The organism is Alteromonas lipotrueae, from assembly GCF_019249255.1.
Classification (GTDB): Bacteria; Pseudomonadota; Gammaproteobacteria; order Enterobacterales; family Alteromonadaceae; genus Alteromonas; species Alteromonas lipotrueae.
The window spans coordinates 57,672-173,014 of the sequence record NZ_JAESDJ010000007.1; the positions used below are offsets into that span (position 1 = coordinate 57,672).

A 115,343-nucleotide genomic window follows, 5' to 3' on the forward strand; every position below is an offset into this window, starting at 1 on the left:
CTCGGTTTCCGTGGTGCGAGTCGTTATATCTCGGAAGATTTCCGCGACTGTTTTGCCTTAGAGTGTGAAGCCATTAAACGGGTTCGTAACAACATGGGCTTAACCAATGTTGAGATCATGATCCCCTTCGTACGTACTCTCGAAGAAGGCCGTAAGGTTATCGAACTACTAGAAGAGCAGGGGCTTAAGAAAGGCGAAGACGGTTTACGCGTTATTATGATGTGTGAACTACCCTCTAATGCATTACTTGCCGATCAGTTTTTAGATATTTTTGATGGCTTCTCGATTGGTTCGAACGATTTAACTCAGTTAACCCTTGGGCTAGACCGCGACAGTGGCGTTATTGCTCACTTGTTTGACGAACGAGATCCCGCCGTGAAAGCCTTGCTATCAATGGCTATTCAAGCGGCGAAGAAACGTGGAAAGTACGTCGGGATTTGTGGTCAAGGCCCATCAGATCACGAAGATTTCGCTGCTTGGTTGGTAGAAGAAGGTATCGATTCAGTATCGCTTAACCCAGATACCGTTGTTGAAACTTGGTTATACCTTGCTGAAAAGCATGGCTAGCTAGAGATTTTAAATAGCGACGTTAACTAGCTTACAGGCAGTTTACACATACCGGGTAAACTGCCAAATAAGCCAATCTAGCAGAAGCGCTATTTATAAAAGCCTCAACATTAAAAAGCCGCATAGATTTTTCAATCTAAGCGGCTTTTTCTAAGCACTTTTATCACACTGTCAGCGTAACGCAGCCTTAAGCTTTTAACTGGTTTCCAATAGGTAACTGCCTAATGCGCTTGCCACACGCCGCAAAAATAGCGTTACATAAGGCTGGGGCATAAACCGGTGTGGCTGGTTCACCCACGCCTGCTGGTGGTGCATCACTGGGTATAATCTCAACGTCAATTTCTAACGGCGCATCACTCATACGCGGTACGCGGTAGTCATGAAAATTACTTTGTTGAGCACGGCCTTTATCAAAGGTAATACCCTCACTAATGGCGGCAGTAATACCAAAGACAGAGCCACCTTGTACCTGATTTTTCACGGTGTCGGTGTTTACCACAGTACCCGCATCAATGCTGGCCCACGATTTGATAATTTTGAGATCGCCTGCATCTGACACTTCTACTTCCACCACAGTAGCTACATAGGTTAAGAAGCTTCTATGGGCTGCAATACCAAGCCCTCGGCCTTTTGGCAGTGCTCGACCCCAGCCACTCATATCTGCCACTTTCTCGATGGCTTTGCGTAGGCGACCAATATCGAGTGGATAGGCATCTTTGTCGGCACCGTAGTTACCGTACTCTGCATTTTGTTCAGTTACATCGATAATACGATCGGGGCCAATGGTTTCAAGTAGGTAGTCTTTTTGATCGCGACCCGCTTTGTGTGCCGCTTCACCAATGAAGGACTGAATAGCGAATGCATGAAAGATATTAGACACCGAACGCATCCACCCTATACGCGCTTTTGCAGGTGCTTCACCACTTTCAAGTTTAATATTAGGGGTATTGATTGGGTTATCAGTAAAGCCTAGGCCAAGTTCAAAGCTAAACGGCGCGGTAGCATCTTGTTGGAAGGTAGACGCAATAGGTGAAAAAGCCGTACGGTGCAAGTAAGCATTAATACCGCCATTTTCATCTAAAGAAGCTTCAATGTGCTGAGCTGACACTGCATGGTAGAAACCATGCTGAATGTCGTCTTCACGTGTCCACTGCACGCGAATAGGCTTACCTGTTTTCATTGAAAGGTAGGCCGCTTCAGCAGAAAAGTCGGGCTTAGACTTACGCCCAAAACCACCGCCTAGCATGGTGACGTGCACGTTAATTTTCTCTTTTGGCATACCAATCATGGCACCTACGGTTTCCATATCGGCTTGAGGGTTCTGCGTGGCAGCCCACACATCAACGCGGTCTTTATAATACATTGCCGTGGCGCAAGGTGGCTCCATTGGCGCTTGCGCTAAGTGCGGCACATAATAATCGGCAACCAGTTTGTCACTTGCACTGGCGAGCACATTGGCTGCATCACCTTCTGCGCGTACCGACTTTTGTGGTTTCGATACTGTTTCTAGCAAGCTTGCTTTAAAGGCCGCAGAATTATAATCACCATTTTTACCGTCATTCCAGCTTACTGTAAGAGCACGACGTCCTTTTATGGCAGCCCAGGTATTGTTAGCAATAATGGCGATGCCGCCTTTAGGTTGAAACTGTGGTGCGCCTTTCGCCGCCGGAATTTCCATAACATCTACAACGCCATCAATGGCTTTAACTGCTTTTGCATCAAAGCTTTTTACTTTTCCGCCAACAACAGGTGGGCGAACTACCACGGCAACTAAGGCTTTTGGCTCAAGTACGTCAGCCGCAAAAGTCGCTTTGCCAGTTACAATGTCTTTTAGGTCGATATGCGCCATGGCGGTATTAATGTAACGCCACTCGCTGCGCGCTTTTAATGTAATGCGATCTAATTCTGGCGGAGTAATTTTTAATGCATCGTTTACCAGTTCTGCATAGGTAAGAGTTTTACCCGAGGTATGGGTGACCACATGTTGCACTGCACTGCATGAGTCGAAAGGCACATCCCAACGTGTGGCCGCGGCTTGCTGCATAAGGTGGCGCACGCTTGCGCCCATTTCACGAAGACGCTGCATGTTATAACGAATACTGCGTGAACCATCGGTATTTTGATCGCCGTATTTCGGATCACCTTTACCTTGGATAACCACGACTTTGTCCCACGAGGCTTCCATCTCATCGGCCACAATTTGCGCCAATGCGGTACGAATTTGTTGGCCCATTTCAGAGCGGTGACATGTAATCTCAACAACGCCATCAGGGCGAAGTGCTACAAACAAGTTAGCCATTTTGGCTGACTCAGAGGGTTTTGCTAGTACGCCTGCCATAGCGCGGGGCGCCGCTCCCATGAAGTAAGTGCCTAACACGAGTGCGCCAGCGGTAGCCGATGACTTTAAAAAGCTGCGACGAGTTAAATCAAAATACTTGCTCATGCTTCTTCTCCCGCAGACTCAGGCACATAATACTCCACACCGGCCATGGTTTTGGCCGCTGACTTTATGGCTTTGTGAATACGGGGATAAGTACCGCAGCGGCAGATATTGCCAGACATACCTTGCACAATTTCTTCATCGCTTGGGGTAGGGTTACTCGCTAATAAACTGGCCGCTTGCATCATTTGGCCGCACTGACAGTAACCGCATTGAGGTACCTTATGTTCAACCCATGCTTGTTGAACGGGATGTTCACCGTCTTTACTTAACCCTTCAATGGTCGTTATTTTGCTGCCTGAAACAGCAGAAACAGGCAGTACGCAAGAGCGCTGTGCTACGCCATTAATGTGTACTGTGCAAGCACCACATTGTGCCATGCCGCAGCCAAATTTAGGGCCAGTTAGATGTAATTCGTCACGTAAGTACCACAGTACGGGAGTGGTAGGATCGCCCGCAAATTCACGTGTTTCACCGTTAACGGTAAACGTAATCATGGTCTTGTCTCCATTGTCGTAAGTGTCGATGGTCAGTCGAATATCTCACGTTGCCTGTTTGAATAAATGAAAGGTTTTTTGATTTTATAAGGTGTTATATAACGCGTCGTTGGTTTTTATACGCGTTACGAATTTAGCGTATAAAATAACATGACGATGGAGGTTATACTGAAACTTCAGATTAATGGTTTACGATGTGCGATGACAGGGGGATAAACGTGTAAATTACGTAGTAATGAGTTAGCGAAATTTACGCATTAACAATACGCGGTCTATTTTTCTAGCGCTTGACGTCATCATGTTCTGGCTTATTTTTAGCCATCCTCGTGCACGAGGCCAATCGTAGCTTAGTAATACTAAACCACCTATCACCAACAGAATCGACCCTGGCAAAAGGGTTAACACAATCCCGCCGATAAATAGAATGCCACCAAGGGTTAACCGAACAATTTTCATGATAATTTTTCCACGCAATTAAATGCTAGTTACTGAATTTTAGCTATTAACGGCAAGCCATCGAATCTAATCGCTTAGCCCTAACGTTCGAATTAAAGCAATCGAACTCAGGTAATGAAAGATAACTAAACTCATTGTGGTTCAAAATCGAATAGTTGCCAACCACAAAAGTGTAAACAGGTGTATAGCGGAGTTTTTAAAGCTCAGTTAGTTTTTAAACGAGGCCTAGCATGGCCAAAGCCCCAAAACCGATGGCGGTAACAGGTAACGACACCAATGTGCTTAGGGCAATAATACTTGCAGCCAAGCGGTGATCGCCACCTAAGTTCCTTACCATCACATAACTGGCTGCGGCTGTCGGCGCGATAGACAGCAATAATACTATGCCTAGCTCCATGCCTCTGAAACCAAAAAAATAGGCAATACCTACCAGTAAGGCGGGGTAAACAATGCACTTACTAACTGTGGCTAATGCGATGTTGTACCAGTCGCTAGAAAATGAGCGGAACTGCAGCGATGCGCCGGTACAAATAAGTGCTAAGGGAAGGGTAAGCTGGGCAAAGTATTCCCCGGTTTTTAAGGCAACCTCGGGCAACGACCATTGAAAATAAGAAAACGGTAAAGCTGCAACAATCGAAATAATAAGCGGATTTCGAGCAATACCTTTAATTTGATTCATTGGCGCCGTAAAACCCACCTGATAGAAGTTAAGTACAAATACTGACATAACATTGTACAAAATAGTAATGCAGCCCATATAAACGGATGCGGCTGCTAAACCTTCTTGTCCGTAAGTATTCGCGCAATATGCTAAGCCAATAATGCCCATATTGGCCCTAAAACCGCCTTGCACTACCACTCCGCGTGCATTTTGTGGGTTCACGGTGCAATGCACCAATAGCATTAATACCGCGCACATTAATACCGAACCACTTATTCCAATAGTGATAAGGGTAAAATTAGCAGCATTAGAAAAATTCGACTGACTAATAGATAAAAAAAGCAGCGCTGGTAAGGCAACATTAAATACGAGTTTTGAACCCGACTCGATAAAGGCTTCGTTTAACCAACGGATGCGAAAAAATACCCAACCCATTAAAAGAAGGATTAAAACGGGCACTAAGGTACTGGTGATAAATGAAAGCATGGGAGTTAATCGATGAAAGCACTAAATTCAGGAGATGGGCAATACAGTACCAAACTTAAACGAGATTGCGGCATTAGTTTGAAAATATAATTTCAGTACTTTCATAGCGGGTTTTAGACATTCCAATAGCACTTGTAACTTTGCATAACTATCATTCAGTTCAGTACAAACAACAAATCCAATAGCTCAAAATGATGTCGACACTAATTCCCTAGGTCCCCAGCCCTTTGGCCCTTATTTAGAATTTCTATGAGAACGCTATATTTAAAATTTGTTGTAACGCATTTTGTTTTAAGCGCCATTATGTTTTGTGTTTGGTACTTGGTTGCAGGTATAGAGAATGCGAGGGAGATGACTTTCGTTATAAGTACATTAGCGAGCTGTATAGCAGCTAAAAATCTAATGGAAGACACCTTGAAAGAAAAGAGCTGACAACATAAGTGTTGGTTCGCGTAATGTATGCACAGCGCCTTTTGAGAAGTGTCAGGCACATGCTAAATTTCCATTTCAATCTGTTGAAGTGAGCGGCCAACGCCGCCAGCCATTAAACGAGTAATGCAGCCATCAACCAACTGTAAATCAACGGTTATCAGGCTGCCTGATGGGGGATTCATTAAATGGCCTTGTTCAATGAACAGAGTAGTTTTGTCTATACCCTCTCGATCATAGAGATAGCAAGCTAAAGGGCCAGCAGCCATACCAGTAGCAGATTCTTCGTCAATTCCATAGCGTGGGGCAAACATTCTAGCGCCAGCATGACGCCCGCGCACAGTGGCTTCACTTGAAAAAACATAGAAACCTATTAGGTCATATTGTTCGCTCATTTTTTTGATGAGATTTTGATTCGGTTGTACTCCAGCTACCGAAGCTGCATTGTGAAGGGGAACAAGTAAAAAGGCATTCCCCGTATTCACAATTGATATTGAATGAAGCGGTACGTCGCTTGAAAGATTAAGCGCAGCGCGCACTTCTTCGGTGTTTAACACATCCGTGTAGATTGGCCGTGATTGCTCCATAAATGCCATTGAACCATCAATGATTATTTCTCTGGTTCCATCTACCGTCTCTTTCGACATCCGACCATTTTGTACTAGGCCAAGCTCACTCATTCTGCTAAACGTCGCTATGGTGGCATGACCGCAATGCGCTATTTGCTGTACGGGGGTGAAAAACTCCAGCTTTATAGTGGCAACTTCTGAGTTTGAAACAAAGGCGGTTTCAGAAAGCCCCACTTTTTGCGCCACTATAAGCTTCTGCTGTGCCGTTAAGGGGTTCGCATCTAAAACTACACCGGCGGGGTTTCCACCAGAGTCACCGTCAATAAATGCATTTACTATTTCAACAGAGACTTTCATGATGAGCTCCTCTAGCAAACAATAGGACTGAATGTACTAACGTCAGACTACTAACCTCTAACACTTGAGGTTGGGCAGTTATTCCTTAAGCGCTATGAATATATCTTTATTAAGAGCCCTAATCCAATCCTTCTTGTGCCATCATGTTTTTCACCGCGTTACGGCTTAGCATGGTTTGATAGTGCGCATTTAAATGCGGCCAGTCTTGAGCTTTACTGGCATACCGACGGCTCCAGTAGGCAACCATGAACAAGTGGAAGTCGGCAGCAGTAAGTTGCTCACCTACTAGCCATGGTCCATTATTGGTGAGCACTTTTTCAAGTACGCCCCAGCAATGGGTGAGCATATCATTCGCGTTATCTTTTACTTGCTGCAAATTGCTGTCGCCGCTAACGTATTGTTCAGGGTGCGCCCAGCGGTTGGCGGCCTCTTGCAGCGTAGAAGACATCCAAAATAAGTATTGATAGTACAAGCCGCGTGCAGGAGAGTGTATATCAGGCGCTAGTCCAGATTCTGGGTACTGATCTATCACATACAGTAATATTGCGGCAGATTCATAAATAACTCGCCCTTCATGCACCAACGTAGGCACTTTACCGTTTGGGTTAATGGCTAAATATTCAGGCGATTTTTGCATGTTTTTAGCTAAGTCTATTTCTATTAACTCATAAGAAACGCCAAGCTCTTCAAAAATGGCGTGGGTAGCCATATTCGCGCCGCCTTTATCCCAATATAATGTATAAATAGTTGTGCCTTTTTTTTGCTGCTATAGCTAAAAATTGAAAACCTATTAGGTGTTTTTTTAAAGCTTATCATTTTCGCGAAATTTTCGACATGATGGCAGCGGCTAGAATGGGTATTTCCGACTTCTTAAGCCTGCAATATTAATTCTACCGTTTGGCATGCCGTAAATAACGAACTCACCTTGTAGTAACTGCATTTGTTTTGCTGATAACGGTAATAATGACAACATGCCTCTTTAAATAGCAAAATGACGTAGACGATGACACCGAACTTGCACTAACCCTATTACTACCAGTCGGCGCTATATTTTTTATTCGCTTCAAAAGCTTCTACTTCTAACGGCGCATTATCGTAACCGTACGCTGCTAAATCAGAATAATGCTGCGTTATTATTTTATCTAAGCTGGCATTTTCTATCTGCCGCACATGCACTAATTCATGGGCTAGCGTTCCTTTCTAATTTTCGATGTATCTAAATATTCAGACATTTTAATACTCAAGGCCTTTCAAACTGTTTTACTTGCCTAAGTACCAAACAGCTAAGATTAATATTGCAAGATAAATGGCAAAGATACCATAGCTAGCCGACCTTGAAGACGGTGAAATATTTTGAATTGTAGGCTTATCGTCATCTTCAAGTTCATCAAAATTTACTGTTTCAAAATTTAACGGGGAGCCAGAATGAATCTTTACTGCTATTGCGCCTGCACCAATAGCTAACTCTTTAAAAGCTCGCTTTTCAATCATAGTGAGACCACCTTCGGTTTTTTCCATAGGATGGATAATGACCTTAGGTCTGGGCCGTAATATTTGGTTAGTACTTAAGTGCTTAAAAGCGTGTTGTAGTAGCTTTTCGCCTACATAGAAATCAGAAAAAAGTACTCTGGGGTGTGAGAAAGGGTTTACGGCAATTTCATCCTGTTGAAGATTTTTACTCGCTTCTTTACCAATTCCCGATATTAGTTTCTGACCTTTGTCGGTCGTCTTTATGACTACAACGGGGTAATCATCAAAGGACGTGCGCTTTGCGGTATCAGTGACTTTTAATCGATGCTCCCAAATTTGCATGTACATGATCGGTGCAAATCTAGAACGTAAATTTGACAGCATCTTAATTTCCTTAGCATGGGTGGGGCAGGGTAGATTTCAATTTTTATAATAGTTTTATTCTATATCTCTACAAGTGTTTGTGTCACTGACGTTGGGAACGACAAAATATAGTTGATAACCACTAAATAGAGACTCTCTCAGCATTTGGAAATAACAGGCAAGCTCGGTCAAACACAAGAGCAGTATGTCTTTGTGATAGGGTGATATCGATGGCATTTGAACTATGATTAAATACCGTAATAATGTTGTCGGCATGTTGAATACGCGCTGCGCTTTGTTTATTAATTCGCTTACCCTGAGACGGCCACAGTCTTGCCAAGGGAGTATGAAGAATTAACACTTCATCACCAACGTCTTGCAATACATGCTCCGGATTATTTAGGCGTGGTGAGCGGAACATAAAAAAAGTAAACAGAAATATAAGCAATGCTACTAAATAGAGATATTCCATGTGGGCACATTTTCCTTTGGTGAATAAATCCAGATTACCCCCTAATTCCCCCAAATTAAATACAAACTAAACAACAAAGTAGATTAGCGTACTTCGCTAATTGATCAAAACCACCAAAACGCTCCGCTAAAAGAGAAAAGTGTATTTTTCTTAATCACTATGCTATAAATTATACTATGTATTACATAGTAATAAGCTTAACCTAGCTGGAAGGTCATGACAGAAGCTTCAAATCAAAGCGCGAAGTGGGATGCGCAACTTCGAAAAGGCACCTTAGAGTTGGCCATACTTGCCGCGGTCGCGGGCGAAGAAAAATACGGGCTGGCGATACTTAATTACCTGCATAGTTTTGAAACCATGGTGATTAGTGAAGGCACGCTTTACCCATTACTCGATAGGTTGAAGCGCGAAGGGGTACTGAATGCAAAATGGCATCAAGAGGGTGAAGTACGCCCACGAAAATATTACTCGCTTACCGAAAGTGGGCTTGAACGGTTACATATTCTGCGCGCACGCTGGAAGCGTTCGGTAGTCGATATGGAATCGCTGCTAGCAGATACAGCTATCGGCGAAGGTAACGGTGCAGACAGTGTGACAGAAACTGGAAAAAGAAAAGGATAATGAAATGAGTGGAAGGGAACAAATTAGCAACTACCTGAAAAGCTTTAGTCGTTACTTGGCCTCGTTAAGTTCTGAAGATGCAGCAGAAGTCATTCAAGAAATTGAATCTCATATTTATGATGTTATCGATCAACAGGAAATGGCAGGAAAAGAAGCCAATATTGAAAGCATCTTGGCTGGGCTTGGTGCGCCAAGAGTACTGGCCGAAAATTACGTGAGTCATATTCAACAAGGTACACCCCCACCAAAAGGGTTTCGGCCTTTAACGTCGGTCACTAAAGGCCTGTCTAAAACTTTGTATTGGGGCATGTTGGCTTTTGGTTATGGTACGGGTTTGGCACTAATCGTATTGGCATTTGCAAACTTATTGCTGCCCAACGGCATTGCCTTTTGGGTAGAAGCTGAGGGAAATTCAGTTGCTATTGGCTTTTTAAGTAACCCTATATTGGCAAATAGCGACGCTACTATTACAGGCTTATGGATAACGCCGGTTGCCTTGGTAAGTGCCTACGCGATTAGCCTATTAACCTATCGCATTCTGGCTTTGCTTAAACGGTTTGCTGTTGGCTATCAGTATGCTTAAGCGCGCAGCGAAACGTATAGCGAAATCAGTCGGGCATTTTCTACTTGTTTCTTTTGTGTTGGCTATTGTTGGTGTGGGTGTCTTAATAAGCCAGCATGGCTCTATCGATATCGGAGACGCTCCATTGGCTTATAAAGTAGGCGGGGAAGGGCCCTTCATATTTTTTAACGATGAAACACAGTTAGGCTCTGATGTTACAAGCTCTGATAATTTAGGTGTTGATATTGTAGGTACTAATCTTCAAGGTACTGGCGTTGAAATTAATTACATCCGCGGAAGCCGAGAAGAAAACTTCTTCATTGAAAAACGCTACGTGCCTTTAACAGACCAAACAGCAGTGCCCCTTGAGGTATATTTTGCTTTAGAAGATGCCACGTTTACCTTCAATTTAAAGCCATTGAACACATTGAATACCAAAACGCCGTCGGTGTATGAAAGCACTGCGCCTATTTTGGCAATGTCCGACTTAGAAGGGAATTATAAAACCTTTCGTGATTTCCTTATTACCCATAACGTTATAAATGAAAACCTTGAATGGCAATTTGGTGAAGGCCATTTAGTGCTAGTGGGCGACATGGTAGACAGAGGATTTTCTACTACCCAATTGCTTTGGTTCATTTATAAGCTAGAACAAGAAGCCCAAAAAGCGGGAGGGGTGGTGCACTATATTATTGGCAATCACGAGCTTAAAAACCTTCAAGGCAATTTTAAATCGGCGGCCAATAAGTATATCCCCATTGCGGGCTTAATTGGCAAAAGCCAAGCCGATTTATTCAGCCACAATTCGTACATAGGGCGCTGGCTTGCCAGTAAAAATACCATTGAAAAAATTAATGGCCATTTGTTTGTACATGGCGGTATTCATGAAGATATCGCGAACCTTGATTTAAGTTTGCAACAGATAAACAACAGGTCTAAAGCTTATTACCGACAAATGTATTTCCCAGGCGTGGCTGACAAGGCAACTGAATCGTTAATTTCAACCGAGACTGGACTGGCGTGGTATCGAGGGTATTTCAAAGGTGACGCCAGCAATACATCTATACAGCAAACATTAGATAAATTTGATGCTCGCTCAATAACGGTGGGCCATACCTTGCAGTTTAAGGTAAATAAGCAATTTAATGGCCGCGTGTTTGCTATAGACGTGAAGCACCCCAATGATTATCGAGGAAGCTTTCCAACAAAACATTCTGAGGCTTTACTGATTGAAAAGGGTAACTTTTATCGGCTTACTGAAACTGGCGAAAGAATAGTTTTATAAGTATTTGGGAAACAGCTTTAGGGTGATTCCATTGCTTTGTTCATGGCGTTTATCGATCCCATTATGTCAGCATTAGTTATCTGTGATTGTGCTTTTTTCAAGTGAATGGGGGCAGAGTCGGAGGGATCACCACGAATAATATAACGAAATCAGTGAGATAAAAAAGAAGGGAACATTCAATTCGTTTGGTGATCAGAACAATCGCCAAACATCACTGAGACCTAATAACCATGAATGCCCTGACTATTGTGAACAAAGTCGTATCGCTTGTCAGCTTTAAGATACACAATACTCGGCAAAAAGCAGTTATTGATTGTGTTAAGAGTTTGCTCAAGTGGTACAGCTCCTTAGTAGACAAAGCCTGGGGTGGAGGTACATGAAATTAAATTCGTGGGGATCCCTCAGGGGCAGGGTACATTATTAAGGTACTTTGACTCTTATTTAACTTCGTGTTGTTTAACTTGCTTTGTTATATTTAGTTCGCCATTCCCCAGCAGTGCACCCAACGTAGCGTTTGAAAGATTTTTGAAAGGCAGATTCAGAACTGTAGCCCACGTGTTCAGTTACTTGTAATATACTCATTCCATCGGTAAGAAGCCGTGAAGCTAAATGCATTCTCCAACTATTGATGTATTGCATTGGTGCCTGCCCAACGTAAAGATTAAAACGTTTTGCCAGGGACGAGCGAGACATAGCGCATTTGTTTGCCAGTGCGGCGAGTGTCCACTTATTAAATGGCGCTTGATGAATTAATACCAGTGCTTTTCCAATACATGGATCTTGTATCGCCGATAACCAGCTTTGTTTATCAAGGTCTGAATGACTCTCCATATGTTGCCTTAGTGCTAAAGTAAATATTAATTCAGTTAACTTTGTAACAATGCTTTTCGCTCGTTCATTCGATTTTCGCATCTCTTGTAAAGTAGAAAGTAGCAGTTGTTTCATTAACCCGTCGGTGTTGATGTGATCTTTAACCACCAACATATTAGGCAAAGTATTCAATACTGTATTTAATGGTTTAGCATTAAAGCCTATATACCCACATACCAAATATGACCGCGTGCCATCCTCACCTAATTTAACCGCAGTAAATGGCTGTTTTTTGGCGGCAGTTTGTTGATAAAAACTAGTGTCAACTGGCTGGCCTTCCCAACTATCAATGTTTGAGGTTAAGGAATGGCTAGTGCCCATTGGAAACATCACTACGTCACCAGTTTCAAGTTTTACTGGTGGAGAAGAATCACTAACTGATTTAGCCCAGCCTTCTCCACTAAGCATTATGTGAAAGGGTATAACATGTTCAACATCTGGCAACATGTACGATCCTATCGAGTTCATGGGAGGGTTAACCAATACCCATGGCTGTCCTGCTTCCACTTCAAAATAAAGTGCACCTTGAATGTGTAGACTGTTTAGCACATCTGTTAATACATCCATTTATCGCTTCCTTGGTGGGCACATACTGCTGAAAATAGTGGTTTACTGACAAGAATGGGAAGACACTAGGGCTAGGTTAGCCTATTTTTTGGACGATTGGATATAAAATAAGGTGAATCGGCTATTACCTTTTTTGTTCAGGGGAACATGATTAGGCAGGTTTTTCGTTTAGTTAAATAAGTCATTGCGCTTTTACAGCGCAAAGTTAACAAGTGCTAATAGGTAAGATGCAAAAACCGCAAAGTTATTATTCAAGGAATTATTACGACAACTAATAGGAATAAACAATGAATTTGCTTAGTTTTAAAAAGTTGGACGGCAACACTATTGAAGTAGAAAAGAGCAAAGTGATAGATGCGCTTACAGGGGTACTTATTATGCCCGATGCAGAGAACTTTGATGAAGCACGGACGATATGGAATGGCATGATTGATAAACTACCCGGTTTAATTGTGCGGGTTAGCAATCAAAAAGACGTAGTTAACGCAGTAAATTTTGCCCGCGCTCATAATATTCTATTGGCAGTCAAGTCTGGCGGACATAATATCGCTGGTAAAGCCCTAGTAGATGACGGGTTAGTCATCGATTTTAGTAGTATGCAAGCAGTGACCATGAACCTTGGTGAAAATACCGTTAAAGTCGCCCCTGGCGCTACCTTGGCAGATATCGACCATGTAACTCAGCAACATGGTTTGGTGGTGCCTACGGGCATAAACTCAACAACTGGAATTGCGGGGTTAACGCTAGGTGGAGGATTTGGGTGGACTACGCGTAAATTTGGCTTAACCATTGATAGTCTGATTGGTGTTTCTATGGTGACAGCAGCAGGCGACATTATAAAAGCAAATGCGCAAGAAAATGTTGATGTATTTTGGGCCGTCCGGGGCGGCGGTGGTAATTTTGGCGTGGTGACAGAGTTTGAGTTTACCCTACATCAAGCTGGGCCAGAGGTATTGGCCGGTATGGTGATTCATCCTTTCTCTGATGCTAAAAACGTACTTACGCAGTATCAAACTTTTATAAATACAGCACCAGAAGAATTAACCTGCTGGGTAGTAATGCGTAAAGCGCCGCCACTACCTTTTATCCCAGAAGAATGGCACGGTAAAGAGGTACTAATAATGGCCATGTGTTATGTAGGGGATATAAACGATGGGCAGAACGCCACAGCAGGTTTAAGAAAAATAGGCCACCCCATTGCAGAAGCGGTGGGCCCCATGCCTTTTACATCTTGGCAAGCCGCCTTCGACCCCTTGCTTACCGAAGGCGCGAGAAACTATTGGAAAAGCCTTGATTTGCAGGACGTTGATAATGATGTTGTAACAGAAATAGAAAAGGCTGTTGAGACATTACCTAGCGATGAATGTGAAATCTTTATTGCTCACCTTGGAGGCGCTATGGCGAACGTTGCGCCAGAAGGTACTCCTTGGATCAATCGACAAACCCACTTTACTGTAAATATTCATACCCGTTGGCAAAAAGCCTCAGATGACGAACTATGTCGAAATTGGGCTCGTCAACTGCATAGCAATTTAACGCCACACGCTATGGGGAGTGTTTACGTAAACTTTATTCCTGAAGGTGATGAAGACAGTATTGCACATGTTTACGGAGCTAATTTTGAAAGGTTAAAGAGAATTAAGCAGCATATCGACCCCAATAATCTATTTAGGGTCAATCAGAATATTGTTCCTTAAATAATGGCGCCGAGTACATTATAAGTTTTTAAAGTACTCGGTCCCTCTCTACGAACCCTCTTTACGAACCTTTTCTTCGGACTTTACTTCGCTGTTTGCGTCGCTATACCCATTTCACTATTTTCATCGATTTTTCAAAAGATTTAGTCAGCTTCGTACTGCAGTACGGCCTTGGATTAACTATGAATTGTTGATTGCAAAGGCGTAAAAGGGGGATATCAATTGAACTATCGGAGTAACCTATAATTGTTTCGTATTCTTCAAGGTTATAGCGCATTTTGATGCGTTCAACTTTATTAGTTGAATAACAATGAAACTTGCTGACCATACCTCCAGCGAGCCGACTTTCTTCAGAGCAAGCGACCTCCAGCTTTGGAATACAGAGCTTTGCAATAATACGCTTAACCATCCACTCTGATGCACCACTGACAATTACTACTGTGTCATTATTTTGGGTATGTGAAATTAACTTTTCAATCGCGTTTTTATATAGGACGGTAGCGTTATTTTCCAAATACCTGTTAATAAAGCGCTTGCGTAATTTAGCTACCTTTTTAGGAGACATGCCACACGTAACTAGCCACAGAAGCACAGAGAAACCAATAAACTTTGTTTTATTCAGTATCAAAAAGGGCAGGGTGAAAGGTAGCGCGAAGAAGCATAATACAAATCGAATAGGATTGCGTTGCACCATGAACTTCATATACTCGGCGCCGGTATCTTTGTTTATTATTGTTTTGTCAAAATAAAACAATATTAAATTCACGGTGCTAAATATTTCCTTAATTTGACTACATGAGTCTTGGTAGCTATTCCACAAATAACGATATTCCACAGTTTGGACAAGTATAATTTGTGAATGTGAACATGCTCCATACCATTAAACTCAAAACTATTTACCTATAACGCCATTTTAAGCGGCACTGCCCGCTCTTGGCTGGTGCCGCTTAAAAATTTTTGTTAAGTTCTTACCTATTGATTACCATCTAATTAATAATATCATTTTCACTAAAATATGCATAAACACAGCTACTTATTGCAGCTCCGAATATTAGATATAGACCCCATGCGGATATCATCGATATAGCTTAGCTAAATTAATCACTACAGCCACCACCAGAATCTGAACCCTCATTACCCGAATATAAGTTGCTACTACCAGAACCGTCCGCAACAGGATTACCGCTATTTACTTTAGGGTTTATTGAGCGAAGGACAAGCAAAGTAATAGCAGGGCCACCTACTGGAATAAACCAATTAACAAGTAATGTAATTACTCGAGAGTAATTATTGATGAACAATGTGCTGTTGACAGCTAGAGTATTAAAAAATGCCCAAGCCAAATGAACACAAATAATTCCAGCTAATAAGTAAACCATAAGTTAGGTTTTCCCGATGGTATATAATGCCTGCAGCTGCAGCTGCAGCCGCGCGACGCGAGGCAGAATGCGCTTGTTAGATGTTTTCATAATTTTGCCACCAGTTTAACGGGTTGTCTTGAGCATCATAAACATTGCCATACCACCACGTAGGCTCTTTTAAGCAACTCACAAGCTTTGGCGATAGTTACTTCAATTTTTTGAAACCCTCTTTTTACTGGGATTGTCCAAACTGCAACATGCTCAAGGTTACCATCGAGGCGAGCACCAACTTTAGACAAGGCCTCATCTAGGCTTTGCAGCTTATGAACAATGCTCTCAACTTCAACTGGTTGAGTATCGCATTCAGTACCTTCGATATATAAATCAATATGTTTGTTCATTCTTATATCTAACGCCAAGCTAAGCGGCGCAGCTCTGCTGCGTCCTTGCATGAGCGCTTTGATAAATTTTTACCCAATAATAGTAGGAGGTAAGTATATGGTAAATTCATTTATTGGCTCGACTAACACACTATAGGGATTGCTTTGCTCTTCTTCCTTAACAATATCAAGGTCAGACAAAAGTTTGAAATTAGCTGATTTTATCTTGGCGGGCTTAACCTCAAGCTCTTTGTGCCACACACGATATGTACCTAACTTTTTATCTCTTCGATAATAAAATCCTGCTAGCGGATGAGTTAGATAGACCAAGGCAGACTCAACATCGGGAAAACCCGGGAAATTTAACAAATCAGATTCAGATTGAACCAAATCAACTGAAGCTTCAGCCCAGTGGGATTCAGTTTCCATGTGATACTTTTTGTACAAGCCATTTACTTCATTAAGAGTGCAGTCAAAGCTAACTTTTCCAGCGTGCCACGGAAGATTCCAAAGGTATCTTGGCACCGCTAGCGTCCAAGAATCTAAAGTAGTACCAAGGAACCACACACAACGCTCCCCAGTTTCAGTATCGATAATGTATATTCGATAGTTTGTTTGGCCCATTGTAAATTTCGGAAACGGGAAGACTGCAGAAGTAAAGTCAACATCAATGAATGGAACTACAGATATAAGCCCCATTTCTTGGCCGTTGATTTCAACTGTGTCTAATTTAAAGCGCTCGGGAAATATACCTTGAAATCTATCAGAAGGTACTGCGTAAGTAATGATTGCGAAATGCTTCAAACCACAAAGGACATCTATTCCTTTCGGTTTAGGCCTTTCTATCAAATAGTCCGCCAGTTTCCGCGATTCTTGCACGATGCTTCCTTGAATTTAACAGTTTACTAGACCCCAAATCGGTCTGTTTAAACACACTATTATGGGTTTTTTGATTTTATCTATATTTCCAGATTACCTGCTAACCCCTCAAAACAATAAAGCCGGATGGTGTTTTTTGCTCACGAATTAAAGGTACAAAAACGGTATGTTCGGGGCTGAAGGAGTATTTGACTCATTTACTTTGTATTATGGTGTAGTAAGTTTAATTTAGCTAGAAGACCATAAAAGTACTACAAATTAAGCTCTATAAATAAAAGCGCTTAGGTAAAACAAATGACAAGTGGCATTTATGGCGAAAGGTACGCTAAAAAATATTTGTCTAACGCAGAGTGCCTAGAACGGTTATATATTCTTCGCGTATGATTGAAGCGTTCCAAAAGGGATAGGGAATCGCTATTAGCAAATAAATAAAGCAGCAAAAAATATAGCTACAATTAACTTACCTGCATCAAATTCACCCAACGCTGTCACCTGCATTATTAACAAGTGCAGCGTTAGGTAAGCCTAAGCAATAAACTTCAGCTAGCTATAAAAACAAAGATAAGCAGTAGGTGTTTCAATTTTTACATCGAAAGAAAGCTTTGCATCAATAGTAAACTCTGTTCCCGTTTTGAACGACTGCCAGTCGCTTGAACCTGGAAGTTTAACGGTCATTTCACCTTCCATTACTTTCATTACTTCGTGCTGACTGGTGTTGAAGGTGTACTCACCTGGCGCCATTACGCCTGAAGTACAGGGGCCATTTGCTGACTCAAATGCAATTGAACGAACCTTGTCATCAAAATAACTGTTTACTGTAAAAGACATATGCGCTTTCCTTTAATTGAAAATAGAAGAGCGAGCATTGTGCAATAATTAAAGCTGAATGGCTAACCTGTGATTTTCTAAGGTATTCTCATTCGCAAAATAAGCCGGCATTAAAAAGGCATCCAGTTATATAAAGTGCAAAATTAGTCATTAAAACCACATGAAATATGTGTAATTGGCTAGAGACTCTCAAGCGCTGTGGTTATACTAGCTCACAATCGCATTTCCAGAGGTTTTACAGCAATTGAGCACAATGAGTTTGCCACGTGTGGTGCCCCAGCAGAGTCTTTTAACACATTATCAGACATATCTAGAACAGCTTGCTAGTACCGCTTTTACCGGCGATGTTGAGTACAGCTATGCCAGCCGTCTTGCTGTGGCCACCGATAATTCGGTATATCAAAAACTCCCTCAAGCTGTGGTATTTCCTAAAAGCGTTGCCGATTTGCAAGTATTAGGCAAGCTGGTTAACGACCACCCGCTAGTGAAATTCTCTGCGCGTGGCGGCGGCACAGGCACTAATGGCCAGAGTTTAACCGACGGCATTGTGGTTGATATGTCGCGTTACATGAATCAAATTCTGGAAATCAATGTTGAAGAGCAATGGGTTAAAGTACAGTCAGGCGTAGTAAAAGATGCACTGAATGACGCCCTTCGCCCCCATGGATTTTTCTTTTCCCCGGATCTTTCTACCAGTAACCGCGCTACGGTAGGTGGGATGATTAGTACCGATGCCTCTGGGCAGGGCTCGTTAGTTTACGGTAAAACCAGCGATCATGTATTGGGCTTAACTTCGGTGCTGGCTAACGGTGATGTATTAAACACCACGCCAATTAGTATGCAAGAAGCGAAAGAAATAGCCGACACAAACGCAGATAACAGTGCCTATGCGGGTATTCTGCGCCAAGTACTTGCTACTTGCGTAGATAAGCGCGATGCCATTATTGAAAAATTCCCGCGTTTAAACCGCTTTTTAACCGGTTACGATTTAGAGCACGCCTATAACGAAACCGAGCAGCTTATAGATGTAAGCCGCCTGATAACCGGCGCCGAAGGCTCGCTAGCCATGGTGGCCGAAGCTAAGCTTTCCCTAACGCCTATCGCGAAACATAAAGCCTTAGTTAATATTAAATACGATACCTTTGAATCGGCGCTTCGTCATGCTCCCGAAATGGTAAAAGCAAATGCCACGTCTGTTGAAACGGTAGACTCAAAAGTACTGAACCTAGCTAAAACCGATATTATCTGGCATTCCATTGCCAATTTAATTACCGACGTTCCGAATAAGGAAATGTTGGGCTTAAATATGGTGGAGTACAACAGTAATGATGAAGAAGAAATTCGCACCCGCATTGCCGAACTAGAAGCCAGGCTTACCGCCGCTGCTGAAACCGGCGAGGGTGGGGTAATTGGATATCAGGTTACGTTTGATAAAGCGGATATTGGTAAAATTTACGCCATGCGTAAAAAGTCAGTTGGCCTGTTGGGTAAAACCAAAGGGGTGCAAAAGCCTATTGCGTTTGCTGAAGATACCGCAGTACCACCTGAAAACTTGGCTGACTTCATCATGGAATTTAGGGCTCTGCTAGACAGCCATGGTTTAAAATACGGTATGTTTGGGCACGTTGATGCAGGTGTGTTGCACGTACGCCCAGCCCTTGATTTATGCGATGTTGAACAAGAAAAATTGATGCATCAAATATCAGATGAAGTAGTCGCGTTAGTGGCTAAATATGGCGGCTTAATGTGGGGCGAGCACGGTAAAGGTTATCGCAGCGAGTATGGTCCTGCCTTTTTCGGTGACATGTTATTTACCGAATTGCGTAAAATAAAAAGCGCATTCGATCCGCTTAATAAAATGAACCCAGGTAAGGTGTGTACGCCTTTAGATAGTACTGAAAGCTTGGTAAAGGTTAGCGATACGAAACGCGCGACATTCGATAGAACTATTCCTACTACGTTTAAAGAAGCTTTTGCGCCTGCCATGGAATGTAATGGAAATGGCTTGTGCTTTAACTACGACACCACGTCGCCCATGTGCCCATCAAGTAAAGTGACTCGCGATAGACGGCACAGCCCGAAAGGCCGTGCCGGCCTTATTCGTGAGTGGATACGATTACTCGCGAAAGACGGGGTAGACACCAAAACACTAAGTGCCGACCAATTCGATACGTCGTGGTGGCAGCGCTTTAGTAATAGCCGAAACAAACAAGACGATTTTTCTCACGAAGTGCTAGACGCCATGAATGGTTGCTTAGCCTGTAAGTCGTGTTCAAGCCAATGCCCGGTGAAAGTAGATGTACCTGATTTTAGGTCGAAGTTTTTATCTATTTATTATCAGCGCTACATGCGCCCAATGAAAGACCACCTTGTGGGTAACATTGAACGCATGGCGCCAATTATGGCTAAGTTCTCGCCAGTGGTTAATTTGTTTTTGAAACGAAAGTGGATGCAAAACGGTATCGAGAAAACCATTGGTTATGTAGACACGCCTATTCTATCTGAGCCTACGTTGGCGAACAGAGTAAAAGGGAAAGTAGCTACTTATAATCATGATGCGCTATCGAAGCTAAGTGCTGAAGAAAAACAAAAGACGGTGTTGATAGTGCAAGACCCTTTCACCAGCTACTACGATGCGAGTGTGGTTGAAGATTTTGTTGCCTTAGTGAATGCCCTTGGTTTTACACCGGTAATGTTACCGTTCAAACCGAATGGCAAACCAGAACATGTAAAAGGCTTTTTAGCTAAATTTGCGAAAACTGCAAAAAATACCGCAGGCTTTTTAAATGAAGTGGCGCAGCTAAACATTCCTATGGCAGGTGTAGATGCCTCTTTAGTACTGGTTTATCGTGATGAGTACACCAAAACCTTGGGTAAAGCCCGTGGTGATTTTCATGTGTTGGCAGTGCATGAATGGCTTGAAACGGTACCCAGTGATGTATGGCAAGCGACAAGCAAAAAGGCAGGTGTGTCAGAGACTTCAGCTCAGCCATTTGCTCTGCTAAGCCACTGCACAGAAAAAACGGCGTTGCCGGCATCTGAAAAGCAATGGCAAGGTTTGTTTGCTAAAGTTAATCAGCCAGTTGATATTGTGGCGGTAGGCTGTTGCGGCATGGCGGGAACTTATGGCCATGAAGCCGATCAAAAAGAAAAGTCGTTAGCCATTTATGGGTTAAGTTGGGAGCAAGCGGTTAAACGCTACCCACCAAATGCTATTCTTGCCAGTGGCTACTCTTGTCGAAGTCAGGTAGCCCGTATAGAGCAATTCAAGCCGAGGCATCCTTTACAAGGTTTATTGGCTTGTGTTTCATCACCCCAATAGCTATTGGCTAATATTGACCGACTATGTAAAAACTAAAAATAAAATAGATTAGAGAATAATATGACAGACAATACACCACAAAATGAAATGACCGACCAGCAGCGCAGTGAATGGGTGCGTGAGCAATTTCAAAAAGCAAACAAACACCTCGCCGCAAATGGTGTGCTTTTTGAATCAGTCGTAACAAATGAAAGCCGCTATTTGGTGCCTTACTTGGCAGTGTGGAAGATAAAAGATACTAACAATGCAATGTATTGGGTGATGAGTGGCGATTTACCCACTGACTACATTGCTGAGTCTACGGCGGCTACTGCTCGCGATGCAATCAAACATTTCGCAATGGCGTGGCAGTTGAAGGCGGCAAATTTACGCGAGTCAGACAGTGCTGATGCATCGTCGTTGGAGTATGCGGAATTATTAGAAAGTAGAGCAGAAGGCCTGCACGCCATACAAAACCAAGATGAGCTATGGCCAAGCGTTTAAGTTAACCTTTATTGATGCAATGGCTAATGTGATAGTTAATGCATTTGTGAAACATCGGGGAATGGAAAACGTTCTGCAGGGCATTGCATGCGCTGTCGTGCTACGCCACCGTCCATAAACACTTGCCCTTCGGGCTTAAAGCCTAAGCCTTGATGGTACGACACACTATCAAGGCTGCAGCTAACTGTTAAGATAGTAACTTGATGGTGGTTGGCAACCTCTATTAACGCCGCAAACAGCGTGCGGTAAATAGACATGTTTCGGTAGCCGCGTTTCACCGCAATTCTGCCAATTTCCCCACACTGAGTTAACCGCCCGGTTGCAATGGGTAAGCTGGCTTCCTCACCTTCTTCCAAAAGCAGTACATGAAAAGCGCTGGCATCGCGCTCATCAAATTCACTGTCTTGGGGTACTCGCCATTCCAAAACGAATACATCTTCCCTAATTGCTTTAAGTCGATGCTTATCCCTTGCCCAATCGACGTTCTCTATCGTATAAGCCATATCGGTGCTTTATGCTTCTATCCATTCCCAGTAACCTTTGTTTATAAGTGTAGTTAATGTTGCTAAAAACGCAAAAGAGGGGGGATCTGGCAGAATATTCGCAAAAAGAACATCGTTGTTCACTAAAAGCTGAACCCACTGTTCATCTTCCTTGCTAAAACTAAACCGTTCGCCGTTAACGTAAAAGTAGCTACCAGAACGAGAAAGCGATGTATTTTCAGCATCAGTTGCAATGAGCGCACGTACACCCGGTGCAGGCGCAAACTCTACACCCGCTTCAAAACCTGCGGCTATTTGGCTATCTGTATATAAATGCTCGGGTGGATATTCAGGAAGCCCTTGTTCGCTTAACGATTCAAGCAACGCATGGGTAAAGTCATCTGAATTAATGGCCGTGATGAGCTGTTTTTTCAACGCGGCGATATCGCTGGGTTCAACCACTGCCGAAGGCATTGACAACTTTCTACCTGCATCGGTAAATCGCACGTTAATGTCGCTGGTTTCTAACATTAACGACAGGCTATCGGCGAGTTGAGCGGTTTCAGGGGCACGAAAGCCTACCGAGTAGGTTAAGCAGTCTTCCAGCGCCTTACCGTCGTGTGGCCAACCCGGCGGAATATAAAGCACATCACCAGGGTGCAGTACTTCATCAATAATAGGCTCGAAGCCTTCAATTTGACGAAGTTTAGGGTGTGGGAATACTTCTTTGTATTCTCCAGGCTTACCTACACGCCAACGGCGCTGCCCTTTTCCTTGAACTAAAAACACATCATATTGGTCGATATGTGCGCCAACACCTGCATTTTTAGTGGCAAAACTTACCATTAGGTCGTCTAAGCGCCAGTTTGGAAGAAAGCGGAAGGGTTCAAGAATATCAGCGACGTCGTGCACATACCTGTCTACACTTTGCACGAGTAGGGTCCATGCCCCTTCGCACACGGCTTCAAAATCATGAATAGGCCCTTGATGTACTTTCCATTCGCCTGTGCTATCAGTAGCGTTGCCACGGGTATTTTCAAAGCTTAGTAGTCGGCTATCTATTTCTTCTTCTTGGGCCAAGCCTGCCAAATCGTGCTCATCGATAGGATCTTCAAAATCTTGAAAAAAGCCACGTAATACTACGGGCTTTTGTTGCCAATAATGAGATAGAAAATGTTCAATATCGAATTCTTTCATTAATTAATCTCCACGCATCTATGAGGGTATTATCGTTTATTCTATAAAGGGTTACTAGCCTAGCGTGTATCAGTAAATCGGTGCTCGAAGGCGTCCAATTGACCTATTTTGCTATTAATTAAAATGGGGCAGAATTTAGCTTGGGTTTCAGCGGGTAGATGGGGAAATGTGCTAGCGCAAACGGTAACGGAATTTCCGTTGCAATGTTGTTCTAACATAGACGCCAAATTAACTGTATTACCCCACACATCGAAAATGCCGTGCTGCCTTTGGGGCATGCCAGCGGAAACAGGGCCTGCTGCCACACCAATACGAATTTGGCACGGCCAGCCTTCTTTTAATGCAAAAACTTTAAAGGTGGCGGTAACGGCAAGGGCAAACAGCACGCAGTTGTTTATGTGATGTGTATTTTCTTGCATTCTACTGTGTGAATGACTCTGCGCACTTGCCTGTGAACTATTCTGCGTATTTGGGTCGCCTTTTTGCGCACCAATTGCAGGGTGAGAAGGAGGGAACATACACAGTTCGCTAACCGCCATGTATTCATCGCCATTCGTTTTTACTGGGAACATGTTGTGCGCAGCGGCGAGCACATCTATTTGGCTGTAAAATGCATCTAAAGCCTCTATTACGTTTTGTTCTCCAAACAAGGGGGCCAACGTTTGATAACCTTTTATATCTGCAAATAACACACTGGCCGAGGTAAAGGTTTGACGCGTTAGCCCTGTTGAAAAACTATTTGAAGTGTGGCGCGAAAGCCCGTTGTGAGGGGTGTTTGAAACGCGGTTCAAAGGGCGAGTAAAAGCGCTTGTAAGCTTGGCTGCAGGAGTTGCTTTTATTAACAATTGCCGCGTATGGCGGTAGTTCACAGCAAGATGATGAAGGTGGCGACGGCTATGGGCATGTAAGGTCAGTATAAGGCCCACGCTGGCTAGGGTTAAGGTAATACTGTTGCTACGGCGAATAGCGCCCTGCCAACCTTGAAGCGAGTAGCTAAATAGGCCGTCGATAACACAGAATGTTAGGGCGAACAGTAACCCCCAGTAAAGTCGTGGACGTTGCTCATGCTGGCTAAACACTCCCACACAGCATAAGCAGCCAATCAATAAAAAGTGCTGAATGTACACGTCACCACGCCATAGGAAAGTCGCTAGCACGATATAGCTGTAATAGCTGGTTAACAGTAGTGTACGAGCATGCGATGGCAGGCCTTTGTTACAAAGGTATAGCGTGGTAAATGCACAAAGAATATGAAAGGTTAGATTCCACCACAGTGCGATATGGTGTGCGCTGTAGTGAGCATAAGCCATCAATAGCGGTGTTTGTAACAATAAGCACAGGGCAAAAAAGCGTGCAGTTGCGTGAAGTATTGCCGCTTTTGAATGAAATGTTTTGTGTGTAAGCATGCCTAAATCCCAACTATAAAAAAACGCGGACTGGCCGCGTTTTTAAGTGTATGGAAAAGGCGATGCCTTTATAACTGATCTACTAGCCTGATTGCATCACCAATGTAGCTTGCAGGTGTTAATGCTTTAAGGTCAGCTTTTGCTGCTTCTGGCATGTCTAAGTTATCAATAAACTCAGCTACGATTTCAGCGTTAACCTTTTTACCACGGGTCAACTCTTTCAATTTCTCGTAAGGCTTTTCAATACCGTAACGACGCATTACCGTTTGAATTGGCTCAGCTAGTAATTCCCAGTTGTTATCAAGTTCATTCAACAAGCTTTGCTCGTTAACTTCTAACTTGCTAATACCTTTAAGGGTAGCTTGATAAGCGATAACCGCATAACCCACACCAACCCCTAAATTACGAAGTACGGTAGAGTCGGTTAAATCACGCTGCCAGCGAGAAATAGGAAGCTTCGCAGCCAAGTGATTAAAGATAGCGTTAGCGAGGCCTAAGTTACCTTCCGAGTTTTCAAAATCGATAGGGTTAACTTTATGCGGCATGGTTGAAGAGCCAATTTCACCTGCAATGGTTTTTTGCTTAAAGTGACCTAGCGCGATATAACCCCACACATCACGATCGAAATCGATAAGAATGGTATTAAAGCGGGCTACTGCATCAAACAACTCGGCAATATAATCATGCGGTTCAATTTGCGTGGTGTATGGGTTCCACGATAAGCCTAGTGATGTGACAAACTTTTCAGACTCGCTGTGCCAGTCTACATCAGCGTAAGCAGATAAATGGGCATTGTAGTTACCTACGGCGCCATTAATTTTGCCTAAAATTTCAACCTTAGCAATTTGCGCACGTTGACGCTTCAAACGCATTGCCACGTTAGCCATTTCCTTACCCATGGTAGAAGGAGAGGCGGGTTGGCCGTGTGTACGTGCCATCATTGGAATGTGTTGGTATTCCTTGGCAAGTGCAATAAGGGCATCGATAAGTTTGTCGCAGTAAGGTAGCAACACGGTATCACGGGCTTCGGTAAGCATAAGGCCGTGAGAAAGGTTGTTAATATCTTCAGACGTACAAGCAAAGTGAATAAACTCATTTACAGCAGATAATTCGCTGTTGCTAGCCACTTGTTCTTTTAGAAAGTATTCAACCGCTTTAACATCGTGGTTGGTGGTGCGCTCAATATCTTTAATGCGCATAGCATCATCAACACTAAAGTTAGCCACAATAGAATCTAATAATGCGTTTGAGGTATCAGAAAACGCAGGAACTTCTTCAATTTTAGTGTTCGCCGATAGCATTTGCAGCCAACGTACTTCCACTTCAACACGGTATTTCAGTAAGCCGTATTCGGAAAAAATACTACGTAATTCTACGCTTTTTCCAGCATATCGACCATCGACAGGGGAAATTGCAGTTAACTGACTCAGTTCCACCTTCAGCTCCTTAACTAGTTTATCAGCCTGAGCGCCTTTACAGCGCTATTTAAAATTTGTTTTCTGCGAAACAAAATGTTCCGACGTTTACCACCCATTTGACGCCACATTACCGCGGCGCGCACGCCTGCAAGTAATATAGCTCGAACTTTGTGCTGCGTAGCCGGTTGGCCAAGATGATCCGGGTTGCCCGCTATTTGAATGCGCGGTGCTAATGGACTAATAATATCGCTGTATATACTGGCCAACGACGACACAATTTGCGGATTTTGAAAATCTACATGTGCCAATTGACGCTGCACGTGAGAAATACGCTCTGCTAGCTCTTTCATAGCGGCAGGTTTACGTGCAAGTTTTCTTTCAAGGCCAAGAATGCTGGCAATATAACGCGTCAACTCGGTGTCTTTGTTCGTTTGTTTATCTGATAACTGTGCGAATAAGGTTTTATACCCAACTTCCAGGTTGCTTAACTTGCCAAACACTTGCTGTGGATTTTCAGGATCGGTAACCAAAATACTGGAAAGACTTGCTTCTACCGCTTCGTCGTTTGCCGTGCCCTTTCTTGCAAGGCTTTGCACAAGTGCCGCAGACTGGCAAACGCCAGCCAAGGCCAAATTATTTTCTATGTCTGTATCTAACATTAACGAATATAGCTCTCAATAATTCCGCCGCCCAAACACACTTCATCTAGGTAGAAAACGGCAGATTGACCAGGTGTAACCGCTTTTTGCGGCTCATCAAAAATGACTTCAATCATATCATCATTGATTGGCGCGAGTGCGCAGGGAATATCAGTTTGACGGTAGCGGGTTTTTACCACAGCTCGCATAGGTTCTGTAATAGCCGTGCGGTCTACCCAATGCAGTTGTTTTGCCACCAAGCCTTTAGAGTATAGGCGAGGGTGGTCGGCACCTTGGCCTACAATTAATACATTGCGTGCTACGTCTTTATCTACCACATACCAAGGTTCTTCACCGTATTTTGCGTGGCCACCAATGTGCAGGCCTTTGCGTTGACCGAGGGTGTGATACATCAAGCCTTCGTGTTTACCAATTTCTTCCCCTTCCGCAGTTTCAATAATACCGGGTTGGGCAGGTAAATAGCGGCCTAAAAAGTCCTTAAATTTACGTTCGCCGATAAAACAGATGCCGGTGGAATCTTTTTTGTCGTGGGTGATTAGCCCTTGTTCTTCAGCAATTTTACGTACCAGAGGCTTTTCAATATCGCCTACAGGGAACAAGGTTTTCGCTACGTGTTCTTCACCTAGGGTATAGAGGAAGTAGCTTTGATCTTTATTTTCATCCAACCCGCGCAATAGCTGCCACTTGCCATCTTGATGGCGGCGGCGCACGTAATGACCGGTTGCAATATAGTCTGCACCTAAGTCTTCGGCGGCAAATTCAAGGAACGCTTTAAACTTAATTTCCTTGTTGCACATTATATCGGGGTTAGGCGTTCTGCCTGCTTTGTATTCTTCTAGGAAATACTCAAATACGTTATCCCAGTATTCAGCGGCAAAATTGATGGTGTGAAGCTCAATGCCTAATTTGTCAGCGACGGCTTGTGCATCTTTTAAATCTTCGGCGGCTAAGCAATATTCATCATTATCATCTTCTTCCCAGTTCTTCATGAACAAGCCTTCTACCTGATAGCCTTGCTGTAATAGCAAGTAGGCAGAAACGGAAGAGTCGACGCCGCCGGACATTCCGACGATCACTTTTTTGCTCGCGTTTGATTCAATATCAGTCACAACGTAGATAACACTCATTTAGGTTGATTTCAGGGTGGCGGATTTTACCAGATAAAGCACACCAATTCACATAATAAAGCGATTGTGTTCAATCGTTTTGCTTTCTCGACAAATTTTATTGTCGGGATGCGTAAATTGGTCGTTTAAATGCGTATTTCAAGCGCCGAATTTCAATATTCAATAAATCAAAAAGCTATAACTAATAATGAACGTAATCACAGTTAGGTTTCATCATTACAGTGACGTATTAAAAAAAGAAACACACTATTGAGTATTTGAAGAAATCGGCATTACTATAACGCTGATGTTAGAAACACACGTATTTGCCATTATCGATGCCATCAATGGTCCAGTTGCCCACGCGATAGCGCACCAAACGTAATGTAGGAAAGCCAATGTGGGCGGTCATGCGTCTAACTTGGCGGTTCCTGCCTTCACTGATTGTGATAGACAACCAGCTAGTAGGAATAGCTTGACGAAAACGAACTGGCGGGATCCTGTCCCATAGTTCAGGTGGGTCTATAGCCACAACTTTTGCGGGTTTGGTCATACCGTCTTTAAGCTCAACGCCGTTCCGTAAGGCGTCTAGCGCGGCCTCGTTAGGAATACCTTCAACTTGTACCCAATAAGTTTTGCTGGTCTTGGCTTCGGGGTGCGCCAGTTTATGTTGTAGTTTTCCGTCGTTAGTCAGCACCAATAACCCTTCGGAATCTCTGTCTAATCGACCGGCAGCATATACCCCAGGTATATCAATATAGTCTTTGAGGGTTTCTCGGCCGTCCGCATCGGTAAATTGAGACAGTACTTGAAATGGTTTGTTGAATAATACGATTTTGCTTTCGTTTGCCATGGTGTGAATAATTACTCTTATTCGAGGGATACTTTCTATTGCAAAAGCCTATCACAATGCGCGAAAAACTGCCCAAATAAGACACGGCTAAAACCAAAAAGGGCATAAAAATATGTGGGAAATTCGGTGAAATTCAGGCAAGTCGTCGGTTAAGACAATGGTATGACTTGTAACTAAAAGTTTCGACCTTATACTAATGTTCGCAGTTATAAAAATAACAGACTGCCCATTCGTGTTGAGTGCATGAAGGTTGCGTTAATCTCAGCACGAGGACGAAAACAACAAGTGGTTCTGTTGTTAAGTGCAACAGAACATAAAACATCAATTACGTATCGTAGTGACCGAAGGCTTTCCACATGCTTTGTGTTAGTGCGACTAATGGACTAAAACGGTAGTACGCTACCGACAACATTGAGGTACATAATGACCAAGTCTAAGATCATCTATACTAAAACAGATGAAGCGCCAATGCTGGCGACGTACTCGTTGCTTCCTATTATTAAGAAGTTTGCTAGTGCTGCTGATGTTGAAGTAGAGCTAAGCGATATCTCTCTTGCAGCCCGTGTTTTGGCTACTTTCCCCGAGTTTCTTTCTGAAGAGCAACGTGTGAATGATACGTTATCTGAACTTGGTGCGATGACGCAAGATCCTGAAGCTAACATCATTAAGCTACCAAATGTAAGTGCGTCTATTCCTCAGTTACGCGCCACTATCGCTGAACTTAACGAAAAAGGCTTTAACGTACCGGCTTTCCCAGATTCGCCTAAATCTGACGAAGAGCAAGATATTCGTGAGCGTTACGGCAAGGTATTAGGTAGTGCAGTAAACCCTGTATTACGTGAAGGTAACTCAGATCGCCGTGCACCTACTGCAGTAAAGAACTTTGCTCGTAAGCATCCGCATTCAATGGGTGAGTGGTCACAAGCATCTCGCACTCACGTAGCGCACATGCGTGGCGGCGACTTCTACTCAGGTGAAAAATCAGTAACCGTAGAAAAAGAAGGCTATGTTAGCATTGAGTTCACCGGAAAAGACGGTAGCAAGAAAACCCTTAAGCCTAAGGTGAATTTACTTGCTGGTGAAGTTATCGATGCAATGTACATGAGCAAAAAAGCCTTGTGTGAATTCTTCGAAGAACAAATTGAAGATGCGAAAAATACAGGCGTTTTATTCTCTCTACACGTTAAAGCTACGATGATGAAGGTGTCTCACCCCATCGTGTTTGGTCACTGCGTTAAAGTTTTCTACAAAGACTTGTTCGAAAAATGGGGCGACCTTTTTGAAGAGCTAGGCGTAAACGCTAATAACGGCCTTGGTAGCGTTTACGATAAAATTGCTAGCCTTCCTGAATCTCAGCGTTCTGAAATTCAAAAAGACATCAATGCTTGTTATGCCGACCGTCCACCTATCGCAATGGTGAACTCAGACAAAGGTATTTCTAACCTACACGTACCAAGTGACGTCATTGTAGATGCTTCTATGCCAGCAATGATCCGTAACTCTGGTCAAATGTGGGGACCGGATGGGAAGTCGCACGATACTAAAGCGGTTATTCCTGAAAGCACGTACGCCACTATTTACCAGGAAGTGATTAACTTCTGTAAAACTCACGGTGCATTCGATCCAACTACAATGGGTACAGTACCAAACGTTGGTTTGATGGCGCAGAAGGCTGAAGAATACGGTTCACACGATAAAACGTTTGAAATGGAAGCTGACGGTACAGTACAAGTTGTCGATCAAGACGGTAACGTATTGATGGAGCATGCTGTTGAAGAGGGTGATATCTGGCGTATGTGTCAGGTGAAAGATGCACCTATTCAAGACTGGGTTAAGCTAGCGGTTACCCGTGCACGCCAATCTGGTATGCCTGCTGTATTTTGGTTAGATGATGAGCGTGCTCACGATGCACAGCTAATCACTAAAGTAGAAACTTACTTGAAAGACCACGATACGTCTGGTTTAGACATTTCAATTATGGCACCTGTTCGCGCTATCCGTTTCAGTATGGAACGTGCTATTCGCGGCCTAGATACTATTTCAGTAACCGGTAACGTACTGCGTGACTACCTCACTGACTTGTTCCCCATTCTTGAGCTTGGCACCAGTGCTAAAATGCTTTCAATTGTGCCGCTAATGGCAGGCGGCGGTTTGTATGAAACTGGCGCTGGTGGTAGTGCACCTAAGCATGTTCAACAGTTCGTTGAAGAAGGTCACCTTCGTTGGGATTCACTGGGTGAGTTCTTAGCGTTAGCGGTTTCACTTGAAGACGTGGCTATTAAGCACGACAACAAGAAAGCGAAAATAATCGCTACTGCGTTAGACAAAGCAACTGAAAATTTGCTTAACAATGGCAAGTCTCCAATGCGTAAAGCAGGCCAATTAGATAACCGTGGTAGCCACGTTTATCTTGGTTTGTACTGGGCTGAAGAAGTGGCTAACCAAACTGAAGACGCTGACTTAGCGGCGCAGTTTAAAGCGGTATATGATGAACTATCGGCTAAAATCGATACTATCATTACTGAGATTGATGAATCTCAAGGTAAGCCTCAAGATATCGGCGGATACTACTACCCTGATTCAGAGAAACTAGAAGCGACTATGTCACCTAGTGAAACTTTGAAAGCGATTCTTAACGCTTAATAAAACTAATTAGGTTACTAATTTTTTAGTAACTTATATTTAAAAGCGCCCCTGGTTAAATAGTCAGGGGCGCTTTTTTTATATTGATTGAAAATAAAAAAATTAATGGTAAAAATTTATAAACATTTACTCAGCTTTATGCTAATTAATTTCGGTTTTTTACTGGTTAGTGCAATTTAATCTAACAATATGGGTAAGCAGAAAGGTAAATTATCTGAAGTAAGCTCAGAATATTTAAAAATAAGTAATAAATAAAAGAAGCGTTGCGAGGAAATAAATAAAATTTAATAAAAAGAGTAGGCCAGACATCTCTATGAGAGTGAACGATAGTCGACTCCCTAAGAAAAAACCCACTGCCGCCTAAGGAGGCAGCAACAGGTTTCTGTAGAATTTGTTCGGTGTTACTTAACGCTCTGGTTCTTCTTTAAAGCCTATGTTTTCGGCGTGTAGGCCTTTAGGGCCCTGTTGCACGTCATACGTGACTTCTTGACCAGCTTTAAGTGAGCGATATCCTTCCATTTGGATAGTTGAGTAGTGTGCAAAAATATCTTCGCCACCATCTTCAGGTACAATAAAACCAAATCCTTTCGCGTTGTTAAACCATTTAACTTTGCCAATCGCCATACTTCGACTTCCTCTTAATCCTTGAACTAACACGATTATGCCCCCACAATATAATTGAAGGCAGTGTGACGTGTCTTGTAAACAACAACGTCACCCCTAAAATGTAGATTTTTTAACCATATTATGTCAAGAGCAAATGTGAATTAATTTTATCCTAAAGTTAGTGAGACATCTGCCAACAAAGCACTATTATTAATTATGAGTAGAGACAACGCCATTAGCATCGAAAGGGAAAAACTCAAAGACGCGCAGCGCCAAAAACCGCAGCCGCCGCCAATGTATAAAGTGTTGTTGAACAACGACGATTACACGCCAATGGATTTTGTAATTGAAGTGCTCATGCAATTTTTCAATATGGATGCTGAGAAAGCTCATCAAATTATGCTAACAGTACACTACCAAGGTAAGGCGGTTTGTGGCATTTTTACTGCTGAGATAGCAGAAACCAAGGTGATGCAGGTGAATCAGTATGCGCGTAAGCACAGTCATCCGCTTATGTGTACTATGGAACAGGCGTAAGTCAATTTGTAGAGGGCGAGCGATATGTTAAATAAAGAATTAGAACAGACGTTGAACGATGCGTTTGTATTTGCCAGAGAACACCGCCATGAGTTTATGACGGTCGAGCATTTATTGCTGGCGCTACTTGATAACTCGGCAGCCCGTGAAGCACTGCATGCCTGCGGTGCGGATATTGAAGCAATTAAAAGCGAGTTGATCTCTTTCGTTAAAGACACCACCCCGTTGATTCTTGACGAGCAAATGAACGAACGAGAAACACAGCCTACTTTAGGTTTTCAGCGCGTGCTCCAACGTGCAGTCTTCCATGTGCAATCATCTGGCAAAGAAGAAGTAACGGGTGCCAATGTACTCGTGGCTATTTTCAGTGAGCAAGAGTCTCAAGCCGTATTCATTCTTAAAAAGTCTGATGTAACCCGCTTAGATATCGTTAATTTCATTAGTCACGGTGTGAGTAAAGCCGAAGATGACGCACCGATTAATTCAGATTCTGGTGAAGAAGGTGATGGTGCGGAAGAAAGTGGGTCGGCATTAAGTAAATACGCTACCGATTTAAATCGCCATGCCAAAGAAGGTAAGGTAGACCCATTAATAGGGCGCGACACTGAAGTAGAACGCACCATTCAGATTTTATGTCGTCGCAGAAAGAACAACCCGCTACTAGTGGGTGAAGCTGGTGTAGGTAAAACCGCTATTGCTGAAGGGTTGGCCTATCGAATTGTAAACGAAGACGTGCCTGAAGTTATCAGCAACAGTACCGTTTATTCCCTAGATTTAGGTGGCTTGCTAGCGGGTACTAAATATCGTGGTGATTTTGAGAAACGCTTAAAAGCGATATTGAAAGAATTGTCGAAAGACGAAGACGCCATTCTGTTTATTGATGAAATTCATACCATCATTGGTGCTGGTGCAGCATCTGGCGGTGTTATGGATGCGTCGAACTTGCTAAAGCCTAAGCTTTCAAGCGGTGAACTTCGTTGTATTGGCTCAACAACTTATCAGGAATACCAAGGTATTTTTGAAAAAGACAGAGCCTTGGCCCGTCGTTTCCAAAAAGTGGATGTAACTGAGCCAAGCGTAAGTGATACCACCAAAATTCTACTTGGCCTTAAAAGCCGATATGAAGATCATCACAACGTTCGCTATACACAAAAAGCGATTCAGGCTGCCGCCGAGCTATCGGCTAAGTACATTAACGAACGCCACTTGCCTGATAAGGCCATTGACGTAATGGATGAAGCCGGTGCAAGCCAGCGCTTGTTGCCACAATCGAAGCGTAAGAAAACGATTGGGGTAGGGGATATTGAGCAGATTATTGCGAAAATGGCCCGAATTCCTGAAAAGTCTGTGTCAGCGTCTGACAAAGAAGTACTTAAGAACCTTGGCCGCAACCTTAAAATGATGGTGTTTGGCCAAGACAAAGCCATAGAGACGCTTAACGATGCTATTTTACTGTCGCGTTCTGGTTTAGGTGCAGAAGAAAAGCCAATTGGTAGTTTCTTGTTTGCAGGGCCTACCGGTGTGGGTAAAACCGAAGTCACGCAGCAACTTGCTAAAATAATGGGCGTTGAGTTGGTTCGATTCGATATGTCTGAGTACATGGAACGCCACGCGGTAAGCCGTTTGATTGGTGCGCCTCCTGGTTATGTGGGTTTTGAGCAAGGTGGATTGTTAACCGATGCGGTTATTAAAAATCCATACTCAGTGGTACTGCTAGATGAAATCGAGAAAGCGCACAGTGATATCTACAACATTTTGTTGCAGGTAATGGATCACGGTACGCTTACCGATAATAATGGTCGTAAAGTAGACTTCAGAAATGTGGTATTGGTAATGACTACCAATGCGGGTGTACAGGAAACCGTGCGCAAGTCTATTGGCTTTAAACAGCAAGATCATAGCCACGATGCGCTATCTGAAATCAATAAGGTGTTTAGCCCTGAATTCAGAAACCGCTTAGACGGTATTATCTGGTTTAATCACCTTGATGCTGAGGTTATCTTGCAGGTTGTCGATAAGTTTATTATCGAGCTTCAGGCGCAGCTGGACGTTAAAGGTGTATCTTTAGAGGTTACCCCTGCAGCTAGAGCTTATTTAGCCGAGAAGGGCTATGACAAGGCCATGGGTGCCCGTCCTATGTCTCGCTTAATTAAAGAAGAGATTAAGAAAGAGCTTGCGAATGAATTGCTGTTCGGTGAATTAACGAAAGGCGGCGACGTTAAAGTAGATTTGAACGACGATAAGTTGGAGTTTGAATATTCAGGCGTTGATGCGGTTAAAGAAGAAACAGAGTCTAGCTAACACCTAATGAACTCGTTGTACTAGACGTTTAATGTCGAATAAAAAATGCTGCGCCTGAAAAGGGTGTGGCATTTTTTTGTTTTTTGTGAAATGGAAGCTTTGAACATTTAAGCGTTGAGCCCTTAACGCGATAAATTTGAGACTGCTAGGCAGGTTTATTACCTGTTGATGCAAAGTACCAAATTCTAAGCGCTAACCCCAAATGCAAACCCAAACACTTTAATGCTAAACCCCAAGCGTAAGGGTATTGCTAAAATGCCTTCGCGGGGCTTAACCCGCCACATACAAAAAAGCCCAATGATCTACATTGGGCTTTTTTTTGGAATGCGTTGACCGCTTAATGGCTCATTATCTGGCGCGATAAATGATACGACCTTTTGTTAGGTCATAAGGAGTCATCTCAACAGTGACCTTATCGCCAGTAAGAATTCGGATATAGTTTTTACGCATCTTACCAGAAATGTGTGCTGTCACTACGTGACCATTTTCTAGTTCAACACGGAACATAGTATTAGGTAGGGTGTCTTGAACCGTACCTTCCATTTCAATACAATCTTCTTTTGCCATGTAAAGCAGTTACCTCAGTAATTCAAATTTTTTGCCGCGCAGACATTAACCAATCTTGCCTTGCGTGTAAAGCGATTAAGCAGGTTTTTTATCAAAACGCTGCCATTTGTTGCCAGAAAATTGCTCATAAGGGAAAAATTTGTGCTTATAAGACATTTTTTGGCATTCTTCTACGTAATATCCCAAGTAGACAAAATCTCGTTCTTGTCGTTTTGCCTGCTCGATTTGCATCATGATCATCCATGTCCCGAGAGACGATGAGTGATAATCAGGATCGTAAAAAGTATAAAGTGCCGATAAAGCCTGATGCTCTTCACCATTATCGATGGTGTCTGTTACTGCCACAGCAATTAACGTATCGCCATCATAGGCCTCAATAAATTGTGGGCGTTTCCATTCGCATAGAATAAAGTTTTCAAACTGTTCTCTAGAAGGCGGGTACATGCTGCCATCGGTGTGTCGGGCACAAATATATTTCTCGTACAACGGATAATATAAATGATTGGCGCTCTGGGCACGGGTTACCACAAAATGTTGGTTGCGATTGAGAATGCGCTTTTGACTTTTAGAAGGCCGAAAAGTGACAACCGGTATTCTCACTGATTCACAGGCATGACAGTCTGGGCAGTGTGGGCGATAAATTTGCTCGCCACTGCGCCTAAATCCTACTTGAATAAGTTGACCATAACGCCACGCGAGCTGGTTATCTGATTCCGCGTAAACCAGTAATTGTTCTTGTTGATTGGGCAAATAGCTACAATCAAAAGATTGCGTAATTCCAAATCTCACGGTGTAATAACCTGCGGATGCCACTGATGCATGTAGTCGGTAGTTAGAGAGCCTTCATCGGTTAGAGTGTGGTTGCTACTCTGCAGTTTTTCAATAAATTCGTCACGGAAAATCGTTTTTGCACCTAATGAGCCAAGATGATCCGTTGGCAGTTGACAATCAATGAATGCCATCTTGTTACGTTTCATGTGCTCAACTAATGCGAGTATAGCTAATTTGGAGGTGTTGCTTTGCTTGTGAAACATAGATTCACCGCAATACACTTTCCCTACACCAACCCCGTATAAGCCCCCTACAAGTGCATCACCGTCCCACACTTCGACTGAATGAGCTAAACCAAGCTGATGCAAATAACTGTAAGCTTTTTGCATATCTTCAGTTATCCAGGTGTCTTGACTGGGCGCCTGTGAATTCGGATTTTTACGAGGAATATTGGCACAGGCATTAATCACAGAATCGAATGCGCTATTCAGCGTAACCTTGTAGCGCTTTTGTCGAACCAGTTTGCGTAAACTTTTCGAACACACGAAATCATCTAATTCGATAATAGAGCGTGGATTGGGTGACCACCACAACAAGGGTTCGTCATCACTAAACCAAGGGAATATTCCGCTAGAATAGGCCGAAAAAAGACGCTGGGCGCTAAGATCTGCGCCAAAGGCTAGTAGGCCGTTTGGATCATCAAGTGCTTCAGATACAGGGGGAAAGGGTGTATCAATGTCTAAATAGGGCAGCGCTATCATAAACGGAAAGACTTCAAGCCCTGAAAATATCAGAGCTTGAAACCAAACAAGGCTTAGCCTTGCTCAGGCATAAAGCCATCTAGGTATTTTTCTGCATCTAACGCGGCCATACAGCCCGTTCCTGCGGACGTTATTGCTTGACGGTAAATATGATCGCTCACATCACCGGCGGCAAATACACCTTCAACACTTGTTTGAGTCGCGTTGCCGTGCAGGCCGCTGTTGACCACTATGTAGCCGTCTTTCATTTCAAGCTGTTCAGCAAAAATGTCAGTGTTAGGCTTGTGGCCGATAGCTACGAAAAGACCCATTACATCAAGTTCTTCGGTTGCTTCGCCATCGGTCTCTTTAATGCGAATTTTCGTCACACCCATTTCGTCACCCATAACTTCATCAAGGGTACGGTCTAGGTGTAATACCACATTGCCATTTTCCGCTTTGTCACGAAGGCGCTGTTCAAGAATCTTTTCACTACGGAAGGTATCGCGGCGATGCACAACATGAACTTCAGATGCAATATTAGATAAATACAAGGCTTCTTCAACGGCCGTATTACCACCGCCAATTACCGCTACTTTTTGATTACGATAGAAAAAGCCGTCACAGGTAGCACAGGCAGAAACCCCTTTACCCATAAACGCTTGTTCAGACTCCATACCGAGATATTTGGCAGATGCACCAGTAGCAATAATTAATGCGTCACATGTGTACGTACCACTGTCACCGTAAAGGGTGAAAGGACGCTTGGTTAAATCTGTTTTGTTAATATGGTCGAAGATAATTTCAGTATCGAACTTCTCTGCATGCTTTTGCATACGAACCATAAGGTCTGGACCTGTAAGCCCTTCAGGATCGCCTGGCCAGTTTTCTACTTCTGTGGTCGTAGTAAGCTGTCCGCCTTGCTGGATCCCCGTTAAAAGCACAGGTTCTAGGTTTGCTCTAGCTGCATACACTGCCGCTGAGTAGCCTGCTGGGCCCGATCCTAAAATAAGTAGGCGAACATGTCTGTTATCTGCCATTTGTATCTCCAACTAATGCCCATTTACCGGGCTGAATTCTGCTATAATTTTGAAACGAAGCTTGTCCACTGTCTGTTGCTGTAGCCAACTGTCGCTCTAGGTAGCTAGGTAAGGCCTGCACCTTGCTTTTTCAACTGCTAATTGCTCAATACCATCGAAAAACACGATGCCTTAATAAAATAGCATTGAAAGAAGGGCATTATGATGCCTTCATGATGATGAAAAGTCACCCATCTGATGTTCTAGGCTATAATTAATTATCTAATTAAGGCTATTTTTAAATTATTTATAATGAAAAGCGGCGTTATTGAGACGAACTTACGTTGAATTAGGCGAAATTCATATTACAATTCATGTTGTAGCGATAGTTTAATATTGTGCTTTAGAAATCATGTTTAGGCACCATATTAACGCTGAGCGTTGGGGTTATATTTAAGTGTTTGTGTTATCACTGAGCTTTTTTGCAAAAACAGCGTTTAAATAACTATGGCGTTTATACTTGCGATAATCACGAGCCAATCTGGCGTTAAAGCGGCGCTAACTGGCTATTGAAATGCAACGAACAGGCATCCATAGTGCGCTACTTACTGAAGTGAAATGAGGTGGTTTATGTCACAGTCTGTGATAACAATGCTAAAAGATGGCCAGCACTACATGAAAACCTGGCCCGTCAAAAAAGAACTGTATGCTTACTTCCCCGAATGTAGGGTGGTTGCCGCCACGCGTTTTGCTATAAAGACCATGCCGCCTGCGGCGATACTCTCGTGCGCATTGTTACTTCAGAACATGGGCACAGACTATATTCCACAAACTATCACCATAGGTGCATTCTTTCTCAGTATTCCACTTCAGGGGTTATTGTGGTTGGGTCATCGTTCAAACCAATACTTACCACCGCAATTAAAAAGTTGGTATCAAGATATCCACAGTAAGATGCGCTCTGAAGGTTGTAATGTATCGTCGGTTAAATCGAAACCTAAATATAAAGAATTGGCAGCGTTACTCAAAACCGCTTTTAATGATTTAGATAACGTATTTACTAAACATTGGTTCCGCTAAACCCAATTGGGCGCTGCTGTGCCTAGGCACGTATGCTCGCTAGCGAATTAACTAACCGACTAACCAACTAGATAGCTAACTTCTCTTCTACAAGCTCGCCATTGCATTTTCGGCACTTATACTGCGCTCCTTTTAAAATTTTATTGTGTCGTCTTATGGTCAGTTGGTGCGTACTGCAAAGGCAGGCATAGTTGAACTGCTTCCCAATCACTCCTTTTACATCAAAACTGTGGGTAGCGTTAGCCGGGCGCTGAAACACATCAATCATAATGGCTTGCCATTCCACACCGTGGGGCTTTACCTTTTTGAATAATTGCCAAGTCAGTAAATGGCTCACTTCATGGGGAATAACATCTTCTATGAATGCGTGTTCATTCTGTTTGAATAGTTCGGGATGTAAGTTAATGCGATTTTGTTGTAGGTACGCAGTGCCTGCATTCTTACCAGAGCGTCTAAAGCTAAGCGCAGGGCGAGGGAATGTACGCTTAAAATATTCATCAGCGCATTGATAGCAGCCTTCTACAGCATCAGCAATATGCTGACGCTGTAGAGAGGTTAAATCGCGACTTGCTATGGTAGTACCTTACCTAGGTTATTAATTACTCTACTTGGCACTGCAAGCAAAGAATATAGGTACCCATAGGGTCGTTCAGTTCGTTGAAAATATCGAACTCGCCTAATACACGTTTAAATTCGTTAATCAGCGCAGAGTCTGAGTTAGCAAACTGCCACTTTCCAACAAACGTAAAGGCTTGACCGAAGAACTCTTTCCAAAACAGCTCTTGTGCTGAAAGTGTACGTTGAACATAGAAAGTATCGTAGTTTTCTAGTGCAGCGAATTCTGCCGCTGCATTAACCGCGTCTTCTAATGTGCCCAGTTCATCAACTAGCCCAAGTTCTAAGGCATCTGTACCAATCCATACACGCCCTTGTGCAACGTCATCTACTTCATCTACCGTCATATCTCGGGCGTTCGATACCAAAGATAAGAAGTTACCGTAGCTGGTTTCAACGTTGCGTTGCAAAATTTGGCCAAATTCTGGCGCAAGTGGGCGTACCGCTGAGAACCCAGCTAGCTCATTCGAGCCAACGCCGTCACTATGAATACCTAAATAATCAAGAGAGTTTTCGTATGTCATAAACATGCCGAATACGCCGATAGAGCCAGTAATAGTGCTTGGGCTGGCAAAAATGCGATCGGCGTTAGCTGCAATCCAATAACCGCCTGATGCAGCATATGTGCTCATAGAAACCACCACCGGTTTACCTGCGTTTTTCAACTCAAGTACTTCTTGGCGAATAATCTCTGAACCTAACGTACTGCCCCCTGGTGAATCTATTTGCAGTACTACTGCTTTCACGTTTTCATCTAACCGTGCTTTGCGTAGTAAACGTGCAGTACTATCGCCGCCAATGGTGCCCGCTTTTTGATTGCCATTTAAAATAGTGCCCTTCGCTACCACAATTGCCACCTTGTCGATGTCACTGTTGATAGACGGTAGGGGAGGGTTAACCACTTTTAAGTAGGTGTTAAAGTTAGTCACGTTAACACCGTGATTGTCTTCGTTCTCGCCTACTAGGCCGGTAAGTTCTACGCGAACCTCTTCACGGGTTTTTAGTGCATCTACCCAATTATTTTGTAATGCGTAATTTGCAAAATCCCCACCAGCTTGTTCAAACTTAGCCAGTAAGCCTTCCAAGGTTTCATCAAAGTTTGAAAGAGGGATACCACGGGCAACCGCAACGTCTTCTTTATATTGCTGCCAGTAACCGTCTAACCATTTACGCTCAGCTTCTTTGGCCGCCTCAGACATATCGTTACGAATAAGCGGTTCTACAGCTGACTTATAAGTTCCCACGCGGAAAATGTGCGTCGTAACCTTGAGTTTTTCCAAGAAATCTTTGAAATACATGCCATAACGACCATAGCCATCTAGCAGTAATGAACCCATTGGATTGAGATAAACGTGATTCGCATGCGCTGCAAGATAGTACTGCTCTTTAGTGTAGTAATCACCAATAGCGTACACTGGCTTTTCAGAGGATTTGAAATCGTTGATGGCGCGCGCTACCGTACGAAGTTTGTCTAAACCGCCGCCAGATAAACCTTGAAGGTCTAAAACCAACGCTTTAATCCGTCTGTCTTGCTTAGCGTTTTCGATAACTTTTACCACATCACGCACTAGCACTTCTGGGTTATCGGGCTCTGACCCCATGGCATCTTGTAAAAACTGTTCGAAGGGATCGACAGACTCTTTTTCAATAACAAGTTGTCCGTTCAACGTAAGTAAAAGCGCACTATTCGTTTTTACCGTAAGTTGGTCGTCTTCTTGAGAGGTAATCGCAATGATTATGCCAACAAAAATCACCAGAAAAATGACATTGAAAAAAAGCTTACGGGTGAAGTTTAAAACCGTCCACAGGCCAATAAATAAGGATTTAGTCCAGTTTCCTTTGGCAGCCATAAATTACATTACCTTCTGTTTGTTTAACTCTATTATGTTACCGAATCGAAACTAGATCGCTAACTTATTTGTAATTGTTTGTGATTGTACCGCAAAGTCACTCACTTATGGGCATTCTCGTCATCTGTTAGCCATTGCGCAATCACTTCAGCGATGTGCTTATGATCATTCGCGCTTAGTTGCATCATTAAGTCAGCAGTGGACTTTTTATAGCCTACTTTTTTGTGGCCACGCACAAACAACCGCTTAAGCGGTGATGTTTTTTGCGTATCACGTGGTTGTTTTCTATTGTTAAGTGAAAGTTTATTCACTTCATCACGTTCCTATAACAATACGTTAAAAACCAAACTTCATTAACAAGGCGCTTGATAATGATAAAGCAATTATACGCGAACCTCTTTAAAAAACTAAGTGTGGCAGATGGAATACCATTACTGTTGTTAAGGCTTTATTTGGCCCCTGTCATGATTCAAGCTGGTTGGAATAAGGCGAGCAGCTTTTCGTCCATTGTTGACTGGTTTGGTAATGAAGACTATGGATTGGGATTGCCATTTCCGCTCGTGCTTGCTTTTCTAGCCACTGCTGCTGAGTTAGTAGGCGGTATATTCTTATTACTCGGTTTACTTACTAGGTTAGTGTCTATTCCGTTGATGGTAACCATGTTAGTGGCCATATTCACCGTGCACATCGACAATGGTTGGTTAGCCATTGCCGATGCATCATCTTGGCTAGCCGATGGCACTATTTTGATGAACGACAGTGTCATGGCGGCTCCTGAGAAATTAAGTGCTGCTAAATCTTTACTGCAAACGTATGGCAACTACGATTGGCTTACTTCCAGTGGTAGTTTAGTCGTGCTAAATAATGGTATTGAATTCGGTGCCACCTATTTTGTGATGCTGCTGGTGCTATTTTTCTATGGGGGTGGTCGCTATGTAAGTATTGATTACTTCTTTCGCCCTAAGTTGCGAGATAACAACTTTCGGTAGCCTGCCCCTAAAATAGACCCGCTATGCTGGTCTTTTCTCATGATAGAACGTAGGATCTTCATAACGCTTTGTTCGATAATAGGATACTGAAATGGATGCACTTACGTTACTGCTTAACAGAAGCTCTCAACCTAGACTTACTGCGCCTGCTCCGTCAGGTGATGCGCTTGAAAACATTATGCAAGCTGCACTTCGTGCCCCTGATCATGCGTGTTTAACGCCGTGGCGTTTTATCGTTTGTGAAGGTAAAGGGCTAGATAAACTAGGCAGTTTATATGAGCAATCTGCTATCGATAACGATAAGACTGAAAAAGAAATTGAGCGGGCAGTGCAGTTACCTCATCGAGCACCTATGATTGTGGTGGCGATTGCTAAGCATGTTGAACATGAAAAAGTCCCCCGTGTAGAGCAAATTGCTTCTGCATCGTGTGGGGTGATGGCTATGCAAATGGCTGCAGTAGCGCAGGGGTTCAATGGCATGTGGCGAACAGGAAGTTATGCCCATTGCGATACGGTAAAGCGGGGTTTTGATTTAAACGATGATGACGAGATTGTTGGGTTTTTATATTTAGGTACGCCCGCTTTTGAACCTGCGGCGAAACCAGAACGTGATACTTCTGACTACTTTGAATATTGGCGCTAACTTTTAGCTTTAGGTGTTTAGCTTGTCTTTGCCACCTACAGCAGCAAGCAAATCCTGCAGATAAAATATAAGCAGATTTTATCTGCAGGGAATGACTGGGAAGGGGCTATATTATATTTTGAGCCACATTTTATCTCACATTCAAATTTACATTGTATCCGGCGTATTTTCGGATATTGATAACACGGTCGCCATCAAGCATCCAATATTGCCCTTTAATTCCAGTGAGTACGCCTTCAAATTCTGGGGTTTTATCTAAGTTAATCGATTTAATTTTTTCAGGATAAGTATCGACAGGGTAGTGAATATCGTGTACTTCACCATCGGCCTCAGACACCGCTTGTAGCCCTTTTGTCTGCTGAATTTGTGCTAAGCCATCTGAAATTTTCGACAATATAGTGGCTTTTACCTCACGTAAATCAACCTTATCTGGGGCACTTTTGAGCATAGTGCGCCAATTGGTTTTATCGCCAATATGTTCTTTGCAAAGCATTTCTACTAGGCCGCTAGTGAGCCTGTCGGATACTCGTAACATGACCGTGGCTTGGGTAGCGCCTTGATCCATCCAACGCGACGATACTCCATCGGTAACGTGACGAGTGATCCCTACCTTTACATTGCCAGTGTTGGCCAAGTACACAAAGTGCTCGCTAAAGCAGTGTTCTTCGCCCCATTGCGGTTCTCGACATGTCCCTTCATGGTAGTGGCATTTTTCAGGTTTAATGATACAGCTATCGCACTGGGCTAACGAAATTAAACAAGGGTAGCAATAGCCTTGGCCAAAACTTTTCTTGGTCTTTCTATTACAATGTACGCAGTTGATGTCGCCCGTAAAATCGAGGGAAACCTGTTGTCCGATAACGGGGTTTATATCTACCTTATGTTCTCCAATAGGGAGTTGGTAGTTAACTGTGTTGTTGTCGTCAGCAAGTGTACGCATTTTTCTAAGCGCACCACTATAAGATGTGGTCATGGTGTATTCCTATTCGCTAAGCTCGCCGCAGAGGTTTTGAGTAAGCTTAGCTTTAATGGTTTCAAACGGCAGATTCTTACTTAATAAATAATGCAATTTTGCCAATGCTGCTTCGGGAGTCATATCGCTGCCAGATAACACGCCCACTTCCTGTAAACCATGCCCAGTGGCATACCCGCCCATGTTGACGCGACCGCGCATACACTGGGTGCAGTTAAGCACCGGTATTTGTCTGTCCCGTGCATATTCTAATTGGGCAATTAGGGCTGGGCTTTGCGGTGCATTACCTACGCCGTAGCTTAATAAAATGAGTGCATTTACAGGTTGTTGTAAGGTGTTTTTAAGCACTTCTGAGGAAATGCCAGGGTACAAACTCACCATACCAATGGGCTGGGCTTTTACGCTCGAAACCTTAAGGGATTTATCCGACTCAGTGGCAAGCTCACCCGCTTTAAGGCGGATGTTAATACCCGCTTCAAGAAGTGGTGGGAAGTTGGGGGAATCGAAGGCACTAAACCCATCAGCATCTACCTTACGACTGCGATTTCCCCGTAATAAGCGGTTATTAAAAAACAAACCGACTTCTGCAATGGGGAAATTAGCCGCAACGTAAAGCGCGTTTAACAGGTTAACTTGACCATCGGAACGCAATTCAGCAAGGGGAATTTGCGACCCAGTGACAATAACAGGCTTAGTTAAATCTTCCAGCATAAAGCTCAGTGCCGAGGCCGTATACGCCATGGTATCTGTACCGTGCAAGATGATGAACCCATCGTATTTATCGTAGTTTTCTGCGATGTCATCAGCAATGCGTTGCCAGTCAGAAGGGTTCATATCCGATGAATCAATCAGGTTATCGTACTCATGCAGAGTGAATAATGGCATTTCACTGCGATGAAACTCCGGCATGTCGTTCAATGTATCACCCAGGAAGCCTGCTGCTGGAATATAACCATGATCTGATGGCTTCATTCCGATGGTGCCGCCTGTGTAGGCAATATAGATATGTTTACGCATTGCGTAACCTCACTTCTTTTGTGGGTTTAGGCAGAATGACGGCATTCTAACAGCACATAACGTAAAGTCATCCTGTTCGCGCAAAAACCTTGTAATCAATAGGCGGTAACAGGCAATATTAGGCGGTAAATTAATAATAAATACACGACAGGTTATTTTTTATAATGAAAACAATGAAGATAAGTTTACTTAGTGCTGCCATAGTGAGTGGCTTAATTGCTGCACCCGCCTTAGGGCATCAGCAAGACAATACGGCGATTTCTACTCAATTACAGTCTACGGTTAGTGAAGCTAAAGACATCATAGAAGTGGATGCAAAGAAAACAGAGGCAGAAAAATTAGCTGCCTTAACGCTTAAATATTTCAACGAGTCGTTGGAACAAAACCCTGTAATGGCGACATTTTATGGTGTGAGCGATTATAACGATAAGTTTAACGAGCCTTTAAGCGAGGCGTTTATCGCTAAATCAAAGGCGCATGAGCAAACGTATTTAGAAGCCATAAATGCTATTGATGCGTCTAAACTTTCTGGACAAGACTGGATCAGTTACCATATTTTCAAAAGCGACAGAGAACACGGCATTGCGGGCTACCAGTTTGGTAGTCAATACATGCCAATTAATCAAATGTATGGCGTGCATACTTTTTTCCCAATGCTGGGTTCGGGCCAATCGGCGCAGCCCTTTGCTACGGTGAAAGACTACGAAAACTTTATTTCACGTACTAAAGGCTACGTAGCGTTTATCGATAGCGTAATCCTGTATATGAAAAAAGGCATTGAGGAAGGGGTGGTTTTACCGACTGCTATCACCGAAAAAATGGTACCACAGTTAAGTGCTCACGTTGTTAAAAAAGCCTCTGAGAGTGTGTTCTACGGACCAATAAAACAACTTGAGACAAATGAAGACATTAGCGACGATGAAAAAGCACGCTTAGCCGCAGCGTATGAGGGAATGATTACTGAAATGATTGTACCTTCGTATCAAAAGCTGCACGACTTCGTAGTAGAAGAATATTTGCCACACACTCGCGCTACCGTAGGGTACTCAGACTTACCGAACGGAAAGGCGTGGTACGAATACAAAATTAAAGACAACACTACCTTGCCGCTGAGTGCCGATGAAGTTCATGCGTTTGGGTTATCTGAAGTGTCGCGCATATTAGGTGAAATGAAATCGGTTAAAGAAACCGTGGGTTTTGAAGGAAACCTAGCGGCGTTCTTCGAGCATCTTCGTACTGACGATAAATTTTACTTTGAGTCTGATGAAGCCTTAATTAAAGCGTATACCGATGTGAAAACGGATATAGACGCCCGTTTACCCAAGCTTTTCAGTGTATTTCCGAAAGCCGATTATATTGTAAAAGCGGTAGAACCTTACCGTGAAGCGTCATCGGCAGCAGCTAGCTACATGTCTCCGGCACCAGATGGCAGCAGACCTGGCATTTTTTATATCAATACCCGTGACCTTAAAGCCCAGCCTAAATTCAGTTTGGAAACCTTAAGTATTCATGAGGCCGCGCCTGGTCACCATTTCCAAATTGCTATTCAGCAAGAGGTAGAAGGTTTACCCCTGTTTAGAAAATTCAATGGCTATACCGTTTTCAGTGAAGGCTGGGCCTTGTATGCGGAAAGCTTAGGAAAAGAGCTAGGCATGTTTACCGACCCTTACATGTGGTACGGACGATTAAATGACGAACAGCTTCGTGCGATGCGCCTCGTGGTTGATACGGGGCTGCATGCTAAGGGCTGGAGCCGCGAAAAGGCCATTGCATACATGCTTGAAAACTCTTCTATGGCTGAGTCTGATGCGGTTGCAGAAGTAGAACGTTACATTTCTATTCCTGGCCAAGCGTTAGCGTATAAAGTAGGTGAACGTCATATCAGACATTTGCGTAATCAAGCCACTGAAGCCTTAGGTGATGACTTCGATATTAAAGCGTTCCACAGCAATATACTGACCGATGGGGCAATGCCAATGCCTATTTTGAGTGACAAGATGTCGATGTGGATAGACGAAATAAAATCAAAAAGCCAAGGCGAGTAAGTTGATAACTGGCTGAGCAAAAAGAAAGGCAAATAAAAAAGCGGCTGTGAGAGCCGCTTTTTTTATACTTATTTTACTTCTTTACCCGCTGCCTGTTGGTCGGCATGGTAACTAGAGCGAACCATAGGGCCACTGGCTGCATGAGTGAAGCCAATGTCTTTGGCGTAAGCGCCTAGCGCATCAAACTCATCAGGGTGAACATAACGCTTAACAGGGAAGTGATGGCGACTTGGCTGTAAATATTGGCCTAGTGTCAACATATCCACGTCGTGAGCACGTAAATCACGAAGTACGCCTTCAATTTCAACGTTTTCTTCGCCCATGCCCATCATCAAGCCGGACTTGGTTTTAACATCTGGATGCTGCGCTTTAAATTTTTTGAGCAAGTCTAGCGACCACTGATAATTTGCACCAGGGCGACACTCGCGATACAAGCGAGGAATAGTTTCCAAGTTGTGATTAAACACATCAGGAACACCATTCTTGAAAATTTCTAATGCGCGATCCATGCGGCCACGGAAATCCGGTACCAGCACTTCAATAGTAGTAGTGGGGCTGTGTTCACGAATAGCGTTAATACAATCGACAAAGTGCTGTGCGCCGCCGTCACGTAAATCATCGCGGTCTACCGAAGTAATTACCACGTAACGCAGGTTCATTTCAGCAATAGTTTTCGCTAGCTTTTCTGGCTCTTCCGCACTTGGCGGTAGGGGCTTGCCGTGGGCAACATCACAGAACGGACAACGACGGGTGCAAATGTCACCCAGAATCATAAAGGTTGCCGTACCATGGTTGAAGCATTCAGCTAAGTTAGGGCAGCTGGCTTCTTCACACACAGAATGCAGTTTATTCTTTCTCAACGTCTTCTTGATGTGATCAATTTTATCGGTGCTACGTGGCAGCTTAATTTTGATCCACGAAGGCTTGCGCAGCATTTCTTCCTTTTCAGTAGGAATAATGGTGACAGGAATGTGTTTTACTTTTTCGTCGTCGCGGAGTTTAACTCCAGCTACAGGTCGTGCGTTACTCATCAAAACCTTCTTTATGTCGTTTTTCCGTAATGGAAAGCGCTTCAAGTAGTAAGTCGGTGAGAACTTCACCGGCAACACTTATCGAATCTGGGCCATTCAGACTGGCGGTATCAATCATTTCCATACCTGCATAACCGCATGGGTTGATGCGCTGAAACGGTGACAAGTCCATATTAACATTTAATGCCAAACCATGAAATGAGCAACCGTGACGAATTCTTAACCCCAGTGAGCAAATTTTTTTCTCATCTACGTAAACCCCTGGTGCATCGGGTTTAGGGTAGGCGGTAACACCGTATTTGGCCATTAAGCCTACCACAGCATCTTCCATCGCTGTCACCAAGTGACGTACACCTAACTTGCGTCTTCGAATATTGATAAGAAGGTAGATTACCTGCTGACCTGGGCCGTGGTACGTTACCTGACCGCCTCTATCGACTTGCACCACGGGAATGTCGCCAGGCATCAGGATATGTTCAGCTTTGCCTGCTTGGCCCTGTGTGAATACAGGATCGTGCTCAACCAGCCAAATTTCATCTTCAGTCGTATCGTTACGTTCATCCGTGAATGCTTTCATGGCAGCCCATGTTGGCTCGTAGCTTTGTCTGCCAAGTTGCCGAATAATGACAGAGTCGGTTAGGGTACTCACTTATAGCACGACTCTTACAAGTTCTAACTTAGCAAGTTCAGTGTAAATAGTTTCCATGTGCTCTTTACTGGTCACTCGTACACTTACTGATACAGAATGGTAATTACCTTTGCTGCTTGGCTTTACTGCTGGCGAATAATCACCTGGTGCATGCTGCTGTAAGCATTCAATTACGTGATTAGGTAAATCGTCATGGGCAATGCCCATTACTTTAAATGTTTGATTTGTTGGAAAATCTAGAAGTTCATCGAAACGGGTATCCATGCGATATCCTTTTTATACAGTCATTAAATACAAAAACGGCCCGATTATACCAATCAGGCCGCCCTTGAACTAGTGTAGCGATGCGTAATGTTACGCTTCGTCGAAACCCAGTTGCAGCATAATGTAATCTTTAATGCGGTTAAACATGCTGCCTTCTTTTACTTCTTGCAAAGTGACAAGGGGGTAGCTGGCCACATCTTCGCCTTCAAGTTGAAGGAAAAGTGTGCCTACAACTTGGCCTTTAGCCAGTGGCGCTTCTAGTTTTTTATCTAGTTCAAAATTGGCTTCCAAGTTAGCCGCTTGGCCGCGTGGAATGGTAATGGGGGTAGATTGGTTAATTCCAAGGTCTACGGTTTCTCTATCGCCCATATAAATGCGGTGTGCAACAAAACTGTCGCCAGCTTGGTATGGGGTTAGCGTTTCGTAAAAACGGAAACCATACTTAAGCAGCTTCTTGTTTTCAACCTTACGGGCTCTTTCACTGTCGGTACCCATGACCACAGAGATTAAGCGCATATCGCCTTGTGAGGCTGAAGTAATAAGGCTGTATCCAGCATCTGATGTATGACCGGTTTTAATGCCGTCAACGTTTAAGCTCTTGTCCCATAATAGGCTATTACGGTTATATTGTTTAATGCCGTTAAAGGTGAACTCTTTTTCGCTGTAAATTTTGTACATTGCTGGGGTTTCAGCAATAAGTGCACGAGACAACACAGCCATATCACGAGGGGTAGTGTAGTGATCTGGGTCGTGCAGGCCGTGGGCATTAACAAAGTTAGACGATGTCATACCAATGGCTTGTGCATGCGCATTCATCATGCTGGCAAAGGCCGCCTGTGAACCGGCAACGTGCTCTGCCATGGCAACGCAAGCATCGTTACCTGATTGCACGACAATACCGCGTAATAAATCGCTTACCGATACTTGCGTACCCACTTCGATAAACATCTTTGATGAATCTGGGAATTTCTTAGCCCATGCATTTTCAGAAATGGTCACTTCGTCAGAAAGACTAATGTTACCTGCTTGCAATTCTTTACCAATCACATAAATGGTCATGATTTTAGTCAAGCTGGCGGGTGCCAATTGCATGTCTGCGTTTTTCGACGCGATAACGTGTCCGGTTTCAAAGTCGGTTAAAAGAAAGCCTTCCGCCGCTACCGATGGAGCAGGTGGAGTAACCACTGCTGCATTCGCTGACAGTGCTAATACGCTGAAAAGCATAAAAGCGAAGGAGAGAAAAGACGGTTTAGCGCGTTGAATTATTCTGAGCATGATTTTATTTTCTTTGACCGTTTATTATCCGTTTATAACTGAACAGCAGGCATGCTACACAGTTAATACTACTACTTGATTTAGAATTCTAACGTAAGGCGCATAGTTCGACTAGGGTTAAACCAAAAAGTTTAGCTGTTAATGGAGATTAGGCTACGAAACAACGAAAAAGCACCATAAATGACAGATTTGAAACGCGTTTCGCCACATTGTTGCCATAGTTGTGGCGGTTTTTTAAACGGGGGGTTATAAGGTTTGTTTTATCTTATAAGCTTGGGGGTAGCCGTTTTGTTTAAGTTGCTCTAACAATTCATGAGCTAGGGCTTCATCTTCAATAGGGCCAAGTTGAAGTTTGTACACGTTGCCTACTACTGGCATGTGTGTTGGCACCTGATAAAGTGCAGAAAGCACATTCGAAATAGACTCTGCTTTCTTCTGATTCGATAACGCTGCCACTTGAATAAAGTAGCCGTCTAACGACATTGATGTTTGCTGAAGGTTATCGCTTTGTGCTGAGGCACTAGCCGCGACCTCAGATGATGAAGCTGAGGGAAGGGGGGCAATACCAATGTATTCATCGTAAGAAACGGTTGGATTTACACCAACTGTCACGTTATTTTCGGGGTCGAAGTGAATGACTTCAATTTTTACTTTTGCTGTACCTTTATTGTGATACCCCAGTTTTACCGCTGCAGCATAAGATAAATCGATGATACGATTATCGTGAAAAGGGCCACGATCATTCACTCGCACAATCGCTTGTTTGTCGTTGTCTAAGTTAGTTACGCGCACGTAAGAGGGGAGCGGTAAGGTTTTGTGGGCAGCCGACATGGCAAACATATTGTAGGTTTCACCGTTTGAGGTTAAATGGCCATGAAACTTCTGGCCATACCAACTGGCGTATCCCACTTCTTCAAATCCTTTACCTGATGTAAGCGGGGTATAATGTTTACCAAGCACTTTATAAGGGCGACTGTTAAACATTCTATATGCTTCATACTTGGGGACTGCATCCAAGGTTTCGGGCACTTTCGCCACATGATTTGGAGCAGTGTCTTGCTGCTGAGTATAGCGGCCACTCGGCGCTGACTTACACGCGGCGAGTATGAACGAAGCAAGCAGTATTAACAGTAGTGTGCGCATGTTATCGAGACATTAGTCGTTTTTGAGTGGCAATAGACATTAGCATGCCAAAGCCTGCCATTAATGTCACCATAGAAGTGCCGCCATAACTTACTAAAGGCAGTGGCACTCCCACAACAGGTAGTAATCCAGATACCATCCCCATGTTTACAAATACATAAACAAAGAAGGTTAAGGTAATGCTGCCTGCCAGTAATTTAGAGTAGGCGTCTTGAGCGCGACTGGCAATAATAAGCCCACGTAAAATAACGCAAAGGTAAATAATCAGCAGAACAATAACCCCTGTAAGGCCAAATTCTTCACTGAAAACCGAGAAAATAAAGTCGGTATGTCGTTCGGGTAAAAATTCTAATTGTGATTGGGTGCCCTGCAACCAGCCTTTTCCATCTACGCCACCTGAGCCTATGGCAATTTTCGACTGAATAATATGGTATCCTGAACCGAGTGGATCGCTCTCTGGGTTTAAAAACGTCAACACCCGTTGTTTTTGATATTCAGCCATTAAAAAGAACCACATAATGGGCGCGAAACCACCGAGCAACAGCGCAACAAAACCGATAAGCCGCCAACTCATACCGGCGAGGAATATCGCGAAGATCCCTGAGCTGGCAATAAGCAGCGATGTCCCTAAATCAGGTTGTTTAGCAATGAGTACCGTTGGGATAGCTACCATTAGAAAGCCAACCACAATATTCATGGTGCGAGGAGGCAGCGTGAACTGGCTAATATACCAGGCGACCATCATGGGCACGGCGAGCTTCATTAACTCTGAAGGCTGAAAACGTATGACTTTTAAATCGAGCCAGCGCTGCGCGCCTTTGCCCATGTCACCAAATAATAACACCGCGATAAGCATTAAGAGCCCCGCGATATAAGCGTAAGTCGACAGGCGGCGAAATGCGCCGGGGGGAATTTGCGCAATGCCAAACATAACTGCCACACTTAGTGCTAAGCGCGTAATTTGGCGTTCTACTTGGCCGCTGTCTTGTCCTGACGCGGAATACAGGGTTATCAGCCCCACTGACATAAGCACTAACAGGCTTAAAAACAGCCAACCATCAATATGAATACGTTGTAAAAAACTGGTTTTATTTGGGTTGAGCGTGTTCTTTTTCATTGTTCGTCAACCTTGCTAATCTCGGTGTCGAAAACCCGATCGCGAAAATAAAAGTCCATGATTTTCTTGGCCACAGGAGCGGCATTTTTACTGCCGCCACCGGCGTTCTCAAGTACAACTGTCACAGAAATTTCAGGGTTTTCAAAAGGTGCAAAGCCCACATACATGGCATTGTCGCGCAAACGCTCATCAATTTTTTCAGCATCGTATTTTTCATCTTGTCCCACGGAAAATAACTGTGCAGTCCCAGTTTTACCGGCAGATTGATAAGGGGCGTCTGCAAAGGTATGACGAGCACCACCTTCTTCACCATGCACCACATCGTGCATTGCATTAAGAACAATATCGACATTATGCTGATTTTTAATCTCAATAGGCCTAAGGGTTTTAAGTGGAATAATTTCTACCGAGCTGTCTTCATGCCTGAACCCGCGAATAATTTGCGGAATTATACGCTCACCACGATTAACCAAGGTGTTCACTGAATGCGATAATTGAATAGGGGTGGTAGACCAAAACCCTTGTCCAATACCAACAGGAATAGTGTCGCCGATATACCAAGGTTGGTTAAACCTCGCACGCTTCCAGCCTCTACTAGGCATATTTGCATCAGACTCTTCATATAAATCGATACCAGTAAAATCACCAAATCCGAATTCGTACATAGCTTCACTGATTTTATCTATACCCAGCTTATAAGCTAAGTCGTAGTAATAGATATCGCAGGATACCTCTATTGCTTTTGCAATATCTACTTCGCCGTGGCCCCATTTTCGCCAGTCTCGCCACGTGTGCGATACGTTGGGTAACTGATAGCGGCCATTATCTTGAATGGTATATTCTTCGGTGATTATCCCTTCCTCAAGCCCCACTAGACCAAGGTGCGGTTTAATAGTGGATGCTGGTGGGTATTGACCTTGTGTGGCGCGGTTTATTAGTGGGCGGTCTGGTGAATTTAGTAGGGCAGAATAGTTCTTTCTGCTAATACCGTGCACAAACAAGTTCGGGTCGTAACTTGGGTTTGAAAACAACGCCATTATCCCCCCCGTTTTTACATCACTTACAATCACTGCACCGCGTTGACCTTCCAGTGCTTGTTGGGTAGCAATTTGTAGCGAAAGATCGATGTTTAATACAATATCTTTACCAGGCACAGGTGGGTCGACGTTTAAGACACGGATTATACGGCCTTGGTTATTCACTTCCACTTGTTGGTAACCCACTGAACCGTGCAATAACTCTTCGTGGTATTTCTCTACGCCCAATTTGCCAATATCGTGGGTGGCAGCATAGTTATCTTCTTGCCCCGCTTCTACCAGCTTTTGAAGATCTTTTTTATTGATGCGTGCCACATAACCTAATACATGGGTGAGGGCTTCTTTGTATGGATAATGACGCGCTAGTCGCGCTTCAATTTGTACCCCAGGGTATAAATGTTTGCTGGCAGAAAACAGCGCAACATCTACTTCAGATAATTTAGTACGAAGGGCAATAGGTTTAAAACGACGTTGGCCCTTTAAGCTGCTATTAAAACTTTCACGTTCTTCGGGAGTGATGCCCATCAATTGGGTTAATCCGTCTAAGGTGGCGTCTAAATCGTTGGTTTGCTCAGGTGTGATCTCTAAGCTAAATACGGGGCGGTTTTCCGCAAGCAAAATGCCGTTTCTGTCGTAAATTAACCCGCGATTTGGCGCAACAGGTAACACCTTGATGCGATTTCCGTTTGAACGGGTTTGGTAAACGTCGTGTTGTTCAACCTGCAGGGAATAGAGGTTATTCAGCACCACGCCTAACATCATTACAACAATAATAAAGGCGATAGACGCACGTCTGGCAAATAAGTTTGCTTCAGCTGAGTGGTCTCGAATTGCTTGGCGCTTACGATGCATAAAAGGCTATTCTCTCACTCGCGATGATACGGGTGGTTCTGAGTAACAGACCAAGCGCGGTATAAGCTTTCAGAAAGAATAATCCTAACCAGAGGGTGAGGTAGGGTAAGTGCCGACAGTGACCATTTTTGCTCAGATACGGCAATACATTCAGGTGCTAAACCTTCAGGCCCACCAATCAAAAGGCTGACATCACGGCCATCCATTTTCCAATTATCTAACTGTTTGGCTAATGTGGGGGTGTCCCAAGGCTTACCAGTGACTTCTAATGTCACTACGCGGTTACCTTTAGGAATAGCAGCGAGCATTTGTTCGCCTTCTTTTTCTAAAATGCGTTTAATATCAGCATTTTTGCCGCGTTTACCAGCTGGAATTTCGGTGAAACTCACCGGTAAATCGGCGGGGAAACGGCGAAGGAATTCATCTACCCCAGTGGTGACCCAGGCGGGCATTTTTGTACCTACGGCGACAATTTGTATACGCACAGTGGGTAAATCCTTTAGAACATCAAACTACCAACAAAGTTGACCGCAGCCTTTTCTATAAGTCTGCGGTTAGCTTTGTTATGACCACAGCTTCTCTAACTGATAGAAATCGCGGGTTTCATCTTGCATTACGTGCAAAATAACGTCGCCAAAATCTACTAATACCCATTCGCCAGTTTCTTTACCTTCAACGCTTGTTGGTGCTTCGTCAGCGCTTTTAGCTTCCACTATTACATTTTCAGCAATAGCAACAACATGGCGCTTTGAGTTACCAGAGCAAATAATCATGGTGTCGGTAATGGTTGATTTGCCACGAACATCCAGTTCTATAATATCGCGGCCTTTCATGTCGTCTACTTTATCTTTTACGAACTGCTTGAGTTGTTGACTCTCCAAGTGTTTCCTCACTTATTTGATAATTCTTGGTATAACCGATGTGTATGAATATAGTCTTCGACTGCCTTAGGCAGCCACTTTGCTATTAATGTCGTGGCTTGAAACTTTGCGTCATGCAATGCTGTTTCGTTCAAATATGTTTCCTGCAATGTCGATGATGCGTTCGTTTGAACGGCGCTGCGCAATTGCGTTGATGAAACAGGGTGTAATGGGGTATCTGCAAGAAATACTAAGCCATTAGGCTGAGTATGTAGTTGCAGAACGTCCTCTGTTTTGTTGGCTTTTAACCACTCAACCAAGTCATCAGGTGGTGTAAATGTGTCACTGTCGCGACGCATTACTACTAGATGACAGAAATCAAGCAAACGCTCCCACTCAAACCAAGACTTAAGATTATACAGGGAATCGGCCCCAATGAAAAAACAGATTGTCTTATTGTCTCTTTCTTTTAATGCCCGAAGGGTTTTTACCGTGTAAGAAGGTGAAGGTAGCGAGAGTTCGATAAGTTCGGGGTACAAGCGTTTATCTTGCTCACAACACAGTTTCACCATGTTGACCCGGTGTTCTTCGCTAACGGCCACCGATTTGTGCGGCGGTAATTTACAAGGCATTAAACCTAGGGTGTCGATATTAAGCGCACGCAATAAATGGAGTGCGGGCGATACATGACCTAAATGGGGCGGATTAAACGTACCCCCTAAAATGGCGCAAATAGCCAAGATGTTAGGCTTCCATCAAAGGAAGGTGAAAAATACCCATTGCCATAAACATCATGCATAAATGGCAAAGTTTCACGAAAGGGCGTGAAATAACGTTTTGTTTAAACGCTAAATCCGCTTGGGTGAGAGCATCCTGAATTTGCAGCAATTGTTCTATGCTAAGGCGATTTAACGCACTTTGATAGAAGCCTTGCCTGTTACGCCAAATACCAAACTTTTGCCATTGAATAGCTTCACCATTAGCGGCAGCACTTTTCAATTTCCATAAGACTTCCCACTCACGAATGAGCGCCCAAATAATAATATTTGGCTCTAAACCTTCACTTTCTAAGCGGTAAAGCATTTTCACGCAGCGATTGGCGTCGCCGCTTAGCATGACATCCACTAACTGAAACACGTTGTAGCGAGATTGATCTACCATCGCCCGTTCTATTTGTGCTTCAGAGACTGACTGCTGGGGGTAAAGTAGGGCTAGCTTATCAATTTCTTGTTTTGCAGCCAGTAAATTACCTTCACAAAAATCGGCAATCATTTTCATTCCAGCTGCATTAATGGTTAGCTGATGATGTTTCACTTGATTGCTGATCCACGCACTGAGCTGTCTGCCCTCTAGGGGGTAACACAGAACAGAAACGCCCATGTCATCAAGTACTTTAAACCATTTTCCACGCTGTACGTCTTTGCCAATTTTCGGGCCGTGAATTAACAGTAAGGTGTCTTGGGTTAACCCTTTGGCGACTTCTTGCAGCATTTTGCTGCCTTCTGCGCCAGGCTTTCCGGTAGGAAGTTCTAACTCAATAAACTGTTGGTTCGAAAACAACGACATGCTTTGGGTTGCTTCAAGCAGCTGGTTCCATGAAAAGCCGGTGTCGGCCACAAGTACTGTGCGCTCATCAAAACCATTGGCTTTTGCAGTAGTGCGTATTTGCTCTATTACCTCAAATTTTTGCTGAGGCTCATCACCAAACACCAAGTAGCAGGATGCTAATCCTTTACTTATCTCATTGGAAAATTGGTTTGGGTAGAGTTGCATGCTTAATCAATCAGCTTAGCGGCAGAGGCTTGGCTTGAGAGCCTACGAATAATAATGTCCGCTGCCTCGGCACGCATTTCATCCAGTACTAGCTCAAGCTCTCTCGATTTAGCAAGTACCTGATCGGGATCATCTTGATAGTCACGCATTACATCAAAGGTAGCCATAATGGCTTCTTCTTCAGGGAATTGAACCCGATAACGCACGGTATAAATTAATTCGTATTCAGCAACTTGACCTGAAGCGTAAACCGAAAGCAGTCTACGCTCTAATTTTTCAGGCAATAGATACAAAGATACGCCGTCGGTAGACGACGTATTATCTTGCTGGTAAACGCCATTTAACCCGTACACGGTAAGTCGATTGTGAAGCGCTCTTGCAAGAGGTGCATGAGCGCGAGCACTGGTGATAAGCACTGATTTTACATTTTCAGGAAGGCTAGGGGCGCTTCTTAAATGAAATCCACAACCGCCAAGTGCAAAAAGTGCACTCAATACTACTGTGTAACGAAGTAAACGGCGCATATTAATTAGCCACTATGTTGACAAGTTTTCCTGGTACCACAATAACTTTACGTATTGTTTTACCTTCAATAAACGGTTGCACGTTATCTTGTGCTTTGGCCGCTTCTTCAATGGCGTCTTTGCTGGCATCAGCAGCTACGGTCATCTTAGCGCGAACTTTACCGTTAACTTGCACGATAATAAGCTTTTCGTCTTCAACCAGGGCTGCTTTATCGGCGACAGGCCAAGGGGCATGGTCGATATCGCTTGTCTGACCCAATACTTTCCACAATTCATGAGAAATGTGAGGGGTAATAGGGTTAAGTAGCAAGACTAATGACTCTGCAGCTTCACGCATAATGGCAATATCTTGCGCATCTTCTTGTGGTGCTTTTTGAAGATGGTTCAATAACTCCATAATAGCAGCGATAGCGGTATTGAACGTTTGGCGACGACCTAAGTCATCAGACACTTTTTCAATAGTCTTGTGCACTTCGCGGCGTAATGCTTGTTGGTTCTTATTCAGCGCCTTTGCGTCAAGGGCAACAGGCGTACCTTTTTCAACGTGCTCGGTTACCAGCTTCCAAATACGACGTAAGAACCGGTTAGCACCTTCTACGCCCGAATCTACCCACTCTAGTGTTTGCTCTGGAGGCGCAGCGAACATAGTAAATAAACGCACCGTATCGGCACCATATAGGTCGATAACTTCTTGTGGGTCAATACCGTTGTTTTTCGATTTCGACATTTTTGTCATGCCGCCATGAATCACCGGTTCGCCATCGGCAGTAAGCCATGCCTTAACAATGCGGCCTTTTTCGTCTTTCTCGGTAGACACTTCCGTTGGTGAGTACCAAGTTTTCTTGCCCGCGTCATCTTCACGATAGTAAGAATCTGCTAGCACCATGCCTTGGCATAACAAACGTTTAAACGGTTCATCAGAATTTACCAAGCCTTCGTCACGCAATAGTTTGTGGAAGAAGCGAGAGTATAATAAATGCAAGATGGCATGCTCGATACCACCAATGTATTGATCGACAGGTAGCCAGTAATTAGATGACGTAGGGTCAAGCATAGCATCGTGATTGGTGGCGCTTGCGTAGCGAGCGTAATACCACGACGATTCCATAAAGGTATCAAAGGTATCTGTTTCACGCAGTGCAGGTTCACCGTTGTAGGTGGTTTTCGCCCATTCAGGATCTGCTTTAATCGGTGATGTTACCCCGTTCATTTCCACATCTTCAGGAAGTACTACAGGCAGTTCGCTTTCTGGTACAGGAACCGATTCACCATTTTCCAAGTTAAGCATTGGAATAGGTGAGCCCCAGTAACGCTGACGGCTTACGCCCCAATCTCGTAAACGGTAATTTACTTTGCGCTTACCAAAGCCGTTTTCTTCAAGTGCAGTTGCGATGTTATTAAATGCATCGTCAAACGCTAGGCCATCGAATTTTTCAGAGTTTATTAACGTGCCTTTTTCGGTATACGCAGAAGCCGTTAAATCACATTCTTCTTTTGCATCTTCATTTGGCGCGATAACTTGCTTAATGGTTAAGCCATATTTGGTTGCAAATTCCCAGTCGCGCTGGTCGTGACCCGGTACTGCCATTACTGCGCCTGAACCGTAATCCATCAATACAAAGTTCGCCACCCAAACAGGTAACAATTCACCGGTTAAAGGATGTACTGCGTGAATGCCCGTATCGCACCCTTTTTTCTCCATGGTAGCCAATTCTGCTTCGGCTACTTTGGTGTTTTTGCACTCATCAATAAAGGTGGCAAGTTCAGCATTCGATTTTGCTGCAAATTCAGCTAATGGGTGTTGTGCAGCAACTGCCACATAAGTCACACCATAAAATGTATCAGGGCGAGTGGTATAAACGGTTAAATCGTTTATGTCACTGCCGTTTTTACCTAAGTTAAAGGTAATGTCTACTCCTTCAGAGCGACCAATCCAGTTCGCCTGCATGGCGCGCACTTGATCAGGCCATTCGTCAAGCTGTTCTAAGTCAGCCAACAACTCTTCGGCATAGTCGGTAATTTTAATGAACCATTGTGGAATTTCTTTTTGTTCCACTAATGCGCCAGAGCGCCAACCGCGACCGTCAATAACTTGTTCGTTAGCCAAAACGGTTTGGTCTACCGGATCCCAGTTTACGGTTGAGTTCTTTTTATAAACCAAGCCTTTTTCGTAAAGACGAGTGAAGAACCATTGTTCCCAGCGGTAGTAGTCTGGCTTACAGGTTGTTACTTCGCGATCCCAGTCGTAACCAAAACCCAAAGAGCGAAGTTGAGTTTTCATGTAATCAATATTGGAGTAGGTCCAATTGGCAGGCGCGGTATTATTATTAATCGCGGCGTTTTCTGCTGGAAGACCGAAAGCATCCCAACCCATAGGTTGGAGAACGTTTTTACCCTGCATGCGCTGATAACGGCTAATAACATCACCAATGGTGTAGTTACGCACGTGACCCATATGCAAGCGACCACTTGGGTAAGGGAACATAGAGAGGCAGTAGAACTTCTCTTTTTCTACATCGTCATTTGCTTGAAATGAGTTGTTTTCTTCCCAGTATTGCTGAACACGTTGTTCTATATCTTTCGGGTTGTACTGATTTTCGGCCATGAAACTTAGGCTTCCGCATTATTAGAGTTAAAACGTTCATGAAACCTGCTCCCCCAAATTTCATCGTGGGGTGTGAGTCGTCGTTGGACAGAATCACAATATTGCAGGTTTAACTTGCATGTAGCCGCATAGAATAACCCAGCGCAACACTTAGCCTCAATAGCTAGTGCTAGGTTACCACGACTTTTTTGTGACTACTTGTTGAAAAAGTAAGCGTATTGGCAAAGGTTTCACTTGATAGCGGTTTCGTACATAAAAATTAATAGCCGCGATTGTTCGTTAATTCATCGATTAGAGGCCCGAAACAGTGCTTTACGGCATAAGGGTTTGACACACTACTTAAATAGGGTTTCACTTACCCTAAAGCACAATAAATAGAACACTATGCCAGGCGAAAGCACCACTATGGCCCTAGATCCAATTGACCTAACCCCAACCATCAATCGAAAAGCAGTGAATGCTGCCTTAAAAGACGATGAAGCCCTAAATGCCACATTTATAGGGCAGGAGCGCGCGCGAGAAGCGTTAACCTTCGGTCTTGGCATTAACGCGAAAGGTTATAATCTTTATGTGATGGGTGAACCGGCTACGGGTCGCTTTACCTTGGTAAAAGATTACATTGAACGCCAAGTAGCCGTACTGCCTGCACCCGATGATTGGTGTTATATCAATAACTTTGATGAAGAGCGCGAGCCAGTAGCCCTTCGTTTTCCGCCTGGTGGCGGTAAAGCATTTCAAAAAGACATCACTAGCTTAATTGATGACGTGCTCGATACCTTTCCGGTGGCATTTGATAACCCGGGTTACCAGCGCCGTAGAACCAGCATATCCCGCGAATTCGATCAAAAATACGATAACGCCATTGATGCGGTAGAGCGTTTTGCAAAAGCCAATGAAGTGGCTATGAATGAAGACGGGGGCACTATCACGTTTTCACCTATTGTTGATGGTAAACCCATTAGCGATGCCGAATTTGCGACGGCTAGCGACGAAAAGCGCCAATTCTTTTACAACTTGATAGACGAGCTAGAAAATAGACTAAGTGAAAGTTTATTAAGTTTACCGTCGTGGAAGCGTGAAAACTCAGAGCGCTTGCGTGAGCTAGACAAGCAAACTGCCGAGCAAGGCATTAAGCCACTTCTAAAGGTACTAGAGCACAAATACGCGTCAGATTTAGGCATTTTAAAATACTTAAAGCAGCTTAAAACCGCACTTGTGAATGCTATTTTACTTATTTTAGCTGAAGAGCAAAAAGACGAAAAAAGTGATGATTTCGACAAACGCTTATTCTTAGAAGAGCAATTTCTGCCTAATGTATTGGTTGCGAATCGTCTAGATGACTCTGCGCCAGTAATCTATGAGCCAAACCCAACTTATCAAAACCTGTTCGGGAAAATTGAATACACTAATATTCATGGCAGTGTTTACACTAATTACAGAATGATCCGCCCTGGCGCATTACATCGTGCCAATGGCGGTTATTTGCTGCTTGATGTAGACCAGTTAATTGAACAGCCCTATGTGTGGGATACCCTTAAGCTGGCGGCGAAATCTGGTAGTTTGAAAATGGATTTACCACAGCAAGATGTAGGTATGGTAAATGCGATTACCCTAAACCCTCAACCTATCGATTTGAACGTAAAGATAGTGCTGTTGGGGTCGCGAGACTTGTATTACACCTTGCAAGATTACGATGATGAATTCGATGAGCTGTTTCGTGTGTTGGTCGATTTCGATTTAGAAATTCAGGTGACTCGACAAGCTTTGTTCGATTTTGTGGGCAAAGTGCGCAAACACATTTTAGCGCTTAACTTAACCGGTATTACCGCGAATGCTATGTGCCGGTTAGTCGAATATTCACTACGCATGGCTGAACACCAAGAAAAGCTTTCAGCACATTTTGCTGAAGTGATTGAGTTGGTGAATGAAGCCCATTATTTTTGCGTAAAGTCAGGTAGTGAAACCCTAGAACTTGACCATTTGCGCACCGCGCTTAGTGCTAAAAAACGGCGAACAGGGCGCGTAAGCCAAACCCTACTTAATGATATTAAAGAAGGGCATGTGCTTATTGCTACCGATGGTAAAGCCATAGGAAAAGTGAATGGACTTACGGTGCTAGATATTGGCGATACCGCCTTTGGTACGCCTGCGCGCATTACCTCTACGGTATTTGCTGGCGCAAGTGGTGTCGTTGATATTGAACGTGAAGTAGAGCTTGGCCAACCGATTCACTCAAAAGGCGTGATGCTATTAACAGGGTATTTAGGTTATAAATACGCTCAGCACTTCCCGCTAACCTTATCGGCTAATATTGCGTTGGAGCAATCGTACGGACACATCGATGGTGATAGTGCGTCATTAGGTGAGTTGGTGGCGTTAATTTCTGCGTTAACCGAAATTCCATGCGTACAAACCCTTGCCATCACAGGCTCTATAAATCAATACGGTGAAGTGCAAGCGGTGGGTGGGGTGAATGAAAAAATTGAAGGCTTCTTCGACTTATGTCAGCACCGCGGCTTAACTGGTACACAAGGTGTGGTCATTCCTAAATCGAATGCGATTAACTTGGTGTTAGATGCCACTGTCATTGATGCGGTGAAAAAAGGCTTGTTCCACATTCATACTGTAGAAACGGTAGATGATGCCTTGGCCGTATTAATGGGGCAGGACGCCGGTACATTAAGTAGCCGAGGTCGTTACCCCAAAAACACCATCAACTATCATGCGGTGAATCGTTTATATAATATTGCACTCATGGTTAACGGTGGCGATGGTGAATAATGCTAGTGAATTAGTCGCGTGTTAGTACAGTTTTACTTGGGCGGCATTCTTAAGCCGCCGTCTAAGCGAATGGTTTCACCGTTTAAATAGTTATTTTCGGCAATATGCAGCACCAATTTACCGAACTCTTCAGGCAAACCTAAGCGTTTGGGAAACTGCACGTTAGCAGAAAGGGCGTCTTGTACCTTTTCTGGCATGGCAAGCAACATGGGGGTTCCCATTACCCCAGGAGCGATGGTGTTTACGCGAATACCCAGTGGGGCAAGATCTCTCGCCATAGGTAGTGTCAGTGCAATAATGCCGCCCTTACTAGCTGCATAAGCGGTTTGTCCTATTTGCCCCTCATAGCCTGCTACAGAGGCAGTATTGATAATAACACCACGTTCGCCTTCCTCATTTAGTGGTGCTTGCTTCGCCATTGCTGCGGCCACAAGACGAGCTACATTGAAGCTGCCCACCAAATTTATATCAATCGTGTTTTGAAAATCACCTAAAGGGACTGGGTTACCATCTCGGTCTAGCAAACGTTTTGCAGGGGCAATGCCAGCGCAGTTTATGCATAATGAAAGCGTGGAAAAGCGAGAAAGGCACTTATCAATAGCATGGGTAATATCATCTTCGCTTCTTACGTCAACCTTAATAAACAAGGTATGTTCAGCACCGAGTTCCTCAACGCGTTGCTTACCCATTTCTTCATTAAGATCGAGTAAACATACATTGGCACCGGCAGCACGAAGGGCAATAGCGGTAGCATGACCTAGACCGGAGCATCCACCGGTGACTATTGCGGTTCGCTTTTCAAGCGGTTTTTGTTGTATATAGGGAGTATGAAGCGAGTTGGGAATAGGCTTTGTTTCTGTCATAGGGTTTCCGTGTAGGTTCCGTATTATTTTTTGTTAATTTATGTCCACAACGACATTAACATAATATTAACGGCAATACGGTACGAAAACTATGGTGCCGGCAAAAACCGACACCATGGTATGACTTATTTTGGCAACTGAATTTTACGCTCTTCACTCGGACGGTAAAGAATAAGCGTGTGTCCAATTACTTGTAGCTTTTCTGATTTCGTTTCGCGAACAATCGCATCCATGATGAGTGATTTTTCTTCACGATCATCAGTAGGAACTTTAACTTTAATCAGTTCATGGAAATTTAATGCGTTGTCGATTTCCGCAACAACACCTTCAGTTAGGCCGTTTGAACCTAGCTGTACGATAGGCTTTAGCGGGTGCGCTAGGCCTTTTAAAAATTGTTTCTGTTTATTTGAAAGTTTCATGTAGTCAATTTTCTTACAATTAATCTATAAATTTAAGCTTGAATTAACGTATTCTAACGCCATCTTCTCTACAATCCTAATGACAATGTATTGGAATGACAAAAAAGAAGCACTCTGCCAGCAGTAAACGCTGGTTAACAGAACATTTTAACGACCATTATGTGCAAAAAGCACAGAAGCAGGGTAAGCGTTCGCGCGCCTTCTTCAAATTGGAAGAAATTCAGCAAAAAGACAAACTTATCAGCACAGGTAACACAGTAGTGGACCTTGGTGCTGCGCCAGGAGGCTGGTCTCAACTGGCTTCTGAACTGGTAGGAGACAACGGGCAAGTTATCGCATGCGATATTTTACCGATGGATTCTATTGTTGGCGTTGATTTTTTGCAGGGTGACTTCAGAGATGAAGCTGTTTTAAATGCGTTATTGAACAGAATTGGTGGGAACACCGTAGATATAGTGTTGTCTGATATGGCACCGAACCTGTCTGGAAATGCAGCAGTAGACCAAGCTGGCTCGATGTACTTGTGTGAACTGGCACTCGATATGTGTCATCAAGTACTGAAACCAGGTGGCAGTTTTGTTATTAAAGTCTTCCAAGGGGAGGGTTTTGATACTTACCTACGTGCATTACGTGACGCGTTCACAACCATAAAAACACGTAAGCCAGACTCATCGCGTTCACGGTCTCGTGAAGTGTATTTGGTGGCTCTTGGGTACAAAGTGTAGTACGCTTTGAGTAAGCGATTTTCGTTGCGAAAGTTTATGTGTGTAAGGGAAGCACTCGTGGTTTTATCTTTCACAAGTATATTCTTTCGGATTTTTAGAGGTTAGTAGCATTGAGCGATATGGCAAAAAATTTAATCTTATGGTTGGTTATCGCCGTTGTGTTGATGTCTGTTTTTCAGAGCTTTTCACCTGGTGAATCGTCGAAAACACAGACCGACTACACAACTTTTTTAAGAGAAGCTGAGCAGGGTAACATCCGTGAAGTTCGCATTAATAATAGCGGCGAAATTCGTGGTACCCGACGTTCAGGCGAAACATTTCAAACGTACGTACCGTATTTTGATGACAAGTTAGTTTCTGACTTGGTCAAAAACGATGTACGCGTTTACGGTGAGCCGCCAGAAGAACAATCATTTCTCACATCTATTTTCATTTCTTGGTTCCCAATGCTTCTGCTTATTGGTGTATGGATTTTCTTCATGCGTCAAATGCAAGGTGGTGGTGGTCGCGGCGCAATGTCTTTCGGCAAAAGCAAAGCTCGCCTATTAGGTGAAGACCAAATCAAAACCACCTTTGCTGATGTTGCAGGTTGTGACGAAGCAAAAGAAGATGTGTCTGAATTGGTAGATTTCTTACGCGACCCATCTAAGTTCCAAAAATTAGGCGGTAAAATTCCTAAAGGCGTACTGATGGTAGGTCCTCCTGGAACGGGTAAAACATTGCTTGCCAAAGCGATTGCAGGTGAAGCAAAAGTGCCATTCTTTACCATTTCAGGTTCAGATTTTGTTGAAATGTTTGTGGGTGTAGGTGCATCGCGTGTTCGTGACATGTTCGAACAAGCGAAAAAAGCCGCTCCTTGTATCATTTTCATCGATGAGATTGATGCGGTAGGTCGTCAACGTGGCGCAGGTTTAGGTGGTGGTCACGACGAACGTGAACAAACACTTAACCAGATGTTGGTTGAAATGGATGGGTTTGAAGGTCATGAAGGCATTATTGTTATTGCCGCGACTAACCGTCCAGACGTACTAGACCCTGCATTGTTGCGTCCAGGTCGCTTTGACCGTCAAGTGGTTGTTGGTTTACCTGACATCCGTGGTCGTGAGCAGATTCTTAAAGTTCACATGCGCAAAGTGCCTGTGGCCGATAACGTGGAAGCAAGTGTTATTGCCCGTGGTACACCAGGTTTTTCCGGTGCCGACTTAGCTAACTTAGTTAACGAAGCTGCGTTATTCGCTGCACGTGGTAACAAGCGTTTAGTGGCGATGGAAGAGTTTGAGAAAGCGAAAGACAAGATCATGATGGGCTCTGAGCGTAAGTCAATGGTGATGACTGAAGCTGAAAAAGAGATGACGGCATATCATGAAGCGGGTCACGCCATCGTAGGTCGTTTAGTGCCAGAGCACGATCCGGTTTATAAAGTGTCTATCATTCCTCGTGGTCGTGCATTGGGTGTAACCATGTACTTGCCAGAGCAAGATCGTGTGAGCCATTCTAAGCAACACCTTGAGAGCATGATTTCAAGTTTGTTTGGTGGTCGTATTGCTGAGCAAGTGATTTACGGCGACGACAAGGTCACCACTGGTGCCTCTAACGATATTGAACGTGCTACTGAGATTGCTCGTAAGATGGTAACGCAATGGGGGCTTTCTACTAAGATGGGTCCAATGCTTTATGCTGAAGACGAAGGCGAAGTGTTCTTAGGCAAATCAATGTCTAAAGCCTCTAGCATGTCTGATGATACTGCTCGCGCAATCGATGCAGAGATTAAATCACTCATCGACAGCAACTATGATAGAGCGCACAATATTCTAGAAGAGAACATCGATATTCTGCATTCAATGAAAGACGCACTGATGAAGTACGAAACGATTGATGCAAAACAAATTGATGATCTTATGGCGCGCACTGAGGTTCGTCCTCCTTCAGACTGGGATGATCGTCGTCCTTCTGATGGCGACAAACCAAGTGGCGGTAAGCCTGCTCGCGAAGGCGAGATTACTAACGATGGCGTAGATAAGCCGTCGGTTGGTAAACCAGGTGACTTACCTAGCTAGAAATTGATACAACGTTAATAAAACGCCAGTCTTTCTGGCGTTTTTTATTTGTGCAGTGATAATTTTGAACGATCAATACCACGCCGAGTTGGCAGATTGAATTTAAGAGTAAATAAATGCAGTTTTCCTCCCACAAATTAGACTTATCCCGCCCACAGGTTATGGGCATTTTGAATGTCACACCGGACTCCTTTTCTGATGGCGGCAAGCATGCGCTTTTAGAAAATGCGGTAAGACATGCTGAAAAAATGCTGTCTCAAGGTGCCACGCTAATAGATGTAGGTGGTGAGTCGACACGACCAGGCGCCGCGCCGGTTTCTCTTGAAGAAGAGCTAGACCGTGTTATTCCGGTTATTGAAACATTGCGCGCAAATACAGACTGCATTATTTCAGTAGATACCAGTAAAGCTGAGGTAATGACGCAAGCGGTTAGCGCTGGAGCAGGGCTCATTAACGATGTAAGAGCCTTGCAAGAACCTGGCGCTCTGAAGGCCGCGGCAAACGCGAATGTGCCAGTGTGTTTAATGCATATGCAAGGCCAGCCTAAAGATATGCAGCAGCAGCCTCATTACAAAGACGTTGTGGCTGACGTTAAACAATTTTTATTAGCAAGAGCATCAGATTGCATTGAAGCTGGCATTAAAAAAGACCAAATTTTGTTCGACCCTGGCTATGGCTTTGGGAAATCCCTTGAACATAATTATGCATTGGTTAAACATCTTCCAAGTATACTCGCACTAGGCTATCCGGTGTTGGTAGGGATGTCTCGTAAATCTATGATTGGCAATTTGTTAAATAGAAATGTGGATGAACGCTTGGCGGGAAGTATTACCCTCGCTACAATTGCAGCACAGCAAGGTGCGCATATTATCCGCGTTCACGATGTACAGGAAACAACGGACGCAGTTAACATTGTTAATATGCTAACAACAATAGAATAAGGAACCTTCATGGGGCAGCGTAAATATTTCGGCACTGATGGCATACGCGGTAAAGTTGGCGAAAGTAATATTAATCCCGAATTTGCAATTAAGCTTGGTTGGGCAGCAGGAAAAGTGCTTGCCGGGCGAGGTACCAATAAAGTACTAATTGGCAAAGATACTCGTATATCAGGCTACATGCTAGAGTCTTCTTTAGAAGCGGGCTTATCAGCTGCTGGTATTGATAGCGGTTTACTAGGCCCCATGCCTACACCCGCAATTGCCTATTTAACGAAAACATTCCGCTCTGAAGCCGGTATTGTGATTAGTGCTTCACATAATCCTTATTATGATAATGGTATTAAGTTCTTCTCGGCAGACGGTTTCAAACTCGACGATGATATTGAACTAGCTATAGAAGATATGCTTGATAAACCAATGACATGTGTTGCCTCTGATAAGCTAGGGAAAGCAACCAGAATTAACGATGCTGCAGGCCGCTATATTGAATTTTGTAAAGGTACTTTCCCTTCAGATTTGTCTCTCACCGGATTAAAGATAGTCGTAGATTGTGCCCATGGTGCCACTTACCATATTGCGCCGAATGTATTGCGTGAGCTGGGTGCTACGGTGATTGAAATTGGTACGGCGCCAAATGGTTTAAATATCAATGAAGGTGTTGGCGCCACTTCGATGGATGCGATAGTGGAGAAGGTAAAAGAAACGAATGCTCACCTTGGTTTCGCCTTAGACGGTGACGGCGACCGTATTATGATGGTTGATCATTTAGGCAATGTGATAGATGGCGACCAAATTGTATATATGATTGCCCGCGATGCACTTAAAAATGGCCGCATGCAAGGCGGTGTTGTAGGTACATTGATGAGTAACCTTGGGTTAGAAATTGCCTTTAGCAAGCTAGGCGTTCCTTTTGCACGAAGTAAAGTAGGGGATCGCTATGTAATGGAAATGCTTCAGCAAAAAGGCTGGGCAATTGGCGGCGAGAACTCGGGTCATATACTGAATTTGGCAACGTCTTCTACCGGCGACGGCATTATTGCAGGCTTACAAGTTATCGCTGCAATGTTGCGCTCAGACTTAGATTTACATGATTTAAGTAATGGCTTTGATATGTATCCTCAGTGCTTAGTCAACGTGCGTTATCAAGATGCTAGTCAAGATTATCTAGCGCATGCTGATGTGCAAGGTGCTAAAGAAGAAGCAGAAGCTTCATTGGGCAAGAAGGGCCGCGTTTTATTACGTAAAAGCGGAACTGAACCCCTTATTCGCGTTATGGTAGAGTCTGATAACGAAGGGCATTCTTCCAAGTGGGCAGAGCATATTGCTGAAACTGTTCGTAAAGTCGCCAATTAGTTGGCAGAACTGGAAATTTCGCGTTTTATACTTGTATATTTTTACTGAAATCGTTAATATCACGCCCGCTTTAAGACAGGGCTAAGGTCTGCATTGTGAATAACAATAAAAGAAAGCCGCTGGTAGCGGGCAATTGGAAAATGAACGGTAATCGTTCTCTGGTCACTACGTTCAACGATGCATTTGAGAATAATGCGGTTGATAATGTTGATGTAGTTATTTGTCCTCCTGCTCTATATCTTTCAGCATTTTCTACTCAAGCCTTTGCGTTGGGTGGACAAGATGTCAGTCATCTTGATAATGGCGCTCACACAGGTGACCTTTCTGCTGACATGTTGAGTGAACTTGGTTGTAAGTACGCCATAGTAGGGCACTCAGAAAGAAGAGACGACCACGGAGAAAGCAATAGCTTAGTGGCCGAGAAAGCAAAGAAATCAATTGCAAGTGGATTGACCCCTATCATTTGTGTGGGTGAGTCACTTGATATTAGAGAAAGTGGTCAGGTTGAGTCTTTCATTGGCGAACAACTTGACGCATTAGTTAACGGTTTATCTGTTGAAGAGCTTTCTAAATCAGTACTTGCTTATGAGCCTGTTTGGGCCATAGGTACTGGAAAGACAGCTTCACCTGAACAAGCGCAAGACGTACATGAATTTATTCGTGGATACTTTGCAAAAGTAGACGCAGAGCTTGCTCAAGGGTTACGAATTTTATACGGCGGCAGTGTTAAAGCAGATAATGCTAAAACATTGTTTGCACAACAAGACGTAGATGGTGGCCTCATTGGCGGCGCCAGCTTAAAGACAGAAGATTTTATTTCAATTTGCCAAGCGGCAAACTGACGAGGTAATTATGGTTTACGAAGTGCTACTGGTAGCATATTTAATTGTTGCATTGCTGTTGATTGGTTTTGTTCTTATTCAACAGGGTAAAGGTGCAGATATGGGCGCTTCTTTTGGTAGCGGCGGCTCAAATACAGTATTTGGTTCAGGTGGTTCTGGTAACTTCATGACTCGCACTACAGCCATTCTCGCTGGTTTGTTTTTCTTTATCAGCCTTACGTTAGGCGCGATGACAGCGAACCGCGAAAGTGCAGTAGATGAGTGGGATAATTTGGAAGTACCAGCGGCTGTTGAAGCCCCGGTTCAAGCGCCAGCTGATATGGACGTTCCTGTTATGGATACGCCTGCGAAAGACGCAGCAACCACGAATGATATTCCAATGGGTGATATTCCTGACGCTGAGGCTCCTCAGGCTGAAGTTACTGAGGAAGACGTACCTAAGCCTGACGATTCAGACGTACCTAACTAAGATTTTTGCGGAAGTGGTGGAATTGGTAGACACGCCATCTTGAGGGGGTGGTGAGCATAGCTCGTGCGGGTTCAAGTCCCGCTTTCCGCACCAACTTTAAAAACCGGCTTTTAGCCGGTTTTTTTGTGTTTCTAATTTTTTTATAAAATGAACAATTACGCCAACCTCGCGACTATTAGTCTTGCGGTAATTGGGCTATGCTACTAGCTGAATTAGAAAAAGTGAATGTACGTATTATGTATAAAACGGTGCGCTGGGAGCGGTAGGTTGCAAATATCACTTCGACAAAGTCTTTTTAGAACGCTTCTTGGCGGAATTTTTATAGCCTCACTCCTCATTGTTGCAGGGGTTTGGAAGTCAGCCAACAACTTGGTTAAACAAAATATCAGCCAAGATATTGCTGTTACCGAAAAGGTGCTGCATAGGCTAATTGAAGACCGCCAAGCTATCATTAAAAGCGTCTCCAACGTACTTCTTCGTTCTTATGATTTTCGCCAAGCCGTGGGGACCTCAGATTTACCCTCTATACAAACTGCGTTAGAAAGTTACGCGTCGCGAATTAATTCCGATGTGATTGCATTAGTGAATTTAGATCACACTATTGTCGCTTCTCACAGTGCCCTTTTTACACCGGGTGAAACCTTAGAAGCCAGCACTGCACTTGTTGCAAAAGGCTACGAAAACGGTTTTTTCCTCATTGATGACTCATTAATACAGTTAAATCTCTATAAAGTAGAAATTCCGACATTACGTTATTACATGATCATCGGTGTGGAGTTTGATGAAACATTACTACAAGAACTAAGAAATCTTGTTGATGCTGAAATTATTATCACCAATGTTAGTGACAATACGCCGATTGCGTCAACGCTTTCGCCTGCGCAAGTAGAGTCAGTTTTAACGGGTGATCCCACACCATCTTGGGTCGATGTAACTTTCAAGCAGAAAAATACCTACATAAGTCGTGAAGTTAGCTTAGTGTCGATGTCGGCGCTTCCTGTACGCATTACTATAGCTGTAGATGTATCAGACGCCTTCCACGCGTTTACCGACATCCAATTAAGTATTTTAGTGTTAACCCTAATTGCAGTTTTGGTGGCGTTGGGGTTCTCAATGCTACTGGCTCGAAATGTCAGCAGTTCCGTTTCTAACCTTGTCAAAGCAGTCAATAGGGTAGCTGGCGGTGAATATGGCGCTACACTAGACAAACCATCAAAGTTACGTGAAATAAGTGAACTCGCATCGGCAGTGGATAGCATGCAAGAGAGCATTCAACACCGAGAAAAGCATATTCGGTATCAAGCGCAACATGATGTGCTAACAGGTTTGTTCAATCGAAATTACGTTGAAGGTTATTTTGATGGAAAAATGTCTGAGAATGTAAATTTGCAGGTTGTTGCTATCACGATTATTGGCTTTAGAACGACCAACGACCTTTATGGGTATTCAAATGGAGACAACACGCTCAAGGCACTTGCTACGCGTTTACTTCGCTGGCCTGGCACATCTGCACGTTTAGCCGGGGGAGAAATTCTCTATATTTCCGATACGGCGTTAGATGAAAATCAACTAGAAACGTTGAAACATATTTTAGAGCAGCCCGTCGAGAGTAACCTAATCTCTATCCCTGTCAAAGTGGCGATGGCAGTGGTGTCTTGCCCTCAAGACGCCACCAACTCAGAAGAACTATTTCGTAAAGTTAATATTGTTACCGATGAAGCTATTCACTCTAATGCATGGTGTGTTCATTATCGCCCCGAGCTTGAGGCTAAGTACGTTAGGCGTTTAACCATTACCACCGAGCTTAAGCGTGCGCTTTCTAGCAATCAAAGTGAGCTTTCTATGGTGTATCAACCCAAAATTGATCTCAGTACGATGAAAGTATGCAGCATGGAAGCGCTGATAAGATGGAATAACGCGACGCTTGGTTTCGTACCCCCAGATGAATTTATTACCATCGCTGAGCAGGCTGCACTAATCGAACAAGTCACAACTTGGGTTATGCAGCAAACGATTACTGATTTGTCCTACTTTAGGCAAAAAGGCTATGGCTTTACAGTAGCCATGAATCTATCAACCCAAGATATTCAAAATAAGCCGTTACTCGATAAACTGGTTTCTTTACTCACCGATGCAGCTCTCTCGCCTGATGCCCTAGAGCTAGAAATCACAGAAAGTGATTTGGTAGCCGATGCTTCACTTGCCATTGAAAACCTGAACGCATTGACGAGCAGGGGATTCCATTTTGCCATCGATGACTTTGGTACTGGCTACTCATCGCTCGCGTATTTGAAAAATTTGCCTGTCGATACTATCAAAATTGATAAAAGCTTTATTTTGTCTTTAGCGACCGACGACAACGATAAGCAAATCGTGCATACCGTGCTGGGATTAGCTGCTGCCTTCGACTTAAAAGTGGTAGCTGAAGGTGTAGAAGACGAGATGTCGCTAAATATTTTGAAAGAGTGGGGCTGTGATATTGCGCAGGGCTACTTCATTAGCCGGCCATTGGCTAAGCATGCGCTAGAAGAATGGTTAGAAAATTCACCTTTAGGCGAATAGACGTGTGCCAGTAAATTCCTTATTGTTGGCAGTATATATGCATTATAAAAGCAAAGCCTGCTTAAAAACTTAAAATACCGCAGTTAGAGTGGGTGAACTGTGAAATTACTTCAAAAACAAGGATATTATTATGGACATTATTCGCATTATACTTTCAATCTTACTGCCTCCTTTAGGTGTGTTCTTACAAGTTGGTATTGGCGCTCAGTTTTGGATAAACATCCTTTTAACGTTGTTAGGCTACTTCCCTGGTGTTATCCACGCCGTGTACATTATCGCTAAACGATAGTTTATTTTACTAACTTTTAGTAAAACCAAGCATGAAAAGAAAGGCCAGTCTATGACTGGCCTTTTTCGTATCGTTATGATTTGAGTAACACTTGAGCCTAAAGAGGCGCAAGTTCTTTTGCCATTTCCTCTTGGTAAGCATCGGCAAGTTTATTCTTCTGAGAATCGTTAAGAAGTCGACCAGCCACCTGGAAAAACTCTTGCTCTTCATCAGCAAGGTGATGCTCAACTTTTTCCTGAAGCGATTTCAAGTGACGTAGCCATCCTGGTGAGTCCATTTTAGTCTCATCCAGTTTTTCGATTAGCTCATCAATTTCGTGATGTTCTGCAATACCGTGACGGGTTAACTCTACGGCGTCATCCTTTTTAAGGAGGGGAGAATAAAAATGGCGCTCCTCCGCAATGGCATGACTTTCGAGCTGATTTTTAAGCTCTTGGTAATACTCTCGGCGTGCAGCCGTGTCTCCACTGGTCTCAGCGAGAATTTTAAGTAACAATCTTTGTTTCTCATGATCTTGGCGTAACGCTTCGAAAATCTTCATCGGTAATCCCTCAACTAGTTGTACTAAAATGTGGCGTAAAAAGCACGTTAACCAATGCGAGAAGCGTTCCACTATATTGCGTTCACTAAGTCACTGTAAGTAAAGCTTTTAGCGGCTGATTATCGTTTCAATACATAAGCAGCCGCTTAATTAATGCATTTCTTACATAGCGTTTGCGGTAATCTTTACTTATCGTTTTTCTGTCGTGAATTGACTGTTATTTTGCGCATGGTCTATGCCCGTTAATACTCGGAGACTCGCGGGGTGTGTGGTGATACTGATTTCACTTGCGCTGAATATCTCACCATCAACCGCGTAAGATATTTCCTCGTCAAAATAAAGGGATATCGATGGGGACTGTTTATGCCTGATACTGTCTGAACTGGTTTTGTAATCTTCAGGACCAAAGACGAGCTCTGCCAAAGAGAGTAATTGACGGTCAGATGAATCTTGTGGGGTTAGCCACGTGATATCTAATTTACCATCAGTCACATCTGGTAAGTCTCCGCCTTGCGCGAGTGCGGTGGTAATTGGCGCAGCATTGGCGATCACTAAGCTTGGTGTTTCTAAGTGCTGGGCTTCTTCATCATTAAACTTTACCTGAAGACCAAGGTTTTCGTTTTTGCCAATGGCCTCCCAAAGCCCCTTAAGGTAGGCAAATTGTCCACCAGAGTCTTTTTCTCCTCGTCCTGCGGCAGATATCATATGCTCTTCAAACCCGACAGCCGCAACCAGTAACATCATTCTGCCATTACACTGGGCAGTATCAATATCTGCAGTTTTACCGTTAATAATGACGTCACACGCTGTGCTGATGGGAACAATTTTGCTAGCATAACCATGAAGTACCTGACAAAGGGCATTGGCCGTACCAAGGGGAATAACCCCTAGTGTTACATTCTTATCGGTGAGGGCATTGGCCACCTCAGTAATGGTACCATCGCCACCACAGGCAACAATAATTTGTGCCCCATCGGCTAAGGCTTCTTTAGCCAAGGCTTCACCGTTTATTTCTTCTGTTGTTTCTTTAACGGTGACTTTAAATTTTTCGTTCAATCTTGCCAGAATGTCGGCCTTTTCAACTTCCCATTTACCCCCGCCAGCAACAGGGTTGGCAATGAGGGTAAGGCGCTTAGTTAATGACAAGCTTCCACCATTCTTTATTTTTTCCAGTGCTGCTAACTGATGTTTATTTAGCCTTGCTGTCGTTCGAACCGATTGAATCTTGTCCATCGCATCTAGAATTGATAACGAGGGCTCTCTCGCTAAAAGGTAGGCGGCTAGCACTAGTACAGAACGCCCTCGACCAAGTGCACAATGCACTACGACATTTTTACCTTCAACGAGTTGTTGATCTAACCAGTTAATTGCAAGTGTAAGTTGTTCTTGGGTGGGGCTGGTATGGTCAAGAACAGGAATGTTTAAATAATCAAAATCCAATTGATAGGCTGTCCAATCTAAGCCATCGAATTCGGCGGTAACGTCTAAAATAGCGTTAATATTGTTGTTTTTCAGCATATCCACATGTTGAGAAGACATGCGACAACCTAAATAGAGTTGGTCATCTATTCTTTGGAAGGGAGGAACCTTGTCGGTACGCCTTGCATACTCATTGTACAACCAGCTTCCCAGTAAAAATGGAACGAAGACCCACCGAATATAAATAGGGATTGAACCATCTTCACGTTTTCTGAACAATGCAGGATAGTTAAGCAAGTAGGCGCTACTAACTGCAATAAGTGAAAAACTGATCCAAGCAAAGATGACAGAGAGCCATAGTGTTGGGCTAAACCAGGTTAGCACTAGTGCTAAGATTGCGCCGAGTACATAATATTTAACCATCTTCATACTGTTCACATTTCCTTTGTTCAAAGATTTAATTAACTTATACAGTGGTTCCGCTTTTTTTGTTTATTACTAATATGCATCTATGTAGGTAGAATGAAATTAAACTTCAAAAATTACGTTTTATTAAAACTTTACAAGTGAACTGGCTGACAAACAGTACCGTAAATGTTCCATCTGACTTTCAACTGCAGTATTCACATTCATAAACGGGCGAATTCAATGTCGAACAGTTTCATTATCAAATTGGTTAACTTTCTATGGTTTCAAACCATTTGGTGGTTAGTGGTTTTATACCAAAGTACTTTTTTGGTTTTGGTTTTGGGTTTACTGATCGCGTGGCTTGTTTACTCACCATTGCGAAAGTCAGATGGTAAAATAATGATAGCAGTTTTATTACTAGGTACAGTGGTAGACTCACTACTGATGTTGACAGGGGTATTTAGCTTTGAGCGTGGGGCTTGGTTTAGCGGTGGTGCATCTCATTGGATAGTACCCATTTGGCTGGTGTGCCTATGGGCAGCACTAGGGGGCTCAATACAACACAGTTTGAGTGTATTTGCTAACAAGCCATGGCTAGCAATGATCGGCGGTGCGGTTTTCGCCCCGTTAAGTTACTTTGGTGGCAAGAAGTTTGGGGCTGTTAACTTCGGATACTCACCGCTAATTACGCTGTTTATTTTGACTCTTGTATGGGGCGTAGTATTTCCGGTGTGTTTTTTACTGGCGAAAAAGTTATCGGCTCACGATGAGCAAGATTAAGTAAGTCTAGCAACTCCCTTTAACTTACGTTATAAGGGAGTAAGCTGCTAATTTGGGTTCAAGAGATACTAGCGTACCGCTTCGACCACATTCTTGCTTCGCGAATGTAAAAACGATGCAATGTCAGACGCCGATTGGCTCTTTTTCAAGTTAATAACCACAGCCACATGATTTCTTCGTATAGCATGCCTAACAGCTTGCACTATTTCTGTACGGTCTGGGCGCAGGCCAACTAAACCTGCTACAAATAAACCAGTAAAGATGCCTGGGCTTATTAACGCGATGTAAGTAAATAGTGGGTTTTGCTTCGTTAGTTCAGGGCCGAACGAAACCAAAAGAAATGCTCCTAGCATGCCTACAAGAAAGCCTACACCACCAAGCACTAAGTGGGAGTGCCACAAATTTTTGCCTATGCTTCTGCTCTCTCGTTCTAACTTCTCACTTATTTCAGTATCGCTTCCGTCGATGAAAGACACTTGGTCAGTACTGATATCAGTTGAATTTGCCAGTTGTTGAATGGTTTTTTTTGCCATCAATTTGTCTTCAAATATGGCAGCAACTTGAATTTGGTCATTTGGCGCTAGAGATGCGCGAAGATTTTCATGATTAGCAGTTTGCATAACTTCTCCGATAAACCCAGTCAATTTATACCTAAGCGGTACCCTTCAACGTTTTTGCCAAAGGCGGGTAAATTCATAACTATTAAACGAATTTACAAATATTCATTGATAACCATTCAAAATGCGTTCCGCTGGCGGGTTAAACTATAGTCTACATGCTTTCGAAGCGCTCTATTTTTATGTAAGATGTTGAATTGCATCGTTAATATTGGTTTTTTGATAAGGTTGGCTTAACTTTGTGTCGATAATACTTACCCTAGGTCTATAGATAACATTTTCGCTATGTTACATATTTACTCACAGTATGAAAATTTGTCTCAGTCTGTGAATTTAGCTTTCAGCGGTTGTCTTACTGCTTACTAATATGATGGCGCCAAATCATTAACCCAATGTAAAATTACATCGATAACCTAATGAATGTAATAGAAAATAATTTTTAATCGAATCAATTGCCTCGCAACGGGCCATGGCTTTTGGCTGGTGCGTCAACACGCACGTAACTTGCATCTCCGTTTGCATTCAAAATAGCGATTTTAAGTTACCACACTGTTAAGCAGCCTTGATGTAAGTTTGCGGTACACATTATTTTAGAAGGGAGCTGACGTGACCATAGGGCAAGTCGTTGATGGGAGTATGCGTCATCCACACCTTACAATTAAGCGCATTGCTTGTGGTAAAGGTGCCTATTATCGTTACACCAGCGGTCGTAAGGTTGAAGGGCAACGTGTGCTGCGTAGAATCAAATCACTCGCCATTCCTCCTAACTGGAAAAGTGTCACTATCAGTCGCGACCCTAAAGCAAGTATTCAAGCGATTGGCCTAGATGCTAAAGGGCGAAAACAATACCTCTATCATCCTGATTGGCATAAACAGCAACAAGTAGAAAAATTCAAACGTTTGACTTTATTTGGTCAGAAGGTACCTGAGTTTAGAGAATTTTGCAGGGCACTCGTTAGTGGCGAGCAGTGGACAATAGAGCGAGCGTCAGCCTTGGTGTGCCTGTTATTAGATTACACCGGCGTAAGAATTGGCAATGCTCAGTACAGTAAAGAAAATAACACCTATGGCTTAACTACGCTTCGTCGTAAACATGTTCAAGAAGCAACGCTTGAAAAGGTGTCTCTTGAATATTCTGGTAAACACAGTAAGCGACGCACCATTACTATCGACGATCCTTTATTGGCATCCTTAGTGTGTGAATGTACTCAGCTTCAAGGTTACAGCTTATTTAGGTATCAATTATCTGATGGCTCTTGGTGTGATATTCATAGTGAAGACGTGAATGACTTTATTCACGCGCACTTGGGTGAAAGCTTCAGTTGTAAAGATTTTCGAACCTGGGCGGCCAGTCGATTTGCACTGCAAAGCTTCCCTGACGTTGAAAGGTATTTGCGAGAAGGGCGTAACCGTAAATGGCCTAACTCGTTGAGTTCACATGTGTCAAAAATGCTGGGAAATACCCCTTCCGTTTGTAGACAGTATTACATTCACCCGAAATTATATTCTGTGTTTGATGAGAAAAATACGTTTGAAAATTTATTAAAGACACTCCAGCAGTTTAATCAGGAAATTTGCGATCCTATTGAACGAGAATTAAGCACTGAAAAGCTTTTGTTGTCGATTATTTCATCTGAGTGACAACTAGATTAACTTTTAATAATAAATGTTTCTATTGATGCTAATAGTGTACTGGTTGAACGACGTAGAGTACAAAATATTGCGTTTCACGGAACCGCATGGTTGCATTAAAGTTGCTTTAAATCAGTGCCTTGTAGGCAGTTTTGAAAGAGGTAATGTATGTGGAACCTTTTGGGTTATATTCACGCAGCAAATAGGCTTCATAATAAATTGACTACTATTTAAACTTGAAATCACACCAGTGATACTTATATAATTAGAGCTCTAATCATTATTGTTCAATTTAAATGTTTGATTCTGAGTTTGGCATAAGGCTAAAGTCGGAAACAAATGATGCGTGTTATTCAAGCCTTCAAACCTTGTATAGCACTTCGATGGAATGCAATGTCCTTCGAACATCTGAATGATGTAATTTTAACTAACATAGGAGAGCAATCTCACATTATGCCAATTGAAAGTTATATATCGCTGGCAATTTATTTTCTAGCGATGTTGGGTATAGGTCTTTTTGCATATCGTCAATCTACTAGTGATATTTCTGGTTACATTCTAGGTGGTAGGAAGGTTAGCCCTCAAGTTACTGCACTATCAGCAGGTGCTTCTGATATGTCAGGTTGGATGTTAATGGGATTGCCAGGGGCAATGTTCTTAACCGGGTTCGACGCAGTTTATATTGCTATTGGTCTTGTCGCAGGGGCATTAGCAAATTATATATTGGTTGCACCTAAGCTTCGTGTTTACACCGAAGTCGCAGATGATTCCTTAACCGTGCCGGAATTCTTCGCAAAGCGCTTCGACAACCCTAAAGCAAACGTACGCATCGTTTCAGCTGTCATCATTGTCTTATTTTTTACTTTATATACGTCTGCAGGGCTTGTAGCCGGCGGAAAGCTTTTTGAAAGCGCGTTCTCAGTTGATTATCAGCTTGGGCTGTTTATCACATTGGGCGTTGTCGTTTCATACACCTTATTGGGTGGATTCTTAGCGGTTAGCCTTACCGATTTTGTGCAAGGTTGCATCATGTTTATTGCCCTTGTTCTCGTGCCGGTTGTGGCCTTTACCGAGTTTAATGGTGTAAACCAAATGACGGCTGCTGCGTATGAATCAGTACCGAATTTTACTGAGTCATGGGGTGCACTCACTCTTGTGGGCTTGCTTTCAAGCCTTGGGTGGGGCCTTGGCTACTTTGGTCAGCCTCACATTATTGTAAGGTTTATGGCTATTCGCGATGTTAAATCGGTGAGCACCGCACGAAATATTGGTATGTCTTGGATGCTAGTTACTATACTTGGAGCATTAGCAACGGGTTTTGTAGGGATAGCCTATGCAAATCAATTCAATTTAAGCGTGGACGACGCTGAGACTATTTTCATCGTTTTTTCTCAGTTGCTATTTCACCCGCTTATTAGTGGCTTTTTAATGGCTGCTATTTTAGCTGCCATTATGAGTACTATTTCGTCTCAGTTATTGGTATCGGCTAGTTCGTTAACCGAAGACATTTATCGAGTTGTAGCGAAAAAAGACATCAGCGAAAAAGAGACAGTGACCATCGGAAGAGTTGGTGTAGCGGGCGTTGCCATAGTGGCATTGCTATTGGCGATGGACTCGTCGAACTCCATTCTTTCGTTAGTGAGTAATGCATGGGCTGGCTTTGGTGCCGCATTTGGCCCGTTGGTATTGTTCAGCTTATACAAAAAGGATTTAACACAGAATGCGGCATTAGCCGGCATTATTAGTGGTGCAGTAACTGTCCTATTTTGGATATACGCACCCGTGTTGGCTGACGGTAAAACGTTAAGCAGTGTTATTTATGAAATTATTCCTGGTTTTGCGGTAAGCACCGCAACCCTTTGGTTGGTATCGCGCGCAGGTGCTGCGCCGTCTGAAAATGTTCAGCGCTTATTTAAAGCCACTAACCAGCAATTAGCAGATCAACAATCTTAAGGTGAATGAAATATTATGAGTCATCCCAATTGGAAACGCGTGGTCATTAAAGTAGGCAGTGCACTAATCTCGCCGAACAAGCAAGGGTGCAGCAGCCACTACTTGCTTAGTATTGCCCAATTCATCGTGCGTTGTCGGGCAAATGGAACACAGGTAGTGTTAGTGTCTTCAGGTTCAGTTGCCGCAGGGGCACATTTGTTCCCTGACCATGAAAAGTCGAACATTGCTGTGAAAAAGGCAATGGCAGCAGCAGGGCAGACAGAAATGATTGCAACCTGGGATAGATTATTCGACTTCCCATCGGCGCAAATGCTGTTAACCCATGCTGACCTGCGCGATAGAGAGCGCTACGTTAGTATTCGTGAAACCATATTTAGTTTGTTAGAGCATAACGTTCTACCTATCGTAAATGAAAACGATACGGTAACGACCGATAAACTAAAAGTAGGCGATAACGATAACTTATCCGCTATGGTGGCAGCAGCAGCTGACGCAGATGCACTTATCATCTGTTCTGACATTGACGGTTTGTATAACAAAAACCCTCATGATCACGACGATGCTGAGTTGCTCAAGAAAGTAGATACCATAGACGCCAGTATTTATGCCATGGCGGGTGGTGCAGCGGAAGGCGGTGTTGGCACCGGTGGTATGCGCACAAAAATTGAAGCGGCGGAAAAAGCCGTTTCGCATGGTATAGACACATATATTATTAACGGCTTTACCGAACTGTCATTTAACATGTTGCTTGCGGGTAAAAACCCAGGCACACATTTTAGCCCTTACGATAAGCCGATGTTGGAAAACGTGCATTGGATGCGCCATACCTCAAACGCGCAGGGCGAAGTGATAGTTGAGGGAGATTTTGATTCTTCACTGGAAAACCACAGTGAACAACTTACTAGCAGCGAGATAGTTGATGTTAAAGGTGAGTTCTCAGTGGGCGATACCATTTTGGTACGCAAAGCTGATGGAACTAAGCTTGTTAAAGCGAAATCAAACTACAGTAGCTGTTTACTGAATTTTATCGCGAATCAGGAAAACGATGACTTCGCCAGTGAATTTGAAGATAAGACTGGCCCTATCATTTCTGATCAGCATGTAGCAAATTTGGAGAAAGAATGAGCATTATTACAGAATTAGCAAAACAAGCGAAACAAGCAGCCCAAACACTTGCCATCTTAGATGAATCTGAGAAGAACGCGGTGTTAAAGGATATGGCTGCGGCTATTCGTGGAAATAAAGACACCATTAAAGCGGTTAACGAAAAAGAAGTGGCGCGCGCTAAGGAAAATAACCTAGACGATGCCATGATTGACCGTTTGATTTTGGATGATGCCCGCATAGAATCTATGGCAGAAGGCATTGAAGTTATTATTAGCCTTGACGATCCTGTTGGTCGTGAGCGCGTAATTGGCACCCGTCCAAACGGTATCGAAATTAAAAAGATGCGTATTCCATTAGGTGTAGTGTGTATGATTTATGAAGCACGCCCTAATGTAACAGCCGATGCTGGCGCACTGTGTTTTAAATCGGGTAACGGCGTTATTCTACGTGGTGGTAAAGAAGCACTGGATACCAGTCTAGCCATCGCTGGGCTTATGCAAGACGTGCTTGAAAAGCATAACTTACCAAGAGCCTTAGTTACTGTAGTACCGAATCCAGATCGCGCGCTTATGCAAGAGCTAATGGAACAACGGGACTACATTGACGTTATTATTCCACGTGGTGGCGAAGGATTAATTAACTATGTAACCGAACACTCTAAAGTGCCTGTTATTCAGCATTTTAAAGGGGTATGTCATTTATATGTCGATAAAGACGCTGATTTAGATAAAGCGTTGGCTATCTTGTTAAATGGTAAGACCCAGCGAACTGGCGTATGTAATGCGTTAGAAGGTTTGGTAGTACATCAAGCTATTGCGGGCGACTTCTTACCTCGCGTTGCCGAAGCGTTTGAGCAACATAAGGTGACAGTGCATGTGAATGAAAAAGGCGCTCAGTATTTCAACGGCGCGGATGTCATTAGTGAAGATGCATACGGTGAAGAGTACTTAGGTTTAGAAATTGCCATTCGTGTAGTGGATGATTTCGCAGGTGCCATTTCTCATATTGCTGACTTTGGTAGTAACCATACTGAAGTTATCTGTACAGAAAACGAAGATAGCGCTAAGAAATTTCAGCGTGCCGTAGACGCCAGTGTAGTAATGGTAAACGCATCTTCACGTTTCTCTGATGGCAGCCAACTTGGTTTAGGTGCTGAAATTGGTATCGCGACTACTAAGCTTCATGCCTATGGGCCAATGGGATTAGAATCGCTAACGTCTGAAAAATACCTAGTGAATGGTGTTGGTCAAATTCGCGAATAAGCGACTAGCAAACTAACACGAAATAGCTTCGTTCAACGTAAGCATAAAATCCCGGCCTTTGAATGGGAATAATCCCACTGGTCGGCATTGTACCCATCAATAGCATGCTTCATAATAAAGGCGCTGTATTTACAGCGCTTTTTTTATTTTCTATCAAACGGTTAACTGGAGCATCTACATGGAAATAGCGATAGACCCAACACAAATGTGGCATAACCTTGTTCAATTTGTGTTGGATTACAAGCTATTGGCCTCGCTCTTTTTAGTGGTATTACTCCACTTTTTCAAGAAGGGTACCCTTCGCCTTATTAAGCGTCGGAGCTCGCGCAAAGGGGAAGATCGACGTAACCAGATTAATATTTTAGAGCAGCTAGGTAATGCATTCATTATTGTGCTGCTGATGATGGTGTGGTCATCTGAAATTCAGAACCTTGCCATTTCAATTGCCGCTTTCATGGTGGCTATTGTGTTAGCTACCCGCGAATTTATTCAATGCTTTATGGGCTTCATTTACTACCTAGGCGCACGGCCATTTAGGGTAGGGGATTGGATCCAGATGAATAACGTCATCGGGGAAGTGGTAGAAATGGATTGGGCAAAAACCGCCTTATTAGAAGTTGACCCTGAAACCTTCAATTATACCGGTAAGCACGTATATGTGCCTAATAGCCAGTTAGTTACTCAGACAGTGCGTAATTTAAACTTCTTACGTCGTTATAAATTGCACTCTTTTAATATTGTTAACGAGCCGACGGTAAATGCCTACAGCTTATTACCAGCATTTAGGGCCAGTGCCCATGCCCACTGTGAATACTTTCGTGATGTAGCAGAACGGTATAAAGGCCTTATTGAGCGTCACTTGGAACAAGACTTTATTCAAATTGACCCTGAAGTTGAAATTAAAACTAATGAATTGGCTAAGGTAGTCGTGAAAGTTAGTTTGTTTTGCCCGACAGCAGAGGCACACGAACTTGAACACAAAATGTGTTCAGATTGGCTAAGCCTGTGGTTTGAGGCGCTAGAAAAAAGTGCCTGTCCGCCAAACACTTCGTCTAGCTCTCAATCGCTAGGGGAAACCGTTTAAGTGCCAATCTCGCTTATCGGTAAAGTGGCCTTTTAAAAATTCCATTTGGTCAGCCAATATTCGTCGGTTCACTAAATAGAACCTTTCATAAACGTTTGGCCTGAAGGGTACAGCAAGCAAAGGCATGCCCGCTTCCTCAGGGGTTTTGGCCGCTTTAGCATGGTTACAGCGCTGACAAGACGTTGCCACATTAGTCCAGCTATCTTTGCCACCCCGTGAGCGTGGAATAATATGATCACGGGTTAACAGGCTAGGTGAGAAGCGTTGGCCGCAGTAAAGGCATAAGTAATTATCACGCCTAAACAGATACCGATTGGTTAACGCTATTTTTCCGCTTAAATCTGTGACTTTGCCATCGCAAGCAATAATACTCGATAACGTTAACTGACTTTGATGGCCATGGTGATCCCAGCCACCTTTAAGCGTAACAGCATCACTGCCTAATTCGAATAATACCTTTTCCTGACAATAGAGTTTTGCAGCTTGCTCAACATGGATCCATTCCTGTGGCATGCCAGCTTTATTTAGTCTGAGTACTAGCATTGCATTCCCCTTAGCGCACCGTGTAGGTTTAGTTATAGCATACGAGGTTTTATGTCATTATGATGAAAATACATACAATTTGAGCGTATTAATACAAAATTCATCTGGTTATGGTGATATTTACGTTGCGGTGAGTATTTGTGCGCTTATTTGTTCAATGTGAACTACATTGTGTAGTGGGTTAATCACAGTGAATACGTGATGTGGACGAAATTGCCACAAACCGCAACGAATTCTACGAATAGAAAATTTGTTAATGGTATTAGCGTTAGTTCATCGCTATACTATGCACCGCGATTATAAGCGATAAATAAGATTGAAATTAAAGGACAAATAGTGACTCCTATTACTAAATCATTTCAGTATGGACAGCATACTGTAACACTAGAAACGGGCGTTATCGCTCGTCAGGCCACAGCAGCCGTCATGGCAAGTATGGATGACACCGCTGTATTAGTTACCGTTGTAGGTAAGAAAGAAGCGAAAGCAGATCAAGATTTCTTCCCACTAACAGTAAACTATCAAGAAAAAACATATGCTGCGGGTAAAATCCCTGGTGGTTTCTTCAAACGTGAAGGTCGTCCTTCTGAAGGCGAAACCCTTACAGCGCGTTTGATTGACCGTCCAATCCGTCCATTATTCCCTGAAGGGTTTAAAAACGAAGTACAAGTTGTTATCACGGTAATGTCTGCTAACCCAGATATTCCAACTGATATCATCTCTATGATTGGTACTTCAGCAGCACTAGCCATTTCTGGTATTCCATTTAATGGTCCAATTGGTGCAGCGCGCGTTGGTTACACTGACGGCGAATACATTCTAAATACCCGTGTTGAAGAACAAGCTGACAGCGATTTAGATCTTGTTGTTGCTGGTACTGAAGGCGCAGTATTAATGGTTGAGTCAGAAGCTGATGTGCTTTCTGAAGACGTTATGCTTGGTGCAGTAATGTTCGGTCACGAGCAACTACAAACGGTAGTAACAGCAGTTAAAGAATTTGCTGCTAACGTTAGTATCGACAAGTGGGACTGGAAACCAGAAGCAGAAAACACAACTCTTAAAGATAAAGTGAAAGCATTAGCTGAAGCTGAAATGGTTGCTGCTTACCAAATCTCTGACAAGCTTGCGCGTAAAGACGCAGTTACTGCTGCAACTGAAAAAGCACGTGATGCTATTCTTGCTGAAGACGAGACCCAAGATAAGAAAGAAGTATCAAACCTTCTTCATGATCTTGAGTCTGACGTAGTGCGTTCACGCATCCTTGCTGGCGAGCCTCGCATTGACGGTCGTGATCCTAAGATGATTCGTGCACTAGACGTTGCAACGGGCATTTTACCACGTACTCACGGTTCTGCTGTTTTCACTCGTGGTGAAACTCAAGCAATCGTTGCTGCTACGCTAGGTACAGAACGTGACGCGCAGATGATTGACGAGCTTCAAGGCCGTCGTGACAGCCGCTTCATGCTTCATTATAACTTCCCTCCATACTGTGTTGGTGAAACCGGTATGATTGGTTCTCCTAAGCGTCGTGAAATTGGTCACGGTCGTTTGGCGAAGCGCGGTATTCAAGCAGTAATGCCAAGCGAAGAAGAATTCCCGTACGTAGTACGTATCGTTTCTGAAATTACAGAATCAAATGGTTCATCTTCAATGGCCTCTGTATGTGGTACTTCACTTGCGCTTATGGATGCAGGTGTACCAATTAAAGCTTCAGTTGCTGGTATTGCAATGGGTCTAGTGAAAAGCGACGAAAACTTCGTTGTACTTTCAGACATCCTTGGTGATGAAGATCACCTTGGTGACATGGACTTCAAAGTTGCCGGTACTACCGGTGGTATCACTGCATTGCAGATGGATATCAAAATTGAAGGTATTACTAAAGAAATCATGCAAATTGCCCTTAAACAGGCAAAAGAAGCACGTTTGCATATTCTTAACGTAATGGACGAAGCTATTGGCGGTCATCGCGAAGAGCTTAGCGAATTTGCTCCACGCATTTACACTGTTAAAGTCGATCAGGACAAGATCCGCGACGTTATCGGTAAAGGCGGCGCAATGATTCGTTCAATTACTGAAGAATCTGATACCAACATCGAAATCGAAGATGATGGTACTATCAAAATCTTCGCAACTGAGCGTGCGAAAGCCGATATTGCTATCAGCAAGATTGAGCAAGTTACCGCTGAAATCGAAGTGGGCAAAACTTACCACGGTAAGATTACCCGTATCGTAGATTTTGGTGCGTTTGTTGAAGTATTACCAGGTAAAGAAGGCCTTGTACATATTTCTCAAATCGCTCACGAGCGTGTTAACAAAGTAACTGACTACCTTACTGAAGGTGCGATGATTGACGTGAAAGTGATGGAAATTGACCGTCAAAACCGCGTACGTCTAAGCATTAAAGAGTTACTTGAAAAGCCTGCTCCTAAGTCTGACGACGCAGAGTAAGGTTTTATTTGCTAATGAGCTATAGCGAAGGTTTTGCCCTAACATTATAGCCAGATGCAAATTGAAGACAAATGTAAGAAAAATTAGAAAAGGGAGCTTAGCTCCCTTTTTTGTTTTTAAAGAAAGGAGCAACATGGAAAAGCAAACGCAAACCGAAATTGAAGCGGCTGTGTTTCGACGTTTGGTCGATCATTTAGACGCGAACAAAGACGCACAAAACATCGACCTAATGATTCTGGCTGATTTCTGTCGCAACTGTCTTGCTAAGTGGTATTCGTCTGCCGCTGCAGAGCAAGGTGAAGACATTGATTACGATGCTGCTCGAGAAGTCGTGTACAAAATGCCGTATTCCGAGTGGAAAGAAAACCACCAACTACCGGCCAGTGATGAGCAGCTAGAAAAACTAGCAGCACGCCACAAAAAATAAACAAAAAGCCCAGCTAGAAGCTGGGCTTTTCATTGATAAACGCGCAAACCGTTTCATGGAAGCCGTATCCACAAAATCCTTATCCACAAAGCGACATACGGAAACCGCTTCACGAGAATCAAATACATATAAGGCAGTTATCCTTGGTAATCTCGCATATCAAGCACGTTATCAATACCCTCAATCGCCTCATCGGCTATGTGAGTAACATAAAGCAGGGTGGTGTGGTTCGATGCTGCTAAAAGCTTTATTAATGCCAGCACATTGGTGCGATTTATATCATCTAACCCATTACAAGGCTCATCAAGTATTAACACCACAGGGTGCTTCACCATGGCGCGAACAATAAGTAATAATCGCTGTTCACCAAAAGAAAGGCTGTTGAACGGTGTGTGTTTGTTATCGGTAAAGCCTATTATATTAAGCCATGCATCGGCAATCGCATTTTCAGCATTGGTCGGCGTGGTATAAAGTCCGATGCTATCGTAAAAGCCAGAGGTCACTACATTGTGAGCGCTGCAATTTACCCGGTACTGCATGTGCAGTGCGTTTGACATAATGCCAATGTGTTGTTTGATATCCCATATACTTTCCCCAGACCCTCGCTTTATACCAAACAAGGTTAAATCATTGGTGTAGCAGTGAGGGTTATCGCCTGTAATCATGTTTAGCAAGCAGGTTTTTCCAGATCCGTTGGGCCCAGAAATTTGCCAATGCTGGTCCGGGTAAACCATAAAATCTAAATCTTTGAATACGGTGTTGTCATCGTACTTAACAAACCCATTTCGAAGCGCAATTAACGGCTCGTCTTTGGCAAAGGTTTTAGACGTTTCGGTGCTAGGTGGCAATGTTGGTTCAGCCGTACTTAAACTGAACCACGACGATAAATGGTTAACTAACGCTTCAGGTGCCAAGCGGTCGTCGCTACACGATACAATTTGTAATGCCTCAACCAAGACTAACTTACATGCCACATTCGGCACGTCGCGCACTGTATTTGCGGTAATCACTAAGGTGGACTGTGTTTGTTGGCTTAAGAAGGTGTTGAAACGTGCCCGTGCGTCTTTATCTAGCCCTTCAAAAGGTTCGTCAACTAAAATTACGTCGGCATTGCTCACCCAAGCTAGTAACAAGAGGACTTTGCGTGTTTCACCGGTAGACAGTGAAAGAAAGGCCGTATTGAGTAAATGGGCAACCTGCAAGGCGGTTGATAAGATTTTATACGCGCTGTGTTGTTGATAGTCAGAATTTGCTTTGCTTAAAAGCTCGTGCACTAAGGTAGGCTCAGCCACAATATCGAGAAGATCTGCACTGTCTTTTTGTTTTTCTTCAAGAATCATCGCGTGCTGAACGGCTACGCTGACTTCAGCAACCGATACGTTCAATGAGCGTGTACCAGCAAGCGGCTTTCCGCGACCGGCTAATGCTGCCATAAGCAAGGATTTTCCTGCACGGTTTCGCCCAGCAATTAATACATGCTCACCTTGATTAACGGTAAAAGTAAAGGCAGGGGTGGTGAAGTTGTTATCTAGTTTTACTTGGTAGTGGTGTAGCGATAGCGTGGTCAAAATACAGACATTTCAGTTGGATGTTATATTGGCATTTTGGCGGGAATAGCAGGGATATGCAATGCAAACAAATTGTTATGTTTTTTCGATACGCTTGTCGGCTTGTGCTTCCACTTCAGGGGCTTGCTGTTGTATGTCTTTGAAATCAGCAAAGGATAGGAAAGGATACTGAAGTAGCGGGCTTTATTGTTTTCTAATTACAGGGGCCCTTTCGGGGAATATCAGCTTGGTCATAAAGTGGCTATTGGGATCAAGCTGATATTCCCCGAAAGGGTCACAGGCCTTAAAACCATGTTTTGAATATAACCGCCGGGCGGCGTTGAAATAGTCTTGCGTGCCCGTTTCCAGGCTTAACGTTTGGTAACCGTTTGCTGCAGCGAATTCAATTACGAAGGTAAGCAATTGACTTGCTATACCTTTCTTACGAAACATGGCGCTGGTACGCATAGATTTTAATTCTGCTTCAGTGTTACTGAGCTTTCTGATGGCTACGCATCCGGCTAATAGTTCGCCTTCCCATGCACTAAAAAATGTAATGTTAGGCGACTTCAACGCCTTAACATCTAAGGCATGCACGCTTTCTGGGGGAGACGTGGCGTACATGTCTTTTAAGTGCTCTTCTAGCAGGGCGATAACGTCGCCGCTGCTAAGGTCGTCTTGCTTAATTGTTATCAAAGGGCTCATTTAGAAGACTCACACAAGAATCAGAAGCAAGGCTTAAGGAACATGTTCATACGTTATTTAATAAACCTAATGCTAAGTGGGTACACCCATAATTCGCCCTTGTTGGCTTTTATCGCGGCAACAATAGCGAAAATGAAGTTCAAAATAGCAAGGATCACTAATCCAAACATACCAATAATGATTAACGTGAGCAGGCCACAAATAAGCGAGTAAACAAATAAGCTGATTAACCAATTAACGGTGACCTTTCCATGCATATCAATATCTTGGTGCTTATCTTTATTCACAGCCCACATAACGATGGGCAGGATTAACCCTAAACCAGGCACTATAATACTGGTTAACTGGCTAAGGTGAATAAGCATGCAATAGGTGTTAAGTGGCATACCCCAATATTCTTGAATACTTTCATTTTCTTTGCTGACGTCATGGTCATCATTGATGTTGTTACTCATACAACTTTCCTTGTTTTATCGGTTTTATATATATGCTTACGCTAGTTACTTCGAATTTTTCGAAGGGAATGCCAACATACTCTGTTAAAATAACAAAATCAACGTACTAGCGAGCTGGTTAATCGCGATACGTATTTGTTTCTATTCGGAATTAGCATTATGAACCAACAGCAGCCAAATAATCCTCTTCACGGGCTTACCCTTGAAAAAATTCTTGTTCGTCTCGTTGAACATTATCAATGGGAAGGCTTGTACTCTGAAATTAGGGTGAACTGTTTTAACAACGACCCTTCTGTGAAATCTTCGCTTAAGTTTTTGCGCAAAACTCAGTGGGCGAGAGACAAAGTAGAAGCGTTATATATTCGTACATTTAGCTAATCTACTCGTGTAATAGGCAAGCTAACAAACAACATCAAAAAGGCTGAGCCTTCTGGCTATCAAAAAGGACTAACCATGGATAACGTTGCGCTTTTCGTTGACGTGCAAAATATTTACTACACCACGCGACAAATTCATAAGTGCAATTTTGATTACAATCAATTTTGGCGCTTGGCTACCGAAGGTAGAAACGTGGTGAAAGCAGTGGCGTATGCTATTGAGCGAGGCGACACAAAACAGCGAGAGTTTCAAAATATACTCCGTGGTATTGGCTTTGAAGTTAAGTTAAAACCTTTCATTCAGCGAGCAGATGGTTCAGCGAAAGGCGATTGGGATGTGGGTATAACGATTGACGCTATGGAGTATGCTGATCTCGCCGACACTATTGTGTTTGCTACAGGAGATGGTGATTTCGATATATTGGCCAGTAAGCTTGTTGATAAAGGTAAAGAGGTGGAAGTGTACGGCGTTCAAGAACTCACTTCGGTTTCTCTTATAAAGGCTGCCAGCAAATATGTTCCTGTACAAGGTGACTTGTTACTGCGTTAGTCTATGTGGGTTAAGCTATGTCATTGTTGCTGATAAAAAATTTATTTTGGCAGTTTTATTGATGTCGGTCAGTTTGACTTTCTCTACTAGCGAGTATGCTAGCCAAATCTGAGTAGTAACACGACGAGGGATTATGATTTCTCAGCTTCCTAAATGGGTAGAATTTGGCGCATTTATCTTAGCGCTGGTGGCTGGGTATGTGAATGCGATTGGATTGCTTGGGTTTGAACACCAATCAGTATCGCATCTATCGGGCACTGCAACCTTACTAGGTACTGGTGTTTACCAAGGGTCTTTGCAAAGTGCGTTTCATCTTGTAGGAGTTTTACTTTCCTTCCTTGTTGGCGCTTCTATTGCAGGTTTCTTACTGCATGGTTTTACATTGAAACTTGGCCGGCATTACGACACAGCCCTTGTAATAGAAGCGCTTTTATTGCTTGTTGCGTTGGCGTTTTTGTATAACGAACAGTTTATTGGGCATTTTTTTGCCTCAGCGGCTTGTGGGCTTCAAAATGCGTTAGCTACAACCTATAGCGGGGCTATTATTCGCACCACTCATGTTACTGGTATTTTCACCGATTTAGGCATTATGCTTGGGGCCCTGTGCCGAGGGGAAAAGCTAGATACCAGAAAAGCCAAGCTATTCTTGTTAATTATTACCGGTTTCATTTTTGGTGGCACAGCGGGGGCAATTCTGTTTGGCATGTTTCAGTTCTTTTCGCTTATTGCGCCAGCTGGCGTATGCCTAGTGATAGCGATGATTTACAACGTCTATTTGCGAAAAGCGGTATAAGTGAAACATTGGCAAAGGTAAACGCTAAACGAGGCCGCTGACATTAGCGGCCTTGTCTCGGTCTATTTTAAAGGTTATTTATGCGCTAGATGTGGCTTAACAGCACCATAATGGATACAAGCAAGTACTGGACATGCAAGTAACACAGACAAACCAAAGGTGTGTGGCGCAAAATAAATAACCAAGGTGTTTAGTGCAGCTAACATGGCGAAAGCACTAGGCTGTGCAGAAACAATCGAAAAGGTTGTTGCCATACTTTGTTTAAAAGTGCGTTTAGCTATTAACATTAGTGGTGCAACAAACAGAAATAGCATAATAAATGGCACTGCCGATGAGAATAGTAAACCTAACGTGTGGGCGCTTATATCAATAAGCTTTTGGAATAAAAGCAAATCTACACCGCTACTTCCAAGTAGTACCCAAGAAAACAAAAGCTGACTTAAAAACGGCAGCAAAAGGAGAGGGCTAATAAGTAGAAATTTCCCCCACGATGCATTGCTTATTGCAGAGAACGACCATACTTTCCCTTTTGTCGCCAAGTTATGAATGCATAGCCAAGTAGCGCCAATAACAGGCACCATTATCCATTTTGAAAGCATTATGGACATGGGGGCTGCTAGTAGGGGATCAGGTATTAGTTGCGCAGGTAATAGCTGTATAATACCTTCAATAATTAACGGGCTCAGCATAAGAACAAATAATGAAAAAGGGGCTTGCTTAAATAATTGCCACCCTTGTTGAAGCCACGCCTTGTTATCTAAACGCCCTGTATTTTTCCCATAGGTATTGTTTTCGTATGTTTGGGGGGCTTGTAACGCTAGCTCATTTTGATTGCCTGAAGTTTGTGCCGTCATCGTGATTCCCTGTATATGCTTTGGTGATTATTAATTAACCTTCAAAGCTATAGTCACGGGCAAAAAATAAAAATTACAAAATGATTGAAAAATAATCTAATTAAAGTCGAAAGTGCCTTTAACGCTATGAAATGTTTGGCTTTATTTTATTTGTTTTACTCTAGAAATTATTCATAAGGACGTGTTAATGAAAACTATGGCGAGACTGGCGATTCTTTTCAATGTGCTTTTAGTGTCTTCTTGCTCTGACAGCCCCCAACAAGCAGACGCGACATTTGAACCCTACAAGCGAACAGCAACTTACACCTCAAATGCCAGCCCAGTGGTACAGGTCGATGAAGCTCACCACAACTTTCTCACCATCAATAATCGTTTCAAACCCTTTGCTCAGGTGTTGCTCAGCGATGGAGTCACGGTTGAATCAAACAAGGTAAGTTTCAGCCAACAGGCCCTTAAAAATGTGGATATTCTTGTTATCGCCAACGCCCTTGATAAAAAGCGAAGCAACTGGCAACCCCCTTTTAATCAAGCGCTGACTAATGATGAAGTATCTGTTGTTATTGAATGGGTACGAAATGGCGGCTCACTTTTTCTTATTGCCGATCACGCCCCTTTTCCGAAAGTAATAGAAAGCCTAGCAACAGCGTTGGGCTTCACTTTTACTAATGGCCACGTCAAAGCAACACTATTTAGCAAGGCCACGGGTACGCTGATTAGCCATGAAGTAACCTATGCACATGAAAATGCTAAGCAAGATGATAATTCTAGCGCTAATGCCAATTCTGAAGCCAATCCAGAAGCCAAACACCCAAACCATGTCGAACTTCCTGTATTTATGCAAGAAAGTCAAAATGGCGCATTCACATCAGTATTAAACAGTCAGTTGCACGTAAAAGAAGTGATACAAGTTAAAACTTTCGGCGGCGCTGCCTTTTTACCACCAGAAGAGGCCACTTCACTGTTAACCCTTGGGCCGCGTACTGTATCTATTGAGCCAGAAGTTCCTTTTGAAATAACGTCAAGCACACGTCGAAGAGCCATCGAAGGCTGGAGTCAAGGTGCCTTCTTGAAATTGGGTAAAGGGCGGGTTGCCGTGTTTTCTGAAGGCATGATGTTTTCTTCTCAAATCGATACGCGTACAGGAGATAAACATGGTATGAGGTCGGTAGGAGCTGAACAAAACGAACGATTTTTACTTAACATTATTCATTGGCTAGCAGGTTAAACAGAGCTGACAAAAAAGTTGAGTGGCGCATAGATGCAAACTCAATGTCAGCTCTGTAATCGCTATGAGGACAGTAGCATTAACGCGTTAATTCTTGTCTAATGATTTCGGCCCCTGCACTCAATGCGTTGAGTTTTCCGCGTGTTACATGTTGTGATAACGGCACCATGCCACAGTTAGTACAAGGGTATAGTTTGTCAGCATCAACGAACTGTAAGGCTTTTCTTAGGGTATTAGCGACTTCTTCTGGTGTTTCAATAGCATTGGTGGCTACGTCTATAGCACCAACCATCACTTTTTTCCCACGAAGCAGCTCGATTAGTTCCATGGGAACCCGAGAATTTTGACACTCTAGTGAAATAAGGTCGATAGAGGACGATTGCAGTTTTGGAAAAATTTCTTCGTACTGTCTCCATTCATCACCTAGTGACTTTTTCCAATCGGTGTTGGCTTTAATGCCATAGCCATAGCAAATATGAACGGCAGTTTCACATTTTAACCCTTCTGCAGCACGTTCAAGTGCCGCAATGCCCCAGTCATTCACCTCATCGAAAAATACATTAAATGCAGGCTCATCAAACTGAATAATATCAACGCCTGCGGCTTCCAGTTCTTTCGCTTCTTGATTTAATATTTTGGCAAACTCCCATGCTAGCTTTTCACGACTTTTATAGTGACTATCGTACAGGGTATCTACCATAGTCATAGGGCCGGGAAGTGCCCACTTAATCGGTTGGCTAGTTTGTTGACGTAAAAACTTGGCATCATCAACAAAAACGGCTTTTTGACGAGTAACCTCACCAACCACCATAGGCACACTGGCATCATATCTGTCGCGAATTTTTACCGTTTTACGCTGCTGAAAATCAACACCGTTTAAATGTTCAATAAAGGTGGTAACGAAGTGTTGTCGAGTTTGTTCACCATCGCTAATGATATCAACGCCAGATTGTCGCTGATTGAGTAACGACAAGCGTAAGGCGTCTTGTTTGCCCTGAGTCAGTTCATCACCGTCTAATTTCCAAGGTGACCAAAGTGTTTCAGGTTGCGCAAGCCAAGACGGTTTAGGCAGACTGCCGGCAATTGAAGTAGGTAATAATTTTTTCATAATAAGTACTACACGTTTGAATGAGTTAAAGGGCGCAGTTTGCAGACCATTGTTGAAGAATATTGTGGTAAGGCTTGATGAAATTTTCTTCAACAAACTTACCTTGTTGAGCCGCTAAGTGATTGCGTTCTTCTCGGTCATATTCTATTTGTGTGAGTGAATGATCTTGGTGTTTTAAATTCGGCTGATACACTCTACCGGCGACCGCGTTTGCGTTATAAATCTCAGGGCGATAAATCTTTTGGAAGGTTTCCATGGTGCTAATCGTGCTTATCAATTCAAGATTGGTGTAATCGTTTAGCAAGTCACCAAAATGATAGAATGCCAAAGGGGCAACGCTATTAGGCGGCATGAAATAACGAACCTGCAGTCCCATCTTTTGGAAATACTGCTCGGTTAACGAAGCGCTATTAGGCTGGTATTCAAAACCTAATACAGGGTGCTGATTTTCCGTTCTTTGGTAAGTTTTGTTTTCCGACACACTCAGGCAGATAACAGGTAACTTACTGAAACTTTCTTTGTAAACGTCTGAGTTCACGAATGCTTTAAACATCTTCCCGTGCAAATCACCAAAATCATTGGGAATGCTAAACTGGTCTCGGTCTTTATTATGCTCAGATAAGATCACGCTAAAGTCGTAGTCTCGTACATAAGACGAAAAGTTGTTCCCCACAATTCCTTCAATGGTTGTATTGGTTTTGCGATCAAGAATATTGGTTTTTAGTATTTCAATGGTAGGAAAGGTACAGCCGTTACCTTCAACATCAATATCAACCGAAATGATTTCAAGCTTTGCCGAATAACGATCGCCGCTAACATTGTCCCAATACGCTAGAGCATTAAAACGATTGTCTATCATCTGTAATGCGTTTCGAAGATTATCCTGGCGTCGTCTACCTCTAGCTAAGTTAGCAAAGTTAGTAGTGATGCGTGTGTTGTCAGATGGACGATAGTTCTCATCAAAACAAACGCGCTTAAGCGAAAAAGTAAAAGTGTTATTCATGGTGATCTGACATTCCATTTGTGAACATAAACCCAAATTTTTAGCTCAGTTCAACTATTACGTATTTTCTAATTAAGCACCTAGTAGCTAATTAAAAACGAATGCAATACGTTAGTTGTGTCGAGCAGAGAAGGTTTTATACGCAGATTAACTGATGAATAAAAATGATTTAATTTCATTAAATAATGAAATTTGCTCATAATTTTAAGTTTTAAGTTTTAAGTTTTAATTTGAATAATGACAGCGCTGCCGTAAAAGCAATCTACTTGTGTGAAGCGATGTGAAAATTCAACACAATCAGTAAAAAGAATGAGCAAAAATAATGAATAAAAAGAATAGAGGTAAATGCTTCAAAAGCCCGAAGCAGCAGACTTGTTTGCTTCGAACTTATCTGCTTCGAGTTTTGCACACCTTGAATGACAGGGTGACTATTAGTTCGCTGGGTAAAGCTTTTTGTATTAAAGGGGGATAGGGGAATACAGCCACACAGCTAATGAAGCTTTACCGCGCTTTTACCGTACTTTGGTTGCACAGCATTGCTTAAATTTTTTCCCACTGCCGCAAAGGCAAGGTAAGTTACGGCCGTATTTTACTTTGCCGCAGTCATCATGGAGTATCCCGTCGTGATAGCACCATTTGCCATCTTCAACAATAAAGTTCGATGTCTCATGTAACTGATATAGGTTTTTATTTTCAAAATAATAAGCCGTGAAATCTACCGTATCCGTTGCACCTTCATTAATTTGCATAATGTCCTCAGTAAACCCTTCGGCTTGTTTAATAAGAGGCACATTGTGGGTTTCACCCACTTCCAGTGCAAACCACGTAGCATTAGCTGCATTGGCAGTTAATTCATTAACACTTAATTCCGGTTGACGTACTTTTGTATAGGTAGCCAGTACATAATCGAATTGCTTACTGGCATACGCAGAAAAACGAGAGCGCATTAACTGGGCAGCAGTTTGAGGTGTGGCATGCCCTTTTAAAAAAGGTTCACAGCATGAAGAAAATGGTAAATTTGAACAGCAAAAACATCGCATAATTTTTTACAACCAAGTTAGCAGTGCACATATTGAATATATGTGCAGGTAAACGTGCACTCGGGCGCAATGCTAACGGTTAATCAAACGAATTACCATGGCCCTACTGCAAGGTTGCCTTCATTTAACGCTGAATCTACTCGCACATTTACCAAACATACAGAATAAAGTTCGCAAAGCTTTCTGATCATATCGCTGTCGGTAGGCTGCAAATCTAAATCAATATTTTCAACATACAGTGTTTTGCATTGGCCGCCGGTTATCAGCTTGCTTATCCACTCTGGCATTTTTTCCTTTTCAGGTTTTTGTATACGAATAGCGTGGTCGACTTCTTTTGAAAATGACACTGAATCGGCTAATAGATAATTCCAGCCCTTACTCGTACCACCTTTACCTTCACCTGGATAGCCTTCGAAAGGTAAGGGGAGTTGTACAACGTTAGAAATAGCGGAGCTTGAAGCAGACTTATTGGTCACTGAGGTACGTAATGCCTGTAAACGTGCAATTGGAGAAGTGTTCATAGCGTTACCTTTTCTTAAGTTATCTTCGTAGGGTGTTTTAAATCAGTTTGTGAATCAGTCTTTTAAGTAAAATCACGTGTTATCGTAGAAACATGCTTAATTAGTATTTATACAGTAAGCTGTTTATCTATACAGTGTGTATGTGTATACAGTAGTTTTAAGTTGAAAGGATTGCAAGCATTAAATTGTGTTTTTTTCACACAATGTTTATTTCTTAAATGCTTTTGAATGGTTATACCGATTTAAAGATGGAAGTGCTTCGCGCGCAAACGCTGTAATATTAATGACTACAGCGTACTGTCGCTAAAGGGTATGCATACAGCCATCAAAGGGTAAGCAAACTTAATGACTAAATTGGCGACTTAGGTACACTACACCCGCATAGAATTTCATTAGGTTAAACACGATGGCGTGAACCTAGTAACAAAAAATAAGGCATAATTTGCGGTGAGCAGTTTAATAACACTAGGGTATGTTGGTATGTTGGTTTCAGCGTTTCTTGCTGCCACAATATTACCCTTAAGCTCTGAGCTTGTATTAACTACCTTGGTACTAAACGGTTCATCTGCGCTGGTGTTACTGGTTGTTGCATCTGCAGGTAATGTGTTGGGTTCAATCGTAAATTATGTTTTGGGCTTTCGCTTCGGCCAATTGGCAGCGACCAAGTTGCTGCGCGTTTCTCACGCCACCGTTATGCGGGCTGAACTCATGTATAAAAAGTGGGGGAAATGGTCTTTACTGCTAGCCTGGGTGCCAATTATTGGTGACCCATTAACTCTGCTAGCAGGCACCTTACGTACGCGCTTTTGGTTTTTCTTACTGATTGTGGGAATTAGTAAAACTGCGCGATATGCCGCGCTGTTGTTTTTTATCACTCACTAAATTTGCACCAGTACTGGTTAAGTTTGTACAGCGTGTTTCCGGTTTTTATTACGAGCATGTTTTTTTCGTGCAGTAGTCACCAAACCTTTAATTCGGTTGAATAACAATACAAAGGCAAACAGCCAATACCATATGGGTTCTTGCCATAGGGTTTTTTGTGACCATGAAAAATGAAGCAATGCCAAAGGTACTATTAAATAAATACTGTTATGTAAATGCTGCCAACGCTTGCCCATACTGCGACGTATTTTCTGAAAAGACGTTACTGTTAATACGAAGAGTAAAACCAAAGCGGTAAGCCCTACGACAATATAGGGCCGTTTAACCAACTCAGTAGCAATCAAGCCCATGTCTAGTTGCAGTTCGAACAGGATGTAAGTCACAGAATGCGACAGTGCATACACAAAGCTATATATCCCCAGCATTCGCCTGAATTTAATTGGCTCTGGGCTAGGCAGTATTTTTGCTAATGGGCTTAACATCAGCGTAATAAGTAAAAGGTGTATTGCCCATATACCGGTTTCGTTTAGCAACGTATCGACAGGATCGGGGCCTAAATTATCGGTTACGCCAGCGTAAAAAAGGCCAACTAAATACCCAAGTGCCAGTAAATGAATGATGCCCTTCAGCGACCTGCGAGTTAAATTTGAAACACGTACGGGTTTTTTGAATATTTTCATTAGAAGTTACGGGTTAAATCCATGTTTGCATAAAGCGGCGCTACTTCGCTGTAACCATTGTACATTTCGGTAGGTATTCTATTACGTGACAACAAGCCACCAGTGGTAATACGGCGTTCGCTAGCTTGGCTCCAACGAGGGTGTGATACTTTAGGGTTCACATTAGCGTAAAAACCATATTCGTTAGACGCTAAGCGGTTCCATGTAGTGGGGGGCTGTTTATCGGTCAACCGGATGCGTACAATAGACTTAATACTTTTAAATCCGTATTTCCATGGCACCACCAAACGAACCGGCGCGCCGTTTTGCGGTGGTAGGCTTTTACCGTAAAGTCCTACCGACATTAGTGTAAGCGGGTGCATGGCTTCATCTAAACGCAGGCCTTCAACATAAGGGTATTCAATACCACCACCCAAGAAACGGTTACGCTGCCCAGGCATTTGTTCAGGTTCGTATAGGGTTTCAAACGCGACATATTTGGCTGACGATAAGGGCTCTGCCGCTTTTAGTAATGCGCCTAACTCATAACCAATCCAAGGAATAACCATAGACCAGGCTTCTACACAGCGAAGGCGATAGATACGCTCTTCAAGTGGAAAACGCTTCGTTAAATCATCAAGATTTAGTGTAAGCGGTTTATTCACCAGCCCATCTACTTTTAGTGTCCACTCAGAAGTATCAAATTCTTGCGCGTTTTTAACCGGCTCATCTTTGGCAGTACCAAACTCATAAAAGTTGTTGTAAGAGGTGGCTTTAGATTCTGGCGTTTGAGTTTCGCTAATTTGATATTTTTCTGGTTGGCTAAATTTCAGCGCTTGGGTTTTAAATGCTTCTGCTTGCTCTTCATCGTCTTCCCAAAACCAACCTGCTGCATTCGCGGAGTTTGAAAGCAGAGCAGAAGCACCTACAAAACCAAAGGACTTTAGTAACTGGCGACGATTAAGGTAAACACTTTCATCGGTCACATGATTGTCGGTTAACTTTACTGATGGTTTAAAAGGTTTGGACATACTTACACCACTATTATTGAGCGCGCTTTAACATTAAAAATCGATTAGCAGAGTACCGTCGACGTCGCGCGAAGGCGCCGAGCTTACATTACTTACGTGAAGGCAAGGTTTTAAGATTGCACAAGGCAACAAACACGCACTATTGTAACGATAAGTAAAAATTTTGCGTAACTACAAAGACCCACCAACTAAGAATAAAATTTCATGTATTACCAAGAGCACAGTGAGACACAATGGTAAGTAAGGGATACCAATTGAACTAATTAGGTTTTTTTGTGCATAGTAATCAATAGCTTTAGCTTGAGCTAAAAATAAAAAGCGCGTAATTTAAATGGTTTACCTATTTTAATAACAAGTATAAAAATGAAAGCCAACGAAAAAGAGCAATCAGCGCTATCTGGCTCAGAAACCAGAGATGTGATCACCCCGTATGCTTTTAACGTTGACCAAGCGCTATTAGGTATCCCTCTAGCCACACCGATTAAGCGCGCACTGGCAATGATCATTGATGTCATTTTAATATTTATGGCTGCGAAGCTTAGCGCAACGTTAATTGCCTTCGTTGCTGCTATGGCTTTTTATAAAGGCACTGCACAACAATACCTCCCTAAAATGTCGCCGTTTTGGCGCAGAACATTAAAGCTTTTTGCGGCAAGCTTTTTATTTGTAAGCTCGCTAACGGTACTCTCGTTAGCAATAGATTTCTTTGAAGGCGATAGCGCTATACAAGGAACACAAATAAAAGAAGCAGAGCGAAAAGATGAGTTAAGTGAGCATGATAAATCAATAATACGTACCTATTTAGCGCAAACAGACAACGATAAAAACTGCGATGAAATTTGCCAGAGCGCTGCTAGCGCTAATCTAGTTGCTCAATTACCTGAACTTGCTGAAATTGAAGACGCTGAAAGTACTCAATTTACCCGATCACTATTGCACTTGATGGCTATAGCAGATGAAGAATCTGATACAGCACAGGATGTTAATAATTCAGATTTAGCGCCAGAGAGCATTTCGCGCGAAGTTACAACTGAAAGCAACACGACACCTGTAACCAGTATTTTGCAGTGGGGCAAAGGCATTATTCAAGACCTAGGCCTAGGTTTTGGTTGGGCTGCTGTTTACTTTACCTTGTTCTCGTTACTTTGGCGCGGGCAAACCCCAGGTAAAAAAGTATGTAATATTCGCGTGGTTTCGTTAAGCGGTGAGCCACTTGGCATGCTTGATTGCTTTGGCCGGTACGGCGGTTACGGAGCAGGTTTTGCGACGGGGTTATTAGGCTTTTTACAGGTGTACTGGGACCCAAACAGACAAGCCATTCAGGACAAAATATCAGCCACCGTGGTTATTCAGGGGAGTGTGAACCAAATTGTAAATGCACAAATCGTTGCAGATGCCGTTAAAGATTAGTGCTGCTTAATTTAACGTAATAACTTTGTACCACGCTTAACGCTAACCGTGAAAGTTATCTTGAATGCCACCTTGTCGAGGAGAAAAGAGTGTGCCATATAAGCGAGAGGCAAATTCATCGGTCATACCGGAAATATAATCAGCAAGCACGCGCATGCCGTTATTTTGTTCGCACGCTTTTAACCAGCGCTCTTGCGTGTTTTCGGGCAACAGGCGCGCTGGATCAGAACTAAAAGCTTCTAATAATTCCATCACTACTAACTGGCCCTTGTACTCAAGTTGTTGTACATCGGGGCGGCGAATCACTTTGTTATAAACAAAGCGTTTGAATAGTTCTAGGCCACGCTCAAAGTCGTTAGGCATTTTAGCATTGTACGCTAGAAGGGGGTGTTCGAAACCGTCTACACCCGCAATTTCAATAGCAGTAATGAAACTGTTTACCAATGCGCCAATTGCATTTTTGCGCTCGTGATGGGCTTTGCTGAAAAGCTTATCGGTCAGTTCATCAATGTTGCCTGATAACCATTTTATACCCAATGCTTTTAGCGGAAGGGTGACATCGCTAATAAAGTCTTGTCGGTTCACCATGTCCATGACAATTGCGTCTTCTAAATCGTGTATGCCATAAGCAATATCATCCGCAAGTTCCATAATCGAGCAGTCAAAAGACTTGAAGCGCGTTTTACTGTGCTTGTTATCAAATTGGTTGAATGACATTAGTTTGTCTTTGTCTTGCAAACTAAAAGGTGCTAATAACCAATCAAATAGTGGTTCATCGCAGCGAAATAAACCTTTAGGCGGGTGCCATTGGCTGGCTTTTACTTGGCGCAAAGACGCTGGGCGCTCACCATTAACATCAGGAGAGCGTAACGTATCTATAAAGTTGGGGTATTTCACCAGGCCTAATACACTTCGTCGGCACAAGTTCATACCATGTTCGGCGGTATAGGGCTCTAGTTGAGTAATAATGCGAAAGGTTTGGCCGTTGCCTTCAAAGCCACCATGTTCGTGCATCATATAATGAAGGGCAATTTCACCGCCGTGCCCAAATGGTGGGTGACCGATATCATGGGCTAAGCACAAGGTTTCAATCAGCGTAGCATCAAGGGCTAATTTATTGGCGATATCTGGAAACTTACCGCATAGCTGCGCAGTAATACCGGTACCTATTTGCGCGGCTTCTAAAGAGTGGGTAAGGCGAGTGCGATAAAAATCACTTAGGCCAACACCCAATACTTGGGTTTTGGCCTGTAAGCGCCTAAAAGCGGCACTGTGAAGTACGCGAGCTTTATCTCGCTGATAGGGATTGCGATGATCGCCGTCGCGAGAAACACTGCGCGGCAGTCTGCGAGCGTGTAATTCTTGTTCCCATTTTTGTACTATCACAGTGCGTTCCTTTTTTAAATTTCTTCCTGGGTAATTTCGTCTAAACTGAGCGAAAAACTAGGCACATAACGGGTAAGGAAATAATCGACTTCATCTGAATGGTATTCTTTTAAAATCTTATCTAACCGTTTTTTAGCTAATTTGAATTCTTGGTTTCCTGCTGAAAGTTCTTCTAAGGTTTTCAAATAGGCGCACAGTACATCGGCAGCTTTAACAATAAAGGCTTCTTCTTTAGTGTGAAAATTAGCATCAATCAGTGAGGCGTAATCTTCTTTAAATGCGTCTGGTGCCATGTCGATTAAAATGTTTTCGGCTATCTTTTCAATCTTTTTGTATTCGTGCTTTATGTCTGGATTATAATATTTTACCGGTGTTGGAAGGTCGCCAGTGAGCACTTCAGACACATCATGAAACATCGCAATGGTAGCAATACGTTCTGCGTTTAATGTTCCGCCAAAAAACTTGTTCTTTATTAAGGCGAGGGCGTGAGCCACCATGGCCACTTGTAAACTATGCTCCTGAACGTTTTCGGTGCGTACATTGTGCATAAGCGGCCAGCGATTAATGAGCTTTAATCGGGCAAGGTGAGCAAAAAAATGGCTTTTATCTGACACGTTAAGCGCCTTGTTGATAGTGTTGAAAGAAGTTACCTATACGGTGAAGCGCCGGAACTAGCACATCACTATGAGGTAAAAACACTAAACGGAAATAGATGCCATCTGTCAGATTGAACGCTTTACCGTGTACTAGTAGTATCTTTTCAGCACGCAGCAAATCTAAAATCATCTGCTCATCATTGTTTATATTGAATTTTTTCTCATCAACGCGAGCGAAGCAATACATAGCACCTTTGGGCTTAACACAGTGTATACCGTCAATACTGTTAAGCATGTCTACCGCTACATCACGCTGAATGCGAAGGCGACCAGTGTCTTTCACTAAGTCATTAATGCTCTGATATCCACCTAACGCGGTCTGGATTGCACTCTGACAAGGTACATTTGCACACATCCTCATAGACGATAAAATATTTAAACCTTCTATATAGTCCCGTGCTAAGCGCTTGTTCCCACTCACTACCAACCAGCCAGAACGAAAGCCCGCTACACGGTAGTTTTTAGACAGTCCGCCAAAGGTAACGAAAAATACATCGTCAGCAAGAGAGGCTATACAGGTGTGCTCGGCATCGTCGTATAAAATTTTATCGTAGATTTCATCGCTAAACACCACTAAGCCATGTTCTCTGGCTAAATCGACAACGTCTTGTAATAGCGCTTTGTCATAAACCGCGCCGGTGGGGTTATTCGGGTTGATAAGTACGATAGCACGAGTCTTACTGGTTATCTTACTCTTGATATCATCTAAATCAGGAAACCAGCCGGCTTGTTCATCACATCGATAGTGTACCGGTGAACCCGAAGATAAGCTTACTGCAGCGGTCCAAAGTGGATAATCTGGGCTTGGGATTAGTACTTCGTCGCCATGATTGAGTAGCGCTTGCATGGCCATCATTATCAATTCACTAACGCCGTTACCAATATAAACATCGTCTACACGAATATGCTGAATGTTGCGCTGTTGATAATATTGCATCACTGCCACACGTGCTGCGTAAATTCCCGTTGAATCTGAATATCCTTGGGAAGTAGGCAGGTTGTGAATAACGTCTTTAAGGATATCGTCGGGGGCTTCAAAGCCAAATGGGGCAGGGTTACCAATATTTAATTTTAAAATACGGTGGCCTTCATCTTCCATTTTTTTAGCTTGTGCCGCAATGGGGCCGCGAATGTCATAACAAACGTTATCTAATTTGTGTGAGCGAGATACAGTTTTCATGGTCTTTCTGGTTAATTTACAGACCTTGAGGTTAACGTAAACCACATACCCTTGCGAAGCCTAATTTAGCGCTAAACGTGAAAAATATTTCGATTTGGTTAAAAAGCGTGCGGGGAATTGAGGTTTGCATCATAAAATTGGTCGGAAATACCTAAAAAGTGATTGATAAACACAATATTAAAAAAAACTTCATATAGTAAACTTACCAATTAACAGCTAATTAGAAATAGAAACTCATCAAAAAGGCTAAAATCTTGTTAATTAATTGTAAAATTAAGTGAATCGGCCTATCGTATAAGTACGGCGCATTAGGATGGGCGCGCCAACACCTTTTACGTGTAATAGCAGAGGTAATTCTCATTATGTCGCACCATTTTAAAGAAACCCCAGAAAATGCGATAACTCAAAGCGGTATTGCAAGGGTAATCCCTTGTAAGGAACTCGATATAGGCGATCCTATAAAATGGCTTTCACTTGGTTTGCGCGACGCTATGCGCACGCCTATTTTAACCGCGGTATATGGCGTTATGTTTGCCGTTATTCCTTGGTTCATAATGTACCTAGTAGAGATGACAGGCTGGCACTTGGTGATAATGCCCGCCATAGTGTGTTTTATGTTGATTGGTCCGTTCTTGGCTGCAGGTTTATATGATATAAGTTGGGAATTGGAAAAAGGGCACAAGCCTACCTTTATGCATTCATTGCGCGCCATGCGAAGAAATGCAGTGAATGAATGGGGGTTTGGTATTTTGCTAATGGTGATGATGATATTTTGGCTGCGGGTGGCTTCGCTCATTCACGCACTATATCCGTCGAATATAGAAACCACCCTTCAGAGTTTAATGCCATTTCTGGTACTGGGCTCGATAGTGGGGGCAGGTTTCACCTTAGCCATGCTATTTGTTACAGCCTTCACTCAACCTATATTAATGGAACGTAAGGTCGATTTAGCCACGGCGTTACTCACCAGTGTTAACGCGGTATGGGTAAATAAAGTTCCCATGCTCATATGGGGCGCCATTATATTTACGGCGGTGGCTATTGGCTTCGTTACAGGCTTCGTTGGCTTTATCATATTAATGCCGCTAATCGGTTATGCATCGTGGCACGCATATATCGACGCTATTTCGACTAAGCGTGCAAGAAAATATGACTAAAATGTAGTTTTATTACAACAAAGTTGGGCGGGGTAACAGGGTTTTATCTCATTGCTCTGCCTTTTTTTGTGAAAATTTCATACATCAGGCTTTTATTTGTACAAGAATAGACAAAAGTATTAGACCTTTTTAATAGTAAAAAACTCACAGCTATAACGAACCGTTATAAATCAAACTAATAACTCTTTATAAATCAGGTGTGTAGTTTGTTAATGACTTAGTAACATTCTGATTTACCGTTAGTTTACTCGCCTTATACAATCTTTAAACAGCATTAATTTCCATTTTAGGTCATAAATAAAGGGCACTCAGGGAATTCCTTCCTTGAACTGCTTTTACCGAGTTTGCCAAAACCTTTGAGGATCTAATGATGAAATTACTTAAGACTTTAGCTGCTACTGCTGCACTAGCTTTTGCTGTTAATGCTAACGCTGCGCCAGAAAAAGACGTTCGTTTTGTAGGCGAAACACAATTTTCAGGCTTCTGTAAAGCGGTTGTACTTGATGATATTAAAGTATTACGTTCAAACCTTGCCCGTAACGTAGGTCGTATTGGTGCTAGCCAACGTGAAGTATTACGCATGGTTACTGCAGAAGACGGTTTAACATGTAACGGTGTTAACTTAATCAAGTTCTCTGTTGAGCGTGATGCCAACTCAGTTCACGAATACCTAACGTCACGTAGTTAATTGTGCGTTTACTAAGTTAGCGGGTGGCTGTGCTGTTATGTTTTATCAGCAGAAACACCCGCTACGTAAGTAATGCTTAACACTATTTACGGCTTAGTCATCGTAACTACACTATTCACACTTTAATAAGTTTAGCTATTCTAGCTTGTCCGTTGACTATCATTCGCTGAGTATTAAAACGCAGCTTGAGTAGCAACACATAAGCAAGTGGTACCAAAAATAAACTGGTCATGGTAGAGAACACTAGCCCACCAATAATGGCAATGGCCATTGGCGAGTAAGGCGGTCCGTCGCCACCTATTCTTGTTGCACCCATAGCAAGGGGCACTAAGCCTAGAACAGTTGTTGCTACCGTCATTAAAATGGGGCGAATGCGAGATTGTGCGCCTTGCACAACGGCGTCATAAAGGGTTATCCCCTCATTAACCAGTTGATTAATTCTATCGACTAATACAATCCCATTATTCACCACAATACCCATGAGAATTAGCATGCCAATCATGCCCATTATCGACATGGATGTACCCGTGACCATAAAGGCCCAAAAGACGCCGGTAAATGAAAAGAGTAACGACGTAATCACCGAGGTAGGTAGCACTAGCGATTCAAACAGCGCCGCCATCACCACATAAATCATGCACAAAGCGAGCAGCATATTCATTTGCATCACCCCATTGGCCTCATCTTGGCGTGAAAAGCTGCCATCTAGTGTCCACTGGTAACCCGTGGGGAGTTCGATATGGGCTAGTGCCTGTTGAATACGCTCTTTGGCTTCTTCTATAGTGGCATCATCTTCCAAATTTGCGCCTATATCTAACGCCGTTTGTCGGTAGCTTCGATTTATCTGCGAAAGTTGCTGCTCAACCGAAAAATCCGCCACCATAGCAAGGGTGATTGCCCGGTCTTGATTAAACCCAATATTAATATGCTTAAGAGCATCCAATGATTTTTGAACATCACTGCCGTAGCGAAGCTGAACATTCACTTCACCTGCATCACCATATCGAAATGTGCGTAAATTCGCGCCTCTTAATGCCGTAGCCACAAGCTGGGCTACGTCACTCACTTGAATTCCTAACCGATTCGCCTTTTCTCTATCAATTCGAATCTGAAGTTCGTCACGTTTAGAGCCAGTATCGGCTTTCACGTCGGTGAGTCCATCAATATTAGCGAGTATAGGGATAAGCCGTTCTGATATTTCTAGCAAGGTATCTGAAGATTCGCCCAACAAGGTAATACGCACACCGCCGCCGTTACCACTGTCCCATTGAAATGATGGTCGAGCTCTAACGAAGGCAGGCATGTTTTCTCGAATATCTTCTTTAATCATACCCACACTCACAGGGAGATCGTCGTTTAGGGTTATTCCACTTACTGCATGCCCTGGCGTGAAATAGGTATAAACTTGTTTAATGTGGAAGCGTTTTTGGTTTTCATATAAAAACGCCTCCATTTTATCCACCGTTTTTTCTACTTCATCAAGCGTGTAGTTCTGAGTAACGTGATAATTTAGCCAAATTCGTTCTTGATTATCGTTACCTTCATCATCGGAGGTAACGACCTGCATAGGAATAGCAGTAGAAAGCAAAATACCTAATGCAATCAGTGATGTTTTTCCTTGGTTTACCATTACCCAAGACAGTATTCGACCATATCGCGTGATATAGCCAGGCGTGCTGTCTTCTTTCGCTTCAGGAATCGCTATTTTTGTAGTAAGTAAAGGGATCAAGGTTTTGGCAATAAACAACGAGGCGAAAAGCGAGATACAAATGGCGATGGCGACGTGCTCTAAAAATATCGTTACATCAATTTTCACGCCCACAATGTTAGGTAAAAATACAATAGCGGTAGTGGCGGTTCCTGCAATAACGGCCAAGCTGACATTGTTAACTCCACGCTGGGTGGCGCGGCTAATATGGTTATCTTGTTGTCGTTCTTGAAAGATACTTTCGGTAATAACCACCGCATTATCAACCAACATACCTACTGCTAACATCAAGCCCATCAGAGACAAGATATTTAGGGTGTAGCCCATCAAGTACATCACTCCCAATGTAATGCAGATTGAGAATGGAACTGACAGTACGACAATGAGAGTTGTGGTAAGCTGGCGCAAAAATAAATACAGCACCACGATAGAAAGTAATGCACCTAACAATCCAGCACTGAGCAAATCAGACAGCGATGAGGTGACGCTTTTTGCCACATCGTCCATAACAAACAGGTTAATACCCGTAAACGCAGGGTCAGACTTGGCTTCCTCTATCACTTTCATAACGTCAGAGGAAACTTCGACTAAATTGCTACCAGACTCTCTGAATATATTAAACCCAACCGCAAAGGTTCTATCTAGGTGGCGGCCTTCGCTTTGCTCGGGCAATTCAAAGCTGATTGTGGCAATGTCGGACAAACGCACATTGGGTGAAACCCACATGTTTTCGAAATCGGCCATATCGGTAAATTCCCCAACGGGATTAACCAGTATTTTCTCGCCGTTGTCATACATGTAGCCTGCGGTTAACGAAAAGTTGGCGTTTTGAAGCTTTTGCCCCAAGGCCGTGACATCCACTTGATAGGCCGTCATTAATTTCGGATCTAACCGAATAGTAATTTGCCTTTTGAGAGTGCCGTATAGTTCAACCTTAGACACACCAGCAACGCGCTCAATAGGGCGCTTTAAATTACGCTCTAATAAGTCATACGCGAGGGATAAGTCACGATCGCTCGAAACGCGGAGTTGAAAAATGGGCATATCATTGGTGTTGAATTTGTACACCATGACACGCTCTACATCAGCAGGAAGTAAGTGGCGAATAGCGTCAATTTTTTCCCTGGCTTCTACGCCCTTTGCCTTAAGGTTTTCATCCCAATCAAACTCAACAATGATTTCCGCTTTGTTTTCATACGACCTTGCCCGCAATCGTTTAATACCCGACATGGTGGCGATGGCTTCTTCCACCGGGCGGGTGATCATGGTTTCAATTTCTACCGGCGTAGCATCGGGGTAGGGCACTTCAACCACCATTTCAGGAATGTCTATGCCAGGGAATTTCTCCAGGGGCAACAACTTTCCAGACACTGCGCCAAATAACAACATGGAGATAAACACCATGCCTATAGTCACTGGGCGGTTTAACGCAAAGCGTGCTAGTGCCGCGCCAATGCCATTGATAGTATTTTCAGTGGGCTTATCAGGTTGCGTAGCGCCCTTGTTATGCTCATCGTTAGGCGTTTTCATAGGCGCCTCCCGAAACGTCTGCCCCTTGGTTTTTTTCTACCACAGTCGAGACCTTTTTATCGAAAAGGCTGTAAAGCACGGGCAGCAATATTAGGGTAAGCAAGCTAGAAAATAGCAATCCGAAAATTACGGTAATGGCCATAGGTGTGCGTATTTCAGCGCCTTCACCTAATCCAAACGCCATGGGCATCAAGCCTAAAATGGTCGTCAGGGTTGTCATCACAATGGGGCGTAAACGGGTTTTTCCTGCATCGATGATGGCTGCGTTTTTTTCCATGCCGTTAGCACGTAATTGGTTAATGCGATCAACAAGCACAATGGCGTTGTTAACCACTATACCGCAAAGCATAATCAGCCCGATGAAAACCACTACGTTCAATGGTGTATTGGTAAGCCATAGGCCGTACACAGAACCTGCACCAGCAAGGGGAACCGCAAACAGTATAAGCAGTGGATGAAGTAGTGATTCAAATTGCGACGCCATCACCAAGTACACCATGAAAATAGCCAACGCTAAGGCAAATTGCAGCGACCTGAAGCTATCTTGCATATCCTCACTTTGCCCAGTCACTGTGGCATCCATCGACAAAGGTAACTGTGTATCGTTAAGCACCTTATTGACCAATGAAACGGCCTCATCTAGCTTCCCTTTTGCTAAATTCGCGGAAATTAATGCCACCCGTTGCTGCCCAATGCGCGTAATTTCACTGGGCCCTACACTCATGTAAACATCGGCAACGGCACCAAGGGGAATAGGCTGTGATGAGTCAGGGTTCACGACAATGGCGCGTACATCATTGATGTTGTCGCGCTGACTGTCTTTGGTACGCACGAGTACATCAACCTTTCTATCTTCGAGGCTGTATTGTGTGGCAACGCGGCCACCAATTTTAGCGGCAATTAAAGACGACACCGTGGCAGCATCAAGGCCTAAACGAGACAGCTTGGCATGATGAAACTCAATTTTTAGTTCTGGGTTACCTTCACGAATACTGGTAGAAATATCGGTGAAATTGTCATGTGTACTTAATTCGTGGGCAATTTTATCGCTATACGTTTGAAGTTGGCGTAAATCATAGCCACTCACTTCAACTTGAATAGGCGAGGCAAAGGTAAAGAGTTCTGGCTCAGTAAAGGTAGCTTGAACATTTGGGTAACGGTTAAGTGCGTCGCGTAGAGCGGTCTTTACGTTATCCATATTGCTACTCGCATTTTTGCTTTCGCTCGAGCTTGTATTGGCATTAGGGGCCATTACGATGTTGAGTCTTCCCCAGTGATCGCCACCTTGGCTAGGCGCGGCACTAATTAGACTTCCGGTACCCGACATGGCGTAAGTTCTTGCTACGTTTGAATCTGCCGATGCTATTGCCGATAAGTTCGATAACGTTGCATCAGTTGTGCTTAGGGGGGTACCCGCTGGTAGGGTAATATCTACCGAGAATTCACCTTGCGACATAGTGGGAATAAGCTCCATACCCAGTTTAGGGACAAGGAAGAGCGCACCACCCGCTGAAACTAAGGCTATCATGACCACAAGTGTTCTAGCCTTCAAGCTTGCAATTAAGGCTTGGTGATACACTTTTTCCAGACCATTAAAACCTTTGTTAAATAACCACACTAAGGGCGTAAACAACAATGACAAGCCCTTGGCAAGAATATGCCATGCACCAATCACTAAGGTAATTAGCGCAGCCGGCAAATAAACGAACACAAAGCGAAGTAACATTGCAAAAGGCCATTTTACGACATAGCCAATTTTCCCTAGCAAGGTCGTGGGGCGGGCTTTTGTGGGTGATGAAAAAGTATCTTCGTGTGCAAGCTGCGTTTTTTGCTTTCTTCGCGCCATGGCGGGAATAAGTGTGAGCGCGACAACTAACGAGGCGGCGAGTGCAAAACTGACGGTTAGCGCTTGATCTCTAAATAGCTGACCGGCAATGCCTTCTACAAAAATAAGCGGCACAAATACGGCCATAGTGGTTAGTGTAGAAGCAACAATGGCACCCGATACTTCCTTAGTGCCTGATGCGGCAGGATCGTCAGCCAAAACAGGAGTACTGTGACTAATATCACCATGAGCATTGTTTGCCAACATGGCTTGTTTACGTTTTTTGTGGCGGTCGATGTTTTCTAACACCACAATACTGTTATCGACAAGCAAACCCACAGCCAGTGCAATCCCCCCTAAACTCATCATGTTTAGGCTTATATCGTTGGCATACATCAGGTTGAAGGTGGCAATAACCGAGACAGGAATAGACACAGAGATGATCACTGTAGTCCAAAAATCCTTAAGAAATAGATATAACACTAGCATGGCAAGTAAGCCGCCCATAATAGCCGCTGACTTAACATTATCGATAGCTTGTTTTATGAAAACACTCTGATCGTATATTTGCGTCAGTGTGTAATTCGCAGGAATGTCATTCTCAATTTCACTAAGGCGGGAGGCTATTTGCTTTGCTACATCAACTGCATTTGCATCGCCTTCTTTGTAAATCGCAATTTCAACCCCTTCACTGCCATTGAAGCGAGTTACCACACTGCGATCTTTATAAGCACCCTCTACCGTCGCCACATCTTTTAATTGAATATTTCTACCTTCAAAGCGGCCAATAAACAGGTTCTCTATTTCCGTTAGGTTTTCGAATTGATTCAGTGTGCGCACTAAGAACGCTTGGGCATCGCCTTCAATACGACCACCCGCGGCGTTCACATTTTCGGCTTTAATACGATCAATAATACGGGTAATAGGGATAGATAACTGACTGGCTTTACGTTGGTCGATAAGAATGTGTACTTCGTTTTCAAGGCCACCGCCAACACGCACAGCTGCCACACCCTCAACAGATTCGAGGGCGCGTTTCACTTGTTGCTCGCCGTATAACCGTAGCCTTTTCATTTGGGTGGTAGACAGTTGGCCAGTGAGTACATCTTCTGTGAGCCCTAGTTTGATAACCGGATCTAAACTTGGGTTAAAGCGCAACAGACGAGGCTTTTCAATGTCGAGAGGGAGTTGAAGCACATCAAGCTTTTCGCGCACTTCTAAACTCGCGAAATCCATATCTGTGCCCCATCTAAACGCCATCACCACGTCTGATTGGCCAGCACGTGAAGTAGAAGTTACTTTTCTTACCCCTTTTACTACGCCAATGGCTTCTTCAATAGGTTTAGAAACAAGTTGTTCCACTTCGCCTGGAGCAGCACCCGTGTAATCGGTTCTAATGGTTAGCGTGGGGTAGGAGAGGTCTGGCAGTAAATTTACCGATAACCGACCTAATGAGACCATACCAAACAACAGTACAGCAAAAGTAAACATAGACACGGCAACCGGGCGTTTAACCGCTATATCAACAATACGCATGGTATATCCTTTTTATAGCGGGCTTAGCCGTTAACGACATCAACAGGGGCTTGGTCTTTTAGGTTTTGGTGGCCAGCAGTAACCACTTTTTCATCACCTTGTAAGCCGCTTAATACCTCAATCATTTCATCCTGTTCAAAGCCAGTCACAATGTCGACTTTTGTGGCTATATTGTCTTTAACAACAAAGACGCTATGTTGGTTGTCCATGGTAATAAGGGCACGTCGAGGAAGTAGCGTAGCGCTATTGTGAAGTGCATACTCAAGGGCTACGTCAGTGAACATGCCCGCTTTTAATACGTGTTTTTCATTTGGCACCGCAAGGGTAACTTTAAACGTGCCGGTGGTTGCATCAATAACAGGGCTAATTCGCTCTACTGATGCCATTAACGATTTATTGCCAAGTGCAGCAATAATAAGGGTGGCGGGTTGACCTACCGCCACATTCTGCAATTCATTTTCAGGTAAATACACCACACCTTGTAAATTCTGCTGCTGCACAATATGAAACATGCGCTCTCGCTGGAAAGATTCAGTCAAGTTACCTACTTTGGCGTTTCGAGAAGCGATAAAACCGCTAATAGGGGCAGTAATGGTGGTTTCTTTTAAATCTAGTTCAGCAAGATGAACCGACGCTTTGGCTGATTCGTATTGGGCGGTTAGTTTGTCGTAAGTATCAACGCTGATAAGGTTCTTAGAATACACTTTGTTTACTTTATCTAATTCACGCTCTAAACCGGTTAAATCTGCCTTTGCCTTCGCAAGGTTGAGTTCGTATCTGCGTTTGTCTAATTGCGCTAGAATTTGACCTTTTTCAACGTAGTCGCCTTCTTCTACCACTATCTGTTCAATTATGCCGGAAGCCCTTGCTACCACAAACGCTTCTTCTCTCGCTTCCAAAATAGCAGTGGTTGTATAAGTGGAACTAATTGAGCCATTGGTTACCACAGCGGCTTCTACCGGGATTGCGATCACCGTTTCAGCGATGTCTTCGGTTGGGTTTATAGCGTCGGCGTCGGTACACGCACCTAGTAGCAAAGATAAAGAAAGTATGCCGCCAGTAAGGGACAGTGTGCGAAGAGAGTTAAACGAAGCGTCCATGGTTAAATACCTGATTGTTGTCGTTAATTATTAGAGTAATACCAATTTACAGCAGCAACCATGCCAGTAAATGTAAGAAGATATTTATTCTTTAACAATCAGGTGGTTAGATTGGTTTTTGTGGGGGAATAAAAAAGGGCCATCAATCTCTGATAGCCCTTTACACTAATAGGTGGTGTATTAGCCTAATTGTGTGTGGATTCAACTAAAGTATAGCTGGTGGTGATCTCCACATTGCCGGTTAGCATCAACATAACCGAGCAGTATTTTTCAGTAGAAAGTTGTACTGCACGCGCTAATGCTTTCTCGGTCACGCTGCTCGCTACCACAGTGTAGTGGGCATGAATTTTTGTAAACACGCGAGGGGCGTCATCAGCACGATCGGCTTCTAGTTCACATTCACAGCTTTCAATTTCGTGGCGGCCTTTTTTAAGGATCTCTACCACATCAATACTGGAGCATGCGCCAACAGCTAATAATACTGACTCCATTGGTGATATTGCATTTCCACTACCGTCCATGACGGTCTTATACCCACTGTCGGTAGTACCGGTGAAAGTGAGGTCTTTATCCCATGAAACTTGTGCTTTCATTTCGTATCCTGCTTACGATTGGGTGAGACGAAC

The 115,343-nt window shown here is 43.3% G+C and carries 109 protein-coding genes and 1 tRNA gene (2 of these 110 cut by a window edge); 40 read left to right on the forward strand and 70 right to left on the reverse strand.

The features are described from left to right. A protein-coding gene (ppsA, locus tag KYS23_RS11375; RefSeq protein ID WP_218418763.1) for a phosphoenolpyruvate synthase crosses the window boundary here: on the forward strand, nt 1–567 show its end. Its footprint begins 1,806 nt before the window's first position; the window shows 567 of its 2,373 coding nt (coding positions 1,807–2,373); its start codon lies beyond the left edge, outside the window; it ends in the stop codon at nt 565–567. 187 nt (nt 568–754) lie between these two features. Here the strand turns inward: ppsA and KYS23_RS11380 are convergent, their stop codons facing one another. The 10 genes from KYS23_RS11380 to KYS23_RS11420 form a co-directional block, all read right to left on the reverse strand. Then, nucleotides 755–3,010 (reverse strand): xanthine dehydrogenase family protein molybdopterin-binding subunit, encoded by a 2,256-nt coding sequence (locus tag KYS23_RS11380; RefSeq protein ID WP_218418765.1) that lies wholly within the window; start codon nt 3,008–3,010, stop codon nt 755–757. Further along, a complete protein-coding gene (locus KYS23_RS11385; protein WP_126872196.1) occupies nt 3,007–3,504 on the reverse strand; it encodes a (2Fe-2S)-binding protein in 498 nt (165 codons plus the stop codon). Before KYS23_RS11385 ends, KYS23_RS11380 begins: the two co-directional genes overlap by 4 nt. Before the next feature lie 240 nt (nt 3,505–3,744). Continuing rightward, entirely contained in the window at nt 3,745–3,960 is a 216-nt protein-coding gene (locus KYS23_RS11390; RefSeq protein WP_126872197.1) for a tellurium resistance protein TerC, read from the reverse strand. A 214-nt stretch (nt 3,961–4,174) separates the two neighbouring features. Beyond that, nucleotides 4,175–5,107, reverse strand: coding sequence for an AEC family transporter (locus tag KYS23_RS11395; protein WP_126872198.1), 933 nt, complete (start codon nt 5,105–5,107; stop codon nt 4,175–4,177). 494 nt (nt 5,108–5,601) lie between these two features. Then, on the reverse strand, nt 5,602–6,462 hold the full coding sequence (locus KYS23_RS11400; protein WP_126872200.1) for a PhzF family phenazine biosynthesis protein: 861 nt from the start codon (nt 6,460–6,462) through the stop codon (nt 5,602–5,604). Nucleotides 6,463–6,580: 118 nt separating this feature from the next. After that, entirely contained in the window at nt 6,581–7,171 is a 591-nt protein-coding gene (locus KYS23_RS20920) for a glutathione S-transferase family protein (protein WP_201299257.1), read from the reverse strand. A gap of 138 nt (nt 7,172–7,309) precedes the next feature. Continuing rightward, nucleotides 7,310–7,435 carry a hypothetical protein gene (locus KYS23_RS20835; RefSeq protein ID WP_274608554.1) on the reverse strand — a complete coding sequence of 42 codons (126 nt, stop codon included), beginning with the start codon at nt 7,433–7,435 and terminating at the stop codon, nt 7,310–7,312. 59 nt (nt 7,436–7,494) lie between these two features. Beyond that, the gene (locus KYS23_RS11410) at nt 7,495–7,632 is read right to left on the reverse strand and encodes a hypothetical protein (protein ID WP_158306767.1); all 138 of its coding nucleotides are present in this window, start codon (nt 7,630–7,632) and stop codon (nt 7,495–7,497) included. A gap of 90 nt (nt 7,633–7,722) precedes the next feature. Continuing rightward, entirely contained in the window at nt 7,723–8,316 is a 594-nt protein-coding gene (locus KYS23_RS11415; protein ID WP_218418767.1) for a rod shape-determining protein, read from the reverse strand. A 121-nt stretch (nt 8,317–8,437) separates the two neighbouring features. Then, a complete protein-coding gene (locus tag KYS23_RS11420) occupies nt 8,438–8,767 on the reverse strand; it encodes a hypothetical protein (RefSeq protein WP_218418768.1) in 330 nt (109 codons plus the stop codon). A gap of 216 nt (nt 8,768–8,983) precedes the next feature. Here KYS23_RS11420 and KYS23_RS11425 point away from each other — a divergent pair, with 216 nt between their 5' ends. Genes KYS23_RS11425 through KYS23_RS11435 form a run of 3 tightly spaced genes read left to right on the forward strand, consistent with a single transcriptional unit; the run spans nt 8,984 to nt 11,235 of the window. Next, nucleotides 8,984–9,388, forward strand: coding sequence for a PadR family transcriptional regulator (locus KYS23_RS11425; protein WP_218418769.1), 405 nt, complete (start codon nt 8,984–8,986; stop codon nt 9,386–9,388). A gap of 4 nt (nt 9,389–9,392) precedes the next feature. Further along, the gene (locus tag KYS23_RS11430; RefSeq protein ID WP_218418771.1) at nt 9,393–9,971 is read left to right on the forward strand and encodes an HAAS signaling domain-containing protein; all 579 of its coding nucleotides are present in this window, start codon (nt 9,393–9,395) and stop codon (nt 9,969–9,971) included. Continuing rightward, nucleotides 9,964–11,235: a metallophosphoesterase gene (locus KYS23_RS11435; protein WP_201299256.1), complete on the forward strand. Its 1,272-nt coding sequence runs from the start codon at nt 9,964–9,966 to the stop codon at nt 11,233–11,235. Before KYS23_RS11430 ends, KYS23_RS11435 begins: the two co-directional genes overlap by 8 nt. 456 nt (nt 11,236–11,691) lie before the next feature. Here the strand turns inward: KYS23_RS11435 and KYS23_RS11440 are convergent, their stop codons facing one another. Then, entirely contained in the window at nt 11,692–12,672 is a 981-nt protein-coding gene (locus KYS23_RS11440) for an AraC family transcriptional regulator (protein WP_218418772.1), read from the reverse strand. Between the two features lie 287 nt (nt 12,673–12,959). Here KYS23_RS11440 and KYS23_RS11445 point away from each other — a divergent pair, with 287 nt between their 5' ends. Next, nucleotides 12,960–14,369 carry an FAD-binding oxidoreductase gene (locus KYS23_RS11445; RefSeq protein ID WP_218418773.1) on the forward strand — a complete coding sequence of 470 codons (1,410 nt, stop codon included), beginning with the start codon at nt 12,960–12,962 and terminating at the stop codon, nt 14,367–14,369. Nucleotides 14,370–14,472: 103 nt separating this feature from the next. Here the strand turns inward: KYS23_RS11445 and KYS23_RS11450 are convergent, their stop codons facing one another. The 5 genes from KYS23_RS11450 to ppnP all read right to left on the reverse strand — a co-directional run bounded on the left by KYS23_RS11450 (nt 14,473) and on the right by ppnP (nt 17,817). After that, a complete protein-coding gene (locus tag KYS23_RS11450; RefSeq protein ID WP_218418775.1) occupies nt 14,473–15,135 on the reverse strand; it encodes a haloacid dehalogenase-like hydrolase in 663 nt (220 codons plus the stop codon). A 331-nt stretch (nt 15,136–15,466) separates the two neighbouring features. Further along, nucleotides 15,467–15,748, reverse strand: a complete 282-nt coding sequence (locus KYS23_RS11455) for a hypothetical protein (protein ID WP_159530787.1) — start codon at nt 15,746–15,748, stop codon at nt 15,467–15,469. A 125-nt stretch (nt 15,749–15,873) separates the two neighbouring features. Continuing rightward, nucleotides 15,874–16,131, reverse strand: coding sequence for a hypothetical protein (locus KYS23_RS11460; RefSeq protein WP_218418777.1), 258 nt, complete (start codon nt 16,129–16,131; stop codon nt 15,874–15,876). Between the two features lie 69 nt (nt 16,132–16,200). Next, nucleotides 16,201–16,989 carry a DUF2071 domain-containing protein gene (locus KYS23_RS11465; RefSeq protein WP_159530783.1) on the reverse strand — a complete coding sequence of 263 codons (789 nt, stop codon included), beginning with the start codon at nt 16,987–16,989 and terminating at the stop codon, nt 16,201–16,203. Between the two features lie 543 nt (nt 16,990–17,532). Further along, a complete protein-coding gene (gene ppnP, locus KYS23_RS11470) occupies nt 17,533–17,817 on the reverse strand; it encodes a pyrimidine/purine nucleoside phosphorylase (RefSeq protein ID WP_159530781.1) in 285 nt (94 codons plus the stop codon). Nucleotides 17,818–18,070: 253 nt separating this feature from the next. Between ppnP and ydiJ the strand changes: the two genes are divergently transcribed. Continuing rightward, entirely contained in the window at nt 18,071–21,139 is a 3,069-nt protein-coding gene (ydiJ, locus tag KYS23_RS11475) for a D-2-hydroxyglutarate dehydrogenase YdiJ (RefSeq protein ID WP_218418779.1), read from the forward strand. Nucleotides 21,140–21,199: 60 nt separating this feature from the next. Further along, nucleotides 21,200–21,622 (forward strand): DUF4826 family protein, encoded by a 423-nt coding sequence (locus KYS23_RS11480; protein WP_159530777.1) that lies wholly within the window; start codon nt 21,200–21,202, stop codon nt 21,620–21,622. A 35-nt stretch (nt 21,623–21,657) separates the two neighbouring features. Here KYS23_RS11480 and KYS23_RS11485 read toward each other — a convergent pair whose 3' ends face one another. The 7 genes from KYS23_RS11485 to KYS23_RS11515 form a co-directional block, all read right to left on the reverse strand. After that, on the reverse strand, nt 21,658–22,125 hold the full coding sequence (locus tag KYS23_RS11485) for a GNAT family N-acetyltransferase (protein WP_159530775.1): 468 nt from the start codon (nt 22,123–22,125) through the stop codon (nt 21,658–21,660). Between the two features lie 9 nt (nt 22,126–22,134). After that, nucleotides 22,135–23,301 carry a JmjC domain-containing protein gene (locus KYS23_RS11490; protein WP_218397255.1) on the reverse strand — a complete coding sequence of 389 codons (1,167 nt, stop codon included), beginning with the start codon at nt 23,299–23,301 and terminating at the stop codon, nt 22,135–22,137. Nucleotides 23,302–23,360: 59 nt separating this feature from the next. Next, on the reverse strand, nt 23,361–24,707 hold the full coding sequence (locus KYS23_RS11495) for an adenylate/guanylate cyclase domain-containing protein (protein ID WP_218418781.1): 1,347 nt from the start codon (nt 24,705–24,707) through the stop codon (nt 23,361–23,363). A gap of 68 nt (nt 24,708–24,775) precedes the next feature. Next, nucleotides 24,776–26,143, reverse strand: a complete 1,368-nt coding sequence (gene purB / locus KYS23_RS11500) for an adenylosuccinate lyase (protein ID WP_129737948.1) — start codon at nt 26,141–26,143, stop codon at nt 24,776–24,778. A 14-nt stretch (nt 26,144–26,157) separates the two neighbouring features. Then, nucleotides 26,158–26,784, reverse strand: coding sequence for a high frequency lysogenization protein HflD (gene hflD, locus KYS23_RS11505; RefSeq protein WP_159530769.1), 627 nt, complete (start codon nt 26,782–26,784; stop codon nt 26,158–26,160). Beyond that, nucleotides 26,784–27,911, reverse strand: a complete 1,128-nt coding sequence (gene mnmA, locus KYS23_RS11510) for a tRNA 2-thiouridine(34) synthase MnmA (protein WP_218397251.1) — start codon at nt 27,909–27,911, stop codon at nt 26,784–26,786. Before mnmA ends, hflD begins: the two co-directional genes overlap by 1 nt. Nucleotides 27,912–28,200: 289 nt before the next feature. Beyond that, the gene (locus tag KYS23_RS11515; protein ID WP_013784396.1) at nt 28,201–28,743 is read right to left on the reverse strand and encodes an rRNA large subunit pseudouridine synthase E; all 543 of its coding nucleotides are present in this window, start codon (nt 28,741–28,743) and stop codon (nt 28,201–28,203) included. Between the two features lie 423 nt (nt 28,744–29,166). Here KYS23_RS11515 and KYS23_RS11520 point away from each other — a divergent pair, with 423 nt between their 5' ends. Then, nucleotides 29,167–31,386, forward strand: coding sequence for an NADP-dependent isocitrate dehydrogenase (locus KYS23_RS11520; protein WP_218418783.1), 2,220 nt, complete (start codon nt 29,167–29,169; stop codon nt 31,384–31,386). Between the two features lie 405 nt (nt 31,387–31,791). Here the strand turns inward: KYS23_RS11520 and cspD are convergent, their stop codons facing one another. Beyond that, nucleotides 31,792–32,010: a cold shock domain-containing protein CspD gene (cspD, locus tag KYS23_RS11525; protein WP_013784394.1), complete on the reverse strand. Its 219-nt coding sequence runs from the start codon at nt 32,008–32,010 to the stop codon at nt 31,792–31,794. A 198-nt stretch (nt 32,011–32,208) separates the two neighbouring features. Here cspD and clpS point away from each other — a divergent pair, with 198 nt between their 5' ends. Together clpS and clpA are read left to right on the forward strand one after the other, a co-directional pair. Next, on the forward strand, nt 32,209–32,529 hold the full coding sequence (clpS, locus tag KYS23_RS11530) for an ATP-dependent Clp protease adapter ClpS (RefSeq protein ID WP_159530763.1): 321 nt from the start codon (nt 32,209–32,211) through the stop codon (nt 32,527–32,529). Nucleotides 32,530–32,553: 24 nt separating this feature from the next. Continuing rightward, the gene (gene clpA / locus KYS23_RS11535; RefSeq protein ID WP_159530761.1) at nt 32,554–34,830 is read left to right on the forward strand and encodes an ATP-dependent Clp protease ATP-binding subunit ClpA; all 2,277 of its coding nucleotides are present in this window, start codon (nt 32,554–32,556) and stop codon (nt 34,828–34,830) included. Between the two features lie 348 nt (nt 34,831–35,178). Here clpA and infA read toward each other — a convergent pair whose 3' ends face one another. From infA to trxB, 4 genes are all read right to left on the reverse strand, one after another. Continuing rightward, nucleotides 35,179–35,397, reverse strand: coding sequence for a translation initiation factor IF-1 (gene infA, locus KYS23_RS11540; RefSeq protein ID WP_013784390.1), 219 nt, complete (start codon nt 35,395–35,397; stop codon nt 35,179–35,181). Nucleotides 35,398–35,472: 75 nt separating this feature from the next. Beyond that, on the reverse strand, nt 35,473–36,186 hold the full coding sequence (locus KYS23_RS11545; protein ID WP_159530759.1) for an arginyltransferase: 714 nt from the start codon (nt 36,184–36,186) through the stop codon (nt 35,473–35,475). Beyond that, nucleotides 36,183–36,929: a leucyl/phenylalanyl-tRNA--protein transferase gene (gene aat, locus KYS23_RS11550; protein WP_218418785.1), complete on the reverse strand. Its 747-nt coding sequence runs from the start codon at nt 36,927–36,929 to the stop codon at nt 36,183–36,185. Before aat ends, KYS23_RS11545 begins: the two co-directional genes overlap by 4 nt. A 53-nt stretch (nt 36,930–36,982) precedes the next feature. After that, nucleotides 36,983–37,948: a thioredoxin-disulfide reductase gene (trxB, locus tag KYS23_RS11555; protein ID WP_057792262.1), complete on the reverse strand. Its 966-nt coding sequence runs from the start codon at nt 37,946–37,948 to the stop codon at nt 36,983–36,985. A gap of 609 nt (nt 37,949–38,557) precedes the next feature. On the opposite strand from trxB, the gene yfbV reads away from it, so the two are divergent. Beyond that, complete coding sequence (gene yfbV, locus KYS23_RS11560; protein WP_159530755.1) at nt 38,558–39,007, forward strand: terminus macrodomain insulation protein YfbV; 450 nt, start codon at nt 38,558–38,560, stop codon at nt 39,005–39,007. 67 nt (nt 39,008–39,074) lie between these two features. Here the strand turns inward: yfbV and KYS23_RS11565 are convergent, their stop codons facing one another. From KYS23_RS11565 to KYS23_RS11575, 3 genes are all read right to left on the reverse strand, one after another. Then, nucleotides 39,075–39,581 carry a SprT family zinc-dependent metalloprotease gene (locus KYS23_RS11565; RefSeq protein ID WP_338081882.1) on the reverse strand — a complete coding sequence of 169 codons (507 nt, stop codon included), beginning with the start codon at nt 39,579–39,581 and terminating at the stop codon, nt 39,075–39,077. A 25-nt stretch (nt 39,582–39,606) separates the two neighbouring features. Further along, a complete protein-coding gene (gene sppA / locus KYS23_RS11570) occupies nt 39,607–41,472 on the reverse strand; it encodes a signal peptide peptidase SppA (RefSeq protein WP_218418786.1) in 1,866 nt (621 codons plus the stop codon). A gap of 101 nt (nt 41,473–41,573) precedes the next feature. Next, entirely contained in the window at nt 41,574–41,783 is a 210-nt protein-coding gene (locus KYS23_RS11575; RefSeq protein WP_218418788.1) for a hypothetical protein, read from the reverse strand. A gap of 60 nt (nt 41,784–41,843) precedes the next feature. On the opposite strand from KYS23_RS11575, the gene KYS23_RS11580 reads away from it, so the two are divergent. Both KYS23_RS11580 and KYS23_RS11585 read left to right on the forward strand, forming a co-directional pair. Beyond that, entirely contained in the window at nt 41,844–42,461 is a 618-nt protein-coding gene (locus KYS23_RS11580; protein WP_159530749.1) for an HvfX family Cu-binding RiPP maturation protein, read from the forward strand. A 91-nt stretch (nt 42,462–42,552) separates the two neighbouring features. Further along, nucleotides 42,553–43,104, forward strand: a complete 552-nt coding sequence (locus KYS23_RS11585; RefSeq protein ID WP_159530747.1) for an NAD(P)H nitroreductase — start codon at nt 42,553–42,555, stop codon at nt 43,102–43,104. Between the two features lie 130 nt (nt 43,105–43,234). On the opposite strand, the gene KYS23_RS11590 is transcribed toward KYS23_RS11585, so the two are convergent. Together KYS23_RS11590 and ansA are read right to left on the reverse strand one after the other, a co-directional pair. Further along, nucleotides 43,235–44,077 (reverse strand): DUF2797 domain-containing protein, encoded by an 843-nt coding sequence (locus KYS23_RS11590; RefSeq protein ID WP_159530745.1) that lies wholly within the window; start codon nt 44,075–44,077, stop codon nt 43,235–43,237. Between the two features lie 9 nt (nt 44,078–44,086). Further along, nucleotides 44,087–45,094, reverse strand: a complete 1,008-nt coding sequence (gene ansA, locus KYS23_RS11595; protein ID WP_159530743.1) for an asparaginase — start codon at nt 45,092–45,094, stop codon at nt 44,087–44,089. Between the two features lie 164 nt (nt 45,095–45,258). Between ansA and KYS23_RS11600 the strand changes: the two genes are divergently transcribed. Continuing rightward, entirely contained in the window at nt 45,259–47,139 is a 1,881-nt protein-coding gene (locus KYS23_RS11600) for a DUF885 domain-containing protein (RefSeq protein ID WP_159530741.1), read from the forward strand. 68 nt (nt 47,140–47,207) lie between these two features. Here KYS23_RS11600 and lipA read toward each other — a convergent pair whose 3' ends face one another. The 13 genes from lipA to leuS all read right to left on the reverse strand — a co-directional run bounded on the left by lipA (nt 47,208) and on the right by leuS (nt 60,269). Continuing rightward, nucleotides 47,208–48,170 carry a lipoyl synthase gene (gene lipA, locus KYS23_RS11605; protein WP_013784376.1) on the reverse strand — a complete coding sequence of 321 codons (963 nt, stop codon included), beginning with the start codon at nt 48,168–48,170 and terminating at the stop codon, nt 47,208–47,210. Beyond that, nucleotides 48,163–48,819, reverse strand: coding sequence for a lipoyl(octanoyl) transferase LipB (gene lipB / locus KYS23_RS11610; protein WP_159530739.1), 657 nt, complete (start codon nt 48,817–48,819; stop codon nt 48,163–48,165). The genes lipA and lipB overlap by 8 nt, the downstream gene beginning before the upstream one ends. Then, complete coding sequence (gene ybeD / locus KYS23_RS11615) at nt 48,820–49,083, reverse strand: DUF493 family protein YbeD (protein ID WP_013784374.1); 264 nt, start codon at nt 49,081–49,083, stop codon at nt 48,820–48,822. Nucleotides 49,084–49,173: 90 nt separating this feature from the next. Beyond that, entirely contained in the window at nt 49,174–50,358 is a 1,185-nt protein-coding gene (locus tag KYS23_RS11620) for a D-alanyl-D-alanine carboxypeptidase family protein (protein WP_201299255.1), read from the reverse strand. 246 nt (nt 50,359–50,604) lie between these two features. Next, nucleotides 50,605–51,501, reverse strand: coding sequence for a septal ring lytic transglycosylase RlpA family protein (locus tag KYS23_RS11625; RefSeq protein WP_159530737.1), 897 nt, complete (start codon nt 51,499–51,501; stop codon nt 50,605–50,607). Between the two features lies 1 nt (nt 51,502). Next, nucleotides 51,503–52,618: a rod shape-determining protein RodA gene (gene rodA, locus KYS23_RS11630; RefSeq protein ID WP_159530735.1), complete on the reverse strand. Its 1,116-nt coding sequence runs from the start codon at nt 52,616–52,618 to the stop codon at nt 51,503–51,505. Next, nucleotides 52,615–54,507 (reverse strand): penicillin-binding protein 2, encoded by a 1,893-nt coding sequence (gene mrdA, locus KYS23_RS11635; protein ID WP_159530733.1) that lies wholly within the window; start codon nt 54,505–54,507, stop codon nt 52,615–52,617. The genes rodA and mrdA overlap by 4 nt, the downstream gene beginning before the upstream one ends. Before the next feature lie 14 nt (nt 54,508–54,521). Continuing rightward, on the reverse strand, nt 54,522–54,992 hold the full coding sequence (rlmH, locus tag KYS23_RS11640) for a 23S rRNA (pseudouridine(1915)-N(3))-methyltransferase RlmH (RefSeq protein WP_013784369.1): 471 nt from the start codon (nt 54,990–54,992) through the stop codon (nt 54,522–54,524). A gap of 78 nt (nt 54,993–55,070) precedes the next feature. Next, the gene (gene rsfS, locus KYS23_RS11645) at nt 55,071–55,388 is read right to left on the reverse strand and encodes a ribosome silencing factor (protein ID WP_013784368.1); all 318 of its coding nucleotides are present in this window, start codon (nt 55,386–55,388) and stop codon (nt 55,071–55,073) included. A gap of 8 nt (nt 55,389–55,396) precedes the next feature. After that, complete coding sequence (gene nadD, locus KYS23_RS11650) at nt 55,397–56,107, reverse strand: nicotinate (nicotinamide) nucleotide adenylyltransferase (RefSeq protein ID WP_159530729.1); 711 nt, start codon at nt 56,105–56,107, stop codon at nt 55,397–55,399. Nucleotides 56,108–56,111: 4 nt separating this feature from the next. Continuing rightward, nucleotides 56,112–57,140, reverse strand: a complete 1,029-nt coding sequence (gene holA, locus KYS23_RS11655; RefSeq protein ID WP_218397242.1) for a DNA polymerase III subunit delta — start codon at nt 57,138–57,140, stop codon at nt 56,112–56,114. 2 nt (nt 57,141–57,142) lie between these two features. Next, entirely contained in the window at nt 57,143–57,664 is a 522-nt protein-coding gene (locus KYS23_RS11660; RefSeq protein WP_159530725.1) for an LPS-assembly lipoprotein LptE, read from the reverse strand. A gap of 1 nt (nt 57,665) precedes the next feature. Then, nucleotides 57,666–60,269: a leucine--tRNA ligase gene (gene leuS, locus KYS23_RS11665; RefSeq protein WP_218418790.1), complete on the reverse strand. Its 2,604-nt coding sequence runs from the start codon at nt 60,267–60,269 to the stop codon at nt 57,666–57,668. A gap of 405 nt (nt 60,270–60,674) precedes the next feature. Between leuS and KYS23_RS11670 the strand changes: the two genes are divergently transcribed. Beyond that, the gene (locus tag KYS23_RS11670) at nt 60,675–63,050 is read left to right on the forward strand and encodes a Lon protease family protein (RefSeq protein ID WP_246604362.1); all 2,376 of its coding nucleotides are present in this window, start codon (nt 60,675–60,677) and stop codon (nt 63,048–63,050) included. A gap of 32 nt (nt 63,051–63,082) precedes the next feature. Here the strand turns inward: KYS23_RS11670 and KYS23_RS11675 are convergent, their stop codons facing one another. Continuing rightward, complete coding sequence (locus KYS23_RS11675; protein ID WP_220099938.1) at nt 63,083–63,913, reverse strand: 3-hydroxyacyl-CoA dehydrogenase; 831 nt, start codon at nt 63,911–63,913, stop codon at nt 63,083–63,085. Between the two features lie 125 nt (nt 63,914–64,038). Then, the gene (gene yhbY, locus KYS23_RS11680) at nt 64,039–64,332 is read right to left on the reverse strand and encodes a ribosome assembly RNA-binding protein YhbY (protein WP_013784361.1); all 294 of its coding nucleotides are present in this window, start codon (nt 64,330–64,332) and stop codon (nt 64,039–64,041) included. 95 nt (nt 64,333–64,427) lie between these two features. Between yhbY and rlmE the strand changes: the two genes are divergently transcribed. From rlmE to KYS23_RS11725, 9 genes are all read left to right on the forward strand, one after another. After that, complete coding sequence (rlmE, locus tag KYS23_RS11685; protein ID WP_159530719.1) at nt 64,428–65,057, forward strand: 23S rRNA (uridine(2552)-2'-O)-methyltransferase RlmE; 630 nt, start codon at nt 64,428–64,430, stop codon at nt 65,055–65,057. Nucleotides 65,058–65,167: 110 nt separating this feature from the next. Further along, nucleotides 65,168–67,114 (forward strand): ATP-dependent zinc metalloprotease FtsH, encoded by a 1,947-nt coding sequence (gene ftsH, locus KYS23_RS11690; RefSeq protein ID WP_159530717.1) that lies wholly within the window; start codon nt 65,168–65,170, stop codon nt 67,112–67,114. Between the two features lie 116 nt (nt 67,115–67,230). Then, complete coding sequence (gene folP, locus KYS23_RS11695) at nt 67,231–68,055, forward strand: dihydropteroate synthase (RefSeq protein WP_159530715.1); 825 nt, start codon at nt 67,231–67,233, stop codon at nt 68,053–68,055. A 9-nt stretch (nt 68,056–68,064) separates the two neighbouring features. Beyond that, complete coding sequence (gene glmM / locus KYS23_RS11700) at nt 68,065–69,408, forward strand: phosphoglucosamine mutase (RefSeq protein WP_159530713.1); 1,344 nt, start codon at nt 68,065–68,067, stop codon at nt 69,406–69,408. Between the two features lie 95 nt (nt 69,409–69,503). Beyond that, nucleotides 69,504–70,250: a triose-phosphate isomerase gene (gene tpiA, locus KYS23_RS11705; RefSeq protein ID WP_159530711.1), complete on the forward strand. Its 747-nt coding sequence runs from the start codon at nt 69,504–69,506 to the stop codon at nt 70,248–70,250. Nucleotides 70,251–70,260: 10 nt separating this feature from the next. Further along, complete coding sequence (secG, locus tag KYS23_RS11710) at nt 70,261–70,719, forward strand: preprotein translocase subunit SecG (RefSeq protein WP_218418792.1); 459 nt, start codon at nt 70,261–70,263, stop codon at nt 70,717–70,719. A gap of 7 nt (nt 70,720–70,726) precedes the next feature. After that, nucleotides 70,727–70,812: transfer RNA gene (locus KYS23_RS11715), tRNA-Leu, on the forward strand. A gap of 174 nt (nt 70,813–70,986) precedes the next feature. Continuing rightward, nucleotides 70,987–73,281, forward strand: coding sequence for a bifunctional diguanylate cyclase/phosphodiesterase (locus KYS23_RS11720; protein WP_159530707.1), 2,295 nt, complete (start codon nt 70,987–70,989; stop codon nt 73,279–73,281). Between the two features lie 130 nt (nt 73,282–73,411). Continuing rightward, on the forward strand, nt 73,412–73,570 hold the full coding sequence (locus KYS23_RS11725) for a YqaE/Pmp3 family membrane protein (RefSeq protein WP_159530705.1): 159 nt from the start codon (nt 73,412–73,414) through the stop codon (nt 73,568–73,570). 97 nt (nt 73,571–73,667) lie between these two features. On the opposite strand, the gene KYS23_RS11730 is transcribed toward KYS23_RS11725, so the two are convergent. Together KYS23_RS11730 and KYS23_RS11735 are read right to left on the reverse strand one after the other, a co-directional pair. Then, nucleotides 73,668–74,111, reverse strand: coding sequence for a hemerythrin domain-containing protein (locus tag KYS23_RS11730; RefSeq protein WP_159530703.1), 444 nt, complete (start codon nt 74,109–74,111; stop codon nt 73,668–73,670). 189 nt (nt 74,112–74,300) lie between these two features. Continuing rightward, a complete protein-coding gene (locus KYS23_RS11735; protein WP_218397229.1) occupies nt 74,301–75,959 on the reverse strand; it encodes a diacylglycerol kinase family protein in 1,659 nt (552 codons plus the stop codon). Between the two features lie 219 nt (nt 75,960–76,178). Between KYS23_RS11735 and KYS23_RS11740 the strand changes: the two genes are divergently transcribed. Then, the gene (locus KYS23_RS11740; protein ID WP_218418794.1) at nt 76,179–76,718 is read left to right on the forward strand and encodes a DUF2878 domain-containing protein; all 540 of its coding nucleotides are present in this window, start codon (nt 76,179–76,181) and stop codon (nt 76,716–76,718) included. A gap of 68 nt (nt 76,719–76,786) precedes the next feature. On the opposite strand, the gene KYS23_RS11745 is transcribed toward KYS23_RS11740, so the two are convergent. After that, a complete protein-coding gene (locus KYS23_RS11745) occupies nt 76,787–77,338 on the reverse strand; it encodes a hypothetical protein (protein WP_159530697.1) in 552 nt (183 codons plus the stop codon). Between the two features lie 603 nt (nt 77,339–77,941). On the opposite strand from KYS23_RS11745, the gene KYS23_RS11750 reads away from it, so the two are divergent. The 5 genes from KYS23_RS11750 (at nt 77,942) to KYS23_RS11770 (ending at nt 84,373) form a co-directional block, all read left to right on the forward strand. Beyond that, the gene (locus KYS23_RS11750; RefSeq protein WP_338081880.1) at nt 77,942–78,976 is read left to right on the forward strand and encodes a DNA topoisomerase IB; all 1,035 of its coding nucleotides are present in this window, start codon (nt 77,942–77,944) and stop codon (nt 78,974–78,976) included. A gap of 444 nt (nt 78,977–79,420) precedes the next feature. Further along, nucleotides 79,421–80,920, forward strand: coding sequence for a sodium/proline symporter PutP (putP, locus tag KYS23_RS11755; protein WP_218418870.1), 1,500 nt, complete (start codon nt 79,421–79,423; stop codon nt 80,918–80,920). A gap of 15 nt (nt 80,921–80,935) precedes the next feature. Beyond that, nucleotides 80,936–82,045: a glutamate 5-kinase gene (gene proB / locus KYS23_RS11760; RefSeq protein ID WP_218418795.1), complete on the forward strand. Its 1,110-nt coding sequence runs from the start codon at nt 80,936–80,938 to the stop codon at nt 82,043–82,045. Further along, nucleotides 82,042–83,289, forward strand: coding sequence for a glutamate-5-semialdehyde dehydrogenase (locus tag KYS23_RS11765; RefSeq protein WP_218418797.1), 1,248 nt, complete (start codon nt 82,042–82,044; stop codon nt 83,287–83,289). The genes proB and KYS23_RS11765 overlap by 4 nt, the downstream gene beginning before the upstream one ends. 178 nt (nt 83,290–83,467) lie before the next feature. Further along, the gene (locus KYS23_RS11770) at nt 83,468–84,373 is read left to right on the forward strand and encodes a mechanosensitive ion channel family protein (RefSeq protein ID WP_159530693.1); all 906 of its coding nucleotides are present in this window, start codon (nt 83,468–83,470) and stop codon (nt 84,371–84,373) included. Here KYS23_RS11770 and KYS23_RS11775 read toward each other — a convergent pair. Continuing rightward, entirely contained in the window at nt 84,356–84,916 is a 561-nt protein-coding gene (locus KYS23_RS11775; RefSeq protein ID WP_159530691.1) for an HNH endonuclease, read from the reverse strand. The genes KYS23_RS11770 and KYS23_RS11775 overlap by 18 nt on opposite strands. Before the next feature lie 336 nt (nt 84,917–85,252). Here KYS23_RS11775 and pnp point away from each other — a divergent pair, with 336 nt between their 5' ends. Both pnp and KYS23_RS11785 read left to right on the forward strand, forming a co-directional pair. Continuing rightward, complete coding sequence (gene pnp / locus KYS23_RS11780; RefSeq protein WP_013784342.1) at nt 85,253–87,364, forward strand: polyribonucleotide nucleotidyltransferase; 2,112 nt, start codon at nt 85,253–85,255, stop codon at nt 87,362–87,364. Between the two features lie 133 nt (nt 87,365–87,497). Beyond that, entirely contained in the window at nt 87,498–87,791 is a 294-nt protein-coding gene (locus tag KYS23_RS11785; protein WP_159530689.1) for a DUF1244 domain-containing protein, read from the forward strand. Between the two features lie 137 nt (nt 87,792–87,928). On the opposite strand, the gene KYS23_RS11790 is transcribed toward KYS23_RS11785, so the two are convergent. The 3 genes from KYS23_RS11790 to KYS23_RS11800 all read right to left on the reverse strand — a co-directional run bounded on the left by KYS23_RS11790 (nt 87,929) and on the right by KYS23_RS11800 (nt 90,498). Continuing rightward, on the reverse strand, nt 87,929–89,359 hold the full coding sequence (locus KYS23_RS11790; RefSeq protein WP_218418799.1) for an ATP-binding cassette domain-containing protein: 1,431 nt from the start codon (nt 89,357–89,359) through the stop codon (nt 87,929–87,931). Between the two features lie 183 nt (nt 89,360–89,542). After that, nucleotides 89,543–90,031, reverse strand: a complete 489-nt coding sequence (locus KYS23_RS11795) for a GNAT family N-acetyltransferase (protein WP_159534531.1) — start codon at nt 90,029–90,031, stop codon at nt 89,543–89,545. Between the two features lie 65 nt (nt 90,032–90,096). Next, nucleotides 90,097–90,498, reverse strand: coding sequence for a DUF4870 domain-containing protein (locus KYS23_RS11800; protein WP_159530685.1), 402 nt, complete (start codon nt 90,496–90,498; stop codon nt 90,097–90,099). 159 nt (nt 90,499–90,657) lie between these two features. On the opposite strand from KYS23_RS11800, the gene KYS23_RS11805 reads away from it, so the two are divergent. The 3 genes from KYS23_RS11805 (at nt 90,658) to KYS23_RS11815 (ending at nt 92,218) form a co-directional block, all read left to right on the forward strand. Then, nucleotides 90,658–90,876, forward strand: coding sequence for a VF530 family protein (locus KYS23_RS11805; RefSeq protein ID WP_013784337.1), 219 nt, complete (start codon nt 90,658–90,660; stop codon nt 90,874–90,876). Nucleotides 90,877–90,951: 75 nt separating this feature from the next. Further along, nucleotides 90,952–91,425, forward strand: coding sequence for a LabA-like NYN domain-containing protein (locus tag KYS23_RS11810; RefSeq protein WP_126872244.1), 474 nt, complete (start codon nt 90,952–90,954; stop codon nt 91,423–91,425). Between the two features lie 133 nt (nt 91,426–91,558). Continuing rightward, a complete protein-coding gene (locus KYS23_RS11815; RefSeq protein ID WP_159530683.1) occupies nt 91,559–92,218 on the forward strand; it encodes a YoaK family protein in 660 nt (219 codons plus the stop codon). Between the two features lie 74 nt (nt 92,219–92,292). On the opposite strand, the gene KYS23_RS11820 is transcribed toward KYS23_RS11815, so the two are convergent. Beyond that, complete coding sequence (locus KYS23_RS11820; protein ID WP_218418801.1) at nt 92,293–93,072, reverse strand: hypothetical protein; 780 nt, start codon at nt 93,070–93,072, stop codon at nt 92,293–92,295. Nucleotides 93,073–93,259: 187 nt separating this feature from the next. On the opposite strand from KYS23_RS11820, the gene KYS23_RS11825 reads away from it, so the two are divergent. Then, entirely contained in the window at nt 93,260–94,297 is a 1,038-nt protein-coding gene (locus KYS23_RS11825) for a DUF4350 domain-containing protein (protein WP_218418803.1), read from the forward strand. Between the two features lie 79 nt (nt 94,298–94,376). On the opposite strand, the gene KYS23_RS11830 is transcribed toward KYS23_RS11825, so the two are convergent. The 4 genes from KYS23_RS11830 to KYS23_RS11845 all read right to left on the reverse strand — a co-directional run bounded on the left by KYS23_RS11830 (nt 94,377) and on the right by KYS23_RS11845 (nt 97,969). Continuing rightward, nucleotides 94,377–95,405, reverse strand: coding sequence for a methionine synthase (locus KYS23_RS11830; RefSeq protein WP_218418813.1), 1,029 nt, complete (start codon nt 95,403–95,405; stop codon nt 94,377–94,379). Between the two features lie 25 nt (nt 95,406–95,430). Next, nucleotides 95,431–96,408, reverse strand: a complete 978-nt coding sequence (locus KYS23_RS11835; protein ID WP_129738038.1) for a DUF1852 domain-containing protein — start codon at nt 96,406–96,408, stop codon at nt 95,431–95,433. Nucleotides 96,409–96,920: 512 nt separating this feature from the next. Further along, the gene (locus KYS23_RS11840; RefSeq protein ID WP_218418814.1) at nt 96,921–97,448 is read right to left on the reverse strand and encodes a YchJ family protein; all 528 of its coding nucleotides are present in this window, start codon (nt 97,446–97,448) and stop codon (nt 96,921–96,923) included. A gap of 92 nt (nt 97,449–97,540) precedes the next feature. Further along, nucleotides 97,541–97,969: a deoxyguanosinetriphosphate triphosphohydrolase gene (locus KYS23_RS11845; RefSeq protein WP_159530673.1), complete on the reverse strand. Its 429-nt coding sequence runs from the start codon at nt 97,967–97,969 to the stop codon at nt 97,541–97,543. A 447-nt stretch (nt 97,970–98,416) separates the two neighbouring features. Between KYS23_RS11845 and KYS23_RS11850 the strand changes: the two genes are divergently transcribed. Further along, nucleotides 98,417–98,851, forward strand: a complete 435-nt coding sequence (locus KYS23_RS11850; RefSeq protein WP_476726931.1) for a YqaA family protein — start codon at nt 98,417–98,419, stop codon at nt 98,849–98,851. Between the two features lie 17 nt (nt 98,852–98,868). On the opposite strand, the gene KYS23_RS11855 is transcribed toward KYS23_RS11850, so the two are convergent. Further along, the gene (locus KYS23_RS11855) at nt 98,869–99,531 is read right to left on the reverse strand and encodes a protein-methionine-sulfoxide reductase heme-binding subunit MsrQ (RefSeq protein WP_218418816.1); all 663 of its coding nucleotides are present in this window, start codon (nt 99,529–99,531) and stop codon (nt 98,869–98,871) included. Continuing rightward, nucleotides 99,531–100,541, reverse strand: a complete 1,011-nt coding sequence (gene msrP, locus KYS23_RS11860; protein WP_218418818.1) for a protein-methionine-sulfoxide reductase catalytic subunit MsrP — start codon at nt 100,539–100,541, stop codon at nt 99,531–99,533. Before msrP ends, KYS23_RS11855 begins: the two co-directional genes overlap by 1 nt. A gap of 363 nt (nt 100,542–100,904) precedes the next feature. On the opposite strand from msrP, the gene KYS23_RS11865 reads away from it, so the two are divergent. Next, nucleotides 100,905–101,951: an RDD family protein gene (locus KYS23_RS11865; protein WP_218418820.1), complete on the forward strand. Its 1,047-nt coding sequence runs from the start codon at nt 100,905–100,907 to the stop codon at nt 101,949–101,951. 42 nt (nt 101,952–101,993) lie between these two features. Here KYS23_RS11865 and KYS23_RS11870 read toward each other — a convergent pair whose 3' ends face one another. From KYS23_RS11870 to KYS23_RS11880, 3 genes are read right to left on the reverse strand one after another with little or no spacing between them, the layout of a single operon-like run. Next, nucleotides 101,994–103,337 (reverse strand): anti-phage deoxyguanosine triphosphatase, encoded by a 1,344-nt coding sequence (locus KYS23_RS11870; protein WP_218418822.1) that lies wholly within the window; start codon nt 103,335–103,337, stop codon nt 101,994–101,996. Between the two features lie 14 nt (nt 103,338–103,351). Further along, complete coding sequence (yfbR, locus tag KYS23_RS11875; protein ID WP_218397199.1) at nt 103,352–103,951, reverse strand: 5'-deoxynucleotidase; 600 nt, start codon at nt 103,949–103,951, stop codon at nt 103,352–103,354. Between the two features lies 1 nt (nt 103,952). Then, nucleotides 103,953–105,173 (reverse strand): pyridoxal phosphate-dependent aminotransferase, encoded by a 1,221-nt coding sequence (locus KYS23_RS11880; RefSeq protein ID WP_159530663.1) that lies wholly within the window; start codon nt 105,171–105,173, stop codon nt 103,953–103,955. A 362-nt stretch (nt 105,174–105,535) separates the two neighbouring features. Between KYS23_RS11880 and KYS23_RS11885 the strand changes: the two genes are divergently transcribed. Both KYS23_RS11885 and KYS23_RS11890 read left to right on the forward strand, forming a co-directional pair. After that, complete coding sequence (locus KYS23_RS11885) at nt 105,536–106,330, forward strand: DUF2189 domain-containing protein (RefSeq protein WP_159530661.1); 795 nt, start codon at nt 105,536–105,538, stop codon at nt 106,328–106,330. A gap of 370 nt (nt 106,331–106,700) precedes the next feature. After that, nucleotides 106,701–107,018 (forward strand): DUF3718 domain-containing protein, encoded by a 318-nt coding sequence (locus tag KYS23_RS11890; protein WP_057792150.1) that lies wholly within the window; start codon nt 106,701–106,703, stop codon nt 107,016–107,018. Between the two features lie 115 nt (nt 107,019–107,133). Here the strand turns inward: KYS23_RS11890 and KYS23_RS11895 are convergent, their stop codons facing one another. The 5 genes from KYS23_RS11895 to KYS23_RS11915 form a co-directional block, all read right to left on the reverse strand. Then, nucleotides 107,134–110,256 (reverse strand): efflux RND transporter permease subunit, encoded by a 3,123-nt coding sequence (locus KYS23_RS11895; protein ID WP_220100303.1) that lies wholly within the window; start codon nt 110,254–110,256, stop codon nt 107,134–107,136. After that, nucleotides 110,243–113,617: an efflux RND transporter permease subunit gene (locus KYS23_RS11900; RefSeq protein WP_218418825.1), complete on the reverse strand. Its 3,375-nt coding sequence runs from the start codon at nt 113,615–113,617 to the stop codon at nt 110,243–110,245. The genes KYS23_RS11895 and KYS23_RS11900 overlap by 14 nt, the downstream gene beginning before the upstream one ends. 23 nt (nt 113,618–113,640) lie before the next feature. Next, nucleotides 113,641–114,717: an efflux RND transporter periplasmic adaptor subunit gene (locus KYS23_RS11905; RefSeq protein ID WP_159530657.1), complete on the reverse strand. Its 1,077-nt coding sequence runs from the start codon at nt 114,715–114,717 to the stop codon at nt 113,641–113,643. Nucleotides 114,718–114,902: 185 nt separating this feature from the next. Beyond that, complete coding sequence (locus tag KYS23_RS11910) at nt 114,903–115,310, reverse strand: OsmC family protein (RefSeq protein ID WP_159530655.1); 408 nt, start codon at nt 115,308–115,310, stop codon at nt 114,903–114,905. 12 nt (nt 115,311–115,322) lie between these two features. Further along, nucleotides 115,323–115,343, reverse strand: the 3' portion of a protein-coding gene (locus KYS23_RS11915) for a CvfB family protein (RefSeq protein WP_218418834.1). 852 nt of this gene lie beyond the right edge of the window; the window shows 21 of its 873 coding nt (coding positions 853–873); its start codon lies off the right edge, out of view; it ends in the stop codon at nt 115,323–115,325.

Bases quoted from the DNA above. Each gene is read 5' to 3' on its own strand.
- KYS23_RS11380 (WP_218418765.1), bottom strand. From the start codon at position 3,010: ATGAGCAAGTATTTTGATTTAACTCGTCGCAGCTTTTTAAAGTCATCG.
- KYS23_RS11385 (WP_126872196.1), bottom strand. From the start codon at position 3,504: ATGATTACGTTTACCGTTAACGGTGAAACACGTGAATTTGCGGGCGAT.
- KYS23_RS11390 (WP_126872197.1), bottom strand. From the start codon at position 3,960: ATGAAAATTGTTCGGTTAACCCTTGGTGGCATTCTATTTATCGGCGGG.
- KYS23_RS11395 (WP_126872198.1), bottom strand. From the start codon at position 5,107: ATGCTTTCATTTATCACCAGTACCTTAGTGCCCGTTTTAATCCTTCTT.
- KYS23_RS11400 (WP_126872200.1), bottom strand. From the start codon at position 6,462: ATGAAAGTCTCTGTTGAAATAGTAAATGCATTTATTGACGGTGACTCT.
- KYS23_RS20920 (WP_201299257.1), bottom strand. From the start codon at position 7,171: ATGGCTACCCACGCCATTTTTGAAGAGCTTGGCGTTTCTTATGAGTTA.
- KYS23_RS20835 (WP_274608554.1), bottom strand. From the start codon at position 7,435: ATGTTGTCATTATTACCGTTATCAGCAAAACAAATGCAGTTACTACAA.
- KYS23_RS11415 (WP_218418767.1), bottom strand. From the start codon at position 8,316: ATGCTGTCAAATTTACGTTCTAGATTTGCACCGATCATGTACATGCAA.
- KYS23_RS11420 (WP_218418768.1), bottom strand. From the start codon at position 8,767: ATGGAATATCTCTATTTAGTAGCATTGCTTATATTTCTGTTTACTTTT.
- KYS23_RS11425 (WP_218418769.1), top strand. From the start codon at position 8,984: ATGACAGAAGCTTCAAATCAAAGCGCGAAGTGGGATGCGCAACTTCGA.
- KYS23_RS11430 (WP_218418771.1), top strand. From the start codon at position 9,393: ATGAGTGGAAGGGAACAAATTAGCAACTACCTGAAAAGCTTTAGTCGT.
- KYS23_RS11435 (WP_201299256.1), top strand. From the start codon at position 9,964: ATGCTTAAGCGCGCAGCGAAACGTATAGCGAAATCAGTCGGGCATTTT.
- KYS23_RS11440 (WP_218418772.1), bottom strand. From the start codon at position 12,672: ATGGATGTATTAACAGATGTGCTAAACAGTCTACACATTCAAGGTGCA.
- KYS23_RS11445 (WP_218418773.1), top strand. From the start codon at position 12,960: ATGAATTTGCTTAGTTTTAAAAAGTTGGACGGCAACACTATTGAAGTA.
- KYS23_RS11455 (WP_159530787.1), bottom strand. From the start codon at position 15,748: ATGGTTTACTTATTAGCTGGAATTATTTGTGTTCATTTGGCTTGGGCA.
- KYS23_RS11460 (WP_218418777.1), bottom strand. From the start codon at position 16,131: ATGAACAAACATATTGATTTATATATCGAAGGTACTGAATGCGATACT.
- ppnP (WP_159530781.1), bottom strand. From the start codon at position 17,817: ATGTCTTTTACAGTAAACAGTTATTTTGATGACAAGGTTCGTTCAATT.
- ydiJ (WP_218418779.1), top strand. From the start codon at position 18,071: ATGAGTTTGCCACGTGTGGTGCCCCAGCAGAGTCTTTTAACACATTAT.
- KYS23_RS11480 (WP_159530777.1), top strand. From the start codon at position 21,200: ATGACAGACAATACACCACAAAATGAAATGACCGACCAGCAGCGCAGT.
- KYS23_RS11485 (WP_159530775.1), bottom strand. From the start codon at position 22,125: ATGGCTTATACGATAGAGAACGTCGATTGGGCAAGGGATAAGCATCGA.
- KYS23_RS11490 (WP_218397255.1), bottom strand. From the start codon at position 23,301: ATGAAAGAATTCGATATTGAACATTTTCTATCTCATTATTGGCAACAA.
- KYS23_RS11495 (WP_218418781.1), bottom strand. From the start codon at position 24,707: ATGCTTACACACAAAACATTTCATTCAAAAGCGGCAATACTTCACGCA.
- hflD (WP_159530769.1), bottom strand. From the start codon at position 26,784: ATGTTAGATACAGACATAGAAAATAATTTGGCCTTGGCTGGCGTTTGC.
- mnmA (WP_218397251.1), bottom strand. From the start codon at position 27,911: ATGAGTGTTATCTACGTTGTGACTGATATTGAATCAAACGCGAGCAAA.
- KYS23_RS11515 (WP_013784396.1), bottom strand. From the start codon at position 28,743: ATGGCAAACGAAAGCAAAATCGTATTATTCAACAAACCATTTCAAGTA.
- KYS23_RS11520 (WP_218418783.1), top strand. From the start codon at position 29,167: ATGACCAAGTCTAAGATCATCTATACTAAAACAGATGAAGCGCCAATG.
- cspD (WP_013784394.1), bottom strand. From the start codon at position 32,010: ATGGCGATTGGCAAAGTTAAATGGTTTAACAACGCGAAAGGATTTGGT.
- clpS (WP_159530763.1), top strand. From the start codon at position 32,209: ATGAGTAGAGACAACGCCATTAGCATCGAAAGGGAAAAACTCAAAGAC.
- clpA (WP_159530761.1), top strand. From the start codon at position 32,554: ATGTTAAATAAAGAATTAGAACAGACGTTGAACGATGCGTTTGTATTT.
- infA (WP_013784390.1), bottom strand. From the start codon at position 35,397: ATGGCAAAAGAAGATTGTATTGAAATGGAAGGTACGGTTCAAGACACC.
- aat (WP_218418785.1), bottom strand. From the start codon at position 36,929: ATGATAGCGCTGCCCTATTTAGACATTGATACACCCTTTCCCCCTGTA.
- trxB (WP_057792262.1), bottom strand. From the start codon at position 37,948: ATGGCAGATAACAGACATGTTCGCCTACTTATTTTAGGATCGGGCCCA.
- yfbV (WP_159530755.1), top strand. From the start codon at position 38,558: ATGTCACAGTCTGTGATAACAATGCTAAAAGATGGCCAGCACTACATG.
- sppA (WP_218418786.1), bottom strand. From the start codon at position 41,472: ATGGCTGCCAAAGGAAACTGGACTAAATCCTTATTTATTGGCCTGTGG.
- KYS23_RS11580 (WP_159530749.1), top strand. From the start codon at position 41,844: ATGATAAAGCAATTATACGCGAACCTCTTTAAAAAACTAAGTGTGGCA.
- KYS23_RS11585 (WP_159530747.1), top strand. From the start codon at position 42,553: ATGGATGCACTTACGTTACTGCTTAACAGAAGCTCTCAACCTAGACTT.
- KYS23_RS11590 (WP_159530745.1), bottom strand. From the start codon at position 44,077: ATGACCACATCTTATAGTGGTGCGCTTAGAAAAATGCGTACACTTGCT.
- ansA (WP_159530743.1), bottom strand. From the start codon at position 45,094: ATGCGTAAACATATCTATATTGCCTACACAGGCGGCACCATCGGAATG.
- KYS23_RS11600 (WP_159530741.1), top strand. From the start codon at position 45,259: ATGAAAACAATGAAGATAAGTTTACTTAGTGCTGCCATAGTGAGTGGC.
- lipA (WP_013784376.1), bottom strand. From the start codon at position 48,170: ATGAGTAACGCACGACCTGTAGCTGGAGTTAAACTCCGCGACGACGAA.
- ybeD (WP_013784374.1), bottom strand. From the start codon at position 49,083: ATGGATACCCGTTTCGATGAACTTCTAGATTTTCCAACAAATCAAACA.
- KYS23_RS11620 (WP_201299255.1), bottom strand. From the start codon at position 50,358: ATGCTCAGAATAATTCAACGCGCTAAACCGTCTTTTCTCTCCTTCGCT.
- KYS23_RS11625 (WP_159530737.1), bottom strand. From the start codon at position 51,501: ATGCGCACACTACTGTTAATACTGCTTGCTTCGTTCATACTCGCCGCG.
- rodA (WP_159530735.1), bottom strand. From the start codon at position 52,618: ATGAAAAAGAACACGCTCAACCCAAATAAAACCAGTTTTTTACAACGT.
- mrdA (WP_159530733.1), bottom strand. From the start codon at position 54,507: ATGCATCGTAAGCGCCAAGCAATTCGAGACCACTCAGCTGAAGCAAAC.
- holA (WP_218397242.1), bottom strand. From the start codon at position 57,140: ATGCAACTCTACCCAAACCAATTTTCCAATGAGATAAGTAAAGGATTA.
- KYS23_RS11660 (WP_159530725.1), bottom strand. From the start codon at position 57,664: ATGCGCCGTTTACTTCGTTACACAGTAGTATTGAGTGCACTTTTTGCA.
- leuS (WP_218418790.1), bottom strand. From the start codon at position 60,269: ATGGCCGAAAATCAGTACAACCCGAAAGATATAGAACAACGTGTTCAG.
- KYS23_RS11670 (WP_246604362.1), top strand. From the start codon at position 60,675: ATGGCCCTAGATCCAATTGACCTAACCCCAACCATCAATCGAAAAGCA.
- KYS23_RS11675 (WP_220099938.1), bottom strand. From the start codon at position 63,913: ATGACAGAAACAAAGCCTATTCCCAACTCGCTTCATACTCCCTATATA.
- yhbY (WP_013784361.1), bottom strand. From the start codon at position 64,332: ATGAAACTTTCAAATAAACAGAAACAATTTTTAAAAGGCCTAGCGCAC.
- rlmE (WP_159530719.1), top strand. From the start codon at position 64,428: ATGACAAAAAAGAAGCACTCTGCCAGCAGTAAACGCTGGTTAACAGAA.
- folP (WP_159530715.1), top strand. From the start codon at position 67,231: ATGCAGTTTTCCTCCCACAAATTAGACTTATCCCGCCCACAGGTTATG.
- glmM (WP_159530713.1), top strand. From the start codon at position 68,065: ATGGGGCAGCGTAAATATTTCGGCACTGATGGCATACGCGGTAAAGTT.
- secG (WP_218418792.1), top strand. From the start codon at position 70,261: ATGGTTTACGAAGTGCTACTGGTAGCATATTTAATTGTTGCATTGCTG.
- KYS23_RS11725 (WP_159530705.1), top strand. From the start codon at position 73,412: ATGGACATTATTCGCATTATACTTTCAATCTTACTGCCTCCTTTAGGT.
- KYS23_RS11730 (WP_159530703.1), bottom strand. From the start codon at position 74,111: ATGAAGATTTTCGAAGCGTTACGCCAAGATCATGAGAAACAAAGATTG.
- KYS23_RS11735 (WP_218397229.1), bottom strand. From the start codon at position 75,959: ATGAAGATGGTTAAATATTATGTACTCGGCGCAATCTTAGCACTAGTG.
- KYS23_RS11740 (WP_218418794.1), top strand. From the start codon at position 76,179: ATGTCGAACAGTTTCATTATCAAATTGGTTAACTTTCTATGGTTTCAA.
- KYS23_RS11745 (WP_159530697.1), bottom strand. From the start codon at position 77,338: ATGCAAACTGCTAATCATGAAAATCTTCGCGCATCTCTAGCGCCAAAT.
- putP (WP_218418870.1), top strand. From the start codon at position 79,421: ATGCCAATTGAAAGTTATATATCGCTGGCAATTTATTTTCTAGCGATG.
- proB (WP_218418795.1), top strand. From the start codon at position 80,936: ATGAGTCATCCCAATTGGAAACGCGTGGTCATTAAAGTAGGCAGTGCA.
- KYS23_RS11765 (WP_218418797.1), top strand. From the start codon at position 82,042: ATGAGCATTATTACAGAATTAGCAAAACAAGCGAAACAAGCAGCCCAA.
- KYS23_RS11770 (WP_159530693.1), top strand. From the start codon at position 83,468: ATGGAAATAGCGATAGACCCAACACAAATGTGGCATAACCTTGTTCAA.
- KYS23_RS11775 (WP_159530691.1), bottom strand. From the start codon at position 84,916: ATGCTAGTACTCAGACTAAATAAAGCTGGCATGCCACAGGAATGGATC.
- KYS23_RS11785 (WP_159530689.1), top strand. From the start codon at position 87,498: ATGGAAAAGCAAACGCAAACCGAAATTGAAGCGGCTGTGTTTCGACGT.
- KYS23_RS11800 (WP_159530685.1), bottom strand. From the start codon at position 90,498: ATGAGTAACAACATCAATGATGACCATGACGTCAGCAAAGAAAATGAA.
- KYS23_RS11805 (WP_013784337.1), top strand. From the start codon at position 90,658: ATGAACCAACAGCAGCCAAATAATCCTCTTCACGGGCTTACCCTTGAA.
- KYS23_RS11810 (WP_126872244.1), top strand. From the start codon at position 90,952: ATGGATAACGTTGCGCTTTTCGTTGACGTGCAAAATATTTACTACACC.
- KYS23_RS11815 (WP_159530683.1), top strand. From the start codon at position 91,559: ATGATTTCTCAGCTTCCTAAATGGGTAGAATTTGGCGCATTTATCTTA.
- KYS23_RS11820 (WP_218418801.1), bottom strand. From the start codon at position 93,072: ATGACGGCACAAACTTCAGGCAATCAAAATGAGCTAGCGTTACAAGCC.
- KYS23_RS11825 (WP_218418803.1), top strand. From the start codon at position 93,260: ATGAAAACTATGGCGAGACTGGCGATTCTTTTCAATGTGCTTTTAGTG.
- KYS23_RS11830 (WP_218418813.1), bottom strand. From the start codon at position 95,405: ATGAAAAAATTATTACCTACTTCAATTGCCGGCAGTCTGCCTAAACCG.
- KYS23_RS11835 (WP_129738038.1), bottom strand. From the start codon at position 96,408: ATGAATAACACTTTTACTTTTTCGCTTAAGCGCGTTTGTTTTGATGAG.
- KYS23_RS11840 (WP_218418814.1), bottom strand. From the start codon at position 97,448: ATGCGATGTTTTTGCTGTTCAAATTTACCATTTTCTTCATGCTGTGAA.
- KYS23_RS11845 (WP_159530673.1), bottom strand. From the start codon at position 97,969: ATGAACACTTCTCCAATTGCACGTTTACAGGCATTACGTACCTCAGTG.
- KYS23_RS11855 (WP_218418816.1), bottom strand. From the start codon at position 99,531: ATGAAAATATTCAAAAAACCCGTACGTGTTTCAAATTTAACTCGCAGG.
- msrP (WP_218418818.1), bottom strand. From the start codon at position 100,541: ATGTCCAAACCTTTTAAACCATCAGTAAAGTTAACCGACAATCATGTG.
- KYS23_RS11865 (WP_218418820.1), top strand. From the start codon at position 100,905: ATGAAAGCCAACGAAAAAGAGCAATCAGCGCTATCTGGCTCAGAAACC.
- KYS23_RS11880 (WP_159530663.1), bottom strand. From the start codon at position 105,173: ATGAAAACTGTATCTCGCTCACACAAATTAGATAACGTTTGTTATGAC.
- KYS23_RS11885 (WP_159530661.1), top strand. From the start codon at position 105,536: ATGTCGCACCATTTTAAAGAAACCCCAGAAAATGCGATAACTCAAAGC.
- KYS23_RS11890 (WP_057792150.1), top strand. From the start codon at position 106,701: ATGAAATTACTTAAGACTTTAGCTGCTACTGCTGCACTAGCTTTTGCT.
- KYS23_RS11895 (WP_220100303.1), bottom strand. From the start codon at position 110,256: ATGAAAACGCCTAACGATGAGCATAACAAGGGCGCTACGCAACCTGAT.
- KYS23_RS11900 (WP_218418825.1), bottom strand. From the start codon at position 113,617: ATGCGTATTGTTGATATAGCGGTTAAACGCCCGGTTGCCGTGTCTATG.
- KYS23_RS11905 (WP_159530657.1), bottom strand. From the start codon at position 114,717: ATGGACGCTTCGTTTAACTCTCTTCGCACACTGTCCCTTACTGGCGGC.
- KYS23_RS11910 (WP_159530655.1), bottom strand. From the start codon at position 115,310: ATGAAAGCACAAGTTTCATGGGATAAAGACCTCACTTTCACCGGTACT.